The sequence below is a fragment of the Acetobacterium sp. K1/6 genome (assembly GCF_034438075.1).
GTDB lineage: Bacteria > Bacillota > Clostridia > Eubacteriales > Eubacteriaceae > Acetobacterium > Acetobacterium carbinolicum.
Genome location: NZ_JAXQGA010000005.1, coordinates 1 through 115,343, shown reverse-complemented (window position 1 = coordinate 115,343; position 115,343 = coordinate 1). Strand labels below are relative to the sequence as shown.

Annotated in this window: 105 protein-coding genes, 2 pseudogenes and 1 other annotated feature (1 of these 108 running past the window's edge); of the genes and pseudogenes, 24 read left to right on the top strand and 83 right to left on the bottom strand. The window is 43.5% G+C overall.

What is annotated here, in order from left to right; all coding sequences use genetic code 11:
* The 11 genes from thrS to rplU all read right to left on the bottom strand — a co-directional run.
* Positions 1-1,787: the 5' portion of a threonine--tRNA ligase gene (gene thrS, locus U2P91_RS06045; RefSeq protein WP_111886884.1), read on the bottom strand. 130 nt of this gene lie to the left of the window's left edge; only the first 1,787 of its 1,917 coding nucleotides appear in the window; it begins with the start codon at positions 1,785-1,787; the stop codon falls past the left edge of the window.
* 90 nt (positions 1,788-1,877) lie between these two features.
* Positions 1,878-2,130 (bottom strand) — a binding site (T-box leader).
* Positions 2,131-2,218: 88 nt separating this feature from the next.
* Positions 2,219-3,922, bottom strand: coding sequence for a B12-binding domain-containing radical SAM protein (locus tag U2P91_RS06040; RefSeq protein ID WP_111886883.1), 1,704 nt, complete (start codon positions 3,920-3,922; stop codon positions 2,219-2,221).
* Positions 3,923-3,981: 59 nt separating this feature from the next.
* Positions 3,982-5,079, bottom strand: coding sequence for a redox-regulated ATPase YchF (gene ychF, locus U2P91_RS06035; RefSeq protein ID WP_111886882.1), 1,098 nt, complete (start codon positions 5,077-5,079; stop codon positions 3,982-3,984).
* A 257-nt stretch (positions 5,080-5,336) separates the two neighbouring features.
* Positions 5,337-5,681: a ribosome silencing factor gene (gene rsfS, locus U2P91_RS06030; protein ID WP_111886881.1), complete on the bottom strand. Its 345-nt coding sequence runs from the start codon at positions 5,679-5,681 to the stop codon at positions 5,337-5,339.
* Positions 5,678-6,274 carry a bis(5'-nucleosyl)-tetraphosphatase (symmetrical) YqeK gene (yqeK, locus tag U2P91_RS06025; RefSeq protein WP_111886880.1) on the bottom strand — a complete coding sequence of 199 codons (597 nt, stop codon included), beginning with the start codon at positions 6,272-6,274 and terminating at the stop codon, positions 5,678-5,680. Before yqeK ends, rsfS begins: the two co-directional genes overlap by 4 nt.
* A complete protein-coding gene (gene nadD / locus U2P91_RS06020) occupies positions 6,261-6,902 on the bottom strand; it encodes a nicotinate-nucleotide adenylyltransferase (protein WP_111886879.1) in 642 nt (213 codons plus the stop codon). The genes yqeK and nadD overlap by 14 nt, the downstream gene beginning before the upstream one ends.
* A gap of 16 nt (positions 6,903-6,918) precedes the next feature.
* Positions 6,919-7,281 carry a YhbY family RNA-binding protein gene (locus tag U2P91_RS06015; RefSeq protein ID WP_111886878.1) on the bottom strand — a complete coding sequence of 121 codons (363 nt, stop codon included), beginning with the start codon at positions 7,279-7,281 and terminating at the stop codon, positions 6,919-6,921.
* A 51-nt stretch (positions 7,282-7,332) separates the two neighbouring features.
* The gene (gene obgE, locus U2P91_RS06010; RefSeq protein WP_111886877.1) at positions 7,333-8,616 is read right to left on the bottom strand and encodes a GTPase ObgE; all 1,284 of its coding nucleotides are present in this window, start codon (positions 8,614-8,616) and stop codon (positions 7,333-7,335) included.
* Between the two features lie 112 nt (positions 8,617-8,728).
* Entirely contained in the window at positions 8,729-9,016 is a 288-nt protein-coding gene (gene rpmA / locus U2P91_RS06005; RefSeq protein ID WP_014356380.1) for a 50S ribosomal protein L27, read from the bottom strand.
* 16 nt (positions 9,017-9,032) lie between these two features.
* Positions 9,033-9,359: a ribosomal-processing cysteine protease Prp gene (locus U2P91_RS06000; RefSeq protein ID WP_111886876.1), complete on the bottom strand. Its 327-nt coding sequence runs from the start codon at positions 9,357-9,359 to the stop codon at positions 9,033-9,035.
* A gap of 6 nt (positions 9,360-9,365) precedes the next feature.
* Positions 9,366-9,683, bottom strand: a complete 318-nt coding sequence (gene rplU, locus U2P91_RS05995) for a 50S ribosomal protein L21 (RefSeq protein ID WP_111886875.1) — start codon at positions 9,681-9,683, stop codon at positions 9,366-9,368.
* Positions 9,684-9,924: 241 nt separating this feature from the next.
* Here rplU and srtB point away from each other — a divergent pair, with 241 nt between their 5' ends.
* On the top strand, positions 9,925-10,635 hold the full coding sequence (gene srtB, locus U2P91_RS05990; RefSeq protein WP_111886874.1) for a class B sortase: 711 nt from the start codon (positions 9,925-9,927) through the stop codon (positions 10,633-10,635).
* An 87-nt stretch (positions 10,636-10,722) separates the two neighbouring features.
* Here the strand turns inward: srtB and U2P91_RS05985 are convergent, their stop codons facing one another.
* From U2P91_RS05985 to U2P91_RS05970, 4 genes are all read right to left on the bottom strand, one after another.
* Positions 10,723-12,138, bottom strand: a complete 1,416-nt coding sequence (locus tag U2P91_RS05985; protein WP_204355460.1) for an alanine/glycine:cation symporter family protein — start codon at positions 12,136-12,138, stop codon at positions 10,723-10,725.
* Positions 12,139-12,344: 206 nt separating this feature from the next.
* Complete coding sequence (locus U2P91_RS05980) at positions 12,345-12,836, bottom strand: nucleoside-diphosphate kinase (RefSeq protein ID WP_111886873.1); 492 nt, start codon at positions 12,834-12,836, stop codon at positions 12,345-12,347.
* Between the two features lie 786 nt (positions 12,837-13,622).
* Positions 13,623-14,306, bottom strand: a complete 684-nt coding sequence (locus tag U2P91_RS05975) for a TIGR03936 family radical SAM-associated protein (protein ID WP_111886872.1) — start codon at positions 14,304-14,306, stop codon at positions 13,623-13,625.
* Positions 14,299-16,146 (bottom strand): TIGR03960 family B12-binding radical SAM protein, encoded by a 1,848-nt coding sequence (locus U2P91_RS05970; protein WP_111886871.1) that lies wholly within the window; start codon positions 16,144-16,146, stop codon positions 14,299-14,301. Before U2P91_RS05970 ends, U2P91_RS05975 begins: the two co-directional genes overlap by 8 nt.
* A 282-nt stretch (positions 16,147-16,428) precedes the next feature.
* Here U2P91_RS05970 and U2P91_RS05965 point away from each other — a divergent pair, with 282 nt between their 5' ends.
* Positions 16,429-17,991 (top strand): Na+/H+ antiporter NhaC family protein, encoded by a 1,563-nt coding sequence (locus tag U2P91_RS05965; RefSeq protein ID WP_111886870.1) that lies wholly within the window; start codon positions 16,429-16,431, stop codon positions 17,989-17,991.
* Positions 17,992-18,049: 58 nt separating this feature from the next.
* Here the strand turns inward: U2P91_RS05965 and U2P91_RS05960 are convergent, their stop codons facing one another.
* From U2P91_RS05960 to U2P91_RS05940, 5 genes are all read right to left on the bottom strand, one after another.
* On the bottom strand, positions 18,050-18,853 hold the full coding sequence (locus U2P91_RS05960) for an SAM-dependent methyltransferase (RefSeq protein WP_111886869.1): 804 nt from the start codon (positions 18,851-18,853) through the stop codon (positions 18,050-18,052).
* Positions 18,854-18,859: 6 nt separating this feature from the next.
* Entirely contained in the window at positions 18,860-19,591 is a 732-nt protein-coding gene (locus tag U2P91_RS05955; protein WP_322519267.1) for a protein kinase family protein, read from the bottom strand.
* Positions 19,572-20,276: an ABC transporter ATP-binding protein gene (locus U2P91_RS05950; protein ID WP_111886867.1), complete on the bottom strand. Its 705-nt coding sequence runs from the start codon at positions 20,274-20,276 to the stop codon at positions 19,572-19,574. The genes U2P91_RS05955 and U2P91_RS05950 overlap by 20 nt, the downstream gene beginning before the upstream one ends.
* Positions 20,277-20,409: 133 nt before the next feature.
* Entirely contained in the window at positions 20,410-20,592 is a 183-nt protein-coding gene (locus U2P91_RS05945; RefSeq protein WP_111886866.1) for a transcriptional regulator, read from the bottom strand.
* Between the two features lie 108 nt (positions 20,593-20,700).
* Positions 20,701-21,954, bottom strand: coding sequence for an MFS transporter (locus U2P91_RS05940; RefSeq protein WP_242988581.1), 1,254 nt, complete (start codon positions 21,952-21,954; stop codon positions 20,701-20,703).
* 181 nt (positions 21,955-22,135) lie between these two features.
* Here U2P91_RS05940 and U2P91_RS05935 point away from each other — a divergent pair, with 181 nt between their 5' ends.
* Positions 22,136-23,032, top strand: a complete 897-nt coding sequence (locus tag U2P91_RS05935) for a DUF445 domain-containing protein (RefSeq protein WP_111886864.1) — start codon at positions 22,136-22,138, stop codon at positions 23,030-23,032.
* A 33-nt stretch (positions 23,033-23,065) separates the two neighbouring features.
* Positions 23,066-24,088 (top strand): branched-chain amino acid aminotransferase, encoded by a 1,023-nt coding sequence (locus tag U2P91_RS05930; protein WP_111886863.1) that lies wholly within the window; start codon positions 23,066-23,068, stop codon positions 24,086-24,088.
* A gap of 62 nt (positions 24,089-24,150) precedes the next feature.
* Here the strand turns inward: U2P91_RS05930 and U2P91_RS05925 are convergent, their stop codons facing one another.
* Positions 24,151-24,741, bottom strand: a complete 591-nt coding sequence (locus U2P91_RS05925) for a flavin reductase family protein (RefSeq protein WP_111886862.1) — start codon at positions 24,739-24,741, stop codon at positions 24,151-24,153.
* Positions 24,742-24,932: 191 nt separating this feature from the next.
* Between U2P91_RS05925 and U2P91_RS05920 the strand changes: the two genes are divergently transcribed.
* Positions 24,933-25,115 (top strand): hypothetical protein, encoded by a 183-nt coding sequence (locus U2P91_RS05920; RefSeq protein ID WP_026393241.1) that lies wholly within the window; start codon positions 24,933-24,935, stop codon positions 25,113-25,115.
* A 200-nt stretch (positions 25,116-25,315) separates the two neighbouring features.
* On the opposite strand, the gene U2P91_RS05915 is transcribed toward U2P91_RS05920, so the two are convergent.
* Positions 25,316-26,242, bottom strand: a complete 927-nt coding sequence (locus tag U2P91_RS05915; protein WP_111886861.1) for a DMT family transporter — start codon at positions 26,240-26,242, stop codon at positions 25,316-25,318.
* Positions 26,243-26,353: 111 nt separating this feature from the next.
* On the opposite strand from U2P91_RS05915, the gene U2P91_RS05910 reads away from it, so the two are divergent.
* Positions 26,354-27,808, top strand: a complete 1,455-nt coding sequence (locus U2P91_RS05910; protein WP_111886860.1) for a PLP-dependent aminotransferase family protein — start codon at positions 26,354-26,356, stop codon at positions 27,806-27,808.
* A gap of 125 nt (positions 27,809-27,933) precedes the next feature.
* Here U2P91_RS05910 and budA read toward each other — a convergent pair whose 3' ends face one another.
* On the bottom strand, positions 27,934-28,734 hold the full coding sequence (budA, locus tag U2P91_RS05905; RefSeq protein WP_111886859.1) for an acetolactate decarboxylase: 801 nt from the start codon (positions 28,732-28,734) through the stop codon (positions 27,934-27,936).
* An 82-nt stretch (positions 28,735-28,816) separates the two neighbouring features.
* The gene (gene yqeC, locus U2P91_RS05900) at positions 28,817-29,545 is read right to left on the bottom strand and encodes a selenium cofactor biosynthesis protein YqeC (RefSeq protein WP_162624389.1); all 729 of its coding nucleotides are present in this window, start codon (positions 29,543-29,545) and stop codon (positions 28,817-28,819) included.
* A gap of 281 nt (positions 29,546-29,826) precedes the next feature.
* Here yqeC and U2P91_RS05895 point away from each other — a divergent pair, with 281 nt between their 5' ends.
* Entirely contained in the window at positions 29,827-31,308 is a 1,482-nt protein-coding gene (locus tag U2P91_RS05895; protein WP_111886857.1) for a carbon starvation protein A, read from the top strand.
* A gap of 129 nt (positions 31,309-31,437) precedes the next feature.
* Here U2P91_RS05895 and U2P91_RS05890 read toward each other — a convergent pair whose 3' ends face one another.
* From U2P91_RS05890 to U2P91_RS05880, 3 genes are all read right to left on the bottom strand, one after another.
* Positions 31,438-32,730 (bottom strand): diguanylate cyclase, encoded by a 1,293-nt coding sequence (locus tag U2P91_RS05890; RefSeq protein WP_111886856.1) that lies wholly within the window; start codon positions 32,728-32,730, stop codon positions 31,438-31,440.
* Positions 32,731-32,842: 112 nt separating this feature from the next.
* Positions 32,843-33,061, bottom strand: coding sequence for a hypothetical protein (locus U2P91_RS05885; RefSeq protein WP_111886855.1), 219 nt, complete (start codon positions 33,059-33,061; stop codon positions 32,843-32,845).
* A gap of 104 nt (positions 33,062-33,165) precedes the next feature.
* On the bottom strand, positions 33,166-33,684 hold the full coding sequence (locus U2P91_RS05880; protein WP_111886854.1) for a V4R domain-containing protein: 519 nt from the start codon (positions 33,682-33,684) through the stop codon (positions 33,166-33,168).
* Positions 33,685-33,952: 268 nt separating this feature from the next.
* On the opposite strand from U2P91_RS05880, the gene U2P91_RS05875 reads away from it, so the two are divergent.
* The 3 genes from U2P91_RS05875 (at position 33,953) to U2P91_RS05865 (ending at position 37,197) form a co-directional block, all read left to right on the top strand.
* Complete coding sequence (locus U2P91_RS05875) at positions 33,953-34,402, top strand: MarR family winged helix-turn-helix transcriptional regulator (RefSeq protein WP_322519266.1); 450 nt, start codon at positions 33,953-33,955, stop codon at positions 34,400-34,402.
* A gap of 81 nt (positions 34,403-34,483) precedes the next feature.
* Complete coding sequence (locus U2P91_RS05870) at positions 34,484-35,857, top strand: MATE family efflux transporter (protein WP_111886852.1); 1,374 nt, start codon at positions 34,484-34,486, stop codon at positions 35,855-35,857.
* Positions 35,858-35,994: 137 nt separating this feature from the next.
* A complete protein-coding gene (locus U2P91_RS05865; protein WP_111886851.1) occupies positions 35,995-37,197 on the top strand; it encodes an acetate/propionate family kinase in 1,203 nt (400 codons plus the stop codon).
* 40 nt (positions 37,198-37,237) lie between these two features.
* Here the strand turns inward: U2P91_RS05865 and U2P91_RS05860 are convergent, their stop codons facing one another.
* Both U2P91_RS05860 and U2P91_RS05855 read right to left on the bottom strand, forming a co-directional pair.
* Complete coding sequence (locus tag U2P91_RS05860) at positions 37,238-38,839, bottom strand: dicarboxylate/amino acid:cation symporter (protein WP_111886850.1); 1,602 nt, start codon at positions 38,837-38,839, stop codon at positions 37,238-37,240.
* A 211-nt stretch (positions 38,840-39,050) separates the two neighbouring features.
* Entirely contained in the window at positions 39,051-39,485 is a 435-nt protein-coding gene (locus tag U2P91_RS05855; protein ID WP_111886849.1) for a VOC family protein, read from the bottom strand.
* A gap of 289 nt (positions 39,486-39,774) precedes the next feature.
* Between U2P91_RS05855 and U2P91_RS05850 the strand changes: the two genes are divergently transcribed.
* Positions 39,775-40,728: a calcium/sodium antiporter gene (locus tag U2P91_RS05850; protein WP_111886848.1), complete on the top strand. Its 954-nt coding sequence runs from the start codon at positions 39,775-39,777 to the stop codon at positions 40,726-40,728.
* A 49-nt stretch (positions 40,729-40,777) separates the two neighbouring features.
* Here U2P91_RS05850 and U2P91_RS05845 read toward each other — a convergent pair whose 3' ends face one another.
* The 4 genes from U2P91_RS05845 to U2P91_RS05830 form a co-directional block, all read right to left on the bottom strand.
* Positions 40,778-42,232, bottom strand: coding sequence for a helix-turn-helix domain-containing protein (locus tag U2P91_RS05845; RefSeq protein WP_111886847.1), 1,455 nt, complete (start codon positions 42,230-42,232; stop codon positions 40,778-40,780).
* Positions 42,233-42,445: 213 nt separating this feature from the next.
* Complete coding sequence (locus U2P91_RS05840) at positions 42,446-43,654, bottom strand: EAL and HDOD domain-containing protein (protein ID WP_111886846.1); 1,209 nt, start codon at positions 43,652-43,654, stop codon at positions 42,446-42,448.
* Positions 43,655-43,835: 181 nt separating this feature from the next.
* Positions 43,836-44,462, bottom strand: coding sequence for a toxin-antitoxin system YwqK family antitoxin (locus U2P91_RS05835; RefSeq protein ID WP_111886845.1), 627 nt, complete (start codon positions 44,460-44,462; stop codon positions 43,836-43,838).
* Between the two features lie 91 nt (positions 44,463-44,553).
* Positions 44,554-46,035 carry a helix-turn-helix domain-containing protein gene (locus U2P91_RS05830; RefSeq protein WP_111886844.1) on the bottom strand — a complete coding sequence of 494 codons (1,482 nt, stop codon included), beginning with the start codon at positions 46,033-46,035 and terminating at the stop codon, positions 44,554-44,556.
* 443 nt (positions 46,036-46,478) lie between these two features.
* Here U2P91_RS05830 and U2P91_RS05825 point away from each other — a divergent pair, with 443 nt between their 5' ends.
* Both U2P91_RS05825 and U2P91_RS05820 read left to right on the top strand, forming a co-directional pair.
* Entirely contained in the window at positions 46,479-49,556 is a 3,078-nt protein-coding gene (locus tag U2P91_RS05825; RefSeq protein WP_111886843.1) for a methyl-accepting chemotaxis protein, read from the top strand.
* Between the two features lie 150 nt (positions 49,557-49,706).
* The gene (locus U2P91_RS05820) at positions 49,707-50,105 is read left to right on the top strand and encodes a bacteriohemerythrin (RefSeq protein WP_111886842.1); all 399 of its coding nucleotides are present in this window, start codon (positions 49,707-49,709) and stop codon (positions 50,103-50,105) included.
* 249 nt (positions 50,106-50,354) lie between these two features.
* Here the strand turns inward: U2P91_RS05820 and U2P91_RS05815 are convergent, their stop codons facing one another.
* The 14 genes from U2P91_RS05815 to rsgA form a co-directional block, all read right to left on the bottom strand.
* Positions 50,355-50,894, bottom strand: coding sequence for a hypothetical protein (locus U2P91_RS05815; RefSeq protein ID WP_111886841.1), 540 nt, complete (start codon positions 50,892-50,894; stop codon positions 50,355-50,357).
* 192 nt (positions 50,895-51,086) lie between these two features.
* On the bottom strand, positions 51,087-51,470 hold the full coding sequence (dhaM, locus tag U2P91_RS05810; protein WP_111886840.1) for a dihydroxyacetone kinase phosphoryl donor subunit DhaM: 384 nt from the start codon (positions 51,468-51,470) through the stop codon (positions 51,087-51,089).
* Positions 51,471-51,473: 3 nt separating this feature from the next.
* Positions 51,474-52,112, bottom strand: coding sequence for a dihydroxyacetone kinase subunit DhaL (gene dhaL / locus U2P91_RS05805; RefSeq protein WP_111886839.1), 639 nt, complete (start codon positions 52,110-52,112; stop codon positions 51,474-51,476).
* A 169-nt stretch (positions 52,113-52,281) separates the two neighbouring features.
* Positions 52,282-53,277, bottom strand: a complete 996-nt coding sequence (gene dhaK, locus U2P91_RS05800) for a dihydroxyacetone kinase subunit DhaK (protein ID WP_111886838.1) — start codon at positions 53,275-53,277, stop codon at positions 52,282-52,284.
* A 314-nt stretch (positions 53,278-53,591) separates the two neighbouring features.
* The gene (trpA, locus tag U2P91_RS05795) at positions 53,592-54,395 is read right to left on the bottom strand and encodes a tryptophan synthase subunit alpha (RefSeq protein ID WP_111886837.1); all 804 of its coding nucleotides are present in this window, start codon (positions 54,393-54,395) and stop codon (positions 53,592-53,594) included.
* Complete coding sequence (trpB, locus tag U2P91_RS05790; RefSeq protein WP_111886836.1) at positions 54,388-55,572, bottom strand: tryptophan synthase subunit beta; 1,185 nt, start codon at positions 55,570-55,572, stop codon at positions 54,388-54,390. Before trpB ends, trpA begins: the two co-directional genes overlap by 8 nt.
* A gap of 203 nt (positions 55,573-55,775) precedes the next feature.
* Positions 55,776-56,435, bottom strand: coding sequence for a phosphoribosylanthranilate isomerase (locus U2P91_RS05785; protein ID WP_242988580.1), 660 nt, complete (start codon positions 56,433-56,435; stop codon positions 55,776-55,778).
* Between the two features lie 158 nt (positions 56,436-56,593).
* The gene (gene trpC / locus U2P91_RS05780; RefSeq protein ID WP_111886834.1) at positions 56,594-57,376 is read right to left on the bottom strand and encodes an indole-3-glycerol phosphate synthase TrpC; all 783 of its coding nucleotides are present in this window, start codon (positions 57,374-57,376) and stop codon (positions 56,594-56,596) included.
* Complete coding sequence (gene trpD / locus U2P91_RS05775; protein WP_111886833.1) at positions 57,373-58,401, bottom strand: anthranilate phosphoribosyltransferase; 1,029 nt, start codon at positions 58,399-58,401, stop codon at positions 57,373-57,375. The genes trpC and trpD overlap by 4 nt, the downstream gene beginning before the upstream one ends.
* Positions 58,394-58,975, bottom strand: coding sequence for an anthranilate synthase component II (locus U2P91_RS05770; RefSeq protein WP_111886832.1), 582 nt, complete (start codon positions 58,973-58,975; stop codon positions 58,394-58,396). The genes trpD and U2P91_RS05770 overlap by 8 nt, the downstream gene beginning before the upstream one ends.
* Positions 58,975-60,438 (bottom strand): anthranilate synthase component I, encoded by a 1,464-nt coding sequence (trpE, locus tag U2P91_RS05765; RefSeq protein WP_111886831.1) that lies wholly within the window; start codon positions 60,436-60,438, stop codon positions 58,975-58,977. The genes U2P91_RS05770 and trpE overlap by 1 nt, the downstream gene beginning before the upstream one ends.
* 663 nt (positions 60,439-61,101) lie before the next feature.
* Entirely contained in the window at positions 61,102-61,572 is a 471-nt protein-coding gene (locus U2P91_RS05760; protein WP_111886830.1) for a GNAT family N-acetyltransferase, read from the bottom strand.
* A gap of 44 nt (positions 61,573-61,616) precedes the next feature.
* Positions 61,617-62,453 carry a lipase family protein gene (locus U2P91_RS05755; protein WP_111886829.1) on the bottom strand — a complete coding sequence of 279 codons (837 nt, stop codon included), beginning with the start codon at positions 62,451-62,453 and terminating at the stop codon, positions 61,617-61,619.
* Between the two features lie 42 nt (positions 62,454-62,495).
* Positions 62,496-63,572, bottom strand: a complete 1,077-nt coding sequence (gene rsgA / locus U2P91_RS05750; protein WP_111886828.1) for a ribosome small subunit-dependent GTPase A — start codon at positions 63,570-63,572, stop codon at positions 62,496-62,498.
* A 440-nt stretch (positions 63,573-64,012) separates the two neighbouring features.
* On the opposite strand from rsgA, the gene U2P91_RS05745 reads away from it, so the two are divergent.
* The 3 genes from U2P91_RS05745 (at position 64,013) to U2P91_RS05735 (ending at position 68,290) form a co-directional block, all read left to right on the top strand.
* Positions 64,013-64,591, top strand: a complete 579-nt coding sequence (locus U2P91_RS05745; protein ID WP_111886827.1) for a PadR family transcriptional regulator — start codon at positions 64,013-64,015, stop codon at positions 64,589-64,591.
* Positions 64,591-65,139, top strand: a complete 549-nt coding sequence (locus U2P91_RS05740; RefSeq protein WP_111886826.1) for a hypothetical protein — start codon at positions 64,591-64,593, stop codon at positions 65,137-65,139. The genes U2P91_RS05745 and U2P91_RS05740 overlap by 1 nt, the downstream gene beginning before the upstream one ends.
* A gap of 175 nt (positions 65,140-65,314) precedes the next feature.
* Positions 65,315-68,290, top strand: coding sequence for a methyl-accepting chemotaxis protein (locus tag U2P91_RS05735; RefSeq protein ID WP_111886825.1), 2,976 nt, complete (start codon positions 65,315-65,317; stop codon positions 68,288-68,290).
* 88 nt (positions 68,291-68,378) lie between these two features.
* Here U2P91_RS05735 and U2P91_RS05730 read toward each other — a convergent pair whose 3' ends face one another.
* The 5 genes from U2P91_RS05730 to U2P91_RS05710 form a co-directional block, all read right to left on the bottom strand.
* Positions 68,379-68,837 (bottom strand): chemotaxis protein CheX, encoded by a 459-nt coding sequence (locus U2P91_RS05730; protein WP_111886824.1) that lies wholly within the window; start codon positions 68,835-68,837, stop codon positions 68,379-68,381.
* Positions 68,828-69,691: a response regulator gene (locus U2P91_RS05725; RefSeq protein ID WP_111886823.1), complete on the bottom strand. Its 864-nt coding sequence runs from the start codon at positions 69,689-69,691 to the stop codon at positions 68,828-68,830. The genes U2P91_RS05730 and U2P91_RS05725 overlap by 10 nt, the downstream gene beginning before the upstream one ends.
* Before the next feature lie 137 nt (positions 69,692-69,828).
* Entirely contained in the window at positions 69,829-71,133 is a 1,305-nt protein-coding gene (locus tag U2P91_RS05720) for a DEAD/DEAH box helicase (protein ID WP_111886822.1), read from the bottom strand.
* A 99-nt stretch (positions 71,134-71,232) separates the two neighbouring features.
* Positions 71,233-71,391 carry a hypothetical protein gene (locus U2P91_RS05715; RefSeq protein ID WP_204355458.1) on the bottom strand — a complete coding sequence of 53 codons (159 nt, stop codon included), beginning with the start codon at positions 71,389-71,391 and terminating at the stop codon, positions 71,233-71,235.
* A 144-nt stretch (positions 71,392-71,535) separates the two neighbouring features.
* Entirely contained in the window at positions 71,536-71,733 is a 198-nt protein-coding gene (locus tag U2P91_RS05710) for a cold-shock protein (protein ID WP_111886821.1), read from the bottom strand.
* A gap of 385 nt (positions 71,734-72,118) precedes the next feature.
* Between U2P91_RS05710 and U2P91_RS05705 the strand changes: the two genes are divergently transcribed.
* Entirely contained in the window at positions 72,119-73,030 is a 912-nt protein-coding gene (locus U2P91_RS05705; protein ID WP_204355457.1) for an exopolyphosphatase, read from the top strand.
* Positions 73,031-73,062: 32 nt separating this feature from the next.
* Here U2P91_RS05705 and U2P91_RS05700 read toward each other — a convergent pair whose 3' ends face one another.
* The 11 genes and pseudogenes from U2P91_RS05700 to U2P91_RS05650 form a co-directional block, all read right to left on the bottom strand.
* Positions 73,063-73,677, bottom strand: a complete 615-nt coding sequence (locus U2P91_RS05700; RefSeq protein ID WP_322519265.1) for a hypothetical protein — start codon at positions 73,675-73,677, stop codon at positions 73,063-73,065.
* A gap of 222 nt (positions 73,678-73,899) precedes the next feature.
* Complete coding sequence (locus U2P91_RS05695) at positions 73,900-74,670, bottom strand: arylamine N-acetyltransferase family protein (RefSeq protein ID WP_322519264.1); 771 nt, start codon at positions 74,668-74,670, stop codon at positions 73,900-73,902.
* 126 nt (positions 74,671-74,796) lie between these two features.
* Positions 74,797-75,077 (bottom strand): annotated as a pseudogene (locus tag U2P91_RS05690) (hydrogenase maturation nickel metallochaperone HypA).
* Between the two features lie 189 nt (positions 75,078-75,266).
* Complete coding sequence (locus U2P91_RS05685; RefSeq protein WP_322519263.1) at positions 75,267-78,041, bottom strand: FAD-dependent oxidoreductase; 2,775 nt, start codon at positions 78,039-78,041, stop codon at positions 75,267-75,269.
* A gap of 13 nt (positions 78,042-78,054) precedes the next feature.
* Entirely contained in the window at positions 78,055-78,738 is a 684-nt protein-coding gene (gene hypB, locus U2P91_RS05680) for a hydrogenase nickel incorporation protein HypB (RefSeq protein WP_322519262.1), read from the bottom strand.
* 208 nt (positions 78,739-78,946) lie between these two features.
* Positions 78,947-80,176: a flavin monoamine oxidase family protein gene (locus U2P91_RS05675; protein WP_322519261.1), complete on the bottom strand. Its 1,230-nt coding sequence runs from the start codon at positions 80,174-80,176 to the stop codon at positions 78,947-78,949.
* A gap of 66 nt (positions 80,177-80,242) precedes the next feature.
* Positions 80,243-81,274, bottom strand: a complete 1,032-nt coding sequence (locus U2P91_RS05670; protein ID WP_322519260.1) for a helix-turn-helix domain-containing protein — start codon at positions 81,272-81,274, stop codon at positions 80,243-80,245.
* A 99-nt stretch (positions 81,275-81,373) separates the two neighbouring features.
* Positions 81,374-82,147: a TraX family protein gene (locus U2P91_RS05665; RefSeq protein ID WP_322519259.1), complete on the bottom strand. Its 774-nt coding sequence runs from the start codon at positions 82,145-82,147 to the stop codon at positions 81,374-81,376.
* Positions 82,148-82,162: 15 nt separating this feature from the next.
* Entirely contained in the window at positions 82,163-84,352 is a 2,190-nt protein-coding gene (recQ, locus tag U2P91_RS05660; RefSeq protein ID WP_322519258.1) for a DNA helicase RecQ, read from the bottom strand.
* Positions 84,353-84,609: 257 nt separating this feature from the next.
* The gene (locus U2P91_RS05655; RefSeq protein ID WP_322519257.1) at positions 84,610-85,479 is read right to left on the bottom strand and encodes a nitroreductase family protein; all 870 of its coding nucleotides are present in this window, start codon (positions 85,477-85,479) and stop codon (positions 84,610-84,612) included.
* Between the two features lie 68 nt (positions 85,480-85,547).
* A complete protein-coding gene (locus U2P91_RS05650) occupies positions 85,548-86,138 on the bottom strand; it encodes a VanZ family protein (RefSeq protein ID WP_322519256.1) in 591 nt (196 codons plus the stop codon).
* A gap of 58 nt (positions 86,139-86,196) precedes the next feature.
* On the opposite strand from U2P91_RS05650, the gene U2P91_RS05645 reads away from it, so the two are divergent.
* Entirely contained in the window at positions 86,197-86,679 is a 483-nt protein-coding gene (locus U2P91_RS05645) for a dCMP deaminase family protein (protein WP_322519255.1), read from the top strand.
* A 68-nt stretch (positions 86,680-86,747) separates the two neighbouring features.
* On the opposite strand, the gene U2P91_RS05640 is transcribed toward U2P91_RS05645, so the two are convergent.
* The gene (locus tag U2P91_RS05640; RefSeq protein WP_322519254.1) at positions 86,748-87,383 is read right to left on the bottom strand and encodes a Maf family protein; all 636 of its coding nucleotides are present in this window, start codon (positions 87,381-87,383) and stop codon (positions 86,748-86,750) included.
* Between the two features lie 357 nt (positions 87,384-87,740).
* Between U2P91_RS05640 and U2P91_RS05635 the strand changes: the two genes are divergently transcribed.
* Positions 87,741-89,075 carry a GDSL-type esterase/lipase family protein gene (locus tag U2P91_RS05635; protein WP_322519253.1) on the top strand — a complete coding sequence of 445 codons (1,335 nt, stop codon included), beginning with the start codon at positions 87,741-87,743 and terminating at the stop codon, positions 89,073-89,075.
* Between the two features lie 308 nt (positions 89,076-89,383).
* Positions 89,384-90,943, top strand: a complete 1,560-nt coding sequence (gene putP, locus U2P91_RS05630) for a sodium/proline symporter PutP (protein ID WP_322519252.1) — start codon at positions 89,384-89,386, stop codon at positions 90,941-90,943.
* 125 nt (positions 90,944-91,068) lie between these two features.
* Here putP and U2P91_RS05625 read toward each other — a convergent pair whose 3' ends face one another.
* Positions 91,069-91,500, bottom strand: coding sequence for a molybdenum cofactor biosynthesis protein MoaE (locus tag U2P91_RS05625; protein WP_111886806.1), 432 nt, complete (start codon positions 91,498-91,500; stop codon positions 91,069-91,071).
* A gap of 323 nt (positions 91,501-91,823) precedes the next feature.
* Here U2P91_RS05625 and rsmH point away from each other — a divergent pair, with 323 nt between their 5' ends.
* On the top strand, positions 91,824-92,873 hold the full coding sequence (gene rsmH / locus U2P91_RS05620) for a 16S rRNA (cytosine(1402)-N(4))-methyltransferase RsmH (RefSeq protein WP_322519251.1): 1,050 nt from the start codon (positions 91,824-91,826) through the stop codon (positions 92,871-92,873).
* Positions 92,874-92,990: 117 nt separating this feature from the next.
* Here the strand turns inward: rsmH and U2P91_RS05615 are convergent, their stop codons facing one another.
* The 9 genes from U2P91_RS05615 to U2P91_RS05575 all read right to left on the bottom strand — a co-directional run bounded on the left by U2P91_RS05615 (position 92,991) and on the right by U2P91_RS05575 (position 101,979).
* The gene (locus U2P91_RS05615) at positions 92,991-94,649 is read right to left on the bottom strand and encodes a C39 family peptidase (protein ID WP_322519250.1); all 1,659 of its coding nucleotides are present in this window, start codon (positions 94,647-94,649) and stop codon (positions 92,991-92,993) included.
* 101 nt (positions 94,650-94,750) lie between these two features.
* Entirely contained in the window at positions 94,751-96,379 is a 1,629-nt protein-coding gene (locus U2P91_RS05610) for a diguanylate cyclase domain-containing protein (protein WP_322519249.1), read from the bottom strand.
* 139 nt (positions 96,380-96,518) lie between these two features.
* Entirely contained in the window at positions 96,519-97,412 is an 894-nt protein-coding gene (locus U2P91_RS05605; protein ID WP_322519248.1) for a patatin family protein, read from the bottom strand.
* 188 nt (positions 97,413-97,600) lie between these two features.
* A complete protein-coding gene (locus U2P91_RS05600) occupies positions 97,601-97,942 on the bottom strand; it encodes a thioredoxin family protein (RefSeq protein ID WP_322519247.1) in 342 nt (113 codons plus the stop codon).
* Between the two features lie 109 nt (positions 97,943-98,051).
* Positions 98,052-98,801: a SagB/ThcOx family dehydrogenase gene (locus U2P91_RS05595; RefSeq protein WP_322519246.1), complete on the bottom strand. Its 750-nt coding sequence runs from the start codon at positions 98,799-98,801 to the stop codon at positions 98,052-98,054.
* 339 nt (positions 98,802-99,140) lie between these two features.
* Positions 99,141-99,596, bottom strand: a complete 456-nt coding sequence (tnpA, locus tag U2P91_RS05590) for an IS200/IS605 family transposase (RefSeq protein WP_322519245.1) — start codon at positions 99,594-99,596, stop codon at positions 99,141-99,143.
* 45 nt (positions 99,597-99,641) lie between these two features.
* The gene (locus tag U2P91_RS05585) at positions 99,642-99,785 is read right to left on the bottom strand and encodes a hypothetical protein (RefSeq protein WP_322519244.1); all 144 of its coding nucleotides are present in this window, start codon (positions 99,783-99,785) and stop codon (positions 99,642-99,644) included.
* A complete protein-coding gene (locus U2P91_RS05580) occupies positions 99,782-100,072 on the bottom strand; it encodes a MoaD/ThiS family protein (RefSeq protein ID WP_322519243.1) in 291 nt (96 codons plus the stop codon). The genes U2P91_RS05585 and U2P91_RS05580 overlap by 4 nt, the downstream gene beginning before the upstream one ends.
* Positions 100,073-100,095: 23 nt before the next feature.
* Entirely contained in the window at positions 100,096-101,979 is a 1,884-nt protein-coding gene (locus U2P91_RS05575) for an aldehyde ferredoxin oxidoreductase family protein (protein ID WP_322519242.1), read from the bottom strand.
* Between the two features lie 273 nt (positions 101,980-102,252).
* On the opposite strand from U2P91_RS05575, the gene U2P91_RS05570 reads away from it, so the two are divergent.
* Complete coding sequence (locus tag U2P91_RS05570; protein WP_111889657.1) at positions 102,253-103,146, top strand: PLP-dependent cysteine synthase family protein; 894 nt, start codon at positions 102,253-102,255, stop codon at positions 103,144-103,146.
* Positions 103,147-103,442: 296 nt separating this feature from the next.
* On the opposite strand, the gene U2P91_RS05565 is transcribed toward U2P91_RS05570, so the two are convergent.
* The 3 genes from U2P91_RS05565 to U2P91_RS05555 all read right to left on the bottom strand — a co-directional run bounded on the left by U2P91_RS05565 (position 103,443) and on the right by U2P91_RS05555 (position 108,473).
* Positions 103,443-104,459 (bottom strand): DUF2804 domain-containing protein, encoded by a 1,017-nt coding sequence (locus tag U2P91_RS05565; RefSeq protein WP_322519241.1) that lies wholly within the window; start codon positions 104,457-104,459, stop codon positions 103,443-103,445.
* 177 nt (positions 104,460-104,636) lie between these two features.
* The gene (locus U2P91_RS05560) at positions 104,637-106,652 is read right to left on the bottom strand and encodes a M13-type metalloendopeptidase (RefSeq protein WP_111886793.1); all 2,016 of its coding nucleotides are present in this window, start codon (positions 106,650-106,652) and stop codon (positions 104,637-104,639) included.
* Positions 106,653-106,766: 114 nt separating this feature from the next.
* The gene (locus tag U2P91_RS05555; protein ID WP_111886792.1) at positions 106,767-108,473 is read right to left on the bottom strand and encodes a S8 family serine peptidase; all 1,707 of its coding nucleotides are present in this window, start codon (positions 108,471-108,473) and stop codon (positions 106,767-106,769) included.
* A 346-nt stretch (positions 108,474-108,819) separates the two neighbouring features.
* On the opposite strand from U2P91_RS05555, the gene U2P91_RS05550 reads away from it, so the two are divergent.
* Together U2P91_RS05550 and U2P91_RS05545 are read left to right on the top strand one after the other, a co-directional pair.
* The gene (locus tag U2P91_RS05550) at positions 108,820-110,034 is read left to right on the top strand and encodes a pentapeptide repeat-containing protein (protein ID WP_111886791.1); all 1,215 of its coding nucleotides are present in this window, start codon (positions 108,820-108,822) and stop codon (positions 110,032-110,034) included.
* Between the two features lie 15 nt (positions 110,035-110,049).
* A complete protein-coding gene (locus U2P91_RS05545; protein WP_111886790.1) occupies positions 110,050-110,439 on the top strand; it encodes a response regulator in 390 nt (129 codons plus the stop codon).
* 177 nt (positions 110,440-110,616) lie between these two features.
* On the opposite strand, the gene U2P91_RS05540 is transcribed toward U2P91_RS05545, so the two are convergent.
* The 6 genes and pseudogenes from U2P91_RS05540 to U2P91_RS05515 all read right to left on the bottom strand — a co-directional run.
* Positions 110,617-111,459, bottom strand: coding sequence for a prenyltransferase (locus U2P91_RS05540; RefSeq protein ID WP_111886789.1), 843 nt, complete (start codon positions 111,457-111,459; stop codon positions 110,617-110,619).
* 202 nt (positions 111,460-111,661) lie between these two features.
* Positions 111,662-112,603 carry an alpha/beta fold hydrolase gene (locus tag U2P91_RS05535; protein WP_111886788.1) on the bottom strand — a complete coding sequence of 314 codons (942 nt, stop codon included), beginning with the start codon at positions 112,601-112,603 and terminating at the stop codon, positions 111,662-111,664.
* Between the two features lie 86 nt (positions 112,604-112,689).
* The gene (locus tag U2P91_RS05530) at positions 112,690-113,175 is read right to left on the bottom strand and encodes a hypothetical protein (RefSeq protein ID WP_111886787.1); all 486 of its coding nucleotides are present in this window, start codon (positions 113,173-113,175) and stop codon (positions 112,690-112,692) included.
* Positions 113,176-113,186: 11 nt separating this feature from the next.
* On the bottom strand, positions 113,187-113,933 hold the full coding sequence (locus U2P91_RS05525; RefSeq protein ID WP_111886786.1) for a hypothetical protein: 747 nt from the start codon (positions 113,931-113,933) through the stop codon (positions 113,187-113,189).
* A 264-nt stretch (positions 113,934-114,197) separates the two neighbouring features.
* Positions 114,198-114,824, bottom strand: a complete 627-nt coding sequence (locus U2P91_RS05520; protein ID WP_111886785.1) for a DsbA family oxidoreductase — start codon at positions 114,822-114,824, stop codon at positions 114,198-114,200.
* 225 nt (positions 114,825-115,049) lie between these two features.
* A pseudogene (locus U2P91_RS05515) lies at positions 115,050-115,343 on the bottom strand (hypothetical protein); the annotation flags it as partial.

Sequence of the window (115,343 nt, the reverse complement as noted above, 5' to 3'; positions counted from 1 at the left end):
TCTCCCACTACCAGCATATAGGGAACTTTTTGCATTTGTGCTTCCCGGATCCGGTAGCCCAATTTTTCATCCCGGGTATCCACCGATGCGCGAACACCAATGGCGGTGAGTTCTTCAGCAATACCTTTGGCAAAATTATGATGGGCATCAGCAACGGGGATAATCATGACCTGAACCGGCGCCAACCAAACCGGGAATTTTCCGGCAAAGTGCTCAATCAGGATCCCCAAAAATCGTTCGATACTCCCTAAAATCGTACGATGAATAATAACCGGACGATGTTTTTCGCCATCCGAACCAATATAGTTCAGATCAAAACGTTCCGGCATTTGGAAATCTAATTGAATCGTTCCACATTGCCATGTTCGTCCTAGGCTATCTTCCAGGTGGAAATCAATTTTAGGTCCATAAAATGCTCCATCGCCAGGATTGAGACGATAATTGATTTCTTTTTTCTCAAGGGCTTTTCTTAATGCTTCGGTTGCTATTTCCCAAACTTCATCAGATCCAATCGAATTTTCTGGTTGTGTCGATAATTCAACTTTATAACTAAAACCGAATATCTTATAAACATCATCAGCCAGATCGATTACCTTGATGACTTCTTCTTGAATTTGCTCGGGAGTCATGAAAATATGCGCATCATCCTGAGTAAAAGCACGGACACGCATCAGTCCATGAAGCGCACCATGCAGTTCATGGCGGTGAACTAGACCCAGTTCTCCCATTTTTAACGGTAAATCACGATAGGAGTGACCCTTTGTTTTATAAACCAGCATGCCGCCGGGGCAGTTCATTGGTTTAATGGCATATTCACTCTCATCAATCTCAGTAAAATACATATTTTCTTTATATTTATCCCAATGTCCCGAACGTTTCCATAGATCGTTATTAAGTATAATGGGTGTTTTAATTTCATGGTAGCCTCGACGTTGGTGTTCTTCGCGCCAAAAGTTTTCCAGCTCGTTTCGAATGATCATGCCCTTCGGATGGAAGAAAGGAAATCCGGGACCTTCTTCATGCAATGAAAAAAGATCAAGTTCTTTTCCTAATTTACGATGATCCCGTTTTTTGGCTTCTTCGAGTCGAGTCAGGTACTCATCCAACTGACTTTTTTTAGGGAAGGTAATGCCGTAGATCCGCTGTAGCATTTTATTTTTCTCATCACCCCGCCAGTAGGCACCGGCCAGACTTAAAAGCTTAATGGCTTTAATTCCGCTGAGGTTTTGAATATGGGGACCGGCACAAAGATCCGAGAACTCACCCTGGGAATAAAAGCTGATGATGGCGTCTTCCGGCAGATTTTCGATCAGTTCAGCCTTATAAATCTCGCCTTCAGCATTAACCTTTGCCAAAGCGTCGTTGCGGTTCAGTTCGTAACGACTAATCACCAGCCCTTCCTTAACAATTTTAGCCATTTCTTTTTCAATTTTTTCCATGATTTCCGGGGTGATAATCACATCGACATCAATATCATAGTAAAAACCATTATCAATGGCCGGGCCAATGGCCAGTTTTGCCTGTGGATACAATCGTTTGACCGCCTGAGCCAGCAGATGGGAACCGGTATGCCAGAAAGCATGCTTGCCGCCTTCATCTTCAAATTTTAACAGATTGAGGGTGGCATCTTCGTTAATCGGTTGACGAACATCGACAACCTTGCCACCCAGTTCCCCTGCCATTGTATTTTTAGCTAAACCGGGACTGATATCATTGGCAACTTCAAGGACAGTGATTCCGGGTTCATAAGTCTTTATGGATCCGTCTTTTAACGTAATAGTAATCATGGTTTTCTCCTTTATTTCTGAATTTAATTGTAACCCAGCATTATTTTCCAGCGACTCGCTTATAAAAACAAAAAAAGTCCCTTTGTCAAACAAAGGGACGTATTAACGCGGTTCCACCCAATTTGATTCACATGCGTGAATCCACTTAAGTTCTGAATAACGGTCAGCTCCGAAAAACCCTACTATTAAAAAATGAAAGATGCTACACTGCACAACTATCGATCCGATTTCAGGTTTTGACTCCAAGGTGGTTTTCAATTATCACTAGTATAGGCAATTACAGCCAGGTTGCCTATTCTCTGAATCTAATGGGTAACTTACTCGTCCTTATCAGCGCCTTTTTTATTTTTATTGAGTATTAGTATAACCTTTATCTAAAAAAGAATCAATACTTTTAAAAAAAATTAATTTAGTAAATTAAACATCAAAAATTAGCAAATAATGCTAAATCCCGTTTCAAAGAATACTAATAATCCTTGTTCATTATTGATTGTTGTTGATTCGGAAAAATGATCAATCAACGTTCTCGAAAAATACTGAAACTTGACCTGGTTATAGATTTTTTTTGGTGTAAAATTAGCAAAGACATTCAGGAAAGTCGCGATATTCTGAGGATCTTTTAAAAATTCGAAGATCCATTCCTTATCAGGACAAGTATCAAGCATATCGCCTGGCAGTCTGAGATTCCCCTGGGAGAGAAAGTCAAACTTAATCCATTCACTAACTTGATCATTCTTTTTTTGTTCTTTGAAAAACTCCTTTAAAATACTAAAGAGTTGTTCTTTTGATTTTCCTACTTCATAATATCCCTGTTCGTCCCAATAGCAAGAAAAGGCTTCAAAAAAGTCAAAAGGGGTGTCGTAAATCTTGGCTTGAAAAATAAATGCCAAACTATGTTTGAATGCGCCGCTATTGAAATAACGATCCACTAACACTTCAATTTGACGCAATTGATACAGTTCCTCAGCACTAAGATACTTATTAGAAATAATTTCATATGGCGGAAAGCTGGCATACTGGTAATCATGGATCTCAGACTCTTTGCGAATGCGGGTACCTTTCAGACACTTCAGAAAGCCTAATTGCAGCATACCGGGATTAAGGGCAATGACCTGATTAAAGGATGACTTAAACACCTCATAGGTTTCATGGGGTAGGCCAGCAATCAGATCCAGATGAATATGAATATTATCTTGTTCCAAGAGTTTTTTTACATGATTTTCTGTTCGTTCGACACTGATTTTTCGGCCAATAGCCGAAAGCGTAGCGGGTGCTGTGCTTTGAACACCGATTTCGAATTGAATCAGTCCCGGCGGTGCCATCGCTAGCAGAGCAATCATTCCATCATCGATGAGATCTCCGGTCATTTCAAAGTGAAAATTAGTGTCGCCGCCTTGTTTAATAAGATAGGAAAATATTTCTTTAGCTCGGCTCAAATCGCAGTTAAATGTCCGGTCTACCAGTTTAACCTGTTTGACACCAGCCTGAATAAAGAAATCCAACTCCTTAAAAACCCTATCCAAACTCAAGATGTTTAGTTTCTGTGTAGTTGAAGAAAGGCAATATGAACAGGAAAACGGGCAGCCTCGCATGGTTTCATAATAAATAATCTTATGATTGAGACTGTTTAGATTCTCATTTAAATAAGGAAAAGTCAATTGGTTTAATGGAACCGCTTTCGAATCGGGACTATCAACAATTTCTCCCGATCGTTTTCGATAGCAGAGCCCGGGAATTTTACTAAAGCGTTCCTGGTCGCGATCTTTGAGCAACGCGTTTAGTATACCTTCCCCTTCCCCCTTTACAATAATGTCGCAGAAAGGATAGTTCTTCATCAGCGTCATGGCATCAAAACTAACCTCCGGACCGCCTAGAATAATTTGCACCTGGGGCCTGGCTTTTTTAACTATTTCGGCTAACTTTAGAACAATTTCTATATTCCAGATATAACAAGAAAAACCAATACGTTTAGCATCGTGATCGAGCAGTAGCTTGATAATACGATGAATTGGATCATTAATTGACATCTCCAGAATTTCAACATTAAAATCCGGCAGTTGCGCCTTTAATGAACGAACGGCCAGATTAGTGTGGATATATTTCGCATTGACAGCGACTAAAACAAGATCTTTCACAGTAACCTCCAGGTTATCGGGTGGTTTATATCTAAATGCTAACTGCTAGGATAAATAATCTAGACATTAAATCGAAAAAAGGTAACATCGCCATCTTTCATGACATAGTCTTTTCCTTCAACCCGGGTGACGCCGCTTTCCTTGGCTTTTACTTCCGTACCGGCTTCAATTAATTGTTCAAAACTCGTTATCTCAGCCCGAATAAACCCACGTTCAATATCAGTGTGGATCTTACCGGCGGCCTGAGGCGCTTTGGTACCTTCGGTGACAGTCCAGGCTCTTATCTCCTGGGGTCCGGCGGTCAAAAAAGTAATCAGCCCTAATAACTTATAGCCTGAACGAATAACCTGGTCAAGTCCCGATTCTTCCAAACCCATATCAGATAAAAATTCTGCTTTTTCAGCATCATCAAACTGAGCGATTTCTTCTTCAATTTTTGCCGAAATTTTAATAATATCCTTGTGACTACCGGAGTGATTTTCCCGAACAGTCACTTTTAAACGGGTTACCATCTCATTATCTTCATGAAGATCATTCTCTGAAACATTGGCGATATAAAGTACCGGTTTAATCGAAATCAATTGAATCGTTTGAATGAATTCCCATTCATCGACTGTAAAATCATCGTCATGCGGCATTTTTCCACCTTCAAGAATTTCCCGCAATCGCATCGCTACTTCGATGTTAGCTTTTTCCTGAGGATTTGTTTTAGCCAGCTTTTTATTTTTTTCGATCCGTCGATCCAGCATTTCGATATCTGCAAAAATAAGTTCCAGATTGATGGTCTCCAGATCGTCGATGGGATCGATTTTTCCTTCCACATGAACCACATTTTCATCTTCAAAACAACGGACAACATGGACAATGGCATCAACCTCACGGATATGCGAAAGAAACTTGTTTCCAAGACCTTCGCCTTTGCTGGCACCGCGCACCAGACCGGCAATGTCGACAAATTCGATGGTAGTAGGGATTACCTTTTTTGAATTGTACATTTTTTCTAAAACAGCTAAACGTGGATCTGGCACTGTCACAACCCCGATATTAGGATCAATGGTGCAAAATGGATAATTGGCAGACTCTGCCCCGGCCTTAGTTAACGCATTGAATATGGTGCTTTTCCCGACGTTGGGTAAGCCAACGATTCCTATTTTCATAGTTACCTCTTTCTAATTTTCTTAGTACTGAAATTAATTGTTTTATTATGAAATTCACTCTGCTATCCATGATAGAATTAATCCCGACATTTAAAAAGGTGGATTTTCCAGCCCCGAAGGATCAAGAAGTGCCACCATTTCGATTGGTTCAGTAATTCGGTTGATACCCAAAGTTTATATCAATTGTTGACTTTTTATCTCCAGTAAAATTCACTTAGATAAAAAGTATCAATCAAGTTGATTGCATGAGACGCAGATTATCGATTAACAGGGCTGCTTTTCCAAAGTTTTTCCAAGTTATAAAACTCTCGTTCTTCGGCATGAAAAATATGGATGATCACATCATAATAATCCAGTAAAATCCAGCGACCTTCCCGTTGGCCCTCGATGTTTTTGGGGAATATTTCCAATTGTTTAGCTTCATACTCTATATTATCAGCAATAGCTTTGACCTGACGTTCAGAACTCCCGCTGGCAATAACAAAATAATTGGCAATGGATGTCATTTCGGTTACATTAATGACCTCAATATCCACCCCGTTTTTGTCCTCAATCCAGCTTTTTATTTTTTGTGCAAATTCTTCTGGAATAATAAAAATCACTCACTTTCTTTTTTAATTTTCTTTAAGTTTATGGTTTTGATAATTAAATCGTTTCGCGCATCGATGGTTCGCTTATGGAGTAGTGCACCTGTTCGCGCCACATGACAGATACAATTAGTTAGTGCCATAATAGTGGCCCCGTCCAAATCAGTATCTGCCATTTGTCGAATGGTCTCAACGCCTGGAAAAGTACGGTCTTTTTCAATATAATCGGCCAGATAAATAATCTTATCCAGTGTGCTCATATTCTTGCAACCAGTAGTGTGACAATCTATGGCATTTTGAATTGCGGTATCGTTGATACCGTAACGCTCTTTAGCAAGGACCGCACCCACTGGGCCATGAAGTAGCTGGGGATCATTTCGACTCACACGATCGATTTTAATCTGATGCCGTTTGGCGCAGTCAAGCTGCTGTTCATCTGTCAGATTCTTAGCACAGTCATGCAGCAACGCTGCCAACCTGGCCTGGTCTTGATCACAGCCAAAGTTATGAGCCAGTTTCTCAGCCGCCTCAACCACGTTTTGTGTGTGTGTGAAGCGTTTAGGAGTTAGAATTCTTTTTAAATCTTCTTCGATATCAGTCCAATTCATTGCTATCCTCAATAGACACATTCGGCAAGTAAAGGTGATACTCATGAATATAGGCTTCCACCGCGTCAGGAAGTAAATAACGAATGGAGTATCCATTTTTAATTCGTGCCCGGATATCAGAAGAGGCAATGTCCATTTCGGTGGCATACAGCTTGAAAATAGACGCCCCGTAAATCTCCTGTAGCTCTTTGATCCGCATATCCAGCCGATCGTGACTATAACCCGGACGGAATGTCGTGATAAACTTCACCGACTTTAATAATTCCGGGGCACCCTTCCATAAGGTGATTTCAAACATTAAATCGGCACCGGCAATAAAATAAAAATCACAGTCCGGATAAATTTCTTTAATGGTATTGATGGTATCAATCGTATAGGTGATACCACTCTGATCAATTTCATGGGTCAAAATTTCAAAACTGTCATTGCCTGCGATTGCCAGTTCGACCATTTTAAGTCGGTGCTTTCTGGCAATTTCGTCTTGAGATAACTTAAATGGGTTATTCCCGGTAGGAATAAACAACACCTTATCCAATTCATATTGATCTCGAGCCGACTCTGCCAGTAGTAGATGCCCCGTATGGATGGGATTAAAACTTCCTCCCAGAAGACCGATTTTTTTCTTCATCTCAAACCTTTGCTTACTATGAATTAGTGAATTTTCGCGACGGACTAAGTGCCTTTTTCTTGACACGTTTAATGGGTTTCTGATTTTTTGTAGGCACCTCGATTTTTGTTTTTAATAAATTCTTCTTATAAAGGATAAATTTACTACCGATGGTGCACACAATATCGGATTTTGTGGCTGCAGCTAATTCCCGGGCCACATTATTGACATCTTCCAGAGAATTATTTTGAACCTTTCCCTTGATCAGTTCCCGGGCAATAATGGCGTCCCTGGTCTGCACGATGACTTGTGGTGTGATGCCATCTTTACCGATGAAAATGATATCGGGAATATCCATCGCAAGTTTTCTTAAATAACTTCTTTGTTTACTTGTTAACATTTTTTCTCTACTTTCTACGACGCTATTATAACATATAATAATGCGGGAAATCTATTTAAAATACTCAAATTCGATCTCTTCGAGTTGAACCACATCTTCATCCTGAATGCCCATTCTTTCCAATTCTTCAAAGACGCCTTTATCTTTTAGAACCCGCTGGAAGAAACCTATGGAATCCAAATCTTCAAAGTTAACCGACGTAATCAGTCGCTCCACGAATGCACCTTTAACTACAAATAAATGATCGAATTTTTCAACGGTGAATTGTTTTTCTTTAAAGTCCGGGGTGAAAATGATTTCAGTTTCCGGTTCAAAGTCAAAAATCGGCTCTACTTCGCCAATTTCATCGAGCAACTTTATGGTTCGGCTTAACAGTTCATTGAGTCCCTGACCAGTTACTGCGGAAATGACAAAGACTTCATAGCCCATTTGTTCCAATTCAGCCTTTAAATTATCCGTTTCTTCAGGTTCTAAAAGAAGATCAACCTTGTTCAAGGCCACGATCTGAACGCGTTTTGCCAATTTTTCGTTGTATTTTTCCAATTCAAAGTTGATCTTTTTAAAATCATCCAAAGGCTCCCGGCCTTCACTGCCAGAGGCGTCCAGAAGATGAATCAGCAGTTTGGTTCGTTCCACGTGTCTAAGGAACTGATCCCCCAGTCCGGTACCCTCATGAGCACCTTCGATCAAACCGGGAATGTCAGCGATCACAAAAGGATCAAAATTTCGCCATTCAACCACTCCAAGATTGGGAACGATGGTGGTAAAATGGTAATTGGCTATCTTGGGCTTAGCTTTAGTGATCACCGATAAAAGGGTTGATTTACCGACATTTGGAAAACCAATCAGACCTACATCAGCAAGCAGCTTGAGTTCAAGAATAACGGTGCGTTCCTGACCCTTGACACCACCCTGGGCAAAACGAGGTGCCTGTCTGGTGGCGGTGGCAAAGTTCATGTTTCCCCGACCACCCCGGCCGCCTTCGGCGACCCGGTATTTTTGTCCATGTTCTGAAAGATCGCAGATGATTCGTCCGGTATCTTTATCTTTAATAATGGTTCCCACTGGTACTTTGATAATCAGATCTTCTCCGGTTTTACCGGTAGACCGACAACCGGTTCCGTTTTCGCCATTTTCTGCTTTGTGTTTTCTTTTATATTTAAATTCCATCAGGGTCCGAAAACCATTATCAGCCATAAATAAAATATTGCCGCCATGCCCTCCGTTACCACCGTCTGGACCACCATTGGGAACATATTTTTCGCGGCGAAAACTCATGCCGCCATGTCCGCCGTTGCCGGCCTTTAGAATAATCTCTGCTTTATCTACAAACATTGCTACCTCGCTTTTTTTATGGTATCTACCCAAACAACAAAAAATAAAACCTCTTATCTTGTAAAAACGAGCATAAGAGGTTTTATGGATGTATTATTTTGTCACTGGAAAACTAGATGGCTTCCCGAGGATAAATACTTACTTGTTTTTTATCTCTGCCTTTTCTTTCAAAACGTACGATGCCATCTTCTAATGCGAATAATGTATCATCTCCGCCTTTTCCAACGTTAGTACCAGGGTGAATTTTTGTTCCTCTTTGACGAACAAGAATATTCCCTGCTAGCACGAATTGACCGTCTCCTCTTTTGACTCCAAGACGTTTGGCTTCACTGTCACGACCATTTCTTGAACTACCAACCCCTTTTTTATGGGCGAATAGTTGAAGGTTCATTTTTAACATGTTGTTCACCTCCTATTTATTGTTCTTCAAACTGGATATAATCTCCATAAGCTTCCTTAATCCCCCGGATTCCCAGGAGATAGGTCGAAATGAGTGTATCTGTTTTCATCTTCATTGATTCATCTGTGATTTCGGGAATGATAAAGCGGACATAGCCTTCTTCTACCACTTCGCCGAGATCTTTCCGACCAAGAATTTCGGTAAGTCCGTTTAAGATGCTGATGGTTAATACCGATACAGCAGCACAAACGAGATCTTCGCCATGATCAGCAAAACCGGCATGACCAGATACGATTATTTCTTGTGCTATTTTTTTCTTACCTTGAATCTTTACTGAAATCATAAACGCCTACGCTTGGATGCCAGTAATTTTAACTTTCATGAATGGTTGTCGATGACCTTGTTTTTTACGATAATCTTTTTTAGATTTATACTTGTAAATAATAACCTTAGGTCCTTTTGCAACTTCTAAAATTTCAGCTTTAACAACAGCATTTTCAATCATTGGGGTACCAATGATCATTTCACCATCTTTGTTGACTGCTAAAACTTCAGTAAAAGTAATTTCTTTTACATCTTCTTCAGTTAATTTGATTTTCTCAATATGAATAACATCATTTTCTTGAACGCGGTATTGTTTACCACCTGTTTTAATAATTGCATACATGATTCTACACCTCCTCATACCAGACTCGCCACAAAAGGTGCTTTCGACTTAAAACCTTGTGTGTGCGGCTACATAACTTTATAAATAATAACATGGCAAGCTCCAAAAGTCAAACAAAATAATTAGAATACAAGCTGTTTTGCATAATTGATCAATCCACTCAACTATTTTTATTTATTTGGAGGTTTTTCAGTAAAATTGGGTATAATTGATACAAAACAACTAGAGGAGGAAAATAAAATTGCAAAAAAGCATGTCTAAAATAAAGATTGTTGCTGTTTTTTTATTAATCGCATTGGCGATCGGATTCACTATTTATAATTTTTATCCAAAGATCAATCAGACCGTGCAAAAGGATAAAATCATTGCTGTTGCTAAAGAAAATCACACTGAAATCGCCGACCGGATTGATTTTAACGCCTTACTTGCACTCAATCCTGATACGATCGGTTGGGTTCAAATCGAAGGAACCCCTTTGGAGTACCCGGTCGTTCAGACCGATAACAATGATTACTATCTATCCCATAATTACTTGCAGGAAGAGTCCTTTGAAGGTGCAGTTTTCCGGGATTACCTGTGTAATACTACCACTACCCGGAATCACGTTCTCTATGGTCATTATATGTCTGATGAATCGATGTTTGGCAGTTTGTGGAACTATCAGGATCAAGCCTACTTAAAGCTCCATCCGGTGATACAGTTTGATCAACCTGGTCATCCCGGTGATTGGGAAATCTTCTCGATTTATATTACTAAAGCTGACTACGACTATCGACAGCCAGAATTTATAACCGATGGTGAGTTCATAGACTACATGAATCGACTAAAGGCGAGATCCCTGTATGATACCGGAGTGACTCTTGATCCCGATGATGAAGTATTAACTCTTTCCACCTGCATTTATACCTTCGATGATGCCCGATTTGCAGTTCATGCCCGTAAGGTAAAATAATAAAAGTGTCCGCTAATTACAACATCGATTGTAATGTTTTGACAGCGGACACTTTATAATAATCAACTATTTAAAACCTACGGTAGCTTATTTTCCAGCTTTTCTTAATTCACGCTCTGGCTTGATTATTTTTTCTTCATAATCAAAACACTCTTTGGCGATGACGCTACTTAAAACAAGCAGTGAGATTAGATTCGGAATAGCCATCAAGCCATTCATCGTATCTGAAAAGTCCCAAACTATTTGCAATGCTGTGGTTGCGCCTACAAAAGCTACTAAACTAAATAATAAGCGATAAGCTTTTACCGCTATCGGAGCCTTTATTAAATACTCCAGTGATTTTTCGCCATAATATTCCCAACCTAAAATTGTTGAAAAAGCAAACAGCATTATACCAATGGTGACAATATATCCTCCGATAGGTCCTAGAGCAGATTCAAATGAAGCAATGGTCAATGCCGCTCCACTGAGTAGTTCGCCTGCTTCAGTCATGGTTCCCAGTGCCCCTGAAGAGGCGATGACCAATCCAGTAACTGTACAAACTACCAGGGTATCAAAGAATGTCCCGGTCATATTGATATAACCTTGCCGAGACGGATGATCCGTTTTTGCTGCGGCGGCTGCAATTGGAGCAGAACCTAATCCGGCTTCATTTGAGAATACGCCTCGGGCGACTCCCCAACGCATCGCGCTGAGCATGCTGGCGATTACGGTTCCGCCTACACCACCAGCCATAGCCATAGGTGAAAAGGCCATGGTAAAGATCTGAGCAATACCTGCAGGAATATTTCCAAAATTAATAATAATAACTAGTATACCTGCAACAAAATAGAAAACCGCCATAAATGGTACGATTACGCCACAAACCCGACCAATACTTTTAATCCCACCTAATAGAACAATAATTGCCAGAATGGTGATCACTGCACCTGTAATCCAGGTTGGAATGCCAAAGGTTCCCAAAACTGCACTTGAAATGGAGTTTGCCTGGGTCATGTTACCGATACCAAAAGAAGCAATTACTGCGAAAACTGAGAACAACACCGCCAGAATCGATCCGATCGTCTTATTCTTAAAGCCGTTTTTCATCGCATACATTGGTCCGCCAGCCATTTCACCTTCACTATTCGTTTCGCGGTACTTAACCGCCAATACACTTTCACCATATTTAGTTGAAAGACCAAATAATGCACTGATCCACATCCAAACCAAGGCGCCGGGTCCACCAAGGACCATTGCAGTTGCTACACCAACAATATTACCTGTTCCAATGGTTGCCGCCAAAGCTGTCATTAAAGACTGGAAGGGTGAAATATCACCACTCGATTCTTTTTTTGTCGGGTCCTGCTTGGCAAAAACCGATTTTAGCGCATAACCGAGATTCCGCCATGGCAAAAACTTTAACCGAATTGTTAAAAATATCCCGGTTCCCATGAGTAATGCCAGCATTACAGGTCCCCAAACAAAATTGTTGACTGCTGCAATAATTTCCGAAAAATTCATCTTAACCCCCTTAAAAATATAATGGGATTATTTTATCACTATTTTTTTTACTTCACAAGACTAAATTAACATAAACGAGTTAATGACAAGTATTTACTATCAACTGATCGGATCTGGTACAATAGGTAAATTTTCTCATTTTTCGTAAATATTTTAACCAAACCGTGAATTGTCAGATCATGCTTCAACAGCTTTATTAAGTCTTCTTATATTTTTGAGCTGATCATAGGCGCAAATATTTCATAGGTTTTAGGCCCAAACCAAAGTTTCATTTCAATTAACAAGGATTCCATTGAGTCGCTACAGTGAATTAGGTTGTAGCAGCACCGACCTTCCCGATCGGCGTTTTCAAAGGAATCAGTTCCCAGATCGCCGCGGATCGTTCCTGGTACAGCTTTGGTCGGATCAGTAGCACCGGTTAATTCCCGAGAATTGGCAATCGCATTTTCGCCGTCCTGACTGAGAATAATCGGAACCATTGGTTTACCCACAAACGCTGCGATGGCCATTTTTTTAAAGGATTCGCCAAGTTTTTCAACGACATGGGCATAATGTGTTAAGATTGATTTTTCATCAGCGCTCTTAAATCCGATCATCTCAATCAGGAATCCCTTCTCAATAAATCGTTGAATAATCGGTTCCACTAATTCTGCTTCCAACGCGTCTGGTTTCATAATAATCAAAGCGTATGTTTTCATCAGTAATCCTCACTTTCCATATTTACTATTTATTATACTGATCTTTTACAGGTATTGGGTAAGCTAAACAATTGTTCTGACATAAAAAAGTCAAACAAATACAAAAAACGCTGAAGCCGATCCCGCATCACGATGCAGAACCGGCTTCAGCTTTCAATTTCTGATGTCATTCCTTTTGGACTCACCCCTTTCTATTTAGCAAAAACCTTCTCTTTCACTTTTCAAAGTAACAAACACTTAACTTGAAAACTTCTTCCATTTACCTTGGAAACCAGAAAATTAGAATTATTTGGAGATTGTTAATCTAACCTTTTTTAAGGTTGCTTTCCAGTTTTTTCTTATTTTTTTACGCTGATTGTGATCTCCTATTTTGAGGATTACTTATCTTTGATCTATTATTTGTATTTATGGCCACATCAATTTCGTACCATCATTAAAACTTGATATAAATACGTGATGCTTTTTTCCATAATGTAAATACCGATCTCCAATCAATCACACAATAATTGTCTGCAATCTACTCAGATAAAATTCGAGAACTGTTGCAGATGCGGAGGTAACAATCGATAAAATTTAACTAAGCGATCGGTATCGTGTTAGAATTTTTTTCTAACAGATTGCCGGCTTCCTTTAATCTTATCTGCAGTTAAGGTTTATTTACTTTTCAATGACCGTCTCAGTCAATCTGGAAAAGGATTGAGTTGATCTTTGATTTAGCTAAATTATAGCACGTTTTTTTTAAATGTAAAGTCTTTTTTTGTAAACGTTTTATTCCTTTTGTAAACCTTAAGCATCAGCTTTAATTATGAGTTCTTCACGATGAACCTCGATCGTGGGATCAATTAGAAAGACCGTGCTATTTTGATTATTTACACTCTCTAGAACATGTTCTGGCTTAACACTTTGTTGCTCGATATAAATCAAGGTCATCTTGACATTCACCTTGTCTTTTTCAGAATCAGCAAAAACTGCGATCGATTCGATAAATGGTCGTATATCTTTATCAACAAACTTCCCTTTTTTATTTCTTTTTTGCATAAAAATCTGAGACCGTTCAAGATAAGAACGGATGGATTCAGACAATTCTCTTAAATCAGTTTCAGGCACGACTTTGATGCGAATCCGATAGATGCTTTTACAAAGCGATGCCGACAGGGATCTGACCCCTTCGTCGCAGATTTTTGCAGTGATGATTTCCAGGCCATTGGGCAAAACCTGGTTCATGCGGCTGATAAATGTTTCTACATCAATGTTCTTTGATACCATCACTTCACCAAACTCACCATCACTTGTCAAGCCCACGGACATAGCCAGTGCGAATGACATTTTAGGATGAGGATTGAATCCCTGGGAGTATTCAACAGGAATATTGGCCCGACGAAAAGCCCGTTGAAACAGGCGCTGCTGATCTAAATGGGATAAAAAACGCAGGGGTGTAGTTCGCTTAAATTGATATTGAATTTTAACCATTGCATTTCCATCCTTTCTTGAACTCCATAATTCCACAATTCGAGCAGCTTTCGGGGCAGAAGGGCGTCGTTAACGCAGCTTCCGCTTTTTGTGCCTCGGCTTTTAAAAATTTCTTAGTGACCCCTGTATCAATAAAATCCCATGGTAGGATTTCGTCAAAGTCTCGATTTCGCAAGGCATAGAAATTCGGATCAATTCCTGCTTCAGCAAAGGCTTCGGTCCACTTTTCCAGATCAAAGTATTCTCCCCAGCCATCAAACCGGCAGCCTTTTTGATGGGCTTTTTCCAGCACCAGACCCAATCGACGGTCACCCCGGGCAAAAACAGCTTCCAGAAAGCTAACCCCACTATCGTGCCAGCTGTAGGAAATCTTTCGTTCTTTAATGCTGGCTTTTAAATGACGCTGCTTGTTCATAAATTCTTCCGGGGTATTCTGTCCCATCCACTGGAAAGGCGTGAATGGTTTCGGTACAAAAGAAGAAGCGCTGAGAACAACCTTCACACTTTTATTCCGGGACTCACGATCAATTTTATAGTACTCATTCACGACTTTTTGTCCCAGATCGGCAATGCCTTTGATATCGGCAAGGGTTTCTCCCGGCAAACCAATCATAAAGTAGAGTTTGACATGTCCCCACCCCTTCTCAAAGGCAGTTCTAACCGTATCCATCAGGTTTTCTTCGGTCACGCCCTTATTGATAACGTCGCGCATCCGCTGCGTACCAGCTTCCGGTGCCAGAGTCAATCCGGCTTTCCTGACTTTTTGAATCTCTTCCAGCATCTCAATGCTTAAGGAATCAATGCGTAGAGATGGCAGGGTAATACTAACCTTACCAACTTCAGCATCACAGACCAGGTTTTTAATCAAGGTTTCAATTTCACTGTAATCACCCGTGCTAAGAGATGACAACGAAGCTTCATCGTAGCCAGTAGATGCGATTAGAGCTTTAATTTTTGATTGGATCGTTGGTACGGTTTTCTCACGGGTGGGACGATAGATCATCCCAGCCTGGCAAAAGCGGCAACCCCGTCCACAACCTCTGAAAATTTCGTAACTGATGCGATCATGAACGGTTTCCGTATAGGAAACCACAATTTTATCCGGGAAGTAAGCTTGATCCAGGTCTTCGATAAATTGTTTGCGGATCGTCGCTGGCACTTCTTCTGCAATGGGGGTGAAGGCAGTAATCACCCCAGACATTTCATCATAGCTGACCGCATAAAAAGCCGGGACATAAACCCCTTCAATCGCCGCTGCCATTTTTAAAAAGTCCTGACGGTTGCCGCCGACTTTTTTCCACTCACGGTGAGCAGCCATAATTCTTAAGATCACCTCTTCTCCCTCACCGATGACAAAAATGTCAATAAAGTCTGACAGCGGTTCGGGATTATAGGCACAGGGACCTCCCGCGATCACAAAGGGTTCATCTTCTTTTCGCTGGGTGCTTCTCATGGTGATCTTCCCCAATTCAAGCATATTTAAAATATTACTGAAGCTCATTTCATATTGAAGGGTAAATCCCACAAAATCGTATTCGTTTAAAGGCATCATCGATTCCAACCCATATAAGGGCAGATCATGTAGCCGCAATTGTTCTTCCATATCCACCCAGGGTGCAAATACCCGTTCACACCAGATGTCCTTTTCTTCGTTAAGTAATCCATAAAGAATTTTCATGCCTAAATGGGACATTCCCACCTCATAGGTATCTGGGAAGGCAAAAGCAAAGCGAATCATCTCTTGATCTGGGGTCTTATGGACAGAATTCACCTCATTGCCAAGATAAGTGATCGGTTTTGTTACCAAGGGTAAAATATTTTTTTCAATATAATTATTCATTCATTTCCTCATATTTATAATTTTTAAACGTTAGTCTAATTTTAGCACACCTAATCTTACATGATTCTTACTGGCTTGTATAGTCCCCGCATCAGAATAAATATTCATTGCCTCAATTTAATTCTGAACATCATTCAGAAAAGTGCATTTGATAAACAATACCAATTGTGATAGACTACACAATGTTTGTAATTTTATATCGAACTTTTGCGGAATTAAATGGGCCTTGTGTTCAATGAATAACGCAAAAAACGAATTCTTATTCGTGAAAGGAGAAACGAATTGTTAGAAACAGTAGATGTGGGCATTTTATCCATCATTCCTCCAATCATTGCCATTGTCCTGGCGTTGATTACTAAAGAAGTCATCTCTGCTCTGCTTATCGGAATCTTATCTGGAACTCTGATCTATGTTGTCAGTAGTGGTGGGGGTCTTGTTGAAATGGGAACGGTTGCCTTTGGTTTAATGGCCGAAACCGTGGGTGATCCAGGTAAATTCAACATTATCCTATTTTTGGGGCTGCTGGGCGCCCTGGTTTATGTGGTGACCATCGCCGGAGGATCAAGAGCCTATGGCAATTGGGCCACAACTAAGCTTAAATCGAGACGCAGTGCCCAGCTGGCCACCAGTGCCTTAGGGGTCATTATATTTGTCGATGATTACTTTAATTGTCTGACTGTAGGTACCGTAATGAAACCGGTCACCGATAAATACCAGATTCCTCGGGCCAAACTCGCTTATATCATCGATTCCACTGCGGCTCCAATTTGTATCATTGCCCCGATTTCTAGTTGGGCAGCGGCAGTCGGATCGACTCTTTATGAAACTGGGGCCTTTCAGAATGAACTGAGCGCTTTTATGTCGACGATTCCTTATAATCTCTATGCTCTTTTAAGTATTTTGATGGTCATCATTCTTTCGATAACCAACCTGGATTTCGGACCGATGGCCCGAGTTGAAAAGCAGGCGCTTGAAACCGGAGACCTGGGAGCTCTGGATACTGAGCTGGAAGAAAAAGTTCTAATGGATGGTAAGGGTACGATCTGGGACCTGATTATTCCGATTGGCGCCCTGATAATCTTTTCAGTTCTATCGATGCTTCAGAACGGTGGCTACTGGTCCGGCGAAGGTTTAACATTGTCCGCCGCCTTTGGCAATTGTGATGCTTCTGCCGCACTGGTAATGGGCGCTTTTTGGGCGCTAGTGGTGACCTTCTTACTCTTTATTCCCCGTAAACTTATCGATTTTAAAACCTTTATGGGTGGTATCGGTGAAGGGATTAAAACCATGGTGCCCGCCTATATCATTCTGACTTTGGCCTGGACTATCGGTGCTCTGTGTCAGGATCTGCTGGGAACCGGCCTCTTTATTGGGGAACTGGTCAAAGCAAGCAATATCCCGGTGGGGTTGATCCCGGCCATGATTTTTCTGGTGTCAGCATTGCTGTCCTTTTCCATTGGCACCGCCTGGGGCACCTTCGGTATCTTTATACCCATCGTGGTTATGATTTCTCAATATACCTCACCGGAATTGATGGTCGTAACCTTGTCGGCAACTCTTGCCGGCTCAGTATTTGGCGACCATTGTTCGCCCATTTCGGATACCACCATTTTATCTTCAACGGGAGCTGGTTGCGACCATATTCAGCATGTATCAACTCAGATGCTTTATGCTATCGTGGTGGCCGCTTGCAGCTTTGTTGGTTATCTGGTTGCCGGTTTAACTTACGGAAATCTTATATTAACCTGGATAACTTCGATTGGACTTCTGATTGTGTCGCTAATAGTATTCCATCGTATATCCAAATCCAGAATCAATCGGCTAAATTACTCTACCCCAGATTAATCCTGGTAACTTCAAATGTCCGTCATTCTACAAATAAGCATGGCGGGCATTTTTTTATTCAGAATTTTTTCCAGATTAGGACGCCTTTTCGTTGCTGTAATGATTCCGTAATCATATCCTTTTCAGCGATTTTCTCCAGGTATTGATGGATCCGGCTGATTTGCTCCGGGCTTTCCAACACTGACAGTTCTCGCGTATAAATCTCCTTGGCTTTTTCTAAAGAAAAGAACCGTTTATGAATGCCAGTTTCGTAAGTCAGTTCCGGAAAAATGCCCTTCGTCCATAAAATGTTAAAAATATAGTTCAGCTTATTAAACTGACGAAGATAGTTTTGATCGGCTAACGTGTATAGTTTTTCTTTCAGGTTGCTGTGTCGTTCCACAAATGCGGACAAATAGCAATAGCCTCGGGAGCAATCCATCAGTTTATAAAGATGAGCCGGCCCATGAATGGCCGGGGACATACTCGCTACAACCAGATCAAAGGGTTTCATGCATTGAAAGCTATCCCAATCCGAATGAACAAATTCCGTGTTTTTCAGGCCTGCAGCGGTGGCATTTTCGTTGGCAAAGTGTAGCATATTTTCAGAGAAATCCAGACCAACTACTTTTTTTGTCTTTTTCGCTAGTTCAACCGCCAAATGTCCTGATCCACAGCCAATATCCAATACCGTTGATTCACTATTGATAATACCCTTATCAATCAATGTCTGAACCTTCTTTTTTCGATTTAACTGAGCCTCCTCGGTCGATAACGAAAGGTTGTATTCTTCTGCCCGAATGTCCCACAATTCCACCGATGGCTCTTTTTTCTGGTTATCGGATAACCAGAGTTCCTCAAAGTATTCTAACTTTAAATGCATCCTGTATCACTCTCCTTTATTTATCCAGACACGCCCAAAATCTTCCTTTAACACCTGAAAATCCTGATAGGGCTTTTCAATGCAGAGCAAACGTTTGATGACACGTTGTTGTTCTTTGTCTAAATTTAACTGGGAAATGGAAAAGCCACTAGCTCCGACGCTCATTTCGTCACAGTTTGATGCCAACCGCAGAAAAACATCACCGATTCCCCAGAAATCAGGATTAAAGCGGCGGCGAAATTTGGGATCACAACTGGCCGAGCCAAAATCAATGAGTGACAGCAGATCACCAGTCCATAAAAGATTATCGGTTTTGATGTCCCGATGAGTGATATGCAGCCCCGACAGATAATCCATCACAGCAATTAATTGCTCCATGATCGCTGTAATTTCTTTTTTGTTAAAAATGTAATCCCACTCTAATAGGTCTTCGAGTGACTGTCCTGGCATTTTTTCCATCACCAGTCCATAGAAACCATCCCGATCAAGAAGTTGATTCAATTTGGGAATAGCCGGATGGTCAATTTTTTTCAGAAATTTGCTTTCTCGGGCCAGTTTTTCTTTACGGCGCTTGACATCATTGGGATTAAAGATTTTTAAAACATAGTGCTTTGTATCTCGGGACATCAGATAGCAGCTACCAAACCGTCCCTGCCCCAGAGTCTTTATCAGCACAAAACCATCAAGAGCAAGCGTTCTCCTGAGCGTTTCGAGACGGTTACCACTCAATCTCGTCAACCGATAAGGGTTTCTCATTGAGATAACTTTTCTGAACCTGACCATTTTTCATAATAATGACCTTGTCGGCCATGGGAGTAATGGCCTGATTGTGGGTGATCAGAATTACTGTCATATTTTCTTTGCGGCTGGTTTCCTGGAGTAGTTTTAAAATATTTTTCCCCGTATTATAATCCAAAGCTCCGGTGGGTTCGTCACAAAGCAGAAGCTTCGGTCGCTTAGCCAACGCTCTGGCAATAGCCACTCGCTGCTGCTCGCCTCCGGAAAGCTGTGATGGAAAGTTTCCCAGCCGTTCTTCCAATCCAACACTCTTTAATACGGTTTCTGCGTCCATCGGATCATGACAGATTTGGGTCGCCAACTCGACATTTTCAACGGCAGTCAGATTTTGAATAAGATTATAAAACTGAAAAACAAAACCAGTGTCATAACGTCGATATTCCGCCAGCTCCCGGCGATTCAAGGTTGCCACATCTTTTTCACCGACAATGACCTGGCCCTCATCGCAGTTATCCATCCCACCCAAAATATTAAGGACAGTCGTTTTTCCGGCCCCACTGGGGCCTACTACCACCGCAAATTCGCCTTCGTCAATAAAAAAATCGATCCCATTGGCGGCATTGATGGTCACTTCCCCCATATGATAGCGCTTATGGACATCTTTAAATTCAATAAAATGTTTCATCTTTTCCAGTCCTTCTTTTATTAGTGCCGGAGGCTCTCCCCCAGCAATTTTTTTTCATACTAACAGTATATCGAATAGAACCCATAAAAGCCATATTACCTCGAAAAAAAAGAAAGGTTTCCCTTTCTTTCGGTTATTTTTTGGCTGGTTCCCATTTGCATCGCACCGGGGATACAATGGCTTCTTCTTTTTTTAGCAGTTTAAAGGCTTTGTCAACTTCTTTTCGATCGACTTTCAAGGCTTTTTCAACTTCTCCCGCTGTCATCGGTGATCCATGCTGCTCCATAAAAGCTAAAATTTTATCCTTCAGTTCCATAAAATAGCCCTCCAAATTTACTCATCTTTATTTACTTATCTTTTGACAAATTATAGCAAAACTTTCTTAATTCGGTTTTAATTGCCCCCCAAAATTTATTGAATCATCTTAATTTTCGACAATTGCAATAATTGCAGCCTGGTTCAGTTTTTTACTTTGAATCCCTAAAATATGATTCAACACCAAAGCGATGGCTGCGAAACCAATAATGACGATAAATGTTGAACTGTAACTACCGCCTGAGCTTTGCAGTAGATAGCTAGATATCATTGGTCCAATAATTGCTGCTGGTACCAATAAAAAGTTGGACAAGCTAAAATTCAAGGGATAATTTTTTGAACCAAAGCTTGAATTAATAACAACCGAGGATAAAGCGGGCACACCACCATAGGTGACTCCCACCGATAAAAGACCGATGAAGATGAAGATGACGTTATTCATTGTTGCTCCAAACAATAAAAAAACACCAGCAACCAGTAAGAGAATGGTATTGGTTGCCATAGCTTTCCCTCTGCCAACTTTATCAAACAAGCTGCCTATGACAACCCGGCCGCCGCCATTAAAAACAGAAACCAGCAAACCCAATTGGGCCGGCGCCCCAAAGGCCATCGCGATAGTTGCCGCACTGCCAATAATTAGCAATCCTGATGCGGTAATCATGATTCCCCAGAAAAAGTATGTCCAGAAAACGCCGGTCTTTAACATTTCCCCAGCCGAATACTCTTTCTTCTGACTTGCTTCACCCTGAGCAGTGGCCGCTTTTTTCGCAGCCATTTCAGGTTTCTTAATAAAGAACGATCCTAAAGCCATGACTATCGCTCCCATGATCGCCAGATAGAAGAAAGTTTCCAATACGCCAACACTCCCGACTAACGAGCTGATCAGAGTACCGAGAATCAGCCCCCCCAGACCAAAACCCATTAATAAAATTCCTGAAGCTAAACCGGCTTTCTCAGAAAACCAGGGCACTACAGCACTGATAATTGAATTGTATCCCATACCGACGCCGGTTCCGCAAAGCACACCATAAAAAACATACAAAAGGATTAAACTTTGACCCGGTTGGGTCGGATCAATTTTCGAAACACCAAAAAAACCAATAAATAGCATCGCCGCTACCATTAACACAATGGTTTGGCTTTTAATGAATCGGGTTAATTGACCACTAACAAAACCGCCAATACAAAAAAAGATAATTGAAATGGTGAAATTAAGTGATAAGTCCGTAACTGTCCAACTTTCAAAGACCTTGTTCAGTGGTGCTCTAAAAATTGACCAGGCATACAGTAATCCCAGAAACATTAGCATAATGGTCGCTACCGCCAGATAAATCCAGCGTTTTAAATTCTCATTTTTCATCATTTTCCTCTTCTTCCTAAAATTTCCTTGCTTTATTGTATCAGCTAGCTAAAGTAAACACAATAATAAAAACCAGTAATCGCTATAACGATTACTGGTTTTTATCATTCTACTGGACAGCTTGTTTTAAAAAGATTAAAATATACAAATAGCTACTAACCAGAAGTTTCAACAGGAGGAAACCATGAATTTATCATTTTTTATTGGACCGATACTGGGAGGCATTATCGGACTGATTACCAACGGCATCGCCATACGGATGCTTTTTCGCCCATTAGAAGCCATCAAGGTTTTCGGGCTGACCTTACCCTTTACCCCGGGTTTAATTCCCAAAGAAAAACCTAGAATCGCCAAATCATTGGGGAATGTGGTTGCCAACAACCTACTAAATGAGAACGTGATAAAAAACGGCTTATTGTCCAAAGAAGTGGATGATAAGATTGCTAATGCCGTCAATGGACTGATCGCTAAAAAAAGCACCAGCGAAGAAACCCTACGGGAGCTGTTTTACTCGTTTTCCGGCGATCAGCGTGGTGAGCAAATTATCACTGAGGTCAGCACGAAAATTGTCGATTTTTCTTACGAGCGAATGGTAAAAATGGAGTTGGGACCGCTATTATCTGAAATAGCAGTCACTGAAATTGTCAGCAATCTACAGGGCTCAATGTTTGCCATGTTGATCAATGGAAACTTGATCAGTTCTGCCAAGGTCAAAATGTCTGAAATTATTGAACGAATGGTGGTCGAAAAAGGAGAGGGCATCCTGGGTAATATCATTGAAAAAGAAGGTAATAATCTTTTAGGCAAGCGACTATGTGATCTTTATAACGAATATGAAGACCGCATTCCGGAATTTGTCACCTGGATTATATCGAGCTATCATCAGCTAATTGAAAAAAACATTGGCAGTCTAATTAATGCCCTAAACTTATCAAAACTGGTCGAAGATCAGATAAACGGCTATGATGTCCTGACTTTTGAAAAAATGATCCTGGAAATCATGCACAAAGAACTAAGCGCAATTGTCTGGTTGGGTGGATTATTGGGCTGCATTATGGGACTGGTGATGTCCTTTGTTTAGGGCCTCAGAACAAATATTTAAAAAGGAGTTAAAATGACTAAAAAAGCAGCAATTAATTGGGATCAATTGGGATTTGACTATATAAAAACAGATTATCGATATCTGTCTTTCTGGAAAGATGATCAATGGGATGGCGGAACTCTGACCGAGGACAATGTCCTGCACCTGGGCGAAGCTGCCCCCTGTTTGCACTACGGGCAGCAATGCTTTGAAGGACTGAAAGCCTATCGGACGAAAAACGGGGACATCCAGTTATTCAGGATTGACCAGAATGCCCGGCGACTACAGGATTCCTGCGATCGGCTATTAATGCCAACAATTTCTGAAGAAACGTTTATCAAAGCATGTGTGGATGTAGTCAAGGCCAATGAAGCCTATATTCCGCCTTACGGCACCGGCGGTTCGCTATATATCCGTCCGATGATGATTGGGGTAGGCAACAGCGTGGCGGTCAAACCGGCCAATGAATATATCTTCACAGTTTTTTGTATGCCGGTGGGTGCTTATTTCAAGGGTGGCCTAACGCCGGTTAATTTTATGGTCTCCGACTATGATCGGGCTGCCAGTAACGGCACCGGCCAACAAAAGGTTGGTGGCAACTATGCGGCCTCGATGCTGGCTCACCAAATTGCCGTTGAAAAAGGCTATGCGGATTGCATTTATCTGGATCCCACTACCCACACCAAAATTGAAGAAGTCGGAGCCGCCAATTTCTTTGGCATCACCAAAGACAACCGTTTTGTCACCCCCGCTTCCCCCTCCATCTTACCCAGCATCACCAAATATTCCCTGCTTTATCTGGCTGAACATGTTTTGGGAATGGCAGTCTCGGAAGAAGATGTTTTTATTGATGAGCTTGATCAGTTTACCGAAGCTGGCGCCTGTGGTACCGCAGCCGTGATAACCCCCATCGGCGGTATTTTTCATCACAACCGGCTACACATTTTTTACAGCGAATCCGAAGTGGGCCCAGTAACCAAAAAACTCTACGATACCCTCACCGCCATCCAACTCGGCGATCTGGCCGGTCCGGAAGGCTGGATTACCAAGCTATAACTGTCTTGTCATTAATTATTTCCAAAAGAAAAACGATGGATTTATTCCCCATCGTTTTTGCTTTATTTTTGCTGAACAGGCCGTTTCTTCTTTTTCTTTTTGCGGATCGAATACCCGAAGCTGCCAACCTTCTCTCCCAGCCCAAAGTATTCGCCATGAACGTAGGCTAATAGATTGGCTTGATCCAAATGAAGTTTACCGTTGGCGTCAATTAGAGTGTCAGCCACATGAACTGCTAGAATCTCGGCCATAAACAGATCATGAGTACCCAGTGGGATAATTTCTTTGACCCGACATTCCATACTCAAGGGACTGGCTACCAGCATCGGACACTTCACCATATCACCGGGAACTGACGCCAGCGCCAGCAATTCGAATTTATTCATCTCCCGGCCAGAGCGCACCCCACAGAAATCGACTGCTTTCACCAGCTCCACTGTGGACAGATTGATAGTGAACTCCCGGGTTTTTGTGATAATCTCGTAGGATAAACGGCTGGGCCGTAGTGAAATATAAGTCATTGGCGGTTTGGTATTGAGAATCCCAGTCCATCCCACGGTTAAGATATTTGCTAACGCGTCCTCGCCACAAGTTACCAGGACTGGAGGAACCGGTGCCAGCAACACGGATCCTGGCCATTTTGTTTTACTCATTGCGTTTTCTCCTTTGTTTGCGATAAAACCATTATATCAGTTATGCGATGATAATTACAGAAAATCGTCACCAACTTGGCCATCACTACCGTTAAAAAAATTCAATTAGATGATTTAAACACAATTTTTCTTGCAATTTTTGAGATAAGCCGATAGTATTATAGTTAGAATAGACAGTGGACAGGAGAACTATGAAAACAGAATTATTATTTCTAATTAAGCGCCTATGTGATCTTGAAGAAGAATTCATGGAGCTGACTGAAGAAGAAAAAGAAATTGTCGTAACCACCGCCGAAAGTATGACCGGGAGTCTGGTCTTTTTATTGGAAGCGCTTGAAGATTACTCCATGAGCGGTTTTTATGACGAAGATTGAAGCCAATTGAAAAAAACAAATAAGGAGGTAGTTCGATGAAAGTAGCCGCTTTTGTATCCAGCATGGTTGCCCTTTTACTGGGAGCCGCAGCCCTGACCTTAAGCATTATTGCCGTTTCAAAAACTGCCCGTTAGTGGCAAAAGAGCAACGCTTCTCAGTGTTGCTCTTTTTTTATCATTCTATTTCGATACTTTTAGTCTTTATTTTTTTATCTTTTTGCAATTAATTTCTGTATGAATGACTGGAGACTTTTTTGTTGCAATGAGAATGCCGCACACAATCAGACTCATCCCCAGCAAATGACTGAGCTGTATTTTTTCATTAAGCAGGATAGCGGCCAAGATAATACTACTGACCGGAACTACACTGGTGAAGATGGCCGCGTTACTGGCCGTTACCTTTTCAATCCCTTGAAACCACAGGACATAAGAAATAAATGAAACAAAGACACCATAATAACAAATACACAAAATAGTTTGTAGCGACATTTTTGCAAATGGAAAGTCCCAGGCATCATGAATCGCAAAGGGTAATAAGCAGATAAATGCCATCGCCGCCACAAGTGTCGTCCGGTACACCGGGGACATTCGGATGCACTTTATTTTACTGAGCACCGAAAATAATCCTTCGCCAATCACTGCGATCAAAATCAGAAAATTCCCCAATACCGAACTGTCAAGAGCCCCTTCTTTAAAATACGTGTAAAGATTGATGCATAACAAACCGACAATGACCAAAGCCAGCCCGATCGCGTTGTTTTTTGAGATGGTCTCTTTTAGTAAAAAGAATGCCAGAATCACAACAATGGCTGGTCCCGAGCTTGAAATCAAGCCGCTGTTGGCGGCGGATGTCAGCTGCAATCCCCAGAAAATGAAGACCCGGTAGAGGACAATCCCAGCCAGAGCCTGACCCAACAGAACGCCAACAGTTTTTATATCCAACTGATGGTGCTCTTTTTTGATAACAAAGGTGACGATCAACAAAAAAATCAAACCAATCAGGATCCCCAATTCAGTGGCCAAGAATACCGGAACACTTGTCACCATCATTTTACTTACCACAACCGCGCTGCCGGCGATAAACATCGCCAATGTTAAATCCATATAGGCTCTAAGTTTTTTCCGCATAATAACCCTCTTTTCTAATCGATATACTTATGATAAAATCTTACCTGATAGATGTGGTTTGTAAAGAACCACTTAAACGTTTTTTTTGCAAACCACTTTAGGAGGAGCACGATGTGGATTAATATCGACAAAAATAGTAACACGCCCTTGATACGGCAGCTCTATAATCAGATCAAACACCTGATTTTAGACGGCCAGCTTGCCGCAGATGAGAAGCTGCCATCAACCAGAAAACTGGCCATGAATCTGGGGATATCCCGAAGTACCGTTCTGGATGCCTACAATCAATTGATTGCCGAGGGCTACTTACAAGGAAATCATGGCTCCGGTACGGTGGTCTCCGGCGGTATTGATATTTTTTTTATCCCTCTTAAAAAGCCTGATAAAAAACATGATTTATCCGTTACACTAAAAAAAGAACCAGAAACCATGGTCATTGATTTCCAGTCCGGCGTTATTGATTCGTCACTGTTCCCATTGCGACAGTGGAAGAAAGCCTACCAGCGCAGCTTTGATCAGATATCCGAAACGGCTTTTTATTATCATCCCTGTGCTGGTGTGCTTAAATTGCGCCGGACGATTGCCGATTATTTGCTGCGAACCCGAGGACTCCATTGTCAACCGGACAACATTGTGATTGTTTCTGGTGCAACACAGGGCCTTGCGCTGATATCAGCTTTATTTCATGATCAGCAGCAATCTGTACTGATTGAAGACCCTACCCATCCCGGATTGCGAAAAATTATTGAGCGCTCAAAACTAAGTCTAATTGGAATTCCGGTCGATGACCGTGGCATGGTGACAGATTTAATCACCCCTTTTTTATCCCCAGCTTTTATCTATACGACCCCCTCCCATCAATACCCTCTCGGTGGCATCCTCCCGATCCAACGCCGTCAGAAACTTATCCAGTATGCCATTGCACATGATGCTTATCTGCTTGAAGATGACTATGACAGCGAGTTCCGCTTTGAAGGACAACCGGTGTCATCACTCTATGAGCTAAATCCTGACCGGGTTATCTATCTTGGGACCTTGAGTAAAATCCTCACCCCGGCCATTCGTCTGGGTTATCTTATTCTCCCGGATAAACTCATTGAACCCTATCTGGAACTAAAAAAATATTCAGATGTCCATAGTGAAGCCTTTACCCAATACGCTTTGTCCGAGTTTATTGAAAATGGCGAGCTGGAAAAGCATATCTGGAAGATGAAAAAAATCTATACAAAAAAAAGACAGCACCTGATTGCTGAACTATCCCGCTGCTATCCTAATGATTTCGAAATAAAAGGTCATGCCGCTGGTCTTCACATGGTCGTTCATTTTAACGGTGTTGTTTTTGATGACACGCTGATCAATCACATCAATTCTCAGCAAGTCCGGGTCTATCCGATTGCAAACTATGTTTTTGGAAATAAGGCGGCCTACACCAGCGATATCCTTCTCGGTTATGCGCATTTAAGCTTTGCCGAAATCTCCATGGGCATCACCCGGCTCTGTTGTGCACTTTTGAATCTCGAACACAAAAAAGACACTCCCATGAGTGTCGAATCAAATAAAAAATAACCCAGTACCGGAAATTGTTACATCATGTTGTGACCAAGGGGTCAGACCCTACGCATCGGGGCGGACAACAGATTAACAATTAATCGGTACGGTAATTTAACCTTAACAAATTCATTGGAAACTGGTTATTTTTCCACCGCATCGATGGCAGATTCCGCATCGTCAACAGTTCCTTCTGGACTGGTTGGAGACAGCGTCATGAAAAAACCGTCGGTCTGATCCATAAAGGCCTTGGCGCTGTCGAAGCTGACATCCAGCAGATGCCCGCCTTTGCTGCGGTCATCAGAAATAAAATGAAAATGATAGCCTTTCACATTTAAGTCGCCGATGTCTTCCGGGCACCACAAGCCCACCAGGGTTCCGGAAATCTTTTGATAGTCAAAGATGGATTGATTTTTCACAGCCTCGGAAAGAACCGAATAAGGTTTTTGCTGACTGGGAACCGAACGGGCTTTAACGGTGTTGAAGGTGCCATCAATCCGGAACACATAAAAGGACGCCGGATCGGTCATCAGTTTGTCCAGTTCCTGTTCGAGGGCGTCCAGACTGGCGGTTTTTTCTAATGATTTAGTCACATCCTCATTAAAATAAGTGACGGCGGCAAAGGGGGTCGTATCGGTATCCGGGACTTCCACCACTTCGCCGCTGGCTTTGACCTTGTAGATTGTGTTCTCAATCATCACCAGCTCGCCGTCTAAGGCATCAAAGGTACCAATTCCGACATCTCCATGCTGCTTCAATTCGCCAAAGCTCATAAAACCATCGTAATTCCCGGCCAGCAGGGAATTAATGGTTGATGCCTGGAAGAGGGTTTCCTCTTTTGAAGCGACAGCGTCACTACTAGTGCTAGTGGTTGTCCCGGCACAGCCCCCCAGCGTAACCACGCAGAGTACCGATAAAACAATTGCGGTAAATTTTATTTTCATATTAGCTCCTTCATTTATTTAATTTCTGCCACGGGCTTCGCCGCCGGTTTGTTGGCGCGACAACAAAGTTTTTGCTCGATGTTTATTTAGCTTGCTCAATCCAACCCTCTTTGAGGGAACCCAGCAGACAATAGTCAAACAAGCTTGCCCCGATTTTTGCGATGATCTGGGCATTTTTCAGGTTTTCTCCTTCAGCTTTGTTGATAAAAAGAATCCGGGTAGCATTTTTATCCAGGGTATTGTTTAGTTTATTGTGAATAAAATTCTCAAGCGTCTGCTGTAAAACGTCTTCATCAAAAATAATTTGATCATTTCCAAACAATTCTGATCGATGAAAGGTCGCTTCGTCAATTTTTTTAAATAGAATCTCGGCTCCCATGACGTGAATCAGCTTGGTAGTAATTTTCGGAATTGATGGCTCGTAGTCGTTATAGAATTTATAAGGCTTTCGTTTTGACCCGTCTCCTTCGTTAATGATAACTAACGGCACGATCGCCTCTTTTAAAGTGATCAGCTCTGTTTCGGAAAAGCCTGAAATTTTCTGTCCATTCACCCTTTCTTTGCCAATAATCCATTCCCGTTTAGGGTCTTTCGCGATTGCTTCAATCACCTCCGCCAGTTTTTCGCGGATCAGACACTGTTGCTCGGGCACATCGGCAATACAAATTTTTGCGGTTGTCGTCATCACATGGTGTACCTCTCTGGCAGCTAGTTCTTTGCTGATTTCAAACATCAGCGAGGTTTTCCCGCCACCTCCAGTAATTGTAATCACATCATTCTCGGTAATGTTTAAATTGCCGATAAGTTCCATCACTATTCTCCATTCCATTATGTATCGATATTTAAAAAGACCACAAGTTTTGTAATCAATTTCCCGGTATCGTTTCAGATAGTTAAATTTTACACTGCAATTTTCTTAGGCGCAATGATAATTATCAGTTATTACTCCATCTTAATAGTTATGAACTCAAAAATAATCGGGGCTTCCGGATCTGCATTGACACCTGTTTTAAGCAATGATAAAATCAATCAGCGATTGTGATCAAGGCTTTTTTGTCTTATAAAAGCACGATCCACCACAAAGGAGGCATAATGATTACATTTATTATCGGACTATTTATTCTAATTCTGGGCGGTTTTTTCTACGGCAAGCTAATAGATCGGGTATTTGCCCCAGATGATCGGGCAACCCCAGCCATTAGTCAGGCCGATGGCGTCGATTTTGTCGTTATGCCCAAATGGAAAAACCAGTTAATCGAGTTGCTGAATATTGCCGGTACCGGGCCGGTACTGGGACCAATTCAGGGAATTCTATTTGGTCCGCTGGCGTTTATTACCATCCCAATCGGCTGCGTGCTAGCCGGCGCGGCTCATGATTATCTTAACGGAATGATCTCGATCCGAAACGGTGGTGCTCAAATGCCCCGGATGATTGGCCAGTATCTGGGTACCAAGATTAAGCGCTTTTATACCCTGGTGTTATGGTTACTGCTTTTTCTAGTCGGCGACGTTTTTATCTATACTCCTGGCGATCTGATTACCAAAGATATCCTAAAGCAAGATGCCAGCCCCCAGAGCTTAACCGTCTGGATCGTTTATGGTGGTATCTTCGTGTATTATATAATTGCTGCTTTTTTCCCGATCGATAAGATAATCGGCCGGGTCTATCCGATTTTTGGTGCCTTTTTAATTCTCTCAGCAATTGGAATTTTTATCGGGGTTTTAAAAAATGGTGGGGTTAATCTCGTAAACCTGTCCTGGGAAACATTACCCCAGCACCCCCTCGGTCAGAAATTTGTTCCGGTCTTCTTTATCACGGTCGCCTGCGGGATCCTTTCCGGTTTCCATGGTACGCAATCGACCCTTATTTCGCGGACGATGAGCAAAGAAAAAGAGGGTCGCGGGACCTTTTACAATATGATGATTGTGGAAGGATTTATCGCCATGTGCTGGGCAGCCGGAGCGATGATTCTCTTTAATCAGGGTGTCGATTTAACTACCGGAGCGACCGCCATGGTCAGCCTGATCTCGCAACAATTTTTGGGACCGATCGGTGCCTATTTTGCTATCCTTGGGGTCATTGTATTGCCAATTACTTCCGGGGATACCGCTTTTCGTTCATTGCGGCTGATGATGGCAGAAACCTTCAACATCGATCAGACCAACCTTAAAAAACGCTTACTAACCACCCAGATCATCTTTATCCCTGCAATCGTCATTCTCGTGTTTGCCAAAACCGCTCCCAATGGTTTTAACCTGCTCTGGCAGTATTTTGGTTTTACCAATCAGTTTGTGGCCATTTTCGCATTGGCGATGGCAGCAGTCTATTTGATGAGCAAGCAAAAATTTGTCTGGATTGCCCTGATCCCGGGAATGTTTTACACCTTTATCGTGATCAGTTATATTTGTCATGCCCCCATCGGTCTGGGTCTTGAACCCCGACTTGGCCCTATTATTGGCATTGACCCCAACAGTTATATCCTTTCCTATGCAATTGGTGCCGCTGCTGCCATCTTCTATATGGTGTTTGTCTTAAAACAGGGCCGGCGGGATCCTAACACTCCTCAACTTTAATAGCTGATTAAATTTTTAAAAACCCTATTTCGACAAAATCCCATCATCATCGATTTTGATAGTGATGGGATTTTTTATTTATTTGCTGAATAATCCAATTCCTGAAGTTTGACATACCAGATAACCTAGCTACATCACTTCAACCCGATTACGACCGTTTTCCTTAGCCTGATATAAGGCCGTATCAGCCTGGGAAACAATCGTTTCCGGAGAACTGTCCGTTTTAAACGCCGAAACTCCGAGACTGATCGTTACCTGACCAGCCGTTGTAAAGGGATACTTCTCAACCGCTTTACGCAAATGCTCAGCCAACACCACGGCCTCAGTGACATGCGTATCCGGCAGAATGATTAGAAACTCTTCACCACCCCAACGCCCCACTACATCCCGGTTGCGGACATTTTCATTTAGGACTGCTACCAATTCAATCAGGACCCGGTCCCCGACCTGATGACCATAGGTATCATTGACCAGCTTGAAATGATCAACATCCAAGATGATAATGGCAAACGGCGATAAGCTGGTTTTTGACCATTCAAATTGTTGTTCCAGGGTTTCATCCAGTTTTAAGCGATTAAAACTTTGTGTCAGCTTATCAGTGATGGACAGTCGCCGGATTTCTTTTTCCATCAGCTTCCTTTCACTAATATCCCGACTTACCCCTAACATACCAATAAATCGACCATCTTCATTGTAGATACCAGATACCGTAGCCTCAGTCCAAACCGTTGAACCATCTTTACAAGGTTGTTCCAGCTCTCCCCGAAACACTTGAAAAGGCAGGTTCTTCTCAACAGACTCAACCGCTCTCGCCAGACCCTCATGCATCTGAATCAGAGATCCCGGGCACAGGACTTCTTCTTGAGACTGGGTCATGACCTCTTCAACCGTGTACCCTCGGAGCTTTTCCACTGATGGGCTAATATAAGTGAAACGCCCTTCCAGATCCATGGTCCAGATAACATCCGCGGCATTGTCAGCCAGCAGTCGATGGCGTTCTTCACTCTGCTGCAGTTTTGCTTCTATTGCTTTGAGCTCAGTAATATCACGGATCACGCTGAGGGTATGGGGAATACTATCAATGAAAATTTTTTTTGATGATATCAGGCCAATATGTTCTTCATTGTCTTTTCCATAAAAAGAGAACTCCAGATTTTCAACAAAACCATCCGTTTCAAGTTTCTTTATGAAGGATTCACGTTGACTATGATCACTATAAAGATCACAGATATTAAATGAACCGACTGTTAAATCTTCATCGGTAAATTTAGTGGCTTCCATAAAGGCGTGGTTATATGCCATCAAAGTGCCATCGTCGATTTTTGTAATTATGGTTGCATCCGGGATCGCCTGAAATACCATTTCAAAATGGGAGCGCGCTTCTTCCAATTCACGGATAGAAGACTCCAGTTTTTCTGCCATTCTGTTGAAGGCATCCGAAAAGTCGCCTAGAAAATGAACCCGCTGAGAAAAATCCCCCGAGGCAATCGTTTTTGTTATCCAGGTCAGGTTCCGTAGGGAGGCCTGCAGATTTTTAATTGCCCCCCACTACATATCCCTTACCTTTTATATCATGTGACAGATTCCCGTTTCCCAATTCTGCCGATGCGGCTCTGATTGTTTTAATGGTTTGATCAACCTCTAAGAAGGTATCATCACTACAGATATTTTCAGGAGGAACCGCTTCGACCCGAAGGTCATTAAGCGCGGCTTTAAAGTACTCTAAAATTGAGCTTGCGTCTTTACTGATCATATCTGTTTTGTTAGCTCCCTTCTGTTAAGGCTGTCAGGTTATTGGATTTTTTAAATGTCAAACAATTATTGTCGAGCAGCCATAAATTCGGGTTTATTTCCCCACTATTGATTGACTGCTCTGGCACTAAAACGGCAGGTTCGATCCCCGGTACACCAGCAATCAATCTCTTTGACAATGAAGGGTTTGCCAGAATAATTTTCCAGCAGGGCCGAAATAAAACCTTCATCATAGGTGCAAATTTCATAACCTTGCTCAGGCAATCCGGAACAATCCAGATCTTCGGAAACTGTCAAAATTAATTCACCTTTTTCCATATCCGCTTGTTCGACTCGGAGAATGCCCATGCCGAGCTCTCTCAGAACCGCTTTTAATTGATTGACAAAATTATTGAGATCATCGGTTTTCGTAATCATATGCTGATAGAATGCGCTTCCTGCCAGCTGTCCGGCTTCATAAAATATTTTATCAGTTTCTTCTTTGCCAACATGTTTTTCGATGATATCTCTGAATGTGAATTGCATCAGTCGATATACCTCAATCCGGGTGGTGTTGCCCAAGTTCGGACGTCCTTTTTCAATATCACCCAGCAGATCCCAAGAAAACGCGTATTTTCTTTCCATTGATAATTCCCTCTCACTCCTGGTACTTGTTTGCATAATTTATTTTTTCGCCAAAGATATGTAATTTTATTGTTTTATTTTACCACGTCGACCCGGGGGATTGTCAAGCTGGTTTAATTGGCATAACCGCGATATTATCAACGAAGTATTTTTTATCTTAAAGATAATATAGACCGTAATATTTCTGAAAACGATTCTTACAAAAGTTGACTTGACAATTAAAAATTCTTTAGATAAAATAGATAGCATGCTAAGTATTGGAGAAATGATGAGACGAGAAACCTTTAATTTTGGACGATCAGTGAAACAATTGAGCAACATTATGGAAATGCGATTCAATCAATCTTTGAAGCAATGGGATCTGACCTCATCCCAGTTTTCCGTAGTTATGTACCTGCTGCACAATCAGGATCAGGAAATTAACCAGAAGATGATCGAAGAAGCCTTCCTTCTTAAAGGACCCACGGTTACTGGCATTGTTAAGCGACTGGTTGAAAAAGATTTCATCCTGAGACGACTAGATCCCCAGGATCGACGAATTAATTATCTGGAGCTGACCAAAAAAGGACAAGCTTTGGAGCCACTGGTGTGTAAAGAAATCACCCGCCTGGAAACCGATACCCTCAGGGGGATTTCCGCCGAGCATTTAGACCTGCTGGAAGAGCTCCTGATTCAGGTCCTAAAAAACATCACCACCCCCACTGCTGATCAGGACTAAAGTCAAATTAACGACCTGACACACAAGCACTAAAATTTACGGTGATCTAGATCACTGTGATTCAACGAAAGGAATTATTTTATGAAGAACGATTTATTTGAAAAGTACCCTATTCCTAAAGCGGTATTAACACTAGCCATACCCACCATGCTGAGTATGCTGGTGACTATTATCTACAACATGGCTGACACTTTTTTTGTAGGACAAACCGGAGATGCCAATCAAGTTGCAGCTGTCTCTCTGACCATGCCAATTTTTTTCTTGCTGATGGCCTTTGGTAATATTTTTGGCATCGGTGGTGGATCCTATATCTCCCGACTTTTGGGAGAACGTAAAATTAGTGATATTAAACACACTTCTGCCTTTAGTTTTTACGGTTCAATTACCCTGGGTTTAATTGGAATGGCAGCTTTCCTTTTGTTTATGGATCCCGTTCTTAGAATTGCTGGCGCGAGCGATAACACCATTGGCTTTGCCAAAGGATATCTGACAATTATCGCCTATGGAGCAGTTGCCATCTGTCTGCAGAATTCTCTGGCCCAGATTGTCCGTTCGGTCGGCGCGGCCAAAGAGTCAATGATTGGGATGATGATCGGGACCGTCATTAATATCATTCTGGATCCGATTATGATTTTATCTCTGAATATGGGCGTTGTCGGGGCTGCCTGGGCGACAATAATTGGAAATGCCTGCGCGGTTATTTATTTTATTTATTATATCTTTAAACATAGTGATGTATTGTCTATAGCTCCTGGTGATTTCCGAATGGAAGGTGCCATCGCCAAAAACACCTTTGCCATTGGACTTCCAGCCTCGATCAATAATATTCTGATGAGTTTTTCGATGATGATTCTGAATAATTTTGCATCATCTTATGGAGATATTGTCATTGCCGCTTTTGGCGTTTCCAGCCGGGTCTTTTCGATCGTGGTCATGTTGGCGCTGGGTCTTGCCATGGGTATACAACCCTTTATCGGCTATAATTATGCTCAACAAAATTACAAACGAATGAACGATGCGATTAAATTTGCTGCGGTTATTGGGATGATCATGGGAGCTGTGGTCATGGTCGTCACGATGATTTTCAATACTGAAATAGTTTCTTTTTTCATCAATGATCCGGCCGTTGTTGAAATCGGAGCTTATATCCTGGTGATCCAAATGCTGGTCAGTCCCTTTCTTGGCCTCCAGTTTATTGTCACCACGGTATATCAGTCGCTGGGTAAAGCCATACCTTCCCTAATTCTGACAGTTAGCCGACAGGGATTGGCGTTTATCCCGATTCTAATTATCGGATCGGCTCTATTTCAACTCCAGGGCGTCATCTGGGCCCAACCTCTGGCAGACGTCTTTTCGATTATCCTGGCGGTTTCCATGTACATCGTCACCTACCGAAAACTACAAGCCAGTAAAAAAGAACCCGTCACCCTGGCTATGGAAGACGGACTGGTCTGAAAATAACACAAAAGCATCCTTATAACACGGGATGCTTTTTTTATTATTTTTAACCATTTTTTTAGCAAAAAATGAGTGGATTAACATCACTAATTGGGGTATAACAGCTGTATAAAATATATAAGGGGGTTATACCCATGATTATTCTTGTATTGAATTGTGGAAGTTCTTCGGTGAAATTTCAGATTTGTCGAATGCCAGAATATCAGGTTCTGGTTAAAGGGTCCATCAGCAAGATCGGCTACTCTGATGCAGCATTCAAATTACAAATCAAAGATCATGTCCAAATCCTGGAAACATTACCTATTTACGATCACAAAAGCGGTATCAATCTAATTCTAAGCACCTTAACAATCAGGGAAAAGTCATTAGGATTTGTTCTCACTGATCTCGCTGCCATCGGTCATCGGATAGTTCAGGGCGGTGAACAATGCAACGATTCCCTTCTCATTACGCCAGCCATCATTGATTATATCGAAAGCATTAAAGAACTGGCGCCGCTACACAACCCCCATCACCTGGCTGGTATTGATGCCTGTGCCAAACTGCTGCCCGACATTCCCCAAATCGCAGCTTTTGATAATGGTTTTCACATGACCCTGCCCCGCCATGCCTATTTGTACGCCCTACCTCTGGAGCTCACTGAAAAACATAAAATTCGGCGCTATGGGTTTCATGGGATCGCTTTTCGGAGCATGGTTGCCCAGGCGCAAAAATTTCTGCCAAATGGTTATGAAGCCTATCGAATTGTCAACATGATGCTAGGCAGCGGAACCACCGCCAATGCGGTTTACTATGGAAAATCAATCGATGTGAGTACTGGCTTCACACCGCAGGAAGGCTTGATCCAATCTACCCGAGCAGGCGATATGGATGCTGCCGCATTACTTTATTTGATGAAGAAGGAGAATCTGACCTTGAGTGATGCCGACACCCTGATTAACAAAAAGAGCGGCTGGCTGGGCTTATCCGGGATGGGAAATGATATGCGCGAAATATATGAGGCCTCTTTAAATGGAAACCAGCGGGCCATCGATACCATTGCCACTGTCTGTCACCGCTTCCGAAAATATATTGGGGCGTATGCGGCTGAAATGGGCGGTCTCGATCTGCTGCTCTTTTCTGGTGGCGTCGGGGAAAATGCCTGGTATATCCGGGAAGCCGTCTGCACTGGGCTTGAATTTATGGGGATCGCGTTGGACCCACAAAAAAATCGGGATCTATCGGGTGAAGGGGTGATTAGTACGACAGATACTGCCGTTCAGATCCTGGTAGTCAGTGCCAACGAAGAACAGATTATTGCCGAGGACACCTTTGACATCCTCGGCCATAGTGATTAATTGACTAAATAACTGGCGAGTATGAACCTTTATCGGATACTCATGGTTTTTTTGTCTCACTGGCTCGCAGCCGATGTTCGGTGTGAACCATCCCGATATTGGTGGTCATGACGTTACCAGTAGTGGCCGGGTAGTCCATAAAGATGGCAATGGTCACGGCCAGGGCCAATCCTTCCAGTGGAATCCCCAGTAGATTGAACACAATCGTAAAGAGAAAGGCGCCCATACCCGGAGATGGCGGAACTGCTACTGAAAGAATCATGCACAAAATCACCACCGGAATCATATCTGGTAATGAAAAAGCGATGCCATAAATATTCCCTACAAATAAAGAAGTAAGCAACAGCATTGGAATGGCATCCTGCTTATTAAACAGGACTCCCACCGGAATGGAAAAATGCACCACGTAATCCCGGATTTTTTGTTTATTCAGCGCTGTAGAGGTATGGCTTACAAATGTGGCACTAGAACTTGCGGTCGATAAGGCAATCAGCAAAAATGGCGCAGTCGATTTCAAATAAGCCAGAGGACTGGTTTTTTCATAAAAAGCCAGGCTCAATAGCATGGCCAAATCGATAAACAGGTAGGTACCGAGAATCAGAGCAATCAGCCGAAAAGCCCCCAGCAAAGCAGCGCCTTCTCCAGAGATCATCATGTTCAGGATGCTGATAAAGACCACTCCGGGCATCAGTGCGCAGACTGCATCCAAAATGGTTGAGAAAATCAGATTGGCTTCAGTAATAATCCGGGTGATGGAGGGAAACCGTCCTTTTAAGGTCAGCATGACAATACCGCTAATAATGGCCAGAAAGATAATCTGCAGAGTATTACCGTCGAGAAAGGGCGAAATGATATTGGCGGGAATAATTCCAAAGACCATCGTCCCAATCTGATTCCACAGCTCATTCTGACCACCCTGAGCAGTGGACCCTGTCCCGCCCAGCAAAAATATCTGAGCCATAACCAGAGAAACTGCTGAAGCCAGTAGAATAACTGCCATCGACCAGGTTAGCAATAGCCGGAAAATGCGTTTCATTTGGGCCAGATTATCCATATTAAAGATGCTACCGATAGCTGAGAAGAACAACACCGGAATGACAATGGCGTTAAGAAAACCAAAAAAGGTACTGCTGATTGGAGTCAGAATGTCGCTACCGATCTGTTTGCCCAGATCCGGTGTTACCGCTTGAAGAATAAGCCCCGTAAAAATAGCACTTACCAGGGCAATCGCGGTGGTTAACGCCGGGTTTAGCGGTTTTTGCTTAAGTGTATAGGAGACGTTATTGCAGCCTTTTTCATACGAGTAGGTCACTGCTGACAGGCCGATTAAAATATTTTGTCCGATACGGTTGTATTCAGCTTCCTCATCTACTGATGTTTCTGGTAAGGTCAGCGGGTTTTCCGGATCTCCCCAGTAGTTTAGTGCCAGGGTGATGGTTCTGAATCGTTTCTGAATTGACAATTCAAAACGGGCATTGTCCTGAGCCTTCTCCGCCCAATAAACAATGGCTTCTTCTACAAAGAGCTGGGCTTTCATATTGTCAGTTTTAGGACATTTGTATTTTTGAAGCATTTCCGAAACAAAGGCATTCGCTTGATTAAGGCTCGACAGACGCAGTGGTAATATCTTTTTTATTTCCATGGTTCCCCCTTGTGTTATGTATCTTATGACTGCAGTCTTTAAGAACCATGCCGCTGACTTTTTAAAGCTTTGGATAAAAACCCGCAATTTCGGAAATAGCCAGGGGCTGTCATACAAATAACACAGGATAGACTCTACCCTGTGTTATTTGTATGACAGAAAATTCCTATCTTCAGCAAATGGTAAACATGTTAGTCTAAGATTGCTACTATTATACCACCTGACTCATTCTTCCGTCATCATAATTTAATTGCCAACCCACTCCAAATTTATCGACCAGGGATCCGTATACCTTGCTCCAGAAGGTTTCCTGGAGTTCCATCTCCACCGTACCCCCAACTTTTAATTTATAGTAAAGAATTTTGATCTCATCCAGATCATCACTAAAGATAACCAGGGTCATCTTATCGCCTTGAACATCTTGAGGTTTGGGGGGGATATCCGAAAGTAATACACGTGTTTCATCCGTCTCCAAATCAGCCCGGATCACCACTTTTTCAGATTGATCCAGATCTGCCGCTTCCTGTTTGTTAAGCATTTCACCAAATACGATGATTTCCGGATTATCAGTGCCAAAAACATCCGCATAGAATTCCACAGCCTCCTGACAATTTCCATTAAAACTAATATAGGGTTGTATCTGCATCACTACACTCCTTTTTCTGTTTTGGTGCAAACTGAACGTTTGAGGTTCGCGCCATTATTTTCTGTTTCAATCAATTTTACAGAACCATGACACTCTGTTACATTGTATAGCCCGTATTTTGCATTTTAAACGGTTTCGGGTAATTTTTTTACAACTTTCTGCAAAATAAAATTGACCAGTAGTAAATCTGCTGGTATTATTATAAGGGCGCAAATGCAATTTTACACTTTATGGTTGAAACAACTTTTATTCTGATTCTGCATCTTGTACTACAAAAGGAGGATTTATTGTGAGTATATTATTTTTAATTATCGGACTGATACTATTAGTTAAAGGCGCCGATTATTTTGTGGAAGGTTCATCCTCCATTGCTAAGCGGTTTAATATCCCCAGTATGGTTATCGGTTTGACTTTGGTGGCCTTTGGTACGAGTTCACCGGAACTCGCTGTCAGTGTTTCTGGTTCTCTTAATCAGACCAATGGAATCGTCTTCGGGAACGTTGTGGGTTCCAATATTGTTAACATCCTTTTTATTCTGGGAATCTCAGCTTTTATCAACCCCATTAGCATCAAGTCAAAAACAATCTTCAAAGAGATGCCCTTTGCAATCCTAACCACCATCGCATTAATGCTGATGGTAATGGATGGCTTGATCAATGGCGCCCCGATCAGTGTGATTTCCCATTCTGAAGGATGGATATTACTGTTATTTTTTGCAATTTATCTTTATTCGATGGTAGAAATTTCTGTTTTGGGCAAGGAAGAATCCGAAGAAGAAATTATTGTACTTCCAGTTCCTAAAAGTGTAATATTCACCATTGGGGGGCTGGTTGCCATTGTTTTTGGAGCGGAACTGGTGGTGGGAGCCGCTAGCGAAATTGCCGCTATCCTGGGTTTATCAGAAACCCTAATTGGTTTAACCGTTGTGGCTATTGGCACCTCACTACCGGAACTGATCACCTCAGTAGTGGCTGCCAAAAAAGGTGAAAATGATATTGCTGTGGGCAATATTGTCGGTTCCGGCATTTTTAATGTGCTTTTTGTCATGGGCATTTCCGGGGTAATTTATCCCATCGATATTGATGTTGCCTACTACACCGATCTCTGGATCTTGCTGGCGGCGATGCTGATTGTGGTGCCGATGATGTACACCTCAAAGAAAATCAGCCGTTTTGAAGGCGTCGTGATGATGCTGGGTTATGTTGGATATACGGCCTTTATCATTATGCGGGCTATTGCCTAGCTATAAACGCCAAAAGCACATGCTTAACGTGTGTGCTTTTGGTGCCAATTTAGAGTCGATCTTCATATTTGTGAATCAGCTGATCCATGGCGGCCACCGTCGTTTCTTTAGGCAATACATAGGGGCTGTCAGGCAGGCTTCTGAAAAAATCATCAAAAGCCGCAACAATATTCTCTTCCTTCAATTTAATGGTTTTAAACACCTGCTGACCAGCTTTTTCATAGTGAAGGATAAGATGCACTAAAGTAGCTTGATTGACAAACTCAACCGCCGAATTAAAAGCAATCTTATCTTCATTAAATGCATATGTTTTCCGAGCATCTACGTGAATATCATCGCGGACCCGTTTTATCAACATTAATCGTTCTGCCGGAGTAAAAGGTTCACAAACCTCCTCGGGAAAGTACATGTTGCCATTCTCCATAAATGCTGCCAGATTTTTTAGCGAGAATATGTTGATCATAGCTCGGTTTTCCTGTTTAAAATAGTCATAAAAACGATTCGTGGCTGTCACTAGCTGTTCATAAAAAGGAAAATCCTTTCGAACCTTATCTGCTACCAACTCATGGGTGGCATAATAAGCAAAACAGGGCAAGGGCTCTACCACCTGACGAATCCGATAAGAGCTGTCCAGTGAGTAAATAGCAAATAAGTCCCGGCTTTCTTCAATAAAAGGCTCAGTTTGCTGAAGGATTGTCACAAAGCCGGTCTGATAAAGTTTGAAAAGCTCCGGATCACGATATCGAATAGCCCGACTGAAATCCCGTGAAACGGTAATCACATCTACTGAGGTCAGGATAAAATAAGGAAAGAGAACATTGATTTCCTGGGTATCCCCGACAGAATGATGATAGTAATTCGAACGATACGTGACATTGTCTAACAGGGTCAGCCCGATCAACGTTTTAAGGGCACCAAGTCCTGGATCTGCAGCAGTTTCTTCACCGGTTTCCGGAAAACTCTGCACATCCTGCAAGGTCAAATGTTTCTGGCTTCCCATCATCTGCTGAAATATATGCTGGTAAACCGCTTCAAAATGGCTGGGAATGGCCAGTTTTAAATGCGGACATTCCCTGCAAAACAGTTCCTGATCGACACTGCTTTCAATCAATGCCAGAACCGGTCCGGTTCCTGATATAATTTGAATTTTTTCCCTTTCATCAGTGGCAGCTTCACACCTAATTTTTATTTCTTTTGAAAAGGAAATCTGGTAGGTGGTTAACTCATAAATAATTGCGATTAGTTCGACTATGTTTTGACGGTTATAATAAGTCCGTTCCCCCACCTGAATAATTTCCAGCAAGGCTTGTAGTTCTTCAACCTCAGCACTTGAAAGGCGTAATACCTTTGAAAGATTGTCAAAAACTTTTTTAGTGGGTAGCCGCTCCCCGGTTTTAATCTGTTGGAGAGTGGTACGGTTTATTTTTCCCATTTCTGCCAGGAATTGAATTGTTTCTCCACTCGCTTCAATCAGTTCCGTTATTTTTTTGCTAAATTGCGTCATGCTCAGCTCCCGTTCGGATTGATTTTAAAACTTTACTAAAGTTCTTACTTCTTTATTATAGCTAAGTCTCCACTAAAAACAAGATGTGGCATTTCGTGTGCCAACATATTTTTTTCTTGCTCGATCAGGGCTTCTGATTACATAAAAAAAGATAGTCTCCTCAGTTTAACTGATGAACTATCCAAATTTGATATTACCTATTTTTAGCCGATGCTAAGCGATATTACCAATGACGTTATTTGCCCATTTGATCGACTCCCGGTAGTCGTGGTAAATAAAGTAATCTTCGATTTTTAGAGCCCGAGCTATGGTTTCAACCAGAGACCAATCACCTTTTTCATAGGCCAGTATTAATTGATGAATTGGAAAAAGGATCCCCTGTTTCTTTACCAGTGCATCAAAAATGGACTCTGGGAGTGTGATCTCTGCCAGAACCATATCCATGGGCTGATCCAAAATGGCGTCCAATACACTGAACAGCCCCATCAAAGCCGCATCATGCTCCTGCTCAATCATCCCAGCTCTTTTAGCCAGAGACTCAGCAAAACGTGTGCGAATCAGCGATAGTTTGATGAGTTCAGTAGGTTTATCCTTACTTACTTCATGGATCATTAAGATACTGATCCAACGTTCGAATTCTCTTAGACCGATATAACTCAAGGCAAATTTAATGCTACAAATTGATTCACTACCAGCCCGGAAACTGGCTAACCTGAGCAATCGATAGGTCAGGGTTACATCCTGTTCAATAAGATCCGCCAACCGATCAAAAGAGGGTTCATCGGCATTGATTTCGGTCATCAGTTGAAGGTATTGAATCTGCGATGGGGTAGCCTGGAAGGAGCGCCCAGCTATCCGGGGTTTACTGAAGAAATAGCCTTGAAACAAGGAAAAACCCATCTCTTTGGCTTTAATGAATTCATCCTGGGTTTCCACTTTTTCGGCTAATAATGTTTTTCCCTGGGCCAGGCCAGCTGGAACATCATTGGCAATGGTATCCAGAGGTGTTACCATAATATCGTACTTAATAATATCCGCCAAAGGGGTCAGGGGGTAGCTTTGATAAGTTTGGGCAAAATCATCAAGGGCGATGCTATAACCCATGTTTTTAATGTCTACCAAACGCTCAATCAGATTTACACTGACTTCGATATTTTCCAGCATTTCTACAATCATCCGATCCGGCTTGATCAGTTCGACAGCCTCTGAATGAATGAAGATCTCATCAAAATTGATAAAAGCGATTTTGTCTTCAATGAGATTTTCAAGGCCTGATTCAAATAAACCGGTGATGACCATGGCGGTTGCACCTTGAGAAGATACCCCACCAAATTGAGTGGATTGGCTGTTAAGCCGAAATAAAAGCTCATATCCGAATACTTCAAGTTGAGCATTAAAAATCGGTTGTCTGGCAATAAACATATTCTCCCCCTTTTAAAGCGGAGGTTCCGCTTCACAGCTAAAATAGGCATATTTAAGTGAGTAGTATTTAGTTTATCATAACACAAGCGGTGCGGATTAACAAGCAAATCGAATCGTACTAATTGAAATAACTGAATCCATCGATTAAAATCGAGCACTGATAGAGCCTTGATTACCGGGTTTATTTTCCAGGCTTTCCGTAAGCAAATTTGCCTTTAAAAATCAATCGGCCATTACGATCATAAGAACGCCCTTCCCCATGCCAGACCCCATTGACAAACTCCCCCTCATATTTGAGCTGTCCATTATCGTAATACTCTTTGCAATGTCCGTTAGGCACCGAGGGATCTTTACTATTAACTTGATTGCTAGAGAGCCGGGCAAAGTTGCCTTCGCATTTGAGTTTACCATTGGCGTCAAAAATGCGCCCCTGACCGGAGGCATAACCATTGGCAAAATTTCCGATATACTTGAGTTTGCCGTTTTCTTCATACAGTTTACCCTGACCGGAGGCCAGACCGTTGACAAAATTGCCTTCATATTTCAGAATACCGTTTTCGTAATATTCCTTGCCTGATCCCACCTGGATGGTATTTACAAAAAAACCAACGGAGGCCAGCCGATTGTTGATAAAACGCTGGCCGGTAAAGCGATTCCCCTGATAATAACCGATAATGTAACCATCTTTACAGGGGATTCTTATCTGAGGCTGCTGGCCATTCGCCTGGCTATTGTTTTGGGATGTTAGATAGAGCCAGAAGCCGACACCGACGATGACCACCAGAACAAGAAAAACAATGCCACCCATACCTACCTCACTTTGTACTTATTGATAGTTATATTATAAACCCATTCGTGGTGGCACCACAAGTCTTTCTATTAAATTAGAAATGCCGAGTTTAATCACAGATCGCCTTCAATTCGTAGTTCCGAATCAGTTTATCCATTTCAGCAAGGGTTTTTTCAGTAGGAAGAACGTAATCACTGTCTGGTAAATTGGTAAAAAAATCTTTAAATGCTGCAACGATGCAAGGTTGCCGAAGCTCAATCGTCTTATAGACAACCCGGCCATCAATTTTATAATGCAAAATCAAACGCAGACAGCTGGCGCTTTCATAGATAAATTCCGGTGCTGAATTTAGAAACAGTTTATCGTCATCGATGGCAAAAAGAAGCCGTCGATTATTTAAGAGATCATCGCGAACCTGTTTTAATGTAGTGAGTCGTTCAATCGGTGTTAAGGGATGATAGATCTCCTCAGGAAAAACAAGACTTCCATCTTCCATAAACCGCCGTAAATTTTTCAGTGAAAAAATATTGAGCATTCCCCGGCTTACTTGCCTGAAATAATTATAATAACGATCTACCGCCTCAAGTAAATCTTCATAATATGGAAATTCTTTATTAAGTTTAATCTTAAGCATTTGTCTATCAGCGTAATAAGCAAAACAAGGCAGTGGCTCAACAACTACCTCTACCTTAAAACTCCGATCCAAATCAAAGACCTGAAAGAGATCATTACTCTCCAGAATAAAAGGCTGCGTATCCTCAAGCATTTGCTCAAAACAGTTTAAATAGAGCTTATGAAAGCCAGGGTCCTGGTATCGCACGGCCTGGGTCAAATTCCGGGAAATGGTGATAACCGCTCTTGAAGTTAAAATAAAGTGCGGGAACAGAGCACTAATCTCCTGACCATTGTTCTCTTTCTTTAATTGATGAACATAACAATGCGATTGATAATTGACATTATCCAGCAGTGTCAATGCAATCAAATGCTTCAACGCTCCTAAAATCGGATCAGCCTCGATATCGTCGGATTCACGATGCAGGCTCAGTACATCCTGAAGCCGTAATTGCTTATTATTCCCCAACATCTGCTGAAATAAATAATCGTATACCGCCTGAAAGCCATAGGGGATAACCAGTTTTATCATTGGCTCAGTTTCCTCAGACAGTTCCCGATCAATACTTTGTTCAATCAGGCTCAGTACTTGTTTTTCTCCGGAAACGATCTGCATCGATTTAACTAGATTCTCTGAATTTGCAGCAAACCTTTTAGGACTGAGCTCCTTCGAAAAGGGAATCTTATATTCGGTCAACTCAGAAATAGTTTCGATGAGTTCAATAATTTTTTGACGATTGGCATAGGTCCCTTCCCCCACCTTAGCGATTTCCAGCAGTGATTCCAGTTCCGCTTCTTCAACCGATGAAAGCCGCAGGACCCGGGTCAATTTCTTAAAAAAAGCCCGCGTAGGCAAACGTTCCCCAGATTTAATCCGCTGCAAGGTGGTACGATTGATGTTTCCCATTTTCGCCAATGACTGAATAGTTTCACCGCTTACACTAATATATTCTGCTATTTTCTGACTAAATACTGACATAATACCTCCCCTATTATTTTATATTGCTTGTTATTATTATTTTCTCTTAAAGACTTATATTCAATTATGTCTTTGAATACTCATTTAATCTTAAATGATCATAATCTTTTTATTGTTTTCTTACAAGTGTAATATTTTGTGATGTTACCGATCGATAATATTATCACTCAAGATTCACATTAGTTTATTTGACTTTTTGAAAGTTAGTGATTCATTTTTATTTATTTTTGTGATTTTCTTAACACTATCACTGGTAAATTGTTAGGTGAATCGATATAATAGGTAATGTTGCTGACACATTGCTTAGTATTTTTATACCTACGCAAAACCAATAGCAAGCACAATAAAAGGATTCAACCTATGTTGTGTGACAATCAAAATTGATTGAACATAGTGTTGAAAATTTCAAAGAAATGGTTTAAAAAAACAGAAAGAGGTTCATCATGAAAGAAAAAAAACAGTCCCCCATTGACACTCAACCGATTTTAAACGCGACTATTGCCGTAGGTAAAGACAGGCAAATCATTAAAAAACACCTGTCCACCAAACTGTTGGGATTCACCCTGGCAATTCTGGCCATCGCGGTCATCGCCCTTGGCGTGGTTTCATATAATATGGGCTCAAAAGCCCTTTTGGAACAGGCCAATAGCGATGCCCAAAAATATACCAATGAAGGTGCCGCACACGTGGCTGCTATCATCGCCGGAAATCTGGAAACCCTCACAGAAGTCAGTAAACGCAATGGTATTGCTTCAATGGATTATGCCACCCAGGTGGCAGCCATCGATAGTGATATCGAGACATTAGGGTATGAGGACCTGGCCGTAATGAATATGGACGGTCATGCCAAATACCTCATCAGTGGCGGCGAATTTGACTCCTGGGGCGAATTCTGGTATGAAAATGGATTCACGGGAGAAAATGCCATCTCAGATGTCGCCATCAGTAAGGTGACCAAAGCCCCCTGTGTCTTTGAGGTTGCCCCCATCAAAAACAACGGACAGGTCATTGGGCTATTGGTTGGCCGCCGTTCCCCGACCTTCTTAAAAGTAACCACCAACGCCATGGGTGATGGTGACCGTCAATACGGCTTTGTCGTCAACAATGAGGGCGGCTTCATGGCCCATCCCAATGATGAGGTTATTTTAAACCAGACCAATGTCTTTAATGAAATTGACAATGAGGGTGTTTGGAAAAATTTCGGGCTGGCTTTTAAAGAACTTGGTGCCGGACAAACCGGAATGCTCACATACGTTTTAAATGGTGATACTAAAATCGGCGCCACGGCGCCGATCTCGGGCACCAACTGGAACCTGATCATTGCTCAATATGAAAGTGATGTGCTGGCACCGATGGTTCATTTACGCAATATCACAATGTTAATTTCTCTGTTAGTGTTAATTCTCGGTGCCACGGCGGCCTGGTATCTGGCTAAAAAAATTACTAAACCGATTGTTGATTTAACCTCTCTCGCCAATCAGATGGCTCTGGGCGATGTAGATCTCGAAATCGCTGCTACCAGCGCAGACGAAATTGGCGCACTGATGAATTCTTTCGCCACCATCATTGCCAACCGTAAAGACCAGGCCAAGGCTGCCCAATGTTTATCAAGAGGTGACTTCTCCGTAGAAATCATCCCCCAATCCGATCAGGATGTGCTGGCCTACGCCCTGATCGACATGGTAGCAGAAATGAATAAGGTCAACGCGGGAATCAAAAAAATAGGCACGGCTGCCCAGGATGGACAACTTAATTACCGGGGTAATACCACCGAGTACACTGGTGCTTTCAAGGATATGATTATTAGCCTCAACAACATGATTAACACCTTTGTTAAACCACTTAAGGTAGCCAGCAAGGCCATTGAGCGAATTGGTAACGGGGTTATTCCACCCGCCATCACGACCGAATACAAGGGTGATTTTAATGCGCTCAAAACTAACATCAATGCCTGCATCGACGGGTTGGGTGCATTAACAGAAGGAAATCAGGTGCTGGCAATGCTTTGTGCCAATGATCTGTCCCAGAAAATTGAAGGCAGTTATCAGGGTATTTACCAGGAAATTGGCGAATCGATTAACGGAGTTCACGCCCAGATGGTTCACATTGTCGAAATTGCCAACAACATTGCCGCCGGAAACCTCTGTGATCTGGACAATCTTAGAGCTATTGGACAGCGTAGCGACAACGATACTCTGGTGCCCAGTTTTATTTCGATGATCGAAAGCATTGCCCTGCTGGTAGCAGAAACCCAGACGATGACCCGGATCGCCGTTTCTGGCGATCTGACCAACCGCGGCAATGTGTCTAAATTTCAGGGCGAATACGCCAAGGTGGTTGAAGGTTTCAATCAGACCCTGGATGTGGTTATTGAACCCATTAATGCTGCCTCGGCGACGCTCCGGGAACTGTCCCAGGGCAATCTCCACACCGCCATGACCGGCGACTTTAAGGGCCAGCATGGCCAAATTAAAGAAGATATGAATCAGACCATTGCCTTCCTGAAAGAATATGTCGAAGAAATCACCCACACTCTGGAAGAAATTGGCCAAGGGAACTTGAATCAGGAAATTACCACCACATATCTGGGCGATTTCCAGAATATTAAAGCCGCTCTCAATCGTATAACCGCCAGCCTCAGCACAACCATGTTTGACATTAATAATGCTGCCGGACAGGTTGAAAGCGGCGCGCGTCAGATTTCTGACGGTGGTCAGGCCCTGGCACAGGGTGCTACGGAACAAGCCAGTGCCATTGAGGAACTCACCGCTTCGATTGAGGAGGTGACCCAGGAAACCAAGCAAAATGCAATCAGGGCCAATGAAGCCAACCAACGCTCCATTGAAGTCCGTAACAACGCCGAAATCGGGAATGTCCGAATGAACAGCATGGTCACTGCCATGGTAGATATCAATGACTCATCCCAAAATATTTCAAAAATCATCAAGGTGATTGATGACATTGCCTTCCAGACCAATATTCTGGCTCTGAATGCGGCGGTAGAAGCCGCTCGAGCCGGACAACACGGTAAAGGCTTTGCGGTAGTCGCCGAAGAAGTCCGCACCTTGGCCGCCCGCTCGGCCGAAGCCGCCAAAGAAACCACCGGGTTGATTGAAGGCTCCATCGACAAGGTTTCAATCGGTTCAAAAATTGCCGATGAAACAGCTGAAAGCCTGTCCCAAATCCTTTCTGATATTGAAAAGGTCACTGCCCTGGTAGGGAACATAACCCAGGCATCCAACGATCAGGCCGCGGAAATCGCTCAGATTACACAGGGGATTGAACAGGTTTCTCAGGTGGTTCAAACCAACTCAGCCACCGCTGAAGAGAGCGCGGCCGCCAGCGAGGAACTCTCCGGGCAGGCCGAAATGCTCAAACAAATGGTTGGTGCATTTACCATTAAAACTAAAAAAATCGATTTTTCCTCAGAAGGGATCAGGAAAACTTCGCAATCTACTGCTTCCCTATCAATACCTCAAATTGAGCTGGATGAGTGGACAATGGATAATGACAAATATTAAGATCATCAGCTTTGTTTTCTTAATAGTAGTGATAATCTAACTAAAACCAATTTACTTTAGAAGCACTCTTGATTTTCTAGTTCAACAGGGTTATAATTTTTACAGGTAAATTTTTATTGCATTTAATTTTTACACCCAGGAGGATTTAATATGGCTATTGTATGGACTCAGGATTTATCTGTCGGTGTCGCCAGTATCGATGGGCAGCATCAACAATTATTTAAAATGGCCGATGAACTTTTTGAAGCCGGTAAAAACGGTAAATCCAAAGAAGTAGTCGGTGAGCTACTGAATTTCTTGGATGCTTATACCAAACAGCATTTCAGTGATGAGGAAGCCTACATGAAAAGCATCAATTACCCGGGACTGGCTGATCAGCAGACTGCTCACAAAAACTTCATAGCAGAACTAGCCAAACTAAAAAGCGCATATGATACATCGGGCGGTAATATCTCGGTGATCATCAATGCTAATCAGATGGTTGTTGACTGGCTGACCAAACATATTTCCGTCATGGATAAGAAAATTGGCGTTCACACCAAAGCATAATCTAAAAAGAGCGGGAAGATGATTGTTAACAATCATCTTCTCGCTCTTTTACTATGGATACATTCTTTTTATAATCTAATTGGTCTAAGTAAGGTAAATAAATTCCCTATATTTTCGCTTAGATCGTAGTCTGTTACACATTTAACTTTTTCAAGTCAATTTAGCTGTAATTAAAAAAGAAGCAGTCCGCTGGATGATAGAGATCCGGGCTTTCGCTTCTTTTCAGGTTTATGCTTGTCAACCAAAGCATTAGAATATACTGTTTGTGGCTTTTTTCCCGGACTGGCCCATCACCGGTTTTTTGTTCTGGGGCTCAGCGGCATCATTGTCGTTTTGTCTCCTTTTCACTTCAGTATTATAAGCAGCCACAGTAATCTTTCCCGATAAAACCAGACCCTTTAATTGAGAGTTGGTGTATCCACCCAGCTGATTCCCGTTAACCTTTTCTTCTTCTTTTTCGTCTATATCAGCGGTTTGGCTCTTGGCTTCCTTTTTTTCAGAGTTCTCTTCTTCGTTCTCGTTGGGTATCCGTGACGGTTTTTGATCAACGATAGAATTACGTTGGTCGGTATCGCTGTTGATGGTCGAATTTTCACTCTTCATCCGAGACCCCACATATTCCCGGCTGAGCTCCATGGTATCGTATTTATAATAAGAATTGGCTTCAGCAGCAGCGTTCTGACCGTTAATGCTATCTGCTGTAGGCTTAACAGTAACCGCTTCAATTTTTTTTGAAAGTGTGGGCGCTGAACCTTGAAGTTCAACTGCATTTAAAGTGATTGGATCCATCGTTTTTCTCCTTTCAAAGGAATATGACTTCCGACAATTAAATAGTGAAGAAAACTATTTAAACCGTTCGCTACATTTTAGATATTATATCACAAGTTATTCTTAATTTCATTACATTTTTTTCTTTTCGTTATTTGTACTTATAGTAAAAAAACCCGGTCTCCCGGGTTTTTTCTATGAAACCAATTGGTTTCAGAACTTTTTATAAGATTTTGCTCCTGCCAACACTTCGATGACTTCATCAAATGATGAGCCGATAGAAGCCTCCACAGAACTAAAGATTGTACCTTCGACAATCGGTGCATCAATAATCTTTACCTGACTGCTATCTTCCAGCATTTCTATGGCCATTTCCGAACTCATCACGGCACTGCCGAGATCAACCAGAATTACCACACCATCACCATCCTGAACAGCTTCGATGCCAGCCAATATTTTAGAAACGTCGGTACCAATGCTACCATCTTCCATTCCCCCAGCAGCAGCTATTTTAGCTTCTGGCGCCATTTGTCTGGCCAGTTCTACTGCTCCTTCGGCGACTTTCTGACTATGAGAAACAACTACAATTCCGACCATAAGTTAAACACCCACCTTTTCTGCCACTTCTTTAATGGCTTGAAAGGCATATGCCATTGATGTCGCCCCGGGATCCTGATGCCCAATACTCCGTTCTCCCAGATAGCTGGCCCGTCCTTTGGTGGCAATGATAGTTTTCGTGTATTCAACTCCGTCCCAAGCCGCGGCTTCAGCGGCAACCAGAGCCTCGGTCATCGTTTTGCCGTCAGCAATACTGGCTTTAATGGCATTGATAGCGGGAATCATACTATCGAGGATGGTTTTTTCACCTTCGACTGCTTTTCCTCTAAACTGGATGCCACCGACAGCTTCATCCAGTGCCAGAATAATATCCTCATCGGACAATTCTTCTTTACCTTTGACAGCCGCCCCGGCTTTCATAAAAGCGGTGCCGTAAAGTGGTCCGGAAGCGCCGCCAACGGTGGAGACCAGGGTCATCCCCACAGTTTTTAAGATATCGTCAATATTTTTTTCGTAAACAGTCGGTAATTTTTCCATCACCGCTTTAAATCCCCGACTCATGTTAATCCCATGATCGCCATCACCGATTGCCTGATCAAAATCGGTCAATTCTTGTCGATGTTCTGCCATTTTATCCGCATAAACCCGGATAAAATCCAGTACTTCTGCCTTTGTTGCCATTTCTTTCCTCGTTTCTATGTTCTTCTCAATTAGTTCTCTAAAACCTTTATCTTAACACCAAACTAAGTACCGACAATTGTTACATCATCTTGTACGCATCGGAGCGAACAACAGATTAACAATTGGTCGGTACGTTAGCAAAGTACTTACCAAATTGTAGCGCGAAATTTTAGTACATTTTAAAACCGATGGTATCAGCTTGAGCCAGTAATAAATCTTTTAGTTCGGCATCTAATTTTAATAAGGTAATCGATGCGCCAGCCATGTCGATGGAGGTCATGTAGTCACCCACAAAAGTCTTAAATACTTTAACGCCTTTGTCCGCTAAAATTTGTTGAACTCGACGGTTTAAGATATATAGTTCCATTGGTGGGGTTGCTCCGGCACCATTGATCATGACGGCGACTTCGTCACCGGCTTTAGGATCCATATCTTTTAAAATTCGATCCATCAGATAATCAACGATTTCATCAGCTGTCTGGATTGGTTTTCGTTCGGTTCCCGGTTCACCGTGGATTCCGATACCCAGTTCCATTTCATCTTCTGATAATTCAAAACCCGGTTTTCCTGCCGCTGGAACAGTACAAGGTTTCAAAGCGACACCCATGGTGCGAACGTTAGCAATAACCTTTAGTGCCGTGGCTTTGACTTCCTCCAGGCTAGCACCAGCTTCAGCTTTTGCACCGGCGATTTTATGAACAAAAACAGTTCCGGCAACACCGCGACGTCCGGTTGTATAAAGACTATCTTCAACAGCAACATCATCATTGGTAACCACGTTGGCCACTTTGATGCCTTCAGCTTCAGCCAGTTCGGCAGCCATTTCGAAGTTCATGATATCACCAGTGTAATTCTTGATAACTAATAATACACCTTCACCGGCATCAACTGCTTTGATCGCTTCAAATACCTGGTCTGGTGTGGGAGAAGTAAATACAGATCCTGCGACAGCACCGTCAAGCATTCCTTTTCCGACAAATCCGCCATGAGAGGGTTCATGTCCACTGCCGCCGCCGCTTACCAAAGCAACCTTGCCAACTTTTTTGTCAGCACGAATCAGCACATCAAAACCTTCTACTCGAGCTACGTATTCAGGATGGGCCAGAACGATACCTTCAAGCATTTCATTTTCCACATTTTCTACATCATTAATAAATTTTTTCATAAGACGTCCTCCTACAAACATTATTAGTACTCTAACCATACTATAACACGTTTTTACCCATTTTGAATGTAAAAAAACGATATCAATTGATTTTTTTTGGACGGAATCAACTGATTCATGAAAAATATTGAAGGAAACCTGCAAAAATTCGTTACATCAATAGGATTCCGGTTGAAAATAAAAATTTTGTGTTAATCTTTTGTAAACTTTGTGCGGATAATAGGGGTTGAATGCTGGTTAACGCTATATTTAAACCATTACGTTATCTTGCCGTACCGACCAATTGTCGGTACTAGCTTTACTGCCGATACACCCTAAACCAGCGCCGCCTTCATCTTGCGGACGTAGTCAGACAGTGGGTCGGTGGCGGCGGCGCCGTGCTCGGCGATGATCCGGACGATGGCGCTGCCGACGATAACACCATCGGCAAGCTGCGAAATCACTGCAGCCTGTTCTGGAGTGGCGATTCCAAAGCCCACCGCCACCGGGGTCTGGGTTACCTGGCGGATGTCGGCAATAATGGCGGCCAGATCGGTTTTAATCTCGCTGCGCACCCCGGTAACGCCCATCGATGACACCAGATAGATAAAACCGGTGGCATCGACGGCCAACATCTGAATCCGATCCTGGGAGGTCGGAGCAATCAGGGTGATGACGTCCAGCCCGTGGTTTTTAGCGGTCTCTCGAACCTCCCTCTTTTCTTCAAAAGGCAGATCTGGAATAATGACCCCATTGATTCCCACTTTTTCACAAGCGGTAAAAAACGTTTCGGTCCCATAAACAAATATAGGATTCATATAGGTTAAAAAGACCAATGGAATTGATGTTTTCTCCCGAACACGCTTAACCATCGCAAAGATCTTATCGGTGGTGGTGCCGATGCTTAGCGCCCGTTCGTTGGCCGCTTCAATCACCGGCCCTTCAGCGATGGGGTCCGAAAAAGGAATCCCGATTTCAATCAGATCGGCCCCGGCGGCGGCCATCGCCAGAATAAATTCCTCGGTTTTAGCAAGGCTCGGATCGCCAGCCGTTAAAAAGGCAATAAAGGCTTTCTGGTCGGCAAAAATTTGTGAAATTTTATTTGCTTTGATTTTATTTGCTTCTATTATGTTACTCATAGATATTTTCCCCCTTGTAGCGGGCAATCGCCGCCACATCCTTGTCGCCCCGGCCGGAAACATTGACGATAATGATTTCGTCTTTACTCATCGTCGGTGCCAGCACCATTGCATAAGCAATCGCATGGGCCGATTCAATGGCCGGAATAATCCCCTCAGTCCGAGACAGATAGAAAAAGGCGGCGACAGCTTCATCATCAGTGATCGGCACATACTCAGCCCGTTTGGTGTCATGGAGATTAGCATGCTCCGGCCCAATGCCCGGATAGTCGAGCCCCGCCGAAATCGAGTAAACCGGGGCGATCTGGCCGTATTCATCCTGACAAAAATAGGATTTCATGCCGTGGAAGATCCCCAGACTGCCATTGGCAATAGTGGCCGCATGGAGGGCGGTATCGACCCCTTTGCCCGCCGCTTCACAGCCGATCAGCCGGACTTCGGCGTCGGGAATAAAGTTATAGAAGGCGCCGATGGCATTACTGCCGCCGCCGACACAGGCGATTACAGCACTGGGCAGTTTGCCTTCCTTTTTTAGAATCTGCGCCCGGGCTTCTTTGCTGATGACACTCTGAAAATCGCGAACCATTTCCGGGAAGGGATGCGGCCCCATCACCGAACCGAGGACGTAGTGGGTATCGTCCACCCGGGTTGTCCATTCCCGAAAAGTTTCGTTAACAGCATCCTTTAAGGTCATCGTGCCGGAGGTAACTACATGGACCATGGCACCCAACAGCTCCATCCGAAAGACGTTGAGAGCCTGGCGGTCAGTGTCTTCTTTACCCATAAAGATTTCACATTCAAAGCCCATCAAAGCGGCGGCAGTGGCGGTAGCCACCCCATGTTGACCGGCACCAGTTTCGGCAATCAGCCGGGTTTTCCCCATTTTCTTGGCCAGCAGTGCCTGACCCAGAACGTTGTTAATCTTATGGGAGCCGGTATGGTTTAGATCTTCACGCTTGAGATAGATCTTGGCACCACCCAGATCGGTGGTCATTTTCTTCGCATAATACAACCGCGAAGGCCGACCGGCGTATTCATTTAACAGTTCGGTTAACTCAGCCTGAAAAGCCGGATCGTTTTTATAGTGTTCATAAGCTTTTTCCACTTCAATAATGGCATTCATCAGGGTTTCTGGTGTGTACTGCCCCCCGTGGATCCCGTATTTTCCTTTACTCATTTTCTTTCTCCTTTTTATATCAAATCTCCATGCTTTTATTAAACTGCATCGTCTATCCTCGGTTTGTAGGGGCGATTCGCAATCGCCCGGACGCTGTTGCTGTTAAGATAAACGCATGGCATAAGATCTACGCTTGCGGGCGGTCAATGACCGCCGCTACGGAATAATGCGTTACGACAGTGTATTTATTCCAGTAGTTTTTATTAACCGCGAATTTTTCTGATCATTTCGACAATCTCAATAATCTTGTCCCGGTCTTTCTTACCAGCGGTTTCGACGCCGCTGCTTAAGTCGACACAGTAGGGATTGACCTGGTTGATGGCGGCGGCGATGTTGCTGCGGTTGAGGCCGCCGGCCAGAAAGAAATCGCCGCTGGTTCCGGCCAGCAGATCCCAGTTGAAGGCCGCCCCGGAACCGCCGTATTGGGAAGGATCGTAGGTGTCAAAGAGCCGGTAATCGGCGGTGCTGGCCCGGATGTCGACCGGGTTGCTGATCCGCAACGCCCGGATTACCGGCACACCGGTTTGGGTTTGCAGCAACCGGACGGTGGCTTCCTCCTCATCCCCATGCAGCTGGATGATGTCGATAATGCCCTGCTCGGCCAGCGCAATGATCTCGGCCACCGGGTGGTTGACAAAAACCCCCACCGCGGCAATGCCGGGATCAAGCGCTTGTTTTAGGACTCGCGCCGTTGCCATATCGACCTGACGCCTGCTGGTGGCAAAGACAAAGCCAATATAATCCGGCCGGGCCGCGTTCACCGCCGCAATATCTTCTAAGCGGGATAACCCGCAGATTTTTATTTTTGTCATGGTTAACTCCTCGCTCTTAATTCCATCCGGCGCCAATTTTATAATAAACATTTGCTATAAAATCGACGTTCCGGGCGGGTACTACCCGCCCCTACAACCTAACACATCACATTGGTGTATACTATTTAAACGGCACCGTCTATCATCAATTCGTAGGGGCGATCCGTGATGACCAAGGGGTCAGACCCTCGCCCTCACCACCGCCGCAGCTACCCCCGTAGCTTGTCCAGTTCCTGTTTCTTATCCCCACTACGCATCAACGTTTCGCCAATCAGTACCGCATTCGTCCCATTTTTCCGCAGTTTCGCGATGTCTTCCGGAGTCCGTATCCCACTTTCCGAAACAAACTGGATTTCTGGCGGCACCAGCTTGCGCAAGCGGATGCTGTTTTGGAGATCCACTTCAAAGGTTTTAAGATTGCGGTTGTTGACCCCAATGATCCGGGCGCCGGCGGCCAGGGCTTGCTTAACTTCTGCTTCATCGTGGGCTTCGACCAGCGCCGACAGCCCCAGCGCATCAGCAATACCTAGATAGTCCTTAATCTGCGCGGTGGTGAGAATTGAACAGATCAGTAAAATCGCATCGGCGCCGATCAGGCGGGCTTCATAAATCTGGATGGCATCAATAATAAAATCTTTACGCAGCACCGGAATGCTTACCTGTTCTTTGATTTCGGTCAGATAAGCACTCGTGCCCTGAAAAAATTCCGGTTCAGTCAGCACTGAAATGGCATCGGCTCCGGCAGCCTGATAGTCCCGGGCAATCTTAAGATAAGGGAAATCTGGCGCAATCACGCCTTTGGACGGCGAAGCTTTTTTGACCTCGCAGATAAAAGCAATTTCTCCAGCGGCTGACTTTCTGGCCAGGGCTTTTTCAAAAGCAAAGGGCGTTTCCGAGCGTTTGGCCTGACTTTTTAGCAGCGCCAGAGTGGTTGTTTCTTTAAGCGCCGCCACCCGTTTAGTGGTGGAGGCCACAATTTGATCCAATATCATGCCAGCACCTCGATGGTAATCTCATTGCTGCGCTTAACGAATTCATCCAGTTTAGCCTTAGCCTTGCCGGAATCGATAATCTCCTCGGCCATTTTGACGCAATCCCGGAGGGTGATATCGTTGTGGGACATATACAGGCAGAAGGCCGAATTCAGCACCACCACATCCCGCTTTGGTCCTTTTTCGCCGTTTAAGATATTCAGGGTGATGACAGCATTTTCTTCCTTTTCGCCGCCGATCAAATCCGATAATTCACAGCGTTTTAGTCCCAATTGTTCCGGGGTGATAAAAAAGCTGTTGATCTTGCCATTGGCAATTTCGCAGATGGTGGTGGTGTCAGTCAGGGTAATCTCGTCCAGGCCGTCGTGACCGTGAACCACCATCCCCCGTTTGACCTTTAATTTGTTCAGAACATTGGCCAGTGGCTCGACCAGGTTTTCGTCATAAACGCCCAGCAACTGCATATTGGCGCCAGCCGGGTTGGCCAGCGGACCGAGAATATTAAAAATCGTCCGGATCCCCAGTTCTTTGCGGACCGGCCCGGCGTATTTCATCGAGGTATGATAAGTCGGGGCAAACATAAAGCAGATCCCCAACTCATCCAGAATTACGGCACTTTTCTCCGCCGACAATTCAATATTCACGCCCAAAGCTTCTAGCAGATCGGCCGAACCGCATTTGCTGGAGACGCTGCGGTTGCCGTGCTTGGCTACCGGCACTCCACCAGCAGCAATCACCAGTGCCGCCACGGTCGAAATATTAAAGGTCGACACCTCATCGCCGCCGGTACCAACAATATCCAGTACATCGGTTTTCGGGAGGATCTTAGTGCATTTGTCCCGCATCACCATCGCACAGGCGGTAATCTCATCGATGGTTTCGCCCTTCATCCGCATCGCCGTCAGAAACGAGGCGATCTGGGCGTTAGTAGCCTGGCCGTTCATAATCTGATCCATGACCTCGCGGGTGCGCTCCAGGGACAGATCCTTGCCGTTGACAATATCGTATATCGCTGCTTTAATCATTTTCGTTTCCTATCTTTAAAAAGTTCTCAATCATCGTGTGGCCCGAATCGGTGAGGATCGATTCGGGATGGAACTGCACCCCGTAAACATCATAATTGCGATGCTTCACCGCCATCACCTCACCATCGTCATCCTCGGCGATAATCAGCAGCTCATCCGGCAGACTGCTGCGCTCGGCACTGAGGGAATGATAGCGGCCGGCTACAATAATCGGCGGCAGACCCCGAAAGATCGGACTGCCGTTGGCAATATGGACGTTGCTGCTTTTGCCGTGCATCAGAGTACTGGCATAGGTGATGGTACCGCCAAAAACCTCACAGATCGCCTGATGACCCAGGCAGACCCCCAGAATCGGGGTTTTGTCTTTGAAAGTGTCGATCACCTCTTCGCAGATCCCCGCCTCCGCCGGTCGTCCCGGCCCCGGTGAGACAATGATATGATCCGGTTTTAAAGCAATAATTTCGGCCAAACTCAGTTCATCATTTTTAATCACCCGGATATCGGGATTGATCATTCCCACATATTGATACAGGTTATAGGAAAAACTGTCGTAATTGTCAATCAGTAAAATCATTATTCCACCTCCTGGGCTCGTTCGAGGGCTTCAAACATCGCTCTGGCCTTGTTTTGGGATTCATTAAATTCGTTTTCTGGGATGCTGTCAGCGACAATTCCGGCTCCGGCAGAGACATAAACCTTGTCGTTTTTGCGAACCGCCATCCGAATCGCAATGCACATATCCATATTGCCGGAAAAATCGATATAGCCGACCGCCCCGCCGTAAACGCCACGCTTCTGGCCTTCCAGAGCATTGATGATTTCGATCGCCCGTTTTTTCGGCGCTCCGGACAGGGTTCCCGCCGGCAATACCGCCCCGAGGGCATCGAGCTGATCCAGCCCGGCTTTAAGGGTGCCGGTGACAGTGGAAGAAATGTGTGAAACATGGGAATAACGGACGACCTCCTGGTAGGTTGTCACCGCAACTGAGCCAAACTCACTAACCTTGCCGAGATCGTTGCGACCCAGATCGACCAGCATATTGTGTTCACTGAGCTCCTTTTCGTCCTTGAGCAACTCGGCGATAAAGGCCTCGTCCTCTTCCGGTGTCTCGCCGCGGGGACAGGTGCCAGCAATCGGAAAAGTTGCCAGCCGCGAATTTTTCAGCGACACCAGGGTTTCCGGCGATGCCCCGGCGACCTGAATCGCGTCAAAGTCGATATAAAACATGTACGGCGAGGGATTAACCGTTCGCAGCACCCGATAGGCCGACAGCAGATCGCCCTCAAAGTCAGCTTCCAGCCGGTTGGAAATGACGGCCTGGAAAATATCGCCCTGAACAATATGCTCCCGAGTTTTTTTTACCATCTCGCAATAGTATTCTTTGCTAAACAGCGAGCGATACTTTGATGTCACCTGACCCCGAAACGCCACGGTGCTGTTTCCGCTTTTTATCAACGCTTCAATTTCCTTAAGTACAATCACCCCGTCAATATAGTTTTGCTCAAAGTTATCGGTTTTAATATTGACAATCACCACAATTTTCTGGCGCAGATGATCATAGGCGATGACCTTATCAAAAAGCATCAGATTCATGTCATCAAAATTTTCGGCATTAGCATTTGTAAGCACCAGGTTGGTTTCGGTGTATTTAACAAAATCATAGGAGATATAGCCGACAAAGCCGCCGGTAAACACCGGCATAAAATCCAGCTTGGGGCTTTTCCACTGGGCCAGAATTTCCCGCAGCACCGTCCGTGGGTCATCGGCGAGAATGTCCTTGATTTTGCCATTTTTAACCACCACTTCGCCATCCAGACAGCTCACCGTCAGGGTCGGATCAAAACCCAAAAAGGAATACCGCCCCCATTTTTCGCCGCCCTCCACACTTTCTAACAAGTAACACATTTTGCCGGTTCCTTTTAAAACTTTAAGCACCTCAATCGGTGTCTTAATATCTGAAAACAGCTCCAGACTAATCGGGATGCTCTGATAATCCCCACAATACCCTCTGGCCTCTTCCATCGATGGTTTAATCATAATCGTATCCTTTCGTAAAGAAAAATTTATCTCGTAATCCAGTTTTTAGTTCTTATGAAACTTTGTTAATTAGCTGCTTAAAAGTGATGAGCAAAAACTAAAATCCCACCACTACCCAGTACCGACAATTATTACATCATGTTGTACGCATCGGGGCGAACACGGCGAAGCCTGTCCGATCCCGCAGCGAACAACAGATTAATAATTGGTCGGTACGTCAGTGACGAGTTAACCTTCCAATCAGTGCCCACACCTATTTATACGTTTTTTAAGTAATAAAAAACGCTCGTCCTTGATTAATAAAAATTAATCAAGGACGAGCGCAAAAAATTTAAGCCCGCGGTACCACCTTCATTTACAGAGAAAAATCCCTGTACACTCTGCAGGATACAAACATATCCCTCGCAACTGACGTATGCGTCACGTCGCAGAATACTCAGAAATACACATTTCCTTTGACTGCGCCCTCAGTGGTCCATTTGATGATCTGCGTTGTGCGAGGCTCTCAGCCTTCCCCGCTCTCTGTAACTGCACGATACACCGTTATCTCCACGTCAACGGTTTGATTGAACGATTAAATTAGATAAAGCTTAATCGATATTGCGGTTTTTGTCAAATTATTTTTTTATGACAACGCAATCATTAAGAAAATTCCAGGACCACTTAACAAACTGTCAGCTTCATCGGTACAAACCGAATCCCTTTGTTAACCTGTTCCGTAGCGGTTGCCTCAAAACCGAAACGACGGTAAACTTCCACCGCATAAGGAGATGAATTGACCGTCATTACAAAGAATTTTCCCGGTAGCTGGCTTTTTAAATCCGCCAGCACTGTGTCAAATAAAGCCCGGGCAATGCCCTGGTGGTGATGGTTCTTATCGACAAACATAAGTGAAACATGAAAACGATCCCGGGTGCCAATGACCCCGATGATCCGGTTGTCTTCATAGAAACCCCACAGTTTCTTATGGCCGCTTTCCAAATCCTCAGCCATTTCTTCCAACTTATAGTCCAAATAATCGGTAAAGGTCTGGCGCCCTTCTTCGGTGTAGCCATCGGCAATAAATTCATGAAATACCTGATTGGCCAGATCTATTGCTGCTTCCAAATCTATATTTTCAATTTTTTTTATCATTTAAACCTCTCCTGGGATGTCAACTGGGATTACTTGGCAAATCCCTAATTGTTTTTCATCGAATCCGCCAATTCCTTCAAATTTATCGGTTCCGGACAAAAGCCTGGACTACTGCTGCGCAGAGCATTCATATAATTAATATCCTGCTCTCCCAGCTTCTGGAAATAACAGTTGATCCGGTGATTCAAAAACAGGTTGTCCATCTGAAAACCAATCGGAACCGAAGCGTTCACGTGTTCATAGAACAACCCGGCTTCAGTGAAAGGAGCCGGATACTCGGCGGCTGGCAGGGTTGGGATAAAATCATGGACATTAAATATCCGATAACTGTTTTTGACGTGGGCGTTGTAAGTACCGACAAAATCCCGATCACCGGGCCGACCTGCCGCAATGGTATAAACAATCGCTTCTTTACGGGCAGTATTAACAGCAAAATCCAGCGCCGCCATAATCGACAGATCACCCCCCAGACTGTGACCAGTGATGTAGAGTTTTTTAGTGTCAGGCAATTGACTGATCTGCTCTATCACTTCCTCCCTAAGCGACTGATAAACCCGGGTGATGCCTCGATGGCTAGACCCGGCATTTTTTACATAGGGAAAGGGAATCTGAAAAAGATCCAAATCCGAATCCAGATTGGGGGTTGAATCGGTCCCCCGAAAAGCCAGTACAAGCCGATCTTCTGACTCAGCAATAAAGCCAAAATTTTCTTCCGTTTTTTCCGTCACCCCGGTCTTACCGTTAAATGAATACCTAAGCTCAAAACCGGCTGGCAGTGCCAGCTGCTGCTGATCAAAAAAAGGGTAGGTCTGATAACTAAAACCAGCCATTAAAATGGCATCCTGTTTACTGTAAGATTCCGGCAGATTTTGTTGCTTCATCTTATTTCTCCTTTGAATTAAAAATTGTGACCTAATCGTTATTTAGCGTTTGTTTTTATTTTTTGCCTGACGCATGATCTGTTTCATTTCGCCTTTACTGCCAAACATTTTTTTAATTTTTTCGGCTTCCAGCTGACGTGAATTGAGTCCTTCGTAGTCCATTTCTTTTTGCAACTTGCGATAGTTTTCAAACCGTTTTTCCGAGAGGTTTTTCGATTCAATGGCAGCTCGGACCGCACAACCCGGTTCGCCGCTGTGGCGACAGTCTCCAAAGCGGCATTGCTTGGCCAGTGCCTCAATATCCTCAAAGGACTTGGAAAGATTCGCCTTTTCGAGATGGAGTTCCCGCATCCCTGGGGTATCTATGACCACGCCACCGCCGGGCAATAGCAGAAGTTGACGATGGGTGGTGGTGTGCCTGCCCCGATCATCATTTCTCAGGCCTTTGGTTTCGAGCACTTCTGCCCCCATCAGATGATTGATAATGGTGGATTTACCCACCCCGGACGATCCCAGAAAGACGCTCGTTTTTCCCACCGACAGATAGGCTGCAATCTCGTCATAACCACGGTTGCCCTCACTGGAGCAAACCACCACATCAGTTCCTACCCGGACAGCAGAAATTTCACCTAGACGCGACGGTAAATCATCGCATAGGTCCGCTTTCGTCAGGACAATCACTGGCCTGGCCTGACTACTCCAGGCAATTGATAAATAGCGTTCCAGCCGGCGCAGATTAAAATCATTGTTTAACGACATGCAAATAAAAACCAGATCAAAATTGGCAGCGACAATCTGAACTCCATTTCCCGTTCCGGCCGCTTTTCGTTCAAACAAGCTGGTGCGACTTAATACCTGATGGATCACCGCATTGCCCGAACCTTCCTCGGTCCGATCAATCATCACCCAATCGCCAACCACTGGAAAGCTGGTATTGTCTTCAGTCTTAAACACAAATTTCCCGGACACCTCAGCCAGCAATTCGCCGTTTTCAGTGATCACCTTATACAGTTCCCGATGTTGCTCCGTCACCCTGGCTACGAACAAGTCACTGTACAAACTCGCTTCCTGTTTAAGGTGCTGATTCAATCCGTAATTTTCTAAATCTATTTTATTCATTTTTTTCCTCCAAATTTAGTATTTTGACCGTTTGGAGGGCTAAAGGCTTAGTATCGTTCTTTGCCCTCCGGCGTCACGACACTATCCATTTTTCTAATATTTTTCATAAATTCTCCACTCTACTTTAAATTCGTAATTTCAGCCTATTAAAGAGCATATCCTAATACCAATAATTGTTCGCATGTTGTACGCATTAAGGCGAACGCGGCGGTAGCCTGTCCGATCTTGTGGCGAACACCAGATTAACAATTGGTCGGTATGATAGTTTATTAATATCCTGTACTATTATTGTAAATGATTCTTTTTAATCAAGTCAAGGCAAATAAATTGCTTGTTGATGTTAATATTAAAACTAGCCAAGAAAATAAATGCATTTCTAACAAAAATCAGATAAAATAGAAGTGGATAACTATTTGACAAAAAACGAAAGGCTTAAACACATGAGAACTCTAAAATATGCCATCCTCGGCTTGATCAACCGGGAATCTATGACTGGCTACGATTTAATGAAAGTATTTAATATGGAACTGGTTAATTTTTGGTATGCCAAGCACAGCCAAATCTACCCGGAATTAAAAAAGCTCACCGACGAAAAGCTAATTACCTACGAAATACTACCCGAGGATGAAAAACTTCGCAAAAAAATTTATTCAATTACAGAAAAAGGCAGACAGGAATTTCACAACTGGATTTTACAGCAGGATTTACTGGAGCCTACTCCCAAGGATATTTTTCGGCTAAAAGCTTATTTTATCGAATCTCTGTCCAATGCCAAAATCCTGAACCACTTTCACTACCAACTGACCCAACGTCAGGAAAAACTGGAAAAGCTCCAGAACAACATGCAGATATTACTGGACTCTAAAGACATTTCAAAGATACAGAGTCCCGAATACGGCGACTATATTGTCCTTAAATCGGCCATCAAACGCGAAAAATCCTACATCGAATGGCTCAACGAATGCATTGAAGAAGTCACCACCAATACCCGAATTTTTGTCGACGAAAGGAGACCCTAATGAGCCCTATCTTCTGTCCTAAATGCGGCGGCATTAACACCAGCCCAGCGACCTTACCCTTATTGTTTTGCCGGGACTGCCAAGCCAAATTTGGCCACGATTACCATGAACTCGTAGCAGACACCCGCCAGATTATCTTTAATACCTATCAGAAGGCGATTGCCAGTCAAAATTTGACCTTTACAAAAACTGCCGCCGGAGCCACCATTGAGGGGCCCTTTCTGTGTTATTACCCGGATCTTCCGGAGATCTACATTGACCAGCTCCAGTGGCAACAATTACTTGAGGATTTCTATCAGCTTTATGTCTTGAACTGGAAAAGCAATTATCAGTCAGCAAACACCTCAGAGAATAGTGATACTGCTTTCGGCTGGGATTTAAAAATAATCATCGAGAACCAGGAACCCTTGATTTCTAAGGGTCAGGGACTCTATCCACCCTATTGGACAGCTCTAATGGATCTTTTTACCCGCATCGGTCTGCCCAATATCAGCAAGCCGCTGGGCCAGAATTTTTTACAGCTTCAAACTCAAATCCAGGCCCAGTAAAAAAACATTACCGTTTTAACTTTTTTTTACAAAAATTCACCTCCAGTTTTTCAGTAATAAAATAACGACTTTTTAGCAGCGATTTAACAATTATACCGTAGCGTTTCGGTTTAAAATGATTTAGAATGGGGTATAAAATGACCACTAATTAAAAAATTTAAAGGCGGAAATCACAATGAAGATTTTTAACAAGCACTCAATCGGTAATAAAATCACCTCAATGGTGATCATTTTTGTGGCCCTGGCCCTGTTGGTGATTGGCATCACTGTCACGGCATTAAGCATCAACACCGAAAATCAGCAAATTGAAGAACAAATGAATCTCCAGCTTAGTAATACTATTGGTGAGATTGAGCAGGTACTCAGTACTCACAGCAAAGCGGTGAGCAGTTTGAGCACCACTATCGGCGTCACTGGCACTCAGATGGCTCCCTCAGAGTATAACAAGCTCTTAACCCAATATGTTGAACTTACTGACGATACTTATGGTGTCGGAGTCTTTTATGACTACAATGCTTATCTACCTGAAATTAAATATTTCGGACCATACGCCTATCGGGAGAGCTCAAATATCGCCTACGCTGAAGCCTTGTTTAGTACTGATGATTATGATTATCCCAATCAGGAATGGTACATGGTAGGTAAAGACGCTGGTGGTAAAATTGCCTGGTCGTCACCATTTAAAGACGAAGCCTTGGGGATTTCGATGGTCACTGCTGCATCCGCTTTCTATGATACCAATCGTAATTTCAAAGGGGTGGTTACCGGCGATATCGATCTTTCCAGTCTTCAACAAATGGTCAGCAACATCAAAATCGGTGAAACCGGTCGCGCCTTTCTGGTGGACCGAACCGGCCTCTATATTGCTGATGCTGATGTTTCCAAGGCAATGGCCGTCAACTTGCTTGAAGATCCCAACCCAAGCTTGTCGACGCTGGGGGAAGCTATGCTCAGTGGTGAACCCGGTTCCGGGGTATTCCGTGATGATTCCGGCAAAAATAACATCTATTATGCCCCGATCCCTGCAACCGGCTGGACCCTTGCTATTATGGAGTCCCAAAGTGAACTCAATGCCCCGATAATGGCCCTGATCATCCAGTTAATCGGATTATTCTTATTAACCCTGATCGTGCTCAGCTTTATCATCGTTAAACAAGTCAAAGGGGTGGTCAATCCTATCGTTCTGATCACTGAGCTGTTTCGTAAGGCTGAATTGGGTGATTTTGACAGTGAAATTCCTGATGCAATCATCAACCGTGAAGATGAGCTGGGCAAGCTGGGACTTTCCTTCCAGAAACTATCGGAAAATATTCAGGAAAATATTGCCACCCTGGAACAGATTTCTCTGGGAAATCTTAATGTTGCCGTCGATGTCAAATCGGATAAGGATATTCAGTCTAAAAGTCTTATTGAAGTGGTTGATAATCTCAAAAACCTGGAAACAGAGGTAGAAATGTTAACTCAATCAGCCACCGATGGTCATTTATCTGTTCGAGGTGATGCCACCAAATTCCAGGGTAAGTACCGGGATATTGTGGTTGGTGTCAACAATACCCTTGATGCAGTGGTTGAGCCGCTAAACATGTCGGCGGACTATGTCAATAAGATCAGCCGGGGCGATATTCCCGAAAAAATAACCGCTACCTATCATGGGGACTTTAATACGATTAAAGAAAACCTTAACTCATGCATCGACAATATCAATGCCTTAGTATCTGATGTTGATATGTTAGCTCAAGCTGCTACCGAAGGCCAGTTAGAAATTCAGGCCGATGCCACCCGGCACAACGGTGATTTCAAAAAAATCATCGAAGGCTTTAACAATACGCTAAATTCCCTGTTAGCACCGATCAATGAGGCTCGACAGGTGATGACCAAGATGGCCGCTAATGACTATACCATTAGCATGGAAGGTCATTATAAAGGTAATATGAACGCATTTTCCGAGGAGATCAACCTGGTTCATTCCCGCCTTCTCAATGTTCAGGATGCTTTTATCCGTATTTCTCAAGGTGACACCAGTCGTTTGAGTGACTTTATCGCCATTGGCAAACGTTCCGACAACGATAAACTGATCCCATCGGTAATCGCCACCTTAACCACTATTGACAGTTTGATTGAGGAATCCCGTAATCTTGCTCAAGCTGGAATCAACGGCAACCTGACCGTTCGCAGCGATGCGTCAAAATTTGCTGGTGGTTACCGGGATATCGTCGATGGCTTTAACCAAACTCTGGATGCCATCGAGCAGCCCATCAATGAGGCCGCCGTCGTACTTGAACAAATGGCTGCTGGACAGCTAACCCACCACATGGAGGGGGATTACCTGGGTAGCTATGCAATTATTAAAAATTCATTAAATGATACCATGAACTCACTGAATGAAATTCTTGGAAATATCAATGACTCAGCTGATGAGGTCGCTTCCGGCGCCCGACAAGTCTCCTTCGGCAGTCAGGCTCTGGCCCAGGGTGCTACCGAGCAGGCCAGTTCAATGGAAGAGCTCAATGCCTCCATTGATGAGGTGGCGGTTCAAACCAAAGAAAATGCCATTAATGCCAATCAGGCCAATCAGTTGACTCTGACCGCTCAGCAAAATGCCGAAAACGGCAACACTCAGATGCAGCAAATGCTAAAATCGATGGAAGAAATCAATGCCTCCTCGGCAAAAATTTCAAATATTATCAAGGTCATCGATGACATTGCTTTCCAGACCAATATTCTGGCCTTGAATGCAGCAGTGGAAGCTGCCCGGGCCGGACAACAAGGCAAGGGTTTTGCGGTCGTCGCTGAAGAGGTCCGAACCCTGGCTGGACGCAGTGCCGAAGCAGCTAAGGAAACCACCGAACTGATTGAAGGATCTATTTCCAAAGTTTCCGAGGGCACTGTCATTGCCAATAATACTGCTGATTCACTCAACGAAATTGTGGATGGGGTTACCAAAGTCGCCGTCTTAGTCAGTAAAATTGATACCGCTTCTCATGAACAAACCGCTTCTATCAACCAAATTAATACCGGCATCGATCAAGTGTCTCAGGTTGTTCAAACCAATTCGGCCACTGCCGAAGAAAGTGCTGCCGCCAGCGAAGAGCTCTACAGTCAGGCGGAACTGCTCAAGAATATGGTTAGCAAATTTAAATTGACCAAATAAACCAAAAGCCACCCGTTTTAGACAATAAAAAAAAGAGCATGATCCCTGATAGGGGGATGCTCCTTTTTTATTACTTTAAAACTCTCATTTAATCGAGTGCCACATTGATTTCCAGTTTAATGCCATCGATATCAAATTCTACACACATGACTTGGTCTTTGCTCATACTAAGCTCAATACTTTCTCCCGTCAGCATCGTTGGTGGTGAAATATCTACAGTAACATTGTCATTGGAAAAATTAATCGCCGCATTGGCAGTTAACATATTGGAAAGCTCAGAAATTGCACTTTTTGCCATATCATCCAGTTCATCCACCGGCATCCCCATCATCATAATGGAAGCGATCTGCTTAGCACCTTCAGTATCAATAGCATAGGCTACATTTCCCTTTTTATCACCAACTATCCCCAAAGTTAGTACAATTCCACTGGCCACAATTTTTTTTGATTTCTCGCTTTGTTCTTTCAGGTCAATGTTAGCAAACCCCAATTGAGGCATCACATCCGTCACTGAAGCAATAAAAGGATTGATAATTGTTAAATCCATTCCACATCCCCCTTTTGAAAGCCAACATTCATAAAAACATCACCCATATCTGTTTTAATAACAAATGATTCGCTCATAATATCTCCAATCGAAATCGTGATATCTTTACCTCGGAATACTGTGGGTGGTGAAACTCGAAGACCAAAGGAACGATTAAGTCCATTTAAAAGCGAACAGGCATTACCAGCGATAACATTTGTGAATTCGCTTAGAAAATTAATCGCTTCGTCAATTTGCTGGCCTTCATCCTGAAGGATTTTTCGGGTCATGCTCAAGGCAGTATCTTCGGACATATCCATAATCAATCTTCCGTCATGCCGTCCAATTATCCCAATTGCCACAGAAATTCCTGAAGAATTTGTAGTCATCGGATGATCCTCAACCTTTTCAACTACGACTTCTCCACCAATCTCCCGCTTCAAAAAACTGAAAATTGATTCTTTAAACGCTTCTTCAAAATTGCTCTTTAAGACACCGTAAAGTTCTTCACCTTCAAAAAGTCGCTCAATTGCGGCGTCCAAATCCGTTTGATCTACCGGTTTTTGCAAGTAACCTTTGATACCAACTTTTCTAGCCAGCTGAATAATTTCTTCATCCATCATTGCGCTGATGGCAATAATTTTTGTATCATGCAGACATTTAAGAATTTCTTTTGAACACTCGATTCCATCACCATCAGGCAAGGTCATATCCATCGTAATCAGATCTGGTTTGATCTCTTGGGCTTTTTTTATTGCCTCGTTCATGTTAAGAGCCGTGGCAACGATCTCTATCCCATCTTTCTGAAGCATCCGTTTAAGAACTGCTATTGAAAAGGTTGAATCGTCTACTATCATCACTCTAATATTTTCCATAAATCCACCGCCTTTTTAATCGAATCGAAACTTTCCTATTTACTAATTCTAATGGTTATCACAAGCATTCGTCAAGTATTATTTACGGATATCTTCTGTAATAATTTTTACCCAGACGACTTCAAAATACACAAATTTTACAGATTATCTTTTCTCTTGTTTTTCGCATAAAAACGATCCCGATCTTTTTTCCCACCAGTTGACTTACCTGAACCGCTTCCGCTTCCGCGACGATTTCGGGGCGCTGTGGGCTGATGTGCTGCCAAACGACGGGAAGATGCTATTTTTTGTTCTGCTGGCACCTCCACCAAAGGAAAGGGATGAACCTCAACCACGGGAATTGATTTCAACACAAGTTTTTCAATGCCGTCCAGTAAGGGCATCTCTTCCTGATCACAAAATGCTATGGCTATGCCGCCAAAGCCAGCCCGACCCGTACGTCCGATCCGATGCACATATGTTTCCGGTACCTCCGGCAAATCATAATTAAAGACATGTGACAATTCATCAATATCGATTCCCCGGGCGGCAATGTCTGTTGCAACCAAGATCCGAGTTTTTCGTTCTTTAAAGTTATTCAGAGCCAATTGCCGCGCATTCTGAGATTTATTACCATGAATCGCCTGCGCTTTAAACCCGGAACGCTCCAGATGCTTAACAATTTTATCGGCCCCATGTTTAGTTCGGGAAAAAACCAGTGCAGAGACAATTTCCTTATTTTTAAGCAAATGAATGAGTAGATTGATTTTATTGTTTTTATTTACATAATACACATTTTGCTTAATTACTTCCACCGTTGATGAAACCGGAGTAATGGTTACCTTGGCCGGATTTCGGAGGATGGTGCCAGCCAGTTTGGCTATTTCCATCGGCATAGTTGCCGAGAACAGCATATTTTGACGCTCGGCCGGCATGTGCTTGATAATTTTTCGGACATCCTGAAGCATGCCCATATCCAACATCATGTCTGCTTCATCCAGTACAAAAGACTTGATTTGATTAAGACGTATGTATTTTTGGTTAATCAAATCCAGTAGCCGTCCCGGGGTTGCCACCAGAATATCAACACCAGCTGACAATGCCTTGGTTTGAGGGTTTTGAGATACACCTCCATAAATAACCAAGGTCCGCAAACCTAAAAATTTGCCATAAGCTTTAAATGAATCACTGATCTGTAGAGCCAGTTCTCGGGTAGGTGCCAGTATCAACGCTTTAATGGGTCGGTTTCCTTTGAGATTTCGCTGTTCGTATGAAAGCCCCTGTAAAATCGGGATAGCAAAGGCGGCAGTTTTGCCCGTTCCGGTTTGAGCACATCCCAGTAAATCCCGGCCTTCCAGTAAAGACGGAATGGCCTTCTCCTGAATTGGTGTAGCTTCTGTGTATCCTTCAGCTATTAAAGCCTTCAGAATCGGCTGTATAATATTTAAATTTTCAAATTGCAATAGTTTCTCCTTTATAATATAAGTGCAGAATGGGTTGAGATAGTTTACCAACCCATATCATAAATAAAGAACGCAGTCTGCGTTCCTTAGAAAATAGATTTATTTATCGAAAAATCCGCCTCGTTTTGTTGTTTTAAATGCTTTTCGATGACTTACCTTGTTTTGACTCGGTTTATCAGCTTTTATTCCCTGTTGTGCACTTAGCTTTTTCTTCGCGTCAATTATTTTTTTCATCGCTTCGATGTTGTTTGTTGACATAAAATCCCCTCCTTTTCCCCGTAAAACCTCAGTAACCCCTTGGGATTATCGTTCGCGATCAGGGATCGGTGCTGTCAATATTTTGTGACAGTATAAAAAAAAACTTATGCCGTTTTCAGGCATAAGTTTAAAATATCTGTGTTATTAGATAACTTGAATATTTTCGGCTTGTGGGCCTTTAGGTCCTTGAGTAATTTCAAAAGAAACTTCTTGGCCTTCTTCTAAAGATTTATAACCGCTTGATTGAATTTGTGAAAAATGTGCAAATACATCTTTACCATCTTCCCCTGTAATAAAACCAAAACCTTTTTCCGAGTTAAACCATTTCACTGTACCATTCATTGATGAGTACCTCCTAATTTTATTCCCTAAATCCTTGTAATACGGATAACAACTACATTTCTAAATTAGGATAATACTGTAAAGCATAGTACCAATTAAAAAATAATACTGTTAAATTCATTTACTATTAATTTAAGTTCTTACTTATAATAACACGTAACAATCAATAAAGCAAACATTTTAATAATTTTTTTTAAAAATATCTTAAACCCCTTAATTAAAGCCCCAATTGTTCCTTATTTTTTTTCATTGAAAAGATGGAAAATCTGCTTCTTAAATGGTACAATATAAAAACTGTTTCTAAATTCTTACTGACCTTAACAGCCCGAGGGGCTTTTAAACTTACGGTGGCATTTAGCTAGAATTTTTTCTTAGGAGGTTTCATATGCGTTTAGTTACTCGATCTGATTTTGACGGTTTAATCTGTGGTATGCTGTTAAAAGAAGCCGACATCATTGATGATTGGATTTTTGTTCATCCAAAAGACCTGCAGGACGGGCTCTTCTCCCCCACCGAAAATGATGTGCTGGCCAATGTTCCCTATGTGCCCGGTTGCGGGATGTGGTTTGATCACCATTCTTCAGAGAAAGAGCGAATGGGATGGCATCCTGGGGTGGCAGGCGTAAGCCGACTGGCACCTTCGGCTGCTCGAATTATTTATGAATATTATGGCAGTGCCGCAAAGTTTCCCAATTATGAGGAAATGATTTTTTCGGTGGATAAGGTGGACTCCGGGAAGCTTACCCGGGATGAAATCTTAAACCCCACTGGCTGGATCCTACTGGGCTTTATTTCTGACCCTCGTACCGGATTAGGTCGATTCCGGGATTTCCGAATCAGTAATTACCAATTAATGGAAGAACTGATCAATCTTTTTCGAAACTTGTCCATTGAAGATATTCTGGCCTTGCCGGACGTAAAAGAACGAATTGATCTTTACCACGATCAGGCCCGACGTTTTACTGAAATGGTAACAGCGCATACTCAAATTATTAATAATGTGATTGTTACCGATTTACGGGATGTGGATACCATTTATACTGGCAACCGTTTTATGATTTACAGCCTTTATCCCGATCAAAACGTATCACTCTGGATTGTTGACGGCAAGCAAAAACAAAATGTCTCCATTGCCTGCGGTTACAGCATCTTAAACCGAAGCTGCACTGCTGATATTGGCAAACTGATGCTCAAGTATGGGGGCGGCGGCCATCACATGGTCGGTACCTGTCAAATCCCGTATAACGATGCTGACACCATTATTGAAGAGATCATTGCGGCACTTAAAAGCAAATAAAAAAAACGCAACCGTCGCAGGTTGCGTTTTTTTTATTGCTCGGGACGAAATTCAAAGACCATGACCGTTCCCTGATAACCCAGAAAAGTAACATAGGCCACTGATCGATCTGGATTAAACCAGGCCATCACCGTATAGGAATTTTCAGCATCTTTTTTATTGTAAGCAGAATTTATTTCGGTACCGTCTACTCCACCTAAAATAGTCTTAACCTCTTCGTAGGTCATCCCTTCTTTAAGGGTGTTAACCTGATCCGCCGTAACATTGGCGTTGACAAGTCCGTCGAGATAGGTGTTATCCGGGACAAATAGTGATTTAAACACCACTACCTCCGCACCTTCTGTCTCTTCCGAACCATCCGCAGCTTCTGTGACCATTGTATTATAGCTCACTGTGACCCCATAGCCAGTGTTTTCATCGACATAGTTAAAGCCTTTCCCTTTGGCAGATCCTTCGACTTTCAAAGCTTTTTCAGCTTCCTCTCTAGGCATCCCCACTAGTATCTTATTGTATAAGTTTAAGGGATCTTTGCTGACCTCTTCTTTACCGCCCCCGAACATCATCAGTACAATGACGGCAAGAACAGCAATGCCGATTAACACCGCAATGCCGCCGATCAGAATCGGCTTCGAAATTTTTTTCTTCATTCACTCTTCTCCTGTTCTATTTCTCAATTTGTCTACAATGGCATTAACCGTCATAAAATCCTGCAAAAAAAAGAGTGGGCCTCGCAATGTCTCGACAATACCACTCTCAAAGTTGATTTTTACTGAGATTTTCACTGAATTCATTCTAAACAAAAGCTGTGGTTTTGTCAATTAAAAAGCAACAATCCTCAAATCGGTTTGTTGCTTTTTTATTGCCAGCTTTTAATTTAGCTTCACCCCAAAATAGCTTTTTAAGGCTTCTTTGATTGCGGCATCGCCGTTGATGGCTGTTTCGGTCAGCACCTCACCGTCAGCAATCTTTAAATTGCCATCAAAATAAGTGATCTTGCCGGTTTCTGTGACCAAAGCACACATCTGCGCCTGTCTGAAAAAGGACTCCGGGTAGGTGGCAGTGAAATGATTTGCAATCAGATAATCCGCCGGACAACAGGTTTCCCGGGTAAAAGCGTAGATGGGTTCAAAACCAGTGGCAGTTTTGAACTCTACTCGGTAACCGTAAACCGGGTCGGCCATCACCCGATGAATTCGGCCCAGATGCTCCTGCTCCAGACCTTCCTCAAATAAAAGCGGTGCAGCCAGACTGTTGCCGCCAAAACCTACATCACAGACCCATTTCTGGCCGTCAGCTTCTGCCAGCAACACCATATGGGTTTTTCCCGAGTTATCAAACCCGCCGTGGTAGACTCTGGCCAGATGCCGGGTGACTGGAAAACCCATCTCGGTCAGCACCGCCGCAAAGAGACTATTCATTTCAAAGCAGTAACCGCCGCGATGGTTTTTCACCATCTTCTCGAAAAGATCGTCAAGATCAAGAGAAATATTCTTCTTTTCAAAAACATCGAGGTTTTCAAAGGGAATGTTCATCACATGGCCAAGATGGAGTTGTTTCAGGGTTTCGGCGGAAACCTGGCTACCCCCGGTATAATGAATCCGCTTAAAATAGTCCTCCAGGTTAAATAATTTATCTGGCATACGTTCTCCTTTTTTTAGTTTCGTTTAAACTAACTCCAGTATACCAGAACGCCTGGAAAATTAAAGCTAAAACTGATTGCATTAAGAATAATTTTATTAAGCACTTAATTCCAATTGCCGCCTGTATCAATAGGCGACAACCTCCTTGATACTGAATTCCCGGCCGGAGATCAAACTGAAATCTTCACCCTGACAGTTTGGACAAATCTTGCGGTGGTCAACCACATTAAAAATTTTATGACAAGACTGGCACTCCCCGGTAGCACGATGATTTCAAGCTTTGTATCTTCATAGGGGGTTTCACTAACCGCCGCCGGATAACAGGCTTCCACAAAGTGGGGAATGGTCTGGGACAATTGTCCGATCTCCAGAATAATCGTGTCAACCCTGGTCAGATTGTTCTCCATGGCGAACGCGTCGACGATTTTAATCACTTCATAAACAATCCCGAGCTCATGCATGGCCTCACACCTCTTTTTCTCGTTTCTTTAGTTAAACTACAAACTTAGTACTTGTTTTATCATGTTGTCCGCATCGAAGCGGACAACAGATTAACAATTGGTCGGTACGATAGCGAAACACTGCGCTAGTTTTATTTATCGGGTTTCCGAAAATGGATTGACCTTATTGAGTGCAATTTTTGCTTTTCGGCCAATCGCTTTTTTAAGAACTGCTTTTTGCAGGTCGTCGATTTCATAACCCATCTCATCATAAACCCGTTCCAGTTGAATGGCCTCAAATTTGCATTTAAGGGTACAGGCACCGCATCCGACACATAAATACGCATCCACCTTGCTAGCCCCGCAGCTTAAGCATCGGGCCGTTTCTTTCTGGATTTGCGCTTCGGTTAACACCCCTCTTAAATCTTTAAAAGTTGTTTTTGACACCTTTCCATCAACATGCGAAATCCGCTGTCGCTCGGTGCCATCATAATCGATTCGCTCGTCCAGATTGTCCTTATCAAGCATGGTATAGGCATGATTATCCCGGCCAAAAACCAATGACTGACCTTTCTGGACAAAGCGATGAATCGAAACAGCGGCTTCTTTACCGGCGGCAATGGCATCAATGGCCAGCTTAGGTCCGCTGGCAACATCGCCTCCTGAAAAGATGTCATCTTTAGAAGATTGAAGCGTGACCGGATCGACTGCCACAGTGTTGCGACTGGTTAATAACACCGCTTCGTCGGCAAACAAATCGCCATAAGAATAGGTTTGTCCCACTGACAGGATCACATTGTCACAGGGCACAATCATCCGATCCGCTTCTTCAAATTGAGGATTGAAACGACCAGTGGCATCAAAGGTTGACAAGCAACGCTTAAACTCAACCCCGGTAACCTTGCCACTTTCTGTGACAACCCGAGTCGGTCCCCAGCCGTTATGAATGCCGATTTCCTCACTCAGCGCCTCGGCCACTTCCTCGGTATGAGCAGGCATATGATCCCGGGCTTCCAGACAATATAAATCGGTCTGGGCGACACTTTTTAGTCGAACTGAGCTACGGGCCACATCAATGGCCACATTTCCGCCGCCGATAACCACGACCTTGCCTTTGACGTTGGTTTCTTGGGCCAGGTTTGTTCGGCGCAGAAAATCCACGCCACTAAAAACGCCCTCGGCATTTTCGCCGTCAAGGCCAAGGGTTCGTCCCGCTTGAGCTCCGATGGCTACATAAAAAGCCTTAAAGCCCGAGTTTCGCAAGTCCTGGAAGGAAATATCCTGACCTATTTCCACACCGGTTACAAACTTGACCCCCATCTCGCGAATCACATCAATTTCTGCTGCTAAAACGTCTTTCTCCAACCGATAGGAAGGAATCCCCAGGGACAGCATCCCCCCAAGGCGACTTTCCTTTTCAAAAACCGTGACATCATATCCGTCAATGGCCAGATCATAAGCACAGGTTAGTCCTGACGGTCCCGAGCCGATGATGGCAATTTTTTTGTCACTGTAATCATGTCGTTTGACCGGCATGAAACGAGATGCCATTTCCAGATCCTTTTGGGCAATAAATTTTTTGATATCATCAACCGCCACCGCCTCGTCAATATCCCCCCGGGTACAGTCTTCTTCGCATAATCGCGGACAGATCCGGCCGCACACCGCTGGTAGCGGATTATGTTTCTTGATCAACTCCAGGGCCTCGGTATAGCGTCCCTGAGAGGCCAGTTTGATGTAGCCCTGAACCGGGATATGGGCTGGACATTTGGTGATGCAGGGGGCCGTTCCTGAATCAAGGGCATTTTTGCGGTTGATGCGGTAATCGCTGTTCCACTTATCTTCCAGCCATTCGGTATTACGGGGGGTCACCTTGGTTACCGTTTCGTCAATGGGCGTTTTGGAACATAGCTTCTGGCCGAGTCTGATGGCATTGGTCGGACAGACATCGACACATTCACCGCAGGCGACACATTTGCTTTCATCGACTACCGATTTATAATTCGACCGGACGATGTCAGTGTTCAAGTATTCGTTGGCCAACCGCATGGCATAGCAACCACAACCACAACAGTTGCAGATGGCATGGGTGTGACCTGGGGTATCCAGATTGGGGATTGAGTGCATCAGGCCATTGTCTTCCGCTTTTTTAATAAGCTCGAAGGCCTCTGCTCTGGTGATTTCCCGACCGCGACCGGTTTTGATATAATACTCAGCAGCATGGCCCAGTTGAATGCACATATCCTCTTTTAAGTGGCCACAACCTTCACCCATGGATTCGCGGGAGGTTCGGCAGGAGCAATCCGACACCGAAAAAATGCTGGCTTCATTTAAATGATGCGATACTTCTTCATAGGTCACTTTTTTGGAATTTCCATCAATCGACCGTTCGATCGGCAAAACCCGCATCGGACCGCTGCCAATCGGCATGATCCCAGCGGCCATAGGTCCTTTTTTGCCGCCAAAATAATAAAACGCTTCAGCGACTTCCGGATGTTTGGCGACTAATTCTTTGTTATTATTGATCATTTCCAGATGGCCAGGGACAAAAATATCCTGCCAATATAGATCTATCCCATCGACCGTATTGACAAACGCAACCCCGGCCCAGGCAATGTACGAAAGGGCGTCGGTGACCAGATCGAGCGGTTCCCCCGCTGCTTTGGCTACCGCTTCAGCACTCAGTTTTTTTCGAAATTCAAGGTACATGGCAATTTTGGCCTGATAAGCGTCAAGAATCGGCTCCAGGGCATAGTACTCCGGACCGAAGGGGATGACTTCCCGACTGGTTCCCGCTTTGGTACGACCGATTTTATTGGCCAGATCAACAATTTCCTGACGATAGGGTCGGTCATTGACATCCGCCCAGGTTAAGGCAAAATTAAAGCGTGTCGACTTATTAAAATTTGTCGGTTCTGTTTTTTTGTTCATCTTGATCTCCTCTTTAACTCACTAATTCTGGCTGATTCCAGTTATTAACTTCATTGCGTAGCCAGTTTGCCCATTCGTCAATACCTTCTCCGGTTTTGGCGGATATCGGAATGACGACCAGGTTGGGGTTGATCTTCTTAACCCGCTCCCGCAGAATATCCAGATCAAAATCGAAATGCTCCTGTACATCGATTTTATTGATCAGCAGCACATCCACCAATGAAAACATCAGCGGATATTTCAGCGGTTTATCATCCCCTTCCGGGACACTCAGAATCATCGCATTCTTAGAAGCACCGGTATCAAACTCGGCTGGACAAACCAGATTGCCGACATTTTCCAGCACTACCAGATCGGTCTCTCTGGTACCAATCCCCTCCAGACCCTGGCGGGTCATGCCGGCATCCAGATGGCACATCCCCCCGGTATGGAGCTGAATCACCCTGGTTCCCGTTTTCGCCACGGTGTGAGCATCTACATCTGAGTCAATATCGGCTTCCAGAATGGCAATGCTCAATTCTTCCTTTAGAGCTTCAATGGTTCGCAACAGGGTTGTTGTTTTTCCCGAACCTGGCGATGACATCAGATTCAGCAGAAAGGTCTGCTCCTTTTTTAATTCCTGACGAAGCAGATCAGCCTCCCGGTCGTTATTTTCATAAACGCTTTTTTTGATTTCCAGTACCTTATAAACTTCCATCTTTTTCTCGCTTTCCGCTTATGTAATTGTTTGCAGTTTCTTCATTAGCTTGATTATAAGCCATGTGAATAACTTTGACAACATTTTAACAGCGCATAAAAACACATCCCGTCAGCTGTTTTAACTTGGTATTAACAACTTATCGGGATGTGTTTGAAGTAAAATCCAGCAACTGCCACAAACCTGTAAACAGCAAGCCAAAATAAATTTATTGTTGATCGGGAGAAAAATAACGGTTGGCAAAATCATTGAGGTATTGGGTCAGTTTATCAAGGGTGGGAAAACAAGTCAGACTTCCTGAAAAGTAAATGCCATCCCGGCCCTGGAGGGTGTTCACCTGATCGTAAAAACCATTTTTAATTTCCGTCCCGGTGACATGGGGAAAGGTTTGCCACTGTTTGTAGGCAAACAGCCGCTCGGCCTTATAGCCGGCCTGTTTCATATCGGCATCAATAAGGGCCTTTAACTCTTTAATTGGCAGGTCTCCGGCTGCATAGGCCGTCAGAAGCGGTCCCGGCTTATCCGGCTTACTGCTAAACAAAAGCATAAGTTGCCCGTCTTTATCAAAATTATGACTGAAATAACTGGTTATCCGGTAGTTTTCCCGGGCCACATAAGCCAGCACATTGTAGTGTTTTCTTTGATAGGATTCCATTAAGCTGGCATGATCCGGGAACTTAATCACTTGTCGATTCAGTGGCACCGTGATCACCGCCGCATCAAATTCCTCATTGCCGACGGGGGTTTCAATGGTCACACGGTGATACTCTGCGGGAGCAATGCCAGTGACTGGGGTATTCAAGCGGAGATCTTCCAGCTTTTGCGCCAATTTTGTAATGATCTCAGTGGCCCCATTGGTAAAGGCAATCAGCTTTCGGGCCTCAATCATCGAAGACAGGGTCAGCAGATCCAGATACTTTAAGGCATAGATAGCCGGAATCTCGCTGGACTTCCCAAAACCAAAGGCAACCAGATGGGGTGCATAAACCCGGATCAACGTTTGTAACTTGTTTTCGATACACCAGGATTCAAAGGATTGGGTCAACGCATCGGGAACGTTTTCCCAGCCCTGAGCATTTAAGGCGGCCTGATAAGGAGCCAGAATTTTCGGCAATCGTTTTAGCTGTTCCTGAAAGCCAGCGATTTCATGGGGGTCAATTTGAGCCAGTTTTTCACCATCCGGCCCCAAAAAATTCCGATGAAAATACTTGTATTCCGCCTTAACACCCAACTGTCGCAGAAATTTCATTAGTGCTTCTGAGGTTCCCAGCACCACTCCCAGCTCACAAAACTCTTTTTTATGAAAAACTGTGTAGCAATGGCCTCCGGCCCGTTCTTCCTGTTCAAAAACCGTCACCGTATGACCAGCTTTTTCAAGAAAATAAGCCAGAACCAAACCGCTGTAACCACCGCCTACCACCGCTATCCGCTTTTTCATCGTTCTCCCCTCCTGGCAAATTGTTTTTTCTGACGCTTCCAAAATCCTAGTTGCTTTTATTAACCGCTAGTATTTTCGATTGACATAAGACCATAGTGGCAGGGTCACCCCTGTTCCCTTCGCCTCGACAACAATTTCGAGGGGCGTTTTCTGGCAGTTTTTACCATAACCCAGAGACATGTCAAAATTATAATTGCGAATAAATTGCTGAAAATCATCCTTGATTTCTTCGAAGGAACGAGTCGATTCCAACGCTGCTTCCAGATAATCCCCACTTTTCTGATTGAATACCTGAACTGTTTTTGAGTATAAATTATTCTTTTCTTCCCAAATCACCTGTTTGATGTTCATTTCCCGGAGATTTCTGGTGTACAGATGGCGGCTGTGAATTCTTCCGGTGGTATACTCTACTTGATGGGGGGTCATAATCCACCGCGGTTGCATCAGCAACTCATTACCCATGGGAATGGCCACCCCCAGCAGCAGGTCCAGGGCACAGTCTGAATTTTTTTTCGTATAAAGTCGGGAAAATGCCATGCCACTGATTAAATCCACCACCGCATACTGATAAAGATTGCCCATCCCCGATTGATAACCGCGTGTCACCGTCCAGGCCATCCAGCATTCTCCCACCGTCAGATGCTCCGGTTCCGGGGCCCGATCCGACCAGATTTTTATTTCAGGGCCGACAAATTGATGTTGCTCGGCTCTTATTTTCCGGCTATAATTTTTTCTAGCCTGTTTCTGGTTAAGATCGTGACGGCACATAATATTATAAACCCCGCTGCTACTGATGATTAGGTCCCGGTCTTCAAGCAGCCAGGCGATACTCTGGGGGCCGTAGTCCGGAAAGGAAACGATTGCATCAAGCACCGCCAACTCCATCGCCAGATCGGATTTATTGGGCGGGACATAATGTCGGACCTGATCCTTCAAGCCGGCCAGACCCTTTTCATCAAACCGTTTGAGCCAGCGGTAGTAAAGGGTTCGGGAGATTTTATATTTTTTACAAGCCGCACTGACCCCCTGCTCCTGACCGCACAGCAAAATCTCATGGCGGTGTTTGATTGTTTCCTGCTCTTTAATAGCTTTTAGCATGTGCGATCGTCCTTTCTAATCATTGCGACAACATTTCCCTAGATTTATTACCTTACTGATTCTTTATAGTAATGATCGATCAGCTTCAGAACACCGATCTTAAAAAAACAGATTGCCGATAAAAAATAATACCACGATGTGCAGCGGATAAAAAACATAAAACAGATATTTCAAGCCCCGTCCCTTTTCACCATTATAAGAAAGCATCAGCGGCAGGGAACCGATCATCATCCATTGATAATTCGTGTAAAGAAGGGCTGTCGGTTGCGGATTCATGGCCCATTCCAGAGCAAGAAAGCCCAGGCAGTAAAGCCCATAAGCCAGGATCAGCCGTTTTTTGTCGGTTCGATTAAAGTAAATCAACACGCCCAGAAAAACAAAGATAAAACTACCCTCGTTAAAAATCAGATTGCCGGTGATGGCCCCCACAAAGCTCATCATGCCGGTGAGGGGAAGCACTTGGCCGGCCAGAATACAGAGGATTGTTGTCAGAATCTGATAGACCGCGAACAGGGCGAGGTATTTGTTGCCTTTGGGCTTATCGGTTTTTCTGATTTCGATGAGCCAGACAATTACCGCCACCAAAAACAGCGTCACAAAAATATTGTTGGATATCATTGCGTAGGGGTCTGCGACAATATTGTTGCAAATGACATCAATCAGGCCCATTCCCAGGCCGAAGAAGTACATCCTTAAGAGATATTTTTTGCGGTCATGGGTGTAGTAAAAACCCCAGGCCATACAAAACATAAACACCGGGGCCGAAATCCGCCCCACCCAGTGTAGCCACAGCGGTGCACCCGGGATAAACTGCCCCACATGGTCCAGTAACATCAAAATCAGGGCGATTACTTTTAAAGTTGTCGAGTTCATCTGTCTTTCTCCAATCTACTGTAAACTATTTTTATGAATAACAATTTTTATATCACTATAGGAGTAACTCTCCGGCAAGGCTTCCTTGATGGGTCGCAGTGCTTCCAGACCAACGGTTCCAATCGCATTGATGATTGCCACTTCTTTTTCGGCATCCACAAAATCACGCCAGTCAATCGCTTTCCCTTCCTGATCACAGCGGATTAAATGGCCAAGCACCGTGTTTTCGGTCAATTCACGCTGCCTGGCGATATCAGCAATGGTCATGCCATCCGTAAATAACTCGTAGCTGAGTTCCCAGGAGGGCACTTTCGCTTCTTTTTCTCTACTTTGCTGCCTGGAAACCCTGGGTTCCGGGTCATCCGTCGCGATCGGCCGGGGTCTGATCGTGATCGGATGATTTTCGGAAAAGCACTTAATCGCTTCGATAAAGACTGCGCCATAATGATCATAGCGGGCCTGGCCAACCCCATTGATTTGCAGAAATTCGGTTTCTGACCGAGGAAAATAGGCCGCCATTTCCTTTAAGGTCGCATCGGGGAAAATCACGTAAGGTGGCAGTCCCTTTTCCTGGGCAATGCTGCGTCTCAGGGTTCGCAGTTCTTCGAATAAGGCTTCATCGCAATCCACCGGCGGTTTGGCTTTACCCGAGTTTTTTTTGTTGGCGACCTTGATATTGAGCAAGTGTTTTTTATGGAACACTGTTTCGTTGCCCTTTAAAATTCCGCTGGCGGCCGAGGTCAGCTTGAGAACCGGATACTCATCGGCAGTGACCATGATATAGCCCTTGGCTACCAGGGTCATGATGATCTCCCGGAGGCTTTCGGCGCTCTGCTCCTTAAGAATTCCATAGGTTGAGAGCTGATCAAAACCTAACTCCAGCACCTTTTTATTTTTTGAACCCCGGAGCACCGCAATCACCATATTCAGGCCAAAGCGGTTTTTCATCCGATAAATACAGGAAAGAATCTTCTGGGCGTCCAGAGTGATATCCACCATTTCCGACTGATCGAGACAATTGCCGCAATTGCCGCAACGCTTATAGTCGGCGGATTCCCCAAAATACTGAAGGATGCTTTTTCGAAGGCAATCATTGGTGTGGCAATAATCCACCAGATACTGGAGATTTTCAAACAGTAAGGTTTCCCGTTCCGGAGAGGTCTGATTTAATTGGATCAGCTGTTTCTGTTTAACAATATCCGCAGGCGAATAAAGAATGGTACAATGGCTGGGTTCACCATCCCGGCCACCACGACCGGCTTCCTGATAATAGGCTTCCATATTCTGGGGCATATTGTAATGGATGATAAAACGGACATCCGGCTTATTAATCCCCATGCCAAAGGCATTCGTGGCTACCATGATGTGAAGCCGGTCATTAATGAAATCCTGCTGATTCTGCTCCCGGGCCTCAGAGTTCATCCCGCCATGATAGGCTCCTGCTAAATATCCAAGGCCTTTGAGTTTGGCGGTAACGCTTTCTACGGTTTTTCGGGTAGCACAATAAATAATACCGGACTGATCCGGGAATGTCTCGGTGATGGTATTTTTGACGTAACCAAGCTTATCGCCGGTTTTAACCACCTGATAAAGCAGATTGGGCCGATCAAATCCGATGATCGATTCCACCGGATCTTTAAGCGCCAGCAATTCCCTGATTTCCTGAATAACCTTGACTGTGGCAGTGGCGGTATAGGCCGCTACCACCGGCCGGGGCGAGATATTCCGGATAAAAGCGGGAATCTCGCGGTAATGGGGGCGAAAGTCATGGCCCCACTGACTGATACAGTGGGCTTCATCCACTGCGATCATAGAAACATCAAGCTCCCGGACCAACTCCACAAAGGCCGGTGCACAAAGTCGTTCCGGGGCGATATAAAGCAGTTTGTACTGATTGCTCCGGATCCCTTTAAGCCTTTTTTGATAGGTAGCATCATCCAGACTGCTGTTTAAAAAGGTGGAAGCGATTCCCATTTCGCCCAGGGCATCGACTTGATCCTTCATCAATGAAATCAGCGGTGAAATCACCAGCGTAATGCCTGGCATCTGAATCGCCGGAAGCTGATAGCAAAGGGATTTTCCCCCACCGGTGGGCATGATCCCCAGCACATCCTGACCATTTATGGCGGCTGTAATGATTTTTTCCTGCCCTTCTTTAAATGTATCGTAGCCAAAATATTGACTCAGGTTTTTTTTTAGTGTCACGATGAACCTCCTGTGAATCCTTGTCTCCGATTAGACGGTTCCGTGGGAACCTTGATTTTTGTCATATCTTTTATTATAAGTTAAAATAACGCCCCTGACAAGGAAAGTGACTCACTTTAAAAATCTTGTTCATTCATTTTATTGTCCCAATGCTGATCGCCAATATCCATTTTAAAAAGGGCCTTTACACATCGTTTCCGATGGCAAAAGCCCTTTTAAATTTACTCGTTATCGTTACTTTTCAATGCGTCTAAGTCTTACAAATCAAAATGAGCAACCCGCCGATACTCAGTGCTGCCCGAATCGTCCTGGATAAAATGCCAGTTTGATGGAAAACTCAGTTCTTTTGCTAATCCTTCAAGGGTAAATAGCATAATCCCGGCATCGGTATAATTCTCTTCCCGTTCTGGATTAACCACCGCCAGTTCAGCGTAACCATCTTTCAGAATCAGCCGGCAGGGCTGAATATTTTGGAATGAGGGTGAATTCCTGACGTAGTAAAGCAAATCCAGAACCCCTCTTTTTTCCATTTCTGAAAATGGTGCTACATTTCCCCAATTTTGAAGAAAAACAGTGTCTACCACTGATAGTCGCGATTCATCGTTAGTGGTAATCATGGTGATCCCGTAGGGATTCTGTTCATATTTAGTGTCACAACTAATAACGGTTGTATGTTTATCTGTACTGCTTTCTTTTGGTTTTCCAAAAACTAACAGATGCTCAACAATACCTTTTTGTCCCCCCAGTAATTTTTCTTCTTGAGCCTGGCTTATTTCACTTAAGGTGATCCAGCAACTGCCCAGGCCCAGATCATAAATCTTTTTTACCACCGACTGCATATAAAAAGCGCCAAAAATTTCAATCTCATGGTCAGCTTTGTCCAGTCGCAAACCGATATAATGGGGTCCTTTAATCATCACCCCGCCATACCCCCCAGAGCCTTCCAGGTTCTGATAAACAACGGCACCGTTTTCTATCAGGATCAGGGAAAATCCCTTTTCCTTACCAACAGTACTGTTTACTTCATCAAGATATGTTTTTATTTCTTTCATATCCTGTTCTACCACACCAATATCCACAAATTCTCTGGTTGAGTGACTATTCACCATAAATTCTCTAAATTTCATAAGTTAGACCTCCTCGCATTATCTGTTTACTTTATACCCCACTTAGTGAAGATTAATCATAGTTATCCCTAAAACCGTCTGGAAATCCTTCTAATGACAATGGTAGTGAGTAAAACCCCGAGAATTGCGCCAGCACCATCGATAAGCACATCCTGAACTTGACCGGAGCGGCCCGGTACAAACAATTGATGGAATTCATCTGACACAGCAAAAAAGACGCAAATGATTAGAGCCAGATTAACCGGTTTTTTAACTTCGCTTTGAAAGAGCGAAGAAATCGTCAGGGAACCCAAAATAAAATAGGCGATAAAATGGGCATTTTTACGGATATAAAAATCCAGACCAAAGATTTCCATGTTCTCGATATCCGGTGCAAAAGGCTTCAGAAAAGATAATAATCCATTCTTCACCCCAGTGCTGAGATGAGCCGACTGGGTCGCTGGCTGACTGGAAAGATAAAAGATAATTCCCATCCAAATCAGGGTGCATATCCAGGTTAATATAAGTATTATTCGCTTTCTATCCACTTCTTCACCTTTTTTTCTGACCTGGCCGAATCCCCTTCTGTTTTCGTAGCTTTTAATAGCAACTTGAGCGCTGTTAATCATCCAGTTTTTCTCATAAACAGACGACAGTGTAAACCCAATAATATTATTCAAGACAGCTCCACTTTTTTAAGCAATTATGGTAAACTAAAGAAAAAAACTGGAGAATGCGATGAAACGACATGATTATATTACCTGGGAAGAATATTTTATGGGGATTGCCCTGTTATCGGCCCGACGCAGCAAAGATCCCAATACTCAGGTGGGTGCCTGCATTGTCAATAAAGACAATATTATTCTGTCCACCGGCTATAACGGCATGCCTAAAGGCTGCAGCGATGATGCCCTGCCCTGGGAGCGGGAAGGAACCTTCCAGGACACCAAATATGCCTATGTGTGTCATGCCGAATTAAATGCCATCTTAAACTCAGACGGGCGGTCACTGGCTGATTCCATTTTATATGTCACCTGTTTTCCCTGCAACGAATGCGCCAAAGCGATTATTCAATCCGGGATTATAAAAGTGATTTATCTTGAAGATAAATATCCGGATGCGGATGCCACCCAGGTTTCCCGACGCCTGTTTAGTATGGCTGACATCACCTTAAAAGAATTTCTAAATCCGGCCTTTTATCGTGAGTTATCGTTGTATTAATGAAAATATTTATCTTCCTCTAATACCAAAGAGATGCTTTTTTCGATGAGCCGCAGATGGCCTAGCTTTTACTGGTTGGCGATCTGCGCAAGCATTTTGCCGAACCGTTTGTTGAGTTTGGCAATCGGCAATCCCACAATATTATTATAGTCTCCTTTAATCCACTTAACCCAAAGGCCGGCCTCTTCCTGGATGCCATAGGCCCCGGCTTTGTCCATGGCCTTGCCGGAGGCCACATAATCAGCCACCTCCCGCTGCATCTGATGATCCCATTCATAAAACTTAATCGTAGAATTCACGATAAACCGCTCTTCGAGATCCCGATAGCGGATGCTGACACCAGTAAAAACCTGATGGGTGTTTCCAGCCAGCCGTTTAATCATGTTATAAGCATCCATTTCATCCGCCGGTTTCCCGAGGATCTGTTCATCGATCACCACAATCGTGTCCGCTCCCACTACCAATGCCCGAGGATTGATCTTTTGCACAACTCGGGCTTTCCTTGCCGCCAGCTCTTCAACAAGTATTTTTACCGCGTCCTGAAAATCCTCGTCACTGTTTGCCAGAATTTCTGTCTCAATCCGTTTTTCATCGATTTCTGCGACCTGGATGATAAAATCTTTGATGCCATGGCTTTTTACTACCAGCTTAAACAGCTCCTGTCGGCGGGGAGACTTGCTGGCAAGAATTATTTTAGGTTGCAAGGTATACCTCCGTTTATTCAAAAAAGATAGTAATATTGTATCATTTTATCGAAACAAATGAAAGATTTTGGAGATAAATTTTAAACTAAAGCCCGAATTATCGTTTTAGTACCCGTACCACTAAAAATGATGATTTATCCAAATCGATAGCCCACTTACAAACAGCCATTATGCCTGAATCATTTTTCGCTCACTGGTCAAAAAGTGTTGACTAGCCAGCAACTAGTATTATAATTTTATTATAGGTACCTGTCTCAGAGATCATTTAAAAACAAGCCTTATTTTTTGCTCTTTGGGGCGGATTACAGATGCGTACTTTTAACCACCACCCAAATCGAACCAGAGAAAGAAAACAAAATGAAAAAAAGTATTCTTAGATCGATCACCGGCCGTCTTTTGATTCTCTTACTGATGCTGTCCATGATTTTTTCAACCGGCGTTTTTGCCGCTGTTGATTCCGAAAAAACAGAGACCGATAACACCATTGATACAAGAGCCACTGGAGACATTGGTGTTCAATATCGGGGTCATGTCCAGAATAAAGGTGATGTTCCCCTACCGGTTGGCAACTTCGTTAGCGGTCCCGGCGAGCTGGGAAGCCAAAGTGAGGGGCTCCGGCTGGAAGGGCTCAGGATTGAACTCACAGGCGATGTACCTTCCGGTGCGGGAATCAGCTATGCGGTTCATGTCCAGAATAAAGGTTGGATGGATACGGTGGAAAACGGTGATTTTGCCGGAACCACTGGCGAAGGCCTGCGCATCGAAGCCATCAAAATTAATTTGACCGGTCTTGATGGTTACGAGGTTTATTACCGCGGCCACGTTCAAAATAAAGGCAATATTCCCATAGTTGATAACGACTGGGGCTGGGTCAAAAACGGAGCCGAGCTGGGAACCACTAGCGAAGGGCTGCGTCTGGAATCAATCCAGATAAAAATAGTCAAAACAGAAACCTATACTGCCCTGGGCGATTCCATCGCCTATGGAATGAGCGCAACCCCCGGTTCCGGTTATGTTAATCTTTTCTATAACGACTTAAAAGGAATGAGTGGAAATGAAGACTTATCTTTAGTCAACCTGGGCGTCCCGGGTTATACGTCCAGTCAGCTCCTTAATCAGCTTTCAAACGATCCGACAACCATGGCAGCTCTGAGCAAGGCTAAGGTCGTTACTGTCAGTGTCGGCGGTAACAATATTCTTGCTCCAGTTATCGCCAGTCTGGCTGCAGCTTTCTCTTTGGATCCCACCTCGGCCACCTTCCCGGCTGAGCTGGCAGCCGCTTTAGCCCAACCCGGTGCTGAGGATATCATTACGGCAACGCTACCAACAATCCAGACAAGCGTGACAGCCAGTGTTACACAGTTTGTCACCGATTGGCCACAGATCATTGCCACCATCAAAACCCTGGCACCTCAGGCTGATATTGTTGTAGCAACCCTGTACGATCCCATCAATACCCAAGATCCGCTCTACGCCATTTTCGAGCCATCGATTCAGACGATTAATCGTACCATTATGACCCCTGGTGCCGGTTATAAGGTTGCTGATGTCTACACCGCCTTTGCCACCTATCAGGGCAGTGAAGCACTGGTTAATTTCAACTGGTACATCGGTAGCTTAGATCCCCACCCTACCACCGCCGGCCATGAGTTGATTTACCAGTACCATCTAAATGCCGGGTTTATCAACTAGCCTGAGCCGTCGCCATTAATCTGAACTTAATATCAATCTAAAGATAAATGCGCTGGACGTTAAACGAGTTAACGTCCAGCGCATTTTATCTGTTCAAATCTTGTCCAAAACGCTCAGCAGATAAACTGTAATTAACAAATGACGGCAACGATGCTTGCTTCAAACACTTTGAGCCGCTTGCTTTATCGTTGAGATAAACTTACCTAAATGGCTTTGGAGGCTCTGTAGCGGGTATTTTTTCTTCCATTTCTTTGTATCCTTATTCATTCTATGCTATAATACATTGAATTTAATTTAGGAGGAAAAGAATGAGTACTGATAACATTCAAATACTGATCGCCATGATCATTTACATCGTGGCGATACTTGGTATCGGCATCTATTTTTTAAAAATCGCCAACGCCAGCAGTGACAATTATTTTATCGGCGGCCGTTCCCTGGGTCCCTGGGTGGCGGCAATGAGTGCAGAAGCATCCGACATGAGCGGTTGGCTTTTGATGGGATTACCCGGTGTAGCGTACTGGTGTGGCATAAGCGATGCTTTCTGGACCGCTCTAGGTCTCGCTTTAGGAACTTATCTGAACTGGAAGATTACCGCTAAACGACTACGGAACTATTCCGCGATCGCAGGTGATGCCATTACTATTCCAGAGTATTTCAGTAATCGCTTTAAAGAAAGTAAAAAAGTCATCATGCTGATTGCTTCCGTGTTTATTCTGGTTTTCTTTACCGTTTATGCAGCCAGTTGCTTTGTGACCGTAGGCAAGTTGTTTACTTCACTGTTTGGCATTCAATACCAGGTTGTGATGATTGCGGGTGCATGTTTTGTTATTCTATATACCTTATTGGGTGGCTTCCTGGCTGAAAGTGTTTCTGACTTTATGCAGGGTGTTATCATGATTATTGCACTCTCTCTCGTTTTGATACTTGGCGTTATGGCGGCCGGGGGATTTGGTGACGTGATGGAAAATATCCAGCGCATTCCCGGTTTCTTTGATTTCTTCGGTATTGCCAATCCAACGGTGGTCGACGGTACACAACAGGTATTAGCTGGTAACCCGGTCTTTGGTGCAGCCTTGCCTTACACCTTTTTGACAATCATCTCCACCATGTCGTGGGGTCTTGGCTATTTCGGTGTTCCCCAGGTATTGCTGCGGTTTATCGCCATTCGGGATGCTGCCGAAATTCCCAAGGCCCGACGCATTGCCACCACCTGGTGTGCTATTTCGCTGTTTGCTGCCGTCTTCATTGGTCTAATCGGTCGGGTTTTATTCCCAACGGAACTGCTGACCCCAAGCGGCGCAGAAAGCATTTTTATTGTGATGTCAACTAATCTACTGCCACCTTTGATCGCTGGATTTGTAATGGCCGGGATACTCGCTGCGACCATGAGTTCTTCGGATTCCTATCTGCTCATTGCCGCATCGGCTTTTTCAAAGAATATTTATGAGGGTATCCTCAAAAAAGACGCTACCGATAAAGAAATCATGCGGGTTTCGCATATCACCCTGATTGTGATTTCAATCATTGGGGTTCTTCTTGCCCTTGATGAAACCAGTGTTATCTTTAATATCGTATCTTTTGCCTGGGCTGGTTTTGGTGCCACCTTCGGGCCATTGATGATCTTCTCACTATTTTGGAAACGAATTAATCGAGAAGGTGCCATTGCCGGAATGCTCGCCGGCGGCGGCATGGTCTTTATCTGGCGACTTTTCATCAAGCCATTAGGCGGCGTTTTCGGGATTTACGAACTCTTGCCAGCCTTCCTGGTATCCTGTGCCTTTATCGTAGCCGTTTCCCTGATGACCAAAGAACCCTCTCAGGAAATTCAAGATGAATTTGAACAAGTCAAGGCTGCTTCAATTTAGTATTACAAAATTAATAGGCAAAAATAAAAGCCAGCTAAAAAGCTGGCTTTTATTTTTTTGTAGTTTTGTCACAAAATAATATTATGCGACAAAACATGTAAAATTTAATAGCTTGCTTGAAGATCTCAAGCCTGTTGCTTAGCGTCGACTGACTTCTGCTCAATCTCGGTGACACAGGTGGTTTTTATGGTTTCCACCAGATACTGCAGGGCATCAATTACGTGGGGGCGGATGTCACCGCCAATGAGGACAAACATAATATCATCACCCAGCTCCAGCTGACCTTCGTTTAGCCAGACCCGGGCATGAAAGATGCCGTCCATTTTTTTTGTTTTAGCAATAGCCGCTTCCACCTTTTTAGCATCATAAAAAAATTCCATGCCGGTGACCAGCGAGCCGTCATCGAGCCCTTGTCGTACCTTGGCTTTGGGTGTTTGACGGACGGTGCCGTTATGAACCAGATACATGCCCTCCTGTAAGGCCTCCGGATCATTTTTAGCTTCTTTTAACCATGCATCAATCGATGGTGCTGTCTTTTTTGTATTTTTATTACTCATTTACATCTACTCCTTATTTTTCTTTGTGGATCTTTAACAGTCTGAGCTGTTATCATCATGGCATCATTATTTTTGCCGCTAACCGTTAGAACCGATCCATGAAATCATGGAATCCCGCTAATCTACTTTACCACATCAAACCAGAATTTCAAAGAACTTGTTCGTCGGCGCGTACCTGATTTGCTTTTACAAATCGTATTTGGTATCATAAGACTCACAAAACTATAAAAAGGCGGATAAAAGCATGAGCACTTCATTTTATATCCAATCAGCTTTACCATCAATTTCAACGATCACCGAATTTGAATTACGGAGGTTATTCAATGGATAATCAGGAACCGAAGCATCAACGACGTCCACGCTACAAAGGTACCCACCCCAAGGCATATAAAGATAAGTATAAGGAACTACAGCCCGAGAAATATGCGGATACGGTGGAAAAGGTAATGCAAAAAGGCAGCACCCCAGCCGGAATGCACCGCTCCATTTGCGTTAATGAAATCCTCGACTTTCTGGCGATTAAACCCGGACAAATCGGATTGGATGCCACCCTTGGGTTTGGTGGCCACACCCAAGCCATGCTGCAATGTCTTGAAGGTCAGGGTCACCTGTACGCCACTGATGTGGATGCCATCGAGCTGCCCCGGACGCAAAAGCGTCTCGAAGATAATGGTTATGGGCCGGAAATTCTGACCATCCGGCATCTCAACTTTTCGCAAATCGATGAGATTGCCCGGGAATCTGAACCCCTGGATTTTGTTCTGGCAGATTTGGGGGTATCTTCAATGCAGATTGATAATCCCGAACGGGGCTTTTCTTTTAAGTTTGAAGGGCCATTGGATTTACGACTTAATCCCGAAAAAGGTATCTCTGCGGCGAAGCGGCTAAAAACCATTTCCCTGGATGAGTTGGAAGGTATGTTCGTTGAAAACGCTGACGAACCCAATGCAGCCGCTGTCGCCACCGCCATCATCGCCAAAAGGAATAAGGGCATTGACCTGGCAACCACAACCCAGCTCCAGGAAACGATCAAAGAAGCCCTTAAAAATATTCCCGGCAGCAATAGTAAGGAAGCCATGAAAAAAACCTGTCAACGGTGCTTTCAGGCCTTGCGAATTGATGTCAATGACGAGTATGAAGTGTTATATGAATTTCTGGAAAAACTGCCTGATGTGCTTGCCCCCGGCGGCCGGGTTGCCATCCTGTCTTTTCATTCCGGCGAAGACCGACTGGTTAAAAAATCGTTTCAGCGTTTTTTTCGAGAAGGCATCTATCGTGAGGTGGCTCCCGGTCCGCTTAGGCCTTCCGCCGAAGAATGCCATGCCAATGGCCGGGCCCGATCAGCAAAATTGCGCTGGGCCATCAAAGCCTGATTTTGTGCCCTGCTATGTCGAATCCTAGTAATTTTCTGCATAATCATATGGAAGCAAAAAAGAACCTTGAATTTCAGGTTCTTTTTTGTTTAAATGGAATTTATATATATTTTGATGCTAATGGATAATATAGGTGATATTGCCGGACTCTGCCCAGGCAGCCACAAACTGATCCAATCGATATCGGACCCTAACTCCGGCATCGCTCGAAGCGGCCGGATCATTGATGATGATATACTCGGTACCGTTTTCCTGGGTAAAACCGCAAACCACAATCAGATGACCATAGGTTGACCGGATTGGTGCCCCATCGATTACCGGTAAATTTGCGTTAACACTGGCGCTGTTTTTATAGGCCACTGCTACCGCCGCGGGATGACCGCCAGCGATTTCTCGTTTTAAGCCCTCAATGGTTGAATAGTCCACATAGGCGTGATAACCAAAGCTTGAGGCATAGGCGGTATTAAATGGCCAGTTGCCGAAATCTTGATAACCATAATCATAGGATCCCCAGGCCGCGCCTTCCGGTTGAACCGGGGTTCCATAATAATTTAAGATCATCGCCACGCTGGTGGGACTGCAAATGGAATCGGCAATTGAAGGCTCCCGAACCATCTGCGATAACTGGGGGACATTGAGAATCGGTAGGTTTGATAAATCCGGATTATCGGTAAAGACCTTGGTAATTCCCTGGCCGGGATTGGCATTTCTTAAAGCCACTGAGATTAATCGCACCGTGGGCGTCACTCCAGCGTTACCGGAATGGAGGATGACCCGATACTGAATTTTATTGGCCGTTTTTCCGTCCTTGACCACCAGGGTATCGACATCCATTTTGGCGACCGGACCATCGGTTACTCCGACCCCGGAGGAGCGGTTAATGGTGGTTCCCCACCGTCCCCAGGAGAGCCAGTCGGACCAGTTTTCGGTGGACAGGCCATTAGCGTCCACGGCATTTTCACAGACCCGGGCTTCCACCTGAACCAGGGTTCCATCGGGCGTGTCCGTATCCCATGAAAGCACCGCTTTGGTAAATGAGTTGGCATTAAAGATGTTGGAAGTATATACTCCCGATTGATTTCCGGACTTAAGCACAATTGCCCCATCTCCGGAATTTGCTACAATCTCAACGCGATCCAGCCCCATGGCATTCTCATTAAAATCACTGCCCGTTGTCTGAATCATCAAATTCCCTGGCACGGATTTTCGTTCGATAAAGGGAGCATCCTGGTCCACGGTTCCCGTCGGCGGGTTTCCGCCTTTGGGCACAATGACAATATGGATGCCTTCCAGCCGATACGAGTAACCCGCGGTTCCTGAGCTTTCTCCGTTTTTAGCCCAGCCCAACCAGCCCATATTCTGGGCATGAACCTGATAATAGACATCAAAACCTGCAGCATCAGCCCCGGTTAAATTAATTTGAATGGCTTCCAGCCGATAGCTCAGCCCTTCAGTGCCGCTCATGGCACCATTGCTTTGCCAACCCCGGTCGGTATCCGCTTCCCAACCGATGTTCTGGATATGAGTTTGATAGGTAATGCCCAGATCATAATCCGGAGCATCCAGCTTCACCTCAATACCCTCCAGTCGCAAACTCCTGCCAGAGGTGCCACTCATGATTCCGTCGGTTACAAATTCCTGCCAGCCATCATTCTGTACATGGGTCCGATAGCTCACACTTGGGTTTTCGACCGCCATGATCCCGGCCGGGAGCATTCCGGCAAACAGACACAGCCCCAGCAATACGATCAAACTGCTTTGGAAACACTTCTTCACGGATTTATCCTCTTTCCTGTTTTTATGTTGCAACACTTTTTGATTTATTTTACTTATTGGCTATCATATTACAATAGACGAGGTCAGTCAATCATACTTATTTAATTCTTAATTACTGGCTCAATTTCGGCGCCGGGTTTAAAGTCCCGGATAATCTTCAAACCTTTTTTGATGCTTTTTTTCTCACGATACATTTTTGCATCGGCTTGGTTGATAATGGTGTCAATGTATTCATTGGTGCCACCACTGAAGGTTTCAATCCCATGGCTGGCACTGATTTGATAGCGACGGTTTTGTGTCTCATTGATGTGCTCAAATTCTTCCACAATGCGTTGCCAGATCGCTTCAGCCCCGGATTCATCCAAGCCTTCAAAGATGATCAGAAACTCATCGCCACCCAATCTGGCCACGAAATCATTTTCCCGAATCATATTCCTGATACCATTAGTGATGGTTAAGATCAGTTCATCGCCAACATCATGTCCCAGATAATCATTGACATCCTTGAGACCATTGATGTCGATAAAGCAGACTGAAATTTCACTTTTGTTTTTCTCGGTATTTTTATATAGCTGCGCTAATTTTTCGAAGCCGGTTCGGCGGTTATAGATCCCGGTCATGGTGTCATATTCAGAATAGTACTTAATTTCATCATTTTTCGCCTTACTGATGGTCAACAGCACCCCTAAAAACGCGGCCAGTGTGAAAATCAGAAAATAAGCAAAGAGATTATTTTTTAAGACCAGTAGGACGGTATCAAACAAACTACCTGTTAACAACTTGCCATCCTCAGTATCCGGCGAAATATATGAAATAATGGTCCAATCCCCCAATCCCAAAACCAGGGAATGGTCGCTGTCTAATGCAAATTCATCATCCGTCAGAATTTTCGTATAATTGAAGACGCCTGCATCGGAAATCTGAGAACCGTTTTCTTTTGTCTGAATAGTCTGCCAGATATCGGGAAAATCGTTCTTAAAGCTTTCATCCTGTCGATTATCATACATAAATGACCAGGCTTTGCTACCATCACCACTATTATAAAGCCAATACCCATCGGCATTGAGCATAAAAATATTGCCCTGACTGGTGGAAGAAATTTTTCCCACTTGACTTAGCATATCAACGGCAGAATAATTCAGCACAACGATTCCCTCCAGTTGGCCGTTCGTGTCATAATATGGTGTTACCAAGCGAATCATCGGTTTAATAGGCTGCACAATCTGATTATTTTCCATGTTTAAGTCCAGTTTTGAGACATAGATCTGATTATCATCCAGATCAATTGTTTCGGTAAAATAATAGCGGTCTGCCTTGTTCTGGAGATCATCACTGTCAACGAGAGTGGCACCGGTATCGGCATAATTTACCCGAATCACTTCATTGCCATCTACATCGATAAAGCGAATCTGATCATAGATCATTTTGCGGTTTGAAAAGGCCAACCAGTGATCTTCAACATCGCTATAGTCACCGCGGGCGTTATCACCCAATTTCAAGGCATCGGTGACGTACAACAGATCAGTTACCAGCCGATTGACATTATTAGCGACAATGGTTTTCTCAACATCGACCAATTGTTCTTCCTGTGTCATAATTTCATTTTTTTGAACGGTGTCGATATTAATCTGGATTACCAGAGTGATCAAAAAATACACCAAACTGAGGACAAAAAATACTCCGGTGATATATATAATTGTTTTTTTTGTATCTTTTGTTATATTGTTCAAGGTAAGAACTCCTTATTTATAATTGAAAGATAAACTTGATTTCATTGTATCTTAATCAAATCGTCAAGACAAGAGTCCTGGTGTTCTTTTAAAATGAAATAACTTAGCTTTCCTATTTTATAAAAGCGCGTTGAGATTTTTAGTCGATTTTTAGAAAGTGTTTCCATTCCGGAACATCCCGTTTTCCCTGTGCATAGCCGAGCTGATAGCTTTGGAAAAGTTTCTCAAAGTCAATCTCACGGTTTGACACTGGCATGGTCTCCGGATAAACCAGAAAAGCCTGTCCTTTGCGCTCCAGGGCTTCCAATTCATCTAAGGTCTTGTTATAAATCACATGGCGTCGCAGCATCGCCCGAGCCACCTTGGGATAGTTATGATAATAAGCTTTGATGGATCGCTTAAACCTAATCGGGGATTTTCGATAACCTTTTTCCCGCGTCAACACAACAAAGAATTTCTGATATCCGTCTTGTTTTGCAATATCCAGGGCAATGCCTCCACCCAATCCGCCGTCAACAAAGGACTGACCGTCATAATGGGTTGGTGGCATAAAAATAGGCAGTGAGGAGGATGCCCGAACAATTTTCATTAGATCTTTGATATCTTTAATATCATTCTTGGTATAATAAATAACTTTTCCTAAACTGCGTTCAAACATTCCTATTCGCAATTGGGCGGGATTCTCCATAAAGGTTTCAAAATCCAGCGGCAGAACCCCGCCAGGTAGAGATGTTTCTTCGTAAAGATATTGGGATCTGAAAAATCCATCACCTTTTAAAAAGGACTTCCAGCCACCAAAATTAGGATCTTGGGCGATTTCCACAAAAGAGCGTCGAGCTCTTTCAGGATCCCGGGATAAATAATTAACACTATGGCTTGAGCCAGCCGATATTCCAGCAACATAGTCGAAATAAAGATGGTTTTCCAATAGATTATTCAAAAATCCAGCGGTATAGCTGGCACGCATTCCCCCACCTTCGAAGATCAGGGCGGTATCTTTAATATTACATTTTATTTTATTGCTGATTTCCATTTTGTCTCCAGTTTCTGCGTTGATTCACTTTACTTGTTAAGTTTAACTTAAATACCCGGTTTTTTCAATCCTAGTTGCAAAATTTGGTTGTGTTAATAACCCTAGTTAAAGTGTTTACTTCGGTAAAAGAGATGCCTTCTTTTTAATAACAAAACCATCGTTTATCAAACAGTCACCGATCTTTTATACTACGATTGCGTCGCCTCCAAATAAAAAAGCTGATAGTATCTGGAGATTTTTTCTTCGAGACTGTTCAGACTAATAATACCAGCTTCTCTTACTGTTTCTTTACCTTGAATGAACAGCATCACAACCGGAGCTGAAAAGATGTGAAAACTAGCCGATAATTCCGACAAGTTTTGCACATCAATCTTAACCGCCCGAATGTTTGGATAGCGATCAATCATCGCATTAATTTTTGGCTGCAGGTCACGACACACGCCACAAGTGTTACTGCCAAAATATGCCAGCAACATGTCATTTGTCTTAATCAGTTGATTCATTTCTATTACTGTATTTACCTGTTCCATTTATTCCCCCACAATCTCAATCTCAAAAATATTACTCATTAATTATAACATATCGTCGATGCTAGAAGGAGACCAAAACTGCATAAGAAGCGGATCTTGTATACCATCATCAAACTTTCCCAATTGGTGCCATATAAACGACGAACTCATCTTCGCCATCTATACTAAGGAGGCGATCGGCAGCTTGCTGATCATAAGCTGCGATGGCACAGGTTCCGGCACCAATGGCTTCGCAGGCGAGATAGAGGTTTTGACAGATATGTCCGGCATCCAAAGCTATTACCTTGTATGAGGCCTCAGCATAGCGCCATTCCATCCGATAGGAAATGGTTGTCCAGATAAAGGTAACGGCACTTGATCCGGCAAATTTTTGATTTAATGCCGCCTCTGTCATCCTTTCTTTGAGATGATCCGGTGATAATTCTAGAACTAATTGGTGCTGGGACGGCAAGTACCGATAGATTCCCGTTTCCAGGCCGTCCACATTGAATACCGCCAGATAGGTTTCCAGGGCATGACGATTTCCCGCTGAGGGAACGGTTCTCAGAGCATTTTTCTGTTGCCACTTGCGAACTCCCTGGGTGGCCCAGAGAAGAAATGACAATTCGTCAATGGACAAGGCTTCATTGCTAAATCTACGCCGTGATTCTCGGCGTAAAATGGCTGTCTTTAAAGACACTTCACCGATCTTAACCGCTTCAGGCTCAATTAAAGGTATTTTCTTTGCATCCAATGGACATGGTTTTTCAATCGGCGGGGCTGGGACGCCCATATTCTGATCGGTCCTTTTAAAATCAGTTTCCTGTCGAATATCGTCTTTCAAGAAGTACTTTAAGGTTTTAATATTTTCATTTTTCATCGTTTTCTGCCTTTCATTGTCTCATGGATAACCATTTTTCTGATTTCACTTTCTATTATTTTACCCGATAAGAATAATTTAAGCAGCAATAAGATAAAAATCTTATCGTGATTGTTATGATTTCTCAGTTAAAAAACGCGCTTCTGAGAAAGTGTTATTGCTTTGCTGAGGTTCTAATCATGTACTAACTATCAGCACCACCCGTCTAACGGGTGGTTTGCTCTGAGGCTATAAGCCTCTGTTACCGGCCGGCGCCTCAAGACGCTGGCCTTCACTTCGTTCAGGCTCTATTGCCTTTGCCACTTTTGCTTGCCCCTAAAGGAGCTTTCGTATTACCAGCTATCCCCTAAAGGGGTCTTCATATTCCTTCACACTCAATTTATCCAATGCTATATCATGTTTTTCTTGTTCTTCGATATATTTCCGTATTGTTGCTTCATTTAGCCCAACCGTGCTAACATAATATCCTTCCGCCCAGAAATGTCTGTTTCCGAACTTATATTTCAAATTTGCATGTTTGTCAAATATCATCAATGCGCTTTTTCCTTTGAGGTATCCCATAAATTGAGACACACTTATTTTGGGCGGAATACTGACCAGCATATGCACATGGTCTGCCATCAGATGCCCTTCAATAATCTCAACTCCCTTGTATTTACACAATTGCCTTAATATTTCACCAATACTTTCCCGGTATTGATTATAAATTATTTTTCGTCTATACTTAGATGTAAATACAATATGATATTTGCACATCCATTTTGTATGGGATAGACTATTTGTCTTATTTGCCATTAAATCACCTTTCCTTACTTTTGATAGAGCCTGAACATCTCTATCTTACATGGAAAGGTGATTTTTGGGTATAACCCTTTTGCCCACCACCCGCATAGCAGGTGGTTTATTGTTTTGCCCACTTTGCGTGCTCAACAGACTAAAGTCAAAAAAAAAAGAGATCAGCAAGCTGACCTCTTTTTCGCTCATCCCCCGCCCACCGGCGGAAAAATTAATACCGTATCATCATTTTTCAAGCTGCTATCAAGCCCTGCTAAAGCATGGATCACACAGCCATTTACAAAAACAGCAATCCCCGTATTAAGCGCTCCGGTGTCATCAAAAAGTCGTTTATTTAATGCTGACCCATAGCTGTTACAAAGTTGATTCAGGGCATCCCGAACTGTATCACCCTCTGAAAGCACGATGGTCTGGTCTTTTTTTTCACCCATCAGAGCTTTTAAACCCATGATGGTGGTGATATGTATCGCAATCATTTTTTTCCAATCATTCTTTTTTTCTATAACATATTCCGTTTTTCAAGCAGTGTTACAGCTTCAGGCAGATCAAGTTCGGCTAATTTTTCTCGAGTCGGTACCCCGTCTTGGCTCCAATTTCTGGCATCATAATATTCGTTGAGCATGATTTCCAGATCAGCTTCGGGTATCAATTGTCCTTTGGAGCCGCCTTCTTTGATGGCTTCTTCCATGATTCGTTTGGGAAAGTTATCATCCGCCCGGGTAAAACCGGCTGAAATGTTATAGACCCGAGCTAGGTTATTAACCCGCTCCCCAACCTTGCCGACATCTTCTTTAGTCAGGACGAGACCGCTGGCACTGCTGACAAGATCAGCAGTGTTTTGCTCAGCAATGGCCGGCAGTGCCATATCCATCAAGAAGCCACACATGGTGGGGCAATCAGTGGTGGCACAGCGGATATCCTGATTCCATTTGGTCAGCCAACCCTTGCCAACCACGGCAAAGCGATCATAGGCCTGAGGTACCGGAATCCCAAATATCTCCTGAAAGGCATAACCCCGATTATGGTCGGCTCCCGTATAACTGGTGGCAAAATTCAGACCATGAGCCTTAGCACCCCGGGGATCATAGGCTGGCAACTCCAATCCTTTGATATGCATGGCAAAATCACTGGCGCCGCCGCCAATTTTTTGTGCCATAACCCGTGAGCCATCGCAAAGCAGCTCTCCAAGTCCTTCTCGTCGAAAGGCAATTTCTTCAATCAACTGAGTCACTACTTCATGATTTCCAAAGCGTAAATCAAACCCTTGCGTGTCTTTCTCACTGAGTAATCCGCGCTCAAAAAGCTCCATGGCTAAGGCAATGGTGACCCCCACTGACATAGTATCTAAGCCATACTTGTCGCATATCATATCATTATAAATGATGCTATCGACGTTTTCTACCCCTACCACACCGCCAAGACTGTAGTAGGTTTCGTATTCAGGATCCGACATTCCACCTTCATAGCGTTTACCCTTGGCCAGTTTCAGCTGGGTACAACCTACCGGACAACCATAACAATGTTCGTTGCCCTTGTTACGGCTTATGCTGGCTTCGACCCCAATGGAAGTCGAATAATCTTTTTCGCCGGTGGTCCGAAAATTTTCAGATGGAAACATCCCCATGGCGGAGGTGGCATCCACTACCATTGGGGTCCCCAGCTTCGAAAACTCGGGATATAAAACAGGGCTATCTTTCATGGCCCCCAGCATGAACTTACGGGCCGCCGCAAAGGCTTCAGGGTTGGCAATGGGCACATCCTGAGTTCCTCTTACAGCGATGGCCTTTAGATTCTTTGAGCCCATCACCGCGCCCACACCTTTACGACCAAAGGCCCGACGCTCATTAATAATCGCCGCCATCTTCGACAGATTTTCCCCGGCTTGGCCAATACAGGCAATCCGAGTGTTCTGATCATTCACATCCTGCTTGATGATCGTCTGAGTGATCTGCGTATCCATCCCCCAAATTTTTTCGGCATTTTTTATCGACACCTTATCGTCCTTAATATGAAGATAAACCGGGGTTTCTGATTTTCCCTCAATGATTAGCACGTCGTAGCCAGCAAATTTCAGTTCAACTGGAAAATAACCCCCAGACAAAGACATTCCCACTGCCCCAGTCAAGGGGGATTTGGTCGTTACCGCGATCCGGCTGGCACAGGGTGCCGAGGTCCCGCTCAAAGGACCCGGCGCAAAAATCAGCTTGTTATCGGGCCCCAGGGGATCCACCTCACCGGGGACCTCATCAAAGAGGTATTTCACCCCAAAACCGGCGCCGCCAATATAATCTCTGGCAATCTTTTCCGGCAAATCTTCAACCGATACTGTTTTTGTTGTGAGGTTTACTCGCAACACTTTTCCCATATAACCGCCCTGAAACATCTCATTACCTCCTCGTAATCTAAAAATGAGCAACCAAGTCATTTTTGTATTCGCTTCTGATCAGGTTTTGTTAACGTTATCATAACATATTAGTAAAAATTAATCAATCAGCTAATTTAAGTGTAACTAAATTTTAAGCGCGCTCAGATCTTCCTGTCCAATTCGTTTCACTCAAACGGTTCTGAAAATGATTGTATTTCACTTTATTTTTGTACTATAATAAGTTATGCACTAATTCTATCAATAGAAAGGACTACTCAATTGCAGAAACTTATTTATAATAATATTTTAGAAACCATCGGTAATACCCCGATGGTTCGGATTAATCATTTAAATCCTAACCCTAATGTGGAAATCCTGGCGAAGTTCGAAGGTTTTAATCCAACTGGCAGTATTAAGGATCGGATTGCCCTTAAAATGGTTGAGCAGGCTGAAGCCGAAGGTGTCTTAACCAAAGACATGATCATTATCGAACCGACCAGTGGAAATACCGGGATTGGTTTGGCGATGATCGCTGCCGTCAAGGGCTATCAGCTGGAAATCGTCATGAGCGAAGCGGTCTCGATTGAACGCCGTAAAATGATTCAAGCCTTTGGTGCGACCGTCACGCTGACCTCACCGACCGAAGGAACCGATGGTGCAATTCGTAAGGTGCGGGAATTAGTTGCCGCCTATCCGGAGCGTTATTTTAATCCGGATCAATTCAGCAATCACTATAACAAGCTCGCCCACTATTCCACCACAGCCGAGGAAATCTGGGAACAGACGCAAGGCAAGGTTACCCACTTTGTTTCCTCTTTAGGGACCTCCGGCACCATTATGGGCGTTGGCATGGGACTTCGTCGGCACAATCCGGATGTGAAAATTGTAGAAGCCCAACCGGTGCTTGGTCATTACATCCAGGGTCTTAAAAACATGGAAGAAGCTATTGTTCCGGCCATCTATCAACCCGATGAGATTGATTTACATATCATGGTTGAATCGGAGATCGCCTTTGATTTTGCCCGTCAAATTGTCAAAAAAGAAGGCATCTTTGTCGGCATGAGCAGTGGTGCGGCGATGTATGCCGCTACCGAAGTGGCTAAAAAAATTGATTCCGGTCTGATTGTGGTGATCTTCCCGGACCGTGGCGAAAAGTATCTCAGCACCGATTTGTTTAAGCTGTAATTTTTTAAGTGACAGGTGATATGAGGCATCGCTGATCCTTTCTCTTGTGCTTCACACCATTGCTTTCTATGTGTACGCAAGGTTCGATGCTAAAAAGAAAGCTGCTGAACTAAATAATTTGGTGAAAAACAAGCAATAACAGCGAGACGTTTTGAATGTCAATTCAAACTATACAACATGGAATATGACAAACAAAACGTCTTTAAAAAATTACTTTCTAAATTAATAGTTAAACCCATACGTTAAGTTGAGCCAAGCACTATCAGCAGCATTCTGTCACCTTCTTTTTTGCTTATCTACCATCTGTTTTTCGCATGTTCACAAAATGCCAACAGATTATTTATGATAACTTTTTTACCGTCTGGCAACATCACAACTCCGTCAAAAGAACCGAATAACTGATGACAGTACATTTGAATAAATGCAACTTTAGTATCCGTCACCTGATCGTAAATTGGTGTCATCACAAACTGAAACTTCCCCTCTTCATCACGAAATTTCCAGGGTTTCATATAATCCGTCGTGTCAATTTCAGTATGAAGTCTGCCTAGTTTATAAGCTTTCCCGTTCCAGAAAAACATATTCTCCGAAGCGTTTTTTAAATCACCAAATCCCCAGCCAATATTAAATCCAAAGTGGTTGCCTTCAATAATGGCTGAACCGTTGCCCCAAAACCATTCTTGTGAAAAAGGCCACACCCCTCTGCCCCAATCAAGGACTGCGGTGCTATTCTCATTAAGTTCAACCCGTCGCTGGCCAAACGCGATGATCCCTTTTCCGCCAAAATAATTTTCTTTACAGTTTAAATAAAATTTTGTCTTTTTGGCAAAGGGTGTCGCAATCACCATTTTTTCATTAGTGATGTCGTTGTTTAGGACAATATCGATATTAATGGCCCCAATTTTATCGTCCTTGGCCGTCAGCTTTAGCTGCCGATGCGTCTTCTGCACTTCAAAGCTCATGGTGTAGTCTTTACCTTCAACCCGAATAAGACTCGGCTGCTCCGGGTCATTTGGCAGTACAATGCTTTTTAGCGGCAAGGGCTTCATTCTTGAAAATGAGTAACTCTCCTTTGTTGTCACATTAAAAAGTTCAGCCGAAAAATTAGCTATATATGAAATGTTGCCAATGGTCATCTTAAGAATGTAATCACCGCAATAGATTTGATAAAAGTCCCATTCCTTCAGTGCGAAGGGATGGGCTTTAATATTCTCTTTGTTATAGTTATATAGCATTTTCGTAGCATAGCCGGGCTTGATTACATGCCCTTTCCGATCCAACAGATCCGTTCTTTTTGTTATTTTATTTTCCATTTACAGCCTCCCTGTGGTTCATTTTAAACCAATATCTTAAGGGTAATTGCCTGACCTGCTGTCCACTGGTGTTGGTTTTGTCAGTTTTATATTACGATTCACTTATAGAAATATTATCAAAACCATACGAGAAATTGATTCTTTTTTTATGATTTGCCTTATTCGTGCAGAGCAAAATTACTTCGTTGCTTTTGTCTGCCAGATCGCTACCCGTTTATCTGGAGCGACATACATTTTATCACCTTCTTTAATCCCATAGATGTCATAAAATGCATCGATTGAACTGAGCACGGCATTGACGCGTACTGATGCCGGTGCATGCACATCGCTCAGCAAATAATTCTTTTCGAGATCCTGAGTCGTGAGTTTGGCCCAGATCGTTGCCCAGTTGGTGTAAACATCTTCCAGCGATTCGCCCTGTTTTTCGGCCACCGCTGTGACCGTGGACAAGGCCCCCAGATCAGCAATATTTTCTGACAGGGTCAGGGTGCCATCAACAGCATCTCCGGTAGAAATGGTATAGTTACCGTAATAATCAATGATTTTCTGTGACAAGGTGTCATAGTTTTGATATTCTGCGTCCGTCCACCAGATATTGTAATTGCCCTTTTCATCATATAAAGATCCGCTTTTATCAAAAGCATGACTGATTTCATGGGCAATGACGGCACCGATCCCACCGAGATTTTTACCATTACTTTGATTTTCATCAAAAAATGGTGCCTGCAAGATGGCCGCTGGAAAGACGATTTCATTATTGGCCGGATTGTAATAAGCATTGACTTCCTGGGGTGTCATATACCATTGCTCCCGATTGACGCCCTTTTTATATTCATCATAGTCAAATTGCCTGTTCGCCTTCCGAAGTTCAATCACATTTGATAGATAACTACCACCTTCTTCTTTCGCACTCACCTGGAGATATTCGCCGATAGTACTCCACTGATCCGGATAACCAATTTTTAAATCCATGGTATCCAGCTTCAGAATGGCTTTTTGTTTTGTCTCCGGGCTCATCCAATCCTGACTGTTGATGATTTCTTTGTACTCTTCGATGAGCGTTGCAACCATGGTTTTAACATCCTGCTTGGCTTTTTCATCAAAGTACTTTTCGACATAGATCTTTCCGAATTCCCACTGAAGAAACGTTTCCACCTCGTCAAAGGCCAACCGCTCGTCGGTTTTTTTCTCAGTAGAGCCATCCAGTTTCATTTCCATATTGAGCTTAAGATCCCGATAATCAACCGGTGCATAATCGGCCAGATCATTTAATACAACAAATTTTGTATACTCCTTCAGTACCGGCAGGTTTTCTTCGGTAAACATCGCATTGATCTGTTTTATTGCATCCACTTCAAAAACAACGTAGTGATCCTCACGAGAAAGCCCCTGAGCCTCGAGATACTTTTGCATATTTATATTACCGTAAAGGGCCAGCAGCTGCTCATAGCTATAGACATTATAGTAGCGATCCGGGTTATAAAACTCCTCCGGTGCCAAGGCCTGTGCGGCCACCGTGCTGGCAAAGGCATACACTGCTTCGGCATTTGTCCCGGCTGCCTCTTTTTCTTCACCGCCAAGAACTAACATATCCTGGATATACTCTTTATAGGCGTCGCAATACGCCTGCATTGAATCGTTTTCCATGTATTCTTTGCCAATTAAATCATCCATCGACTCGAATCCAACCATCATTGTATCCGAATTCATGTCATCCTGATAATAACCATAATTAATCAAGCTGGACTGGCCAATTGTTGATAAAGCGATTAGTCCATCCAGATATTCTTCCAGATTCCGGGCTGATTCAATCTGCTCCAGATAGGGTGTAACGGCTTTAAGACCCTGAGCGTTACGATTGTCCAGATCGATGGCACAGTCGTACAAATCACTTATTTTTTGTTCACTGCTGCCCTTGGGATAGGTTTCTTTGCTATTTGACAATTCGGTGACAATCTCTTGAAGCTGGACTGATGTTTTTTCACCCAATTCATAGAAGAAGGACCACGATCCTTCAGTTGGCGGAATCTTTTTTTCCGCTAGCAGGTCATAATTAATGGCACCATAATAGTCCTCGGACACACTCGGTTTAACCGTTTTTCCGGCATTTGAATTCGCACAACCGGCTAAACTGACCATCAATAGTATAGACATAAACAGGACTATCTTTTGAGTTGTTTTGATTTTTTTCATTTCATCTCCTTTTTTTAAAAATTATTTTTTGTGAAAAGGCATGGCACTGTTTTTAAGACAAGAGATCCCAGGGTCACAGCTAATCGATTGACTGAACTTCAACTGAAATCCAACTTATTGTTTAAGATATGGGCGTTCCACTTTCCCCGGCACTTCACTTCCTTTTACTCCCACCTGAACCTTAATCCCTTCCAGACGGTAACCAAAACCTTCGGTTCCGGCTGGCTCTCCATTCTTTGCCCAATCCATCCAACCGACATCCTGGACATGAACCTGATAGTAAACATCAAAAAGATCGGCATCTGCCCCGATTAACACAATTTTAATGGCTTCCAGACGTAGCGATTCACCCTCGGTTCCGCTTACTTCACCATTCTCCACAAAATCGTGCCAACCCTGATTTTCAACATGGGTTTGATACCGAACACCGATATCGTAGTTGCTGGCACTGGCGTTCAGTTCAATGGCTTCTAAGCGCAGGGCTTCACCCGCGGTGCCGCTGATTTGACCATTGTTCACCAGCGCCTGCCAGCCGTCATTTTGAACATGGGTACGATAGGCGGTGTTCACCACGGGATCTTTCGATATGACCTGGGCCAGAGCTTGATCCAGTTGAATCAGACCATAACCATAGTGATCGTCACGACCGCTTACACCCAGGTCGATGGCTGTTTCTTTTAACACCGCCTCGACCTCAGCTGCCGAAAGCGTTGCATCCGCTGCCACCAGAACCGCACAGGCACCCGTTACAACGGGACATGAAAGGGATGTCCCGGACTCCGTGATATAATTATCCTGAGCCCACAGAGTCGTAGTCTCAACACCTGGTGCACACAGATCAACCCTTTCGTTATACTGGGAAAAATCGCCAATCACATTGTCACGATCCGTGGCACCGACCGAAATGACCCCGTCATAGGCAGAAGGTATCGTAATTTTCCCAGCTTTTTCTGGAACGGCGCCATCATTTCCGGAAGCCGCCACTAAAATCTTACCCGCACTGGCCGCATAAGCGATGGCCGTCTCCAAAACCGGCGACACCTCATATCCCGCAAAGCTCATATTGATCGCCCGCACCTCGGGGCGATTGGCCGCATGATAAAGGGCGGCACAGGCATAACCCAGATTGACCTCGTAATCATCGACCGTTTCACCCCCAACCCGGTATGGAGCGATTTTAATATCCGCGATGCCGGCCACTCCGGTGATGCCAATCTCATTATTGGCAATCGCCGCAATACAGCCACTGATCGCAGTGCCATGGCCAACCTCATCGATTGTCGCCGTTTGTCCTATGACATAATCATAACCGTCGACAGACTTGCCGATGATATCCGGGTGGTTGGTATTAAGACCGGTATCAAGGACCGCGACGACGACTGACTCTTTATTGTTAACCTGATCCCAGGTCTTATCGGCGCCGATTGCTTCAAATTGCCAGGCTTCGGATAACATTGGATCATTTGGTAGGCTCGCTAATTTGAGGTAAGCATTTTTTTGAGCAGCCAGCACATGGGGATTCTTTAAAAGCTCTAAAACCAGCGCATCAGCCTGACTTCCATCCTTGACCTTGATAATATCAACCTGATCATTTAGTTTTTCGCCGGCTTCAATCTGATTCGTCGTCAGCCCCAGATCCTTAATCGTGCCTTCATTCTGATAAATGATAACGATTTGGTCATCAATCTTAGCATCATAATCTAAATCATTGACTTGACTATAACTGTGAATGCCTTGACTGGCTGCGACCACTCCAATTGGTAAACCGGTTAGAATTATAGCCACGATGAGCCAAATAATAATCCGCTTTTTTAATTTCAATTGATACCTTCTTTCTAAATTAAGCTTCTTCTCTTAAGAATTTGTCAATTAACGTGTAAACCCGATCGCGATCAAAATTCCTTGCGAAAGTAGTGCGAACATCACCTTAATCTGTCCGTCAATTTCGCTGACAAAACTAATCCGCTTGTATTTTTTTTATCTTATTATATAAATTCAAACCTTATAATCTATAAATTTGCAGCGTATTTTAAAATTTGCGTCAGATTTTTAACAAAATTTCCCCTTCTTGGTTATTCATATGGATCCGGGGTATTTATTAAGTACTCTCCTTAAAAAATAGGAGAGCAAAGCTTCCAAGAATCATACGAATAGCGAGGTCATCTTTATGGATCAAAATAATGAATTTGATATTTTTTTATATTTGCTTGACTGTATTGAACAGAATAAAAGCAATGATTGGAACACTTTCCGCCGGAGAAACAGAAAATTATCAATAAATTTTGATCACAAAGTACTCACCTCTATTGAATTGACCGGATTTAACTTTCGCAAGATTTCTTTTTGTGATGCCAACTTTTCCGAATCAGTCTTTAAAAACTGCGTCTTTGATTCGTGTCAAATCGATAAGGTTCAAGCATTTGGCGCAACCTTCGAGGAATGCAGTATGGTTCAGGCCACCCTGACCGATGGTAATTTTGTCACGACCCGTTTTAATCATTGTGACTTACGTTACGCAAACTTTTCTAAAAGTAAAATACATCAAAGCTACATGGCTCATACTCAAGCAGATTATGCCAATTTCCTTCATGTTTCATTTTATGACACTTGCTTAACCGGCAGTTCGTTTACCTATTCTGATTTTTTCGGATGTGATATGAAAAATGTACAGATGTATGATACTGATTTCTCTGCCATTTCCGTCGATGGCGAAACAATATTTTGGGATTGCTATTATGATCGGAAAACTAATTTTACCGGTGTTGGGCTAAGCAGTTGTAGAATCGAGCCAGTCTTATTGTCAAGCTTCCAATGTAACATCCGCCGTATCTGGTGGGAAAACTGGTATGAAGAAAAAAAACTTGCAACCGCAGACTATATAAAAACATTCAAACATAACCCCATAGTTAATTTTTTCAAACTTTTAAAAAGTTTAGGTAATTCCATCATCAATCCGGTAGTCAAGTTTTTCTGGTGGATTACCGATTATGGTTCATCAACGATTCGTTTAATTTTAGTGTTTCTGGCAACTACTTTGGGTTTTGCTCTAATTTATACTATTTTCCCACACTTTACTAATGATCTGGTTATTAATCAGTCAAGCAATCATTTTCTTGTTTTAATTAGGTCTTTCTATTTTTCAGTCATTGTCATGACGGGCCTTGGTTTTGGTGAGATTAATGCGAATCCTACTTCTTATATTGGACATATTGTCATTCTTGTTCAATCATTAATGGGCTATATCTTATTAGGAGCTTTTTTGGTACGCATTGGTATTCTGTTTCAGGGCGAGTTTCCGGTATCATCAATTCGAAAAAAAAATTGTAATACTGAATGTGATATCGACAGTAATCGTTCAATCAACCAGAATGATCGTGTTTAAAAGGAGATAATCTGAATGGACATTCAAAAATTAACATGCACTATTGCTGATGATAGTATTTTTTCAAGAAAAATTCTTCATAATATCTGCCAGGAACTTAATCTGTCTGTTGTGAAGGAATATGCCAGTGGCGATGAACTCTTAGCTGATCTTGACACGACAAGCTACCCTGACCTCATTTTTCTCGATATCAACATGCCTGGTCACTCTGGAACAGAACTGATCGAAATTTTACTCGATCTGAATCCAGATTTCATCATTATTATGATTTCATCAATTAGTGATCTTGACGAAATCAAAGAGTGCCTTGAACTGGGAGCCGCAAATTATGTTCATAAAGACGCTGGCATCTCGACAATGAAAGAAATCATTCGTTCAACCATAAAAAACAGTGGCTTGTCCTGATATTTTGATCGGATAATTCTAGACATTGGACCTGAATCTGTCAAAGCTTGTCTCTTTTTATCAATCTCAACGATACCAGCCAGGTATATCGTTTTTAAAATTGTCATTATGAGCCCATGATTTTTAATTTGTTTAAACATGCATACTTTCTTGAACCGACATCTTTTCACCAATAATTTAAACCGGTCTGATGGTTATGTTTTTGACGATTTCACCGTATCTGCTGGTGGCGGATTCAGAAGGACATCCTTTTTGACAGAACCTAAAATGACTGATTTTTCGGTTAGGATGTTCGACTTTCAACATCTGTTGATCATCCAGTTTTTGGCTAAGTGCTTCAAACGCTGCTTTAAACCGTTGATCTTGTTGGGCCTTTGGGTAAAAAGACAGCACATAAGTATAATAAAAAAGATTATACCTTAAGAATGGATATTCAACCTGCATAAACAAGCTTCCCATTCCATAATGACAGGGACCCACTGGTGTTTTTACAGTCCAATGATCAAGAAGGGTTTCTACCGCGTCGTCCAGTTCTTTGCTGTCCAGATATTTTTTTGAAAATCGAAAGGCATCCAAGGCCAGAAGTGTAACATTGGGATTTGAAAATTCCGTTTCCGGACCCCGACCATAAATGAATTTATTACACCGCCATCCGCCATCTTTAAATCGATTTGCTAAGAGCCAGGTAAAGATCGACTGAACCCTTTTGTCTTCGGCATAACCATTACGACAAAGGGCTGCTGCCGCATGTGCTGTATGACAGGGATAGATGGCAGCTTTTGGCGCAATCCGCACCCGACCATCTTCCCTGATTGCTGCCAGCACCAAATCCGCAGCCCCTCGCAACGCCTCAGAATCTTCACTAATATTTAATTCACTGATGATCATCAAAGCTGTCAAGGTGCTGATTGGTTTTTCAATGCCGAGACGACCATCCGGAGTTGCCCAAAAATCCGCACCATTATCATGGCGCATCGCCAGTAGTAAATCAAAATCGGTTTTGTTGGTTTGTTGAGTCATGTTTACGGTTTCCTTTCCATTGGATACTTAATTGAATCAAGATTGTTGCGGTCATTACCTGATACTTTTAAAGTTATATAATATTGCCCGTTTTACCTCGTCATTCTTACCAAAGGTAAGACCTTTCAACTAAGTTAAGTATGGCTGGTACTGTGGATTATAAACATCTTATTCCCTCACAATCACACTTCTGCCGTGTAAATCAGCTTTCCTTCGTCGCAATGATCGCATTGATGAAGTCGATCATGCCGTCTTCGACCGCGTCACGAATATCCCGATAATTGTGGATTTCATGACGATAGCCGGAATAAATCTTTGTCTTGACCTGATTTCCGGTATCTGCCAGCCAGTTTGACACCGCATAGACACCTTCTCCGTAAAGACCGACAGGGTCCTGATCACCGGCAATATTATAAACCGGAATGGCAGCCGGAACTTTCTCGGCCCATTGGGTTCCGATAATGCTATCAATCATCATGATAAAATCGTAGGTTGAGCGGATATTCGGCGGACTGGTGAAATTGTTGAAGGGATCACTGGCATGATCGGCAACGATATCCGGATCGCCAGCAATCCAATCATTGGGGGTCAGGGGATTAGTGATGCGGCCAGTCATCCATTCAAAAAGAACGCCTAAGTAGCTCGGATCGACTTCTTCGCCTTTGCCTTCTTCGATGCACTTTTGCAGCGCTGCCGCCAACTCCTGAGTCTTCGGAAAAATCGACGAGGTTCCGCAGAGCAGCAAACCATCAATGCCTTCCCCATAAATTGTCGCATAAGATCGAGCAATCATCGAGCCCATGCTGTGACCATACATAAAATAAGGCAGTTCGGGATAGTCTGCCTGGACCAATTGGCGCAGGCTGTGTTCATCTTCTGCCATGGTCAGATAGCCTTTATTTCCCCAGTCACTCCAGTTTCCCGATTGAGCGGCGGTTTTACCATGTCCCACATGATCATCTGCCGCAACCACAAACCCGGCCTCGTTCAGCTTGAGAATCATATGCAGATAGCGTCGTGAATGTTCCCCAAAACCGTGGACAATTTGAACAATCCCCCGGGGTTTGCGAATTGGCTTATAAATCCAAGCCTGGATTGTATCCTTTTCGTTAAATGATTTGAAACTTCTTTCTTCAAATGCCATTGTCTTCCTCCTATAAATTTATTATCAGGCTGTCATGCAGCCGGATGATCTTAAGTTAAGTGCACCTGGCATGTCAATTTCCAACGTCACTGACCTGATTTGTCAGGTCGATCTTTTTTTACAATCCGATAAAGCAAGAACCCATAGAATACCAGAATAAAACTGGGATTCCCTGGCCCGGTGTACATTCCCAACCGAAAGATTTGATATATTAGCGGCAGATCAATATTAAAGTAAATGGGATAACTAAACAGAATCAAAAATGAATAAACCACGCCCAGAATACAACCGACACGGATCGCCTTACCGCTATCGTTTTTAATGCCGGATCCCAAAATAAAGATGCCCGCACCAATAAACAGATTAAACACGATGGGTAGAATAAAAACCGATAAATTCTGATAAAAATTGCTGGCATTGGGACCAAAGGAGATTTCATCCCGGGCTAAATATTTTGTGTAGTTTAAAAGATAAGGGAACAGGGTCAGGTATAAAAATGGGATCACCCAAATTAATAACGTATAACTCCACTGCATTATTTTCTTTTTACGTTGTACCATACTGATCGTCATTTTCGCACTCCTTAATTACTATAATCATATTCCAATACTATCGACCGGGAATCGCCGTTTTCATGGATCAAATTTCCCGAGAAAATGGTCCGACAATGAACAAAGTCTTTCGTCCGAAGGAACCATGGACTAGGAGCAATTCGTTCTGTTTCGTAGGAATTGGATGCTGTTTCAAGATCCCATAGTACCAGCTCATTGATGGCACCATTTTCCACCCCAATGCCATTGCTAATCCGGTATCCTAATTCTACATCTTGCAGGCGAACCGTTGGATCTGTTATTTCCCAATCCACATAAACGCCGTCGATCCGGACAACCTGATATATCCCAAAGTCTCCCGTGGCATAGCGCATCCCCAGTACCACCGAAATCACATTATCTTCATCTGTTCTGGGACTGCTGATTTCTGTGCCAGAACCACTTTGATCAACATTTTTGGGCAAACTGACAATGATATCCTGATAATAATGTTTCTCTCCGGTACCATCATTGAAATAAACGAGTTGGGGTTCTGTGCTTTGAGTCACCAGATCTTTATCCTCTTGTGAGTTGAATTCAATGGATTCACCCGTCTCTTTATTGGCAATAGCACCCTTCCATGCGATCATCTCCAGCAGCTCCGGGTTTGTACTTCGCTGAAAATTCTGAGCATCAAGATCTGTTTCGCTCTTTTCCAATGCTGCTATTCCCGACGGCGATAAGCCAAAAATTAGAATGACCAGCACGATCAGACAAGTCTTTACTTTTCTGGATTTCATTCGTTTAGCTCCCCTCTTTACAAATTTTTAATCCCTCATCTTGGTAAAACAAAGATGACCTTCTGTTCTCCGGCTAGCTTTTCTTAATCCCTGATTTTGTTCAAGGTCTATTCAAGCTCCATTCGCTACATTTAGGACAGGGACGCTTTCTGTGTATTTTAGCAATTAGTAAAAGTCTGACCGAGCTGCCCGTCAAAAATCCGGCCGGAAACGACTGCCAGAGATTTATTGTTAGATTGACGATCTTTAAAACCGCTTTTAAACTTATTTTAATTCTTCAATTACGGCCACAAAAGTATCAACTGATTGTGCTCCATTTATGACCTCTTTTCCATTAAACAAGAAGTATGGCACACCATTTATTTGGCGCGAATGTGCATTCGACTGATCTTGTCTGACTTCTTTTGCAAAGGCTGATGATTCTAAAATGCGTAGTGCTTCTGTTTTATCTAATCCCACTTCACCTGCAATTGTAGTTAACACGTCAAAATCTGAAATGTTTACTGAATCGGTAAAATAGCCTTTCATCACAGCTTCTGTATATGCCATCAACTTGCCTTTCTCCTTGGCATAATGTGACAAACGATGGGCATCAAAGGTATTGGTCGGCTGCAATTTGTCAAAATTGAATTCCAGGTCAACTTCTTTTGCAACATTGATAATATTATTATTAGCGGCTATTGCTTGTTCGATGCTCATCCCATATTTCTTAGCGAGCAATTGATTAATGTTCTCTTCATAGCTCTTCTTTGCGTTCGGATCTAATTCAAACGAGTAAAAGACGATCTCAACGTCTTCTGTTATACCTGTTTTCTCAAGGGCTAAGGCAAGCTTTCTTTCCCCAATATAACAAAAAGGACAACTATAATCTGACCAAATTTCTATTTTCATTGTTATTTACCTTTCTTACCACTGGTAAGACCTTTCAAATTGGTTAAGTGTGCCAGGCATCAAGGCCGATTATTATTTGAGCTGCCTTCAAATTATTATCACCGATCTACTCATCTTCTCCCCGATGCTCTACTGCCATCTGGTCTACCCAATCTTCCTCTACGTACACCATTCCATTCCGACCTTCCACCTTACGGTTAGGACCAGGCTTATGCAGCTTGCAACTTAAAGGACCATAACAGAAACCTCAAACCGATACTTTCTTAGCCCTCTCGGATTCCAATTATCAACAATGATCTCAACTGGCATTCTACAACCCCACATACAACTGCGACACTTCGTATCATAGGTTCTTGCTGCCAGTCTGCGGTGTCCTCTTTCTCTGTAAACTTCCAGCAACGGTGGCACCAGTTCCCAGGGTGACGATGTGCTGCCCGGTTCTCCTTTAGCGATAACACTAAGCTTTGAGACTTTATAATAGTCAACCGGTTCCATATCAGGATCAGGAACTGGGACGCA

Bases quoted from the DNA above. Each gene is read 5' to 3' on its own strand.
- ychF (WP_111886882.1), bottom strand. From the start codon at position 5,079: ATGAAAATAGGAATCGTTGGCTTACCCAACGTCGGGAAAAGCACCATA.
- yqeK (WP_111886880.1), bottom strand. From the start codon at position 6,274: ATGAATTGGACTGATATCGAAGAAGATTTAAAAAGAATTCTAACTCCT.
- nadD (WP_111886879.1), bottom strand. From the start codon at position 6,902: ATGAAGAAAAAAATCGGTCTTCTGGGAGGAAGTTTTAATCCCATCCAT.
- U2P91_RS06015 (WP_111886878.1), bottom strand. From the start codon at position 7,281: ATGTTAACAAGTAAACAAAGAAGTTATTTAAGAAAACTTGCGATGGAT.
- obgE (WP_111886877.1), bottom strand. From the start codon at position 8,616: ATGTTTGTAGATAAAGCAGAGATTATTCTAAAGGCCGGCAACGGCGGA.
- rpmA (WP_014356380.1), bottom strand. From the start codon at position 9,016: ATGTTAAAAATGAACCTTCAACTATTCGCCCATAAAAAAGGGGTTGGT.
- U2P91_RS06000 (WP_111886876.1), bottom strand. From the start codon at position 9,359: ATGATTTCAGTAAAGATTCAAGGTAAGAAAAAAATAGCACAAGAAATA.
- rplU (WP_111886875.1), bottom strand. From the start codon at position 9,683: ATGTATGCAATTATTAAAACAGGTGGTAAACAATACCGCGTTCAAGAA.
- U2P91_RS05985 (WP_204355460.1), bottom strand. From the start codon at position 12,138: ATGAATTTTTCGGAAATTATTGCAGCAGTCAACAATTTTGTTTGGGGA.
- U2P91_RS05980 (WP_111886873.1), bottom strand. From the start codon at position 12,836: ATGAAAACATACGCTTTGATTATTATGAAACCAGACGCGTTGGAAGCA.
- U2P91_RS05975 (WP_111886872.1), bottom strand. From the start codon at position 14,306: ATGGTTAAAATTCAATATCAATTTAAGCGAACTACACCCCTGCGTTTT.
- U2P91_RS05970 (WP_111886871.1), bottom strand. From the start codon at position 16,146: ATGAATAATTATATTGAAAAAAATATTTTACCCTTGGTAACAAAACCG.
- U2P91_RS05960 (WP_111886869.1), bottom strand. From the start codon at position 18,853: ATGCATTTAAAGTTAGAATACTTTGAGGAACTCTGGTTATCCGATAAC.
- U2P91_RS05950 (WP_111886867.1), bottom strand. From the start codon at position 20,276: ATGAAACATTTTATTGAATTTAAAGATGTCCATAAGCGCTATCATATG.
- U2P91_RS05945 (WP_111886866.1), bottom strand. From the start codon at position 20,592: ATGGAACTGAAGGATAAAATTTTAGCTTTTATGGAGCAGCATGGATCA.
- U2P91_RS05940 (WP_242988581.1), bottom strand. From the start codon at position 21,954: ATGATGAAAAATGAGAATTTAAAACGCTGGATTTATCTGGCGGTAGCG.
- U2P91_RS05935 (WP_111886864.1), top strand. From the start codon at position 22,136: ATGAATTTATCATTTTTTATTGGACCGATACTGGGAGGCATTATCGGA.
- U2P91_RS05930 (WP_111886863.1), top strand. From the start codon at position 23,066: ATGACTAAAAAAGCAGCAATTAATTGGGATCAATTGGGATTTGACTAT.
- U2P91_RS05925 (WP_111886862.1), bottom strand. From the start codon at position 24,741: ATGAGTAAAACAAAATGGCCAGGATCCGTGTTGCTGGCACCGGTTCCT.
- U2P91_RS05920 (WP_026393241.1), top strand. From the start codon at position 24,933: ATGAAAACAGAATTATTATTTCTAATTAAGCGCCTATGTGATCTTGAA.
- U2P91_RS05915 (WP_111886861.1), bottom strand. From the start codon at position 26,242: ATGCGGAAAAAACTTAGAGCCTATATGGATTTAACATTGGCGATGTTT.
- U2P91_RS05910 (WP_111886860.1), top strand. From the start codon at position 26,354: ATGTGGATTAATATCGACAAAAATAGTAACACGCCCTTGATACGGCAG.
- budA (WP_111886859.1), bottom strand. From the start codon at position 28,734: ATGAAAATAAAATTTACCGCAATTGTTTTATCGGTACTCTGCGTGGTT.
- yqeC (WP_162624389.1), bottom strand. From the start codon at position 29,545: ATGGAACTTATCGGCAATTTAAACATTACCGAGAATGATGTGATTACA.
- U2P91_RS05895 (WP_111886857.1), top strand. From the start codon at position 29,827: ATGATTACATTTATTATCGGACTATTTATTCTAATTCTGGGCGGTTTT.
- U2P91_RS05890 (WP_111886856.1), bottom strand. From the start codon at position 32,730: ATGGCAGAAAAACTGGAGTCTTCTATCCGTGAATTGGAAGAAGCGCGC.
- U2P91_RS05885 (WP_111886855.1), bottom strand. From the start codon at position 33,061: ATGATCAGTAAAGACGCAAGCTCAATTTTAGAGTACTTTAAAGCCGCG.
- U2P91_RS05880 (WP_111886854.1), bottom strand. From the start codon at position 33,684: ATGGAAAGAAAATACGCGTTTTCTTGGGATCTGCTGGGTGATATTGAA.
- U2P91_RS05875 (WP_322519266.1), top strand. From the start codon at position 33,953: ATGAGACGAGAAACCTTTAATTTTGGACGATCAGTGAAACAATTGAGC.
- U2P91_RS05870 (WP_111886852.1), top strand. From the start codon at position 34,484: ATGAAGAACGATTTATTTGAAAAGTACCCTATTCCTAAAGCGGTATTA.
- U2P91_RS05865 (WP_111886851.1), top strand. From the start codon at position 35,995: ATGATTATTCTTGTATTGAATTGTGGAAGTTCTTCGGTGAAATTTCAG.
- U2P91_RS05860 (WP_111886850.1), bottom strand. From the start codon at position 38,839: ATGGAAATAAAAAAGATATTACCACTGCGTCTGTCGAGCCTTAATCAA.
- U2P91_RS05855 (WP_111886849.1), bottom strand. From the start codon at position 39,485: ATGCAGATACAACCCTATATTAGTTTTAATGGAAATTGTCAGGAGGCT.
- U2P91_RS05845 (WP_111886847.1), bottom strand. From the start codon at position 42,232: ATGACGCAATTTAGCAAAAAAATAACGGAACTGATTGAAGCGAGTGGA.
- U2P91_RS05840 (WP_111886846.1), bottom strand. From the start codon at position 43,654: ATGTTTATTGCCAGACAACCGATTTTTAATGCTCAACTTGAAGTATTC.
- U2P91_RS05835 (WP_111886845.1), bottom strand. From the start codon at position 44,462: ATGGGTGGCATTGTTTTTCTTGTTCTGGTGGTCATCGTCGGTGTCGGC.
- U2P91_RS05830 (WP_111886844.1), bottom strand. From the start codon at position 46,035: ATGTCAGTATTTAGTCAGAAAATAGCAGAATATATTAGTGTAAGCGGT.
- U2P91_RS05825 (WP_111886843.1), top strand. From the start codon at position 46,479: ATGAAAGAAAAAAAACAGTCCCCCATTGACACTCAACCGATTTTAAAC.
- U2P91_RS05820 (WP_111886842.1), top strand. From the start codon at position 49,707: ATGGCTATTGTATGGACTCAGGATTTATCTGTCGGTGTCGCCAGTATC.
- U2P91_RS05815 (WP_111886841.1), bottom strand. From the start codon at position 50,894: ATGGATCCAATCACTTTAAATGCAGTTGAACTTCAAGGTTCAGCGCCC.
- dhaM (WP_111886840.1), bottom strand. From the start codon at position 51,470: ATGGTCGGAATTGTAGTTGTTTCTCATAGTCAGAAAGTCGCCGAAGGA.
- dhaL (WP_111886839.1), bottom strand. From the start codon at position 52,112: ATGGCAACAAAGGCAGAAGTACTGGATTTTATCCGGGTTTATGCGGAT.
- dhaK (WP_111886838.1), bottom strand. From the start codon at position 53,277: ATGAAAAAATTTATTAATGATGTAGAAAATGTGGAAAATGAAATGCTT.
- trpA (WP_111886837.1), bottom strand. From the start codon at position 54,395: ATGAGTAACATAATAGAAGCAAATAAAATCAAAGCAAATAAAATTTCA.
- trpB (WP_111886836.1), bottom strand. From the start codon at position 55,572: ATGAGTAAAGGAAAATACGGGATCCACGGGGGGCAGTACACACCAGAA.
- U2P91_RS05785 (WP_242988580.1), bottom strand. From the start codon at position 56,435: ATGTTTATTATAAAATTGGCGCCGGATGGAATTAAGAGCGAGGAGTTA.
- trpC (WP_111886834.1), bottom strand. From the start codon at position 57,376: ATGATATTGGATCAAATTGTGGCCTCCACCACTAAACGGGTGGCGGCG.
- trpD (WP_111886833.1), bottom strand. From the start codon at position 58,401: ATGATTAAAGCAGCGATATACGATATTGTCAACGGCAAGGATCTGTCC.
- U2P91_RS05770 (WP_111886832.1), bottom strand. From the start codon at position 58,975: ATGATTTTACTGATTGACAATTACGACAGTTTTTCCTATAACCTGTAT.
- trpE (WP_111886831.1), bottom strand. From the start codon at position 60,438: ATGATTAAACCATCGATGGAAGAGGCCAGAGGGTATTGTGGGGATTAT.
- U2P91_RS05760 (WP_111886830.1), bottom strand. From the start codon at position 61,572: ATGATAAAAAAAATTGAAAATATAGATTTGGAAGCAGCAATAGATCTG.
- U2P91_RS05755 (WP_111886829.1), bottom strand. From the start codon at position 62,453: ATGAAGCAACAAAATCTGCCGGAATCTTACAGTAAACAGGATGCCATT.
- rsgA (WP_111886828.1), bottom strand. From the start codon at position 63,572: ATGAATAAAATAGATTTAGAAAATTACGGATTGAATCAGCACCTTAAA.
- U2P91_RS05745 (WP_111886827.1), top strand. From the start codon at position 64,013: ATGAGAACTCTAAAATATGCCATCCTCGGCTTGATCAACCGGGAATCT.
- U2P91_RS05740 (WP_111886826.1), top strand. From the start codon at position 64,591: ATGAGCCCTATCTTCTGTCCTAAATGCGGCGGCATTAACACCAGCCCA.
- U2P91_RS05735 (WP_111886825.1), top strand. From the start codon at position 65,315: ATGAAGATTTTTAACAAGCACTCAATCGGTAATAAAATCACCTCAATG.
- U2P91_RS05730 (WP_111886824.1), bottom strand. From the start codon at position 68,837: ATGGATTTAACAATTATCAATCCTTTTATTGCTTCAGTGACGGATGTG.
- U2P91_RS05725 (WP_111886823.1), bottom strand. From the start codon at position 69,691: ATGGAAAATATTAGAGTGATGATAGTAGACGATTCAACCTTTTCAATA.
- U2P91_RS05715 (WP_204355458.1), bottom strand. From the start codon at position 71,391: ATGTCAACAAACAACATCGAAGCGATGAAAAAAATAATTGACGCGAAG.
- U2P91_RS05710 (WP_111886821.1), bottom strand. From the start codon at position 71,733: ATGAATGGTACAGTGAAATGGTTTAACTCGGAAAAAGGTTTTGGTTTT.
- U2P91_RS05705 (WP_204355457.1), top strand. From the start codon at position 72,119: ATGCGTTTAGTTACTCGATCTGATTTTGACGGTTTAATCTGTGGTATG.
- U2P91_RS05700 (WP_322519265.1), bottom strand. From the start codon at position 73,677: ATGAAGAAAAAAATTTCGAAGCCGATTCTGATCGGCGGCATTGCGGTG.
- U2P91_RS05695 (WP_322519264.1), bottom strand. From the start codon at position 74,670: ATGCCAGATAAATTATTTAACCTGGAGGACTATTTTAAGCGGATTCAT.
- U2P91_RS05685 (WP_322519263.1), bottom strand. From the start codon at position 78,041: ATGAACAAAAAAACAGAACCGACAAATTTTAATAAGTCGACACGCTTT.
- hypB (WP_322519262.1), bottom strand. From the start codon at position 78,738: ATGGAAGTTTATAAGGTACTGGAAATCAAAAAAAGCGTTTATGAAAAT.
- U2P91_RS05675 (WP_322519261.1), bottom strand. From the start codon at position 80,176: ATGAAAAAGCGGATAGCGGTGGTAGGCGGTGGTTACAGCGGTTTGGTT.
- U2P91_RS05670 (WP_322519260.1), bottom strand. From the start codon at position 81,274: ATGCTAAAAGCTATTAAAGAGCAGGAAACAATCAAACACCGCCATGAG.
- U2P91_RS05665 (WP_322519259.1), bottom strand. From the start codon at position 82,147: ATGAACTCGACAACTTTAAAAGTAATCGCCCTGATTTTGATGTTACTG.
- U2P91_RS05655 (WP_322519257.1), bottom strand. From the start codon at position 85,479: ATGAAATTTAGAGAATTTATGGTGAATAGTCACTCAACCAGAGAATTT.
- U2P91_RS05645 (WP_322519255.1), top strand. From the start codon at position 86,197: ATGAAACGACATGATTATATTACCTGGGAAGAATATTTTATGGGGATT.
- U2P91_RS05635 (WP_322519253.1), top strand. From the start codon at position 87,741: ATGAAAAAAAGTATTCTTAGATCGATCACCGGCCGTCTTTTGATTCTC.
- putP (WP_322519252.1), top strand. From the start codon at position 89,384: ATGAGTACTGATAACATTCAAATACTGATCGCCATGATCATTTACATC.
- U2P91_RS05625 (WP_111886806.1), bottom strand. From the start codon at position 91,500: ATGAGTAATAAAAATACAAAAAAGACAGCACCATCGATTGATGCATGG.
- rsmH (WP_322519251.1), top strand. From the start codon at position 91,824: ATGGATAATCAGGAACCGAAGCATCAACGACGTCCACGCTACAAAGGT.
- U2P91_RS05605 (WP_322519248.1), bottom strand. From the start codon at position 97,412: ATGGAAATCAGCAATAAAATAAAATGTAATATTAAAGATACCGCCCTG.
- U2P91_RS05600 (WP_322519247.1), bottom strand. From the start codon at position 97,942: ATGGAACAGGTAAATACAGTAATAGAAATGAATCAACTGATTAAGACA.
- U2P91_RS05595 (WP_322519246.1), bottom strand. From the start codon at position 98,801: ATGAAAAATGAAAATATTAAAACCTTAAAGTACTTCTTGAAAGACGAT.
- tnpA (WP_322519245.1), bottom strand. From the start codon at position 99,596: ATGGCAAATAAGACAAATAGTCTATCCCATACAAAATGGATGTGCAAA.
- U2P91_RS05585 (WP_322519244.1), bottom strand. From the start codon at position 99,785: ATGAGCGAAAAAGAGGTCAGCTTGCTGATCTCTTTTTTTTTTGACTTT.
- U2P91_RS05580 (WP_322519243.1), bottom strand. From the start codon at position 100,072: ATGATTGCGATACATATCACCACCATCATGGGTTTAAAAGCTCTGATG.
- U2P91_RS05575 (WP_322519242.1), bottom strand. From the start codon at position 101,979: ATGTTTCAGGGCGGTTATATGGGAAAAGTGTTGCGAGTAAACCTCACA.
- U2P91_RS05565 (WP_322519241.1), bottom strand. From the start codon at position 104,459: ATGGAAAATAAAATAACAAAAAGAACGGATCTGTTGGATCGGAAAGGG.
- U2P91_RS05560 (WP_111886793.1), bottom strand. From the start codon at position 106,652: ATGAAAAAAATCAAAACAACTCAAAAGATAGTCCTGTTTATGTCTATA.
- U2P91_RS05550 (WP_111886791.1), top strand. From the start codon at position 108,820: ATGGATCAAAATAATGAATTTGATATTTTTTTATATTTGCTTGACTGT.
- U2P91_RS05545 (WP_111886790.1), top strand. From the start codon at position 110,050: ATGGACATTCAAAAATTAACATGCACTATTGCTGATGATAGTATTTTT.
- U2P91_RS05540 (WP_111886789.1), bottom strand. From the start codon at position 111,459: ATGACTCAACAAACCAACAAAACCGATTTTGATTTACTACTGGCGATG.
- U2P91_RS05535 (WP_111886788.1), bottom strand. From the start codon at position 112,603: ATGGCATTTGAAGAAAGAAGTTTCAAATCATTTAACGAAAAGGATACA.
- U2P91_RS05530 (WP_111886787.1), bottom strand. From the start codon at position 113,175: ATGACGATCAGTATGGTACAACGTAAAAAGAAAATAATGCAGTGGAGT.
- U2P91_RS05525 (WP_111886786.1), bottom strand. From the start codon at position 113,933: ATGAAATCCAGAAAAGTAAAGACTTGTCTGATCGTGCTGGTCATTCTA.
- U2P91_RS05520 (WP_111886785.1), bottom strand. From the start codon at position 114,824: ATGAAAATAGAAATTTGGTCAGATTATAGTTGTCCTTTTTGTTATATT.